Source organism: Ruegeria sp. CDSA033 (assembly GCF_059612305.1).
In genome coordinates, this window is the sequence record NZ_JBXWQI010000012.1 from 54,289 (window position 1) to 139,244 (window position 84,956).

Annotated in this window: 99 protein-coding genes and 1 tRNA gene (1 of these 100 running past the window's edge); 54 read left to right on the forward strand and 46 right to left on the reverse strand. The window is 56.6% G+C overall.

Annotated features, from left to right (window positions below; all coding sequences use genetic code 11):
- Both AC2FLA_RS15380 and AC2FLA_RS15385 read right to left on the reverse strand, forming a co-directional pair.
- Positions 1–188 carry the start of a hypothetical protein gene (locus AC2FLA_RS15380; protein ID WP_282153166.1) on the reverse strand. It extends 208 nt beyond the left edge of the window, so only the first 188 of its 396 coding nucleotides appear in the window; it begins with the start codon at positions 186–188; its stop codon lies off the left edge, out of view.
- Positions 189–233: 45 nt separating this feature from the next.
- Complete coding sequence (locus AC2FLA_RS15385; RefSeq protein WP_496723316.1) at positions 234–1,433, reverse strand: aminotransferase-like domain-containing protein; 1,200 nt, start codon at positions 1,431–1,433, stop codon at positions 234–236.
- Between the two features lie 155 nt (positions 1,434–1,588).
- On the opposite strand from AC2FLA_RS15385, the gene AC2FLA_RS15390 reads away from it, so the two are divergent.
- A complete protein-coding gene (locus AC2FLA_RS15390; protein WP_496723318.1) occupies positions 1,589–2,359 on the forward strand; it encodes an FCD domain-containing protein in 771 nt (256 codons plus the stop codon).
- Positions 2,360–2,362: 3 nt separating this feature from the next.
- On the opposite strand, the gene AC2FLA_RS15395 is transcribed toward AC2FLA_RS15390, so the two are convergent.
- The 7 genes from AC2FLA_RS15395 to AC2FLA_RS15425 form a co-directional block, all read right to left on the reverse strand.
- Complete coding sequence (locus AC2FLA_RS15395) at positions 2,363–3,145, reverse strand: class I SAM-dependent methyltransferase (protein WP_496723320.1); 783 nt, start codon at positions 3,143–3,145, stop codon at positions 2,363–2,365.
- 3 nt (positions 3,146–3,148) lie between these two features.
- A complete protein-coding gene (locus tag AC2FLA_RS15400; RefSeq protein ID WP_496723322.1) occupies positions 3,149–4,015 on the reverse strand; it encodes a hypothetical protein in 867 nt (288 codons plus the stop codon).
- 262 nt (positions 4,016–4,277) lie between these two features.
- Positions 4,278–4,838, reverse strand: coding sequence for a F0F1 ATP synthase subunit B (locus tag AC2FLA_RS15405; protein ID WP_496723324.1), 561 nt, complete (start codon positions 4,836–4,838; stop codon positions 4,278–4,280).
- Positions 4,839–4,843: 5 nt separating this feature from the next.
- Positions 4,844–5,395, reverse strand: a complete 552-nt coding sequence (locus AC2FLA_RS15410) for a F0F1 ATP synthase subunit B' (protein ID WP_058278974.1) — start codon at positions 5,393–5,395, stop codon at positions 4,844–4,846.
- Positions 5,396–5,481: 86 nt separating this feature from the next.
- Positions 5,482–5,706: a F0F1 ATP synthase subunit C gene (locus AC2FLA_RS15415; RefSeq protein ID WP_005981269.1), complete on the reverse strand. Its 225-nt coding sequence runs from the start codon at positions 5,704–5,706 to the stop codon at positions 5,482–5,484.
- Positions 5,707–5,754: 48 nt separating this feature from the next.
- The gene (locus tag AC2FLA_RS15420; protein ID WP_058278975.1) at positions 5,755–6,513 is read right to left on the reverse strand and encodes a F0F1 ATP synthase subunit A; all 759 of its coding nucleotides are present in this window, start codon (positions 6,511–6,513) and stop codon (positions 5,755–5,757) included.
- A gap of 2 nt (positions 6,514–6,515) precedes the next feature.
- Complete coding sequence (locus AC2FLA_RS15425) at positions 6,516–6,848, reverse strand: AtpZ/AtpI family protein (RefSeq protein WP_058273313.1); 333 nt, start codon at positions 6,846–6,848, stop codon at positions 6,516–6,518.
- Positions 6,849–7,079: 231 nt separating this feature from the next.
- Here AC2FLA_RS15425 and AC2FLA_RS15430 point away from each other — a divergent pair, with 231 nt between their 5' ends.
- Positions 7,080–7,415, forward strand: a complete 336-nt coding sequence (locus AC2FLA_RS15430) for an ArsR/SmtB family transcription factor (RefSeq protein ID WP_058273314.1) — start codon at positions 7,080–7,082, stop codon at positions 7,413–7,415.
- A gap of 2 nt (positions 7,416–7,417) precedes the next feature.
- On the opposite strand, the gene AC2FLA_RS15435 is transcribed toward AC2FLA_RS15430, so the two are convergent.
- From AC2FLA_RS15435 to AC2FLA_RS15450, 4 genes are all read right to left on the reverse strand, one after another.
- Positions 7,418–7,831, reverse strand: a complete 414-nt coding sequence (locus AC2FLA_RS15435) for a universal stress protein (protein ID WP_058273315.1) — start codon at positions 7,829–7,831, stop codon at positions 7,418–7,420.
- Positions 7,832–7,937: 106 nt separating this feature from the next.
- Complete coding sequence (locus AC2FLA_RS15440) at positions 7,938–8,216, reverse strand: hypothetical protein (protein WP_496723326.1); 279 nt, start codon at positions 8,214–8,216, stop codon at positions 7,938–7,940.
- Between the two features lie 62 nt (positions 8,217–8,278).
- Complete coding sequence (locus tag AC2FLA_RS15445; RefSeq protein WP_496723328.1) at positions 8,279–9,193, reverse strand: DMT family transporter; 915 nt, start codon at positions 9,191–9,193, stop codon at positions 8,279–8,281.
- The gene (locus AC2FLA_RS15450) at positions 9,190–10,068 is read right to left on the reverse strand and encodes a LysR family transcriptional regulator (RefSeq protein WP_496723330.1); all 879 of its coding nucleotides are present in this window, start codon (positions 10,066–10,068) and stop codon (positions 9,190–9,192) included. Before AC2FLA_RS15450 ends, AC2FLA_RS15445 begins: the two co-directional genes overlap by 4 nt.
- A gap of 118 nt (positions 10,069–10,186) precedes the next feature.
- On the opposite strand from AC2FLA_RS15450, the gene AC2FLA_RS15455 reads away from it, so the two are divergent.
- Together AC2FLA_RS15455 and AC2FLA_RS15460 are read left to right on the forward strand one after the other, a co-directional pair.
- A complete protein-coding gene (locus tag AC2FLA_RS15455; RefSeq protein WP_058279048.1) occupies positions 10,187–10,768 on the forward strand; it encodes an FMN-dependent NADH-azoreductase in 582 nt (193 codons plus the stop codon).
- 71 nt (positions 10,769–10,839) lie between these two features.
- Positions 10,840–11,580: an aspartate/glutamate racemase family protein gene (locus AC2FLA_RS15460; RefSeq protein WP_496723332.1), complete on the forward strand. Its 741-nt coding sequence runs from the start codon at positions 10,840–10,842 to the stop codon at positions 11,578–11,580.
- Here AC2FLA_RS15460 and AC2FLA_RS15465 read toward each other — a convergent pair whose 3' ends face one another.
- Positions 11,581–12,111, reverse strand: a complete 531-nt coding sequence (locus tag AC2FLA_RS15465) for a prolyl-tRNA synthetase associated domain-containing protein (RefSeq protein ID WP_496723334.1) — start codon at positions 12,109–12,111, stop codon at positions 11,581–11,583.
- An 88-nt stretch (positions 12,112–12,199) separates the two neighbouring features.
- Between AC2FLA_RS15465 and AC2FLA_RS15470 the strand changes: the two genes are divergently transcribed.
- The 13 genes from AC2FLA_RS15470 (at position 12,200) to AC2FLA_RS15530 (ending at position 20,260) form a co-directional block, all read left to right on the forward strand.
- Positions 12,200–12,718 carry a hypothetical protein gene (locus AC2FLA_RS15470; RefSeq protein WP_496723336.1) on the forward strand — a complete coding sequence of 173 codons (519 nt, stop codon included), beginning with the start codon at positions 12,200–12,202 and terminating at the stop codon, positions 12,716–12,718.
- Positions 12,719–12,879: 161 nt separating this feature from the next.
- Positions 12,880–14,385 (forward strand): signal recognition particle protein, encoded by a 1,506-nt coding sequence (gene ffh, locus AC2FLA_RS15475; RefSeq protein WP_058273321.1) that lies wholly within the window; start codon positions 12,880–12,882, stop codon positions 14,383–14,385.
- A gap of 41 nt (positions 14,386–14,426) precedes the next feature.
- Complete coding sequence (locus AC2FLA_RS15480; protein ID WP_496723338.1) at positions 14,427–14,939, forward strand: GNAT family N-acetyltransferase; 513 nt, start codon at positions 14,427–14,429, stop codon at positions 14,937–14,939.
- Entirely contained in the window at positions 14,936–15,481 is a 546-nt protein-coding gene (locus AC2FLA_RS15485) for a GNAT family N-acetyltransferase (protein ID WP_496723340.1), read from the forward strand. Before AC2FLA_RS15480 ends, AC2FLA_RS15485 begins: the two co-directional genes overlap by 4 nt.
- Positions 15,478–16,029, forward strand: coding sequence for a GNAT family N-acetyltransferase (locus AC2FLA_RS15490; RefSeq protein WP_496723342.1), 552 nt, complete (start codon positions 15,478–15,480; stop codon positions 16,027–16,029). Before AC2FLA_RS15485 ends, AC2FLA_RS15490 begins: the two co-directional genes overlap by 4 nt.
- Positions 16,026–16,322, forward strand: a complete 297-nt coding sequence (locus AC2FLA_RS15495; protein WP_058273325.1) for a chorismate mutase — start codon at positions 16,026–16,028, stop codon at positions 16,320–16,322. The genes AC2FLA_RS15490 and AC2FLA_RS15495 overlap by 4 nt, the downstream gene beginning before the upstream one ends.
- Positions 16,323–16,389: 67 nt before the next feature.
- On the forward strand, positions 16,390–16,779 hold the full coding sequence (rpsP, locus tag AC2FLA_RS15500) for a 30S ribosomal protein S16 (protein WP_058273326.1): 390 nt from the start codon (positions 16,390–16,392) through the stop codon (positions 16,777–16,779).
- Positions 16,780–16,791: 12 nt separating this feature from the next.
- On the forward strand, positions 16,792–17,427 hold the full coding sequence (bluB, locus tag AC2FLA_RS15505) for a 5,6-dimethylbenzimidazole synthase (protein WP_282169936.1): 636 nt from the start codon (positions 16,792–16,794) through the stop codon (positions 17,425–17,427).
- A 6-nt stretch (positions 17,428–17,433) separates the two neighbouring features.
- Positions 17,434–17,583: a hypothetical protein gene (locus tag AC2FLA_RS15510; protein WP_496723344.1), complete on the forward strand. Its 150-nt coding sequence runs from the start codon at positions 17,434–17,436 to the stop codon at positions 17,581–17,583.
- Positions 17,576–18,079 (forward strand): ribosome maturation factor RimM, encoded by a 504-nt coding sequence (gene rimM, locus AC2FLA_RS15515; protein WP_496723346.1) that lies wholly within the window; start codon positions 17,576–17,578, stop codon positions 18,077–18,079. The genes AC2FLA_RS15510 and rimM overlap by 8 nt, the downstream gene beginning before the upstream one ends.
- On the forward strand, positions 18,079–18,894 hold the full coding sequence (locus tag AC2FLA_RS15520) for a hypothetical protein (protein WP_496723348.1): 816 nt from the start codon (positions 18,079–18,081) through the stop codon (positions 18,892–18,894). The genes rimM and AC2FLA_RS15520 overlap by 1 nt, the downstream gene beginning before the upstream one ends.
- Positions 18,891–19,700: a tRNA (guanosine(37)-N1)-methyltransferase TrmD gene (gene trmD, locus AC2FLA_RS15525; protein WP_496723350.1), complete on the forward strand. Its 810-nt coding sequence runs from the start codon at positions 18,891–18,893 to the stop codon at positions 19,698–19,700. The genes AC2FLA_RS15520 and trmD overlap by 4 nt, the downstream gene beginning before the upstream one ends.
- A gap of 197 nt (positions 19,701–19,897) precedes the next feature.
- Positions 19,898–20,260, forward strand: a complete 363-nt coding sequence (locus AC2FLA_RS15530) for a hypothetical protein (protein WP_496723352.1) — start codon at positions 19,898–19,900, stop codon at positions 20,258–20,260.
- Here AC2FLA_RS15530 and AC2FLA_RS15535 read toward each other — a convergent pair.
- Entirely contained in the window at positions 20,257–21,063 is an 807-nt protein-coding gene (locus AC2FLA_RS15535; RefSeq protein WP_496723354.1) for a glycoside hydrolase family 25 protein, read from the reverse strand. The genes AC2FLA_RS15530 and AC2FLA_RS15535 overlap by 4 nt on opposite strands.
- 378 nt (positions 21,064–21,441) lie before the next feature.
- On the opposite strand from AC2FLA_RS15535, the gene rplS reads away from it, so the two are divergent.
- A complete protein-coding gene (gene rplS, locus AC2FLA_RS15540) occupies positions 21,442–21,825 on the forward strand; it encodes a 50S ribosomal protein L19 (RefSeq protein ID WP_058273331.1) in 384 nt (127 codons plus the stop codon).
- 11 nt (positions 21,826–21,836) lie between these two features.
- Positions 21,837–22,058, forward strand: a complete 222-nt coding sequence (gene rpmE / locus AC2FLA_RS15545) for a 50S ribosomal protein L31 (protein WP_010437577.1) — start codon at positions 21,837–21,839, stop codon at positions 22,056–22,058.
- Between the two features lie 79 nt (positions 22,059–22,137).
- Here rpmE and AC2FLA_RS15550 read toward each other — a convergent pair whose 3' ends face one another.
- The 3 genes from AC2FLA_RS15550 to AC2FLA_RS15560 all read right to left on the reverse strand — a co-directional run bounded on the left by AC2FLA_RS15550 (position 22,138) and on the right by AC2FLA_RS15560 (position 25,225).
- Complete coding sequence (locus tag AC2FLA_RS15550; protein ID WP_496723356.1) at positions 22,138–22,602, reverse strand: GNAT family N-acetyltransferase; 465 nt, start codon at positions 22,600–22,602, stop codon at positions 22,138–22,140.
- A 59-nt stretch (positions 22,603–22,661) separates the two neighbouring features.
- Positions 22,662–24,257: an MFS transporter gene (locus AC2FLA_RS15555; RefSeq protein ID WP_496723358.1), complete on the reverse strand. Its 1,596-nt coding sequence runs from the start codon at positions 24,255–24,257 to the stop codon at positions 22,662–22,664.
- 80 nt (positions 24,258–24,337) lie between these two features.
- On the reverse strand, positions 24,338–25,225 hold the full coding sequence (locus AC2FLA_RS15560) for an AEC family transporter (RefSeq protein ID WP_496723360.1): 888 nt from the start codon (positions 25,223–25,225) through the stop codon (positions 24,338–24,340).
- A gap of 217 nt (positions 25,226–25,442) precedes the next feature.
- Between AC2FLA_RS15560 and AC2FLA_RS15565 the strand changes: the two genes are divergently transcribed.
- Together AC2FLA_RS15565 and AC2FLA_RS15570 are read left to right on the forward strand one after the other, a co-directional pair.
- The gene (locus tag AC2FLA_RS15565) at positions 25,443–26,252 is read left to right on the forward strand and encodes a division plane positioning ATPase MipZ (protein WP_282153144.1); all 810 of its coding nucleotides are present in this window, start codon (positions 25,443–25,445) and stop codon (positions 26,250–26,252) included.
- Between the two features lie 322 nt (positions 26,253–26,574).
- Positions 26,575–28,041 (forward strand): uracil-xanthine permease family protein, encoded by a 1,467-nt coding sequence (locus tag AC2FLA_RS15570; RefSeq protein WP_496723362.1) that lies wholly within the window; start codon positions 26,575–26,577, stop codon positions 28,039–28,041.
- Between the two features lie 77 nt (positions 28,042–28,118).
- On the opposite strand, the gene AC2FLA_RS15575 is transcribed toward AC2FLA_RS15570, so the two are convergent.
- Both AC2FLA_RS15575 and AC2FLA_RS15580 read right to left on the reverse strand, forming a co-directional pair.
- The gene (locus AC2FLA_RS15575) at positions 28,119–29,363 is read right to left on the reverse strand and encodes an adenylate/guanylate cyclase domain-containing protein (protein ID WP_282120813.1); all 1,245 of its coding nucleotides are present in this window, start codon (positions 29,361–29,363) and stop codon (positions 28,119–28,121) included.
- 60 nt (positions 29,364–29,423) lie between these two features.
- Positions 29,424–29,876: a MarR family winged helix-turn-helix transcriptional regulator gene (locus AC2FLA_RS15580; protein ID WP_058273337.1), complete on the reverse strand. Its 453-nt coding sequence runs from the start codon at positions 29,874–29,876 to the stop codon at positions 29,424–29,426.
- Between the two features lie 57 nt (positions 29,877–29,933).
- Between AC2FLA_RS15580 and hmgA the strand changes: the two genes are divergently transcribed.
- The 7 genes from hmgA to AC2FLA_RS15615 all read left to right on the forward strand — a co-directional run bounded on the left by hmgA (position 29,934) and on the right by AC2FLA_RS15615 (position 36,539).
- Positions 29,934–31,289, forward strand: a complete 1,356-nt coding sequence (gene hmgA / locus AC2FLA_RS15585) for a homogentisate 1,2-dioxygenase (protein ID WP_496723364.1) — start codon at positions 29,934–29,936, stop codon at positions 31,287–31,289.
- Positions 31,290–31,311: 22 nt separating this feature from the next.
- Complete coding sequence (gene fahA / locus AC2FLA_RS15590) at positions 31,312–32,568, forward strand: fumarylacetoacetase (protein WP_496723366.1); 1,257 nt, start codon at positions 31,312–31,314, stop codon at positions 32,566–32,568.
- A 10-nt stretch (positions 32,569–32,578) separates the two neighbouring features.
- On the forward strand, positions 32,579–33,529 hold the full coding sequence (locus AC2FLA_RS15595; RefSeq protein ID WP_496723368.1) for an MBL fold metallo-hydrolase: 951 nt from the start codon (positions 32,579–32,581) through the stop codon (positions 33,527–33,529).
- A 109-nt stretch (positions 33,530–33,638) separates the two neighbouring features.
- Positions 33,639–35,249: an FAD-dependent oxidoreductase gene (locus tag AC2FLA_RS15600; protein ID WP_496723370.1), complete on the forward strand. Its 1,611-nt coding sequence runs from the start codon at positions 33,639–33,641 to the stop codon at positions 35,247–35,249.
- A 5-nt stretch (positions 35,250–35,254) separates the two neighbouring features.
- Entirely contained in the window at positions 35,255–35,452 is a 198-nt protein-coding gene (locus tag AC2FLA_RS15605; RefSeq protein WP_496723372.1) for a DUF2783 domain-containing protein, read from the forward strand.
- A 19-nt stretch (positions 35,453–35,471) separates the two neighbouring features.
- Complete coding sequence (gene maiA / locus AC2FLA_RS15610; RefSeq protein ID WP_496723374.1) at positions 35,472–36,110, forward strand: maleylacetoacetate isomerase; 639 nt, start codon at positions 35,472–35,474, stop codon at positions 36,108–36,110.
- Between the two features lie 87 nt (positions 36,111–36,197).
- A complete protein-coding gene (locus AC2FLA_RS15615) occupies positions 36,198–36,539 on the forward strand; it encodes a DOPA 4,5-dioxygenase family protein (RefSeq protein ID WP_496723376.1) in 342 nt (113 codons plus the stop codon).
- On the opposite strand, the gene AC2FLA_RS15620 is transcribed toward AC2FLA_RS15615, so the two are convergent.
- Positions 36,536–38,164 (reverse strand): acyl-CoA synthetase, encoded by a 1,629-nt coding sequence (locus AC2FLA_RS15620; RefSeq protein WP_496723378.1) that lies wholly within the window; start codon positions 38,162–38,164, stop codon positions 36,536–36,538. The genes AC2FLA_RS15615 and AC2FLA_RS15620 overlap by 4 nt on opposite strands.
- A gap of 219 nt (positions 38,165–38,383) precedes the next feature.
- Here AC2FLA_RS15620 and AC2FLA_RS15625 point away from each other — a divergent pair, with 219 nt between their 5' ends.
- The 3 genes from AC2FLA_RS15625 to AC2FLA_RS15635 all read left to right on the forward strand — a co-directional run bounded on the left by AC2FLA_RS15625 (position 38,384) and on the right by AC2FLA_RS15635 (position 41,393).
- Positions 38,384–39,775, forward strand: a complete 1,392-nt coding sequence (locus AC2FLA_RS15625) for an aminotransferase family protein (protein ID WP_496723380.1) — start codon at positions 38,384–38,386, stop codon at positions 39,773–39,775.
- Positions 39,776–39,937: 162 nt separating this feature from the next.
- A complete protein-coding gene (locus tag AC2FLA_RS15630) occupies positions 39,938–40,399 on the forward strand; it encodes a hypothetical protein (protein ID WP_496723382.1) in 462 nt (153 codons plus the stop codon).
- Positions 40,400–40,574: 175 nt separating this feature from the next.
- Positions 40,575–41,393, forward strand: coding sequence for a DUF2189 domain-containing protein (locus AC2FLA_RS15635; protein ID WP_496723384.1), 819 nt, complete (start codon positions 40,575–40,577; stop codon positions 41,391–41,393).
- A 133-nt stretch (positions 41,394–41,526) separates the two neighbouring features.
- Here the strand turns inward: AC2FLA_RS15635 and rplT are convergent, their stop codons facing one another.
- From rplT to pyk, 5 genes are all read right to left on the reverse strand, one after another.
- Positions 41,527–41,892, reverse strand: a complete 366-nt coding sequence (rplT, locus tag AC2FLA_RS15640) for a 50S ribosomal protein L20 (protein ID WP_058279005.1) — start codon at positions 41,890–41,892, stop codon at positions 41,527–41,529.
- A 14-nt stretch (positions 41,893–41,906) separates the two neighbouring features.
- Positions 41,907–42,107 carry a 50S ribosomal protein L35 gene (rpmI, locus tag AC2FLA_RS15645; protein WP_010443552.1) on the reverse strand — a complete coding sequence of 67 codons (201 nt, stop codon included), beginning with the start codon at positions 42,105–42,107 and terminating at the stop codon, positions 41,907–41,909.
- A 182-nt stretch (positions 42,108–42,289) separates the two neighbouring features.
- On the reverse strand, positions 42,290–43,840 hold the full coding sequence (locus AC2FLA_RS15650) for an alanine/glycine:cation symporter family protein (RefSeq protein ID WP_496723386.1): 1,551 nt from the start codon (positions 43,838–43,840) through the stop codon (positions 42,290–42,292).
- Between the two features lie 14 nt (positions 43,841–43,854).
- Entirely contained in the window at positions 43,855–44,292 is a 438-nt protein-coding gene (locus AC2FLA_RS15655; RefSeq protein WP_058273350.1) for a universal stress protein, read from the reverse strand.
- Positions 44,293–44,537: 245 nt separating this feature from the next.
- Positions 44,538–45,983, reverse strand: a complete 1,446-nt coding sequence (pyk, locus tag AC2FLA_RS15660) for a pyruvate kinase (protein ID WP_496723388.1) — start codon at positions 45,981–45,983, stop codon at positions 44,538–44,540.
- A 132-nt stretch (positions 45,984–46,115) separates the two neighbouring features.
- Between pyk and AC2FLA_RS15665 the strand changes: the two genes are divergently transcribed.
- The 3 genes from AC2FLA_RS15665 (at position 46,116) to AC2FLA_RS15675 (ending at position 47,552) form a co-directional block, all read left to right on the forward strand.
- Positions 46,116–46,853, forward strand: a complete 738-nt coding sequence (locus AC2FLA_RS15665) for an N-formylglutamate amidohydrolase (RefSeq protein WP_496723390.1) — start codon at positions 46,116–46,118, stop codon at positions 46,851–46,853.
- A gap of 67 nt (positions 46,854–46,920) precedes the next feature.
- On the forward strand, positions 46,921–47,160 hold the full coding sequence (locus AC2FLA_RS15670; protein ID WP_496723392.1) for a DUF6868 family protein: 240 nt from the start codon (positions 46,921–46,923) through the stop codon (positions 47,158–47,160).
- 77 nt (positions 47,161–47,237) lie between these two features.
- Positions 47,238–47,552: a DUF1244 domain-containing protein gene (locus AC2FLA_RS15675; RefSeq protein ID WP_496723394.1), complete on the forward strand. Its 315-nt coding sequence runs from the start codon at positions 47,238–47,240 to the stop codon at positions 47,550–47,552.
- Positions 47,553–47,595: 43 nt separating this feature from the next.
- Here AC2FLA_RS15675 and AC2FLA_RS15680 read toward each other — a convergent pair whose 3' ends face one another.
- The 3 genes from AC2FLA_RS15680 to dgcN form a co-directional block, all read right to left on the reverse strand.
- Positions 47,596–48,456 carry a D-amino-acid transaminase gene (locus tag AC2FLA_RS15680; protein WP_496723395.1) on the reverse strand — a complete coding sequence of 287 codons (861 nt, stop codon included), beginning with the start codon at positions 48,454–48,456 and terminating at the stop codon, positions 47,596–47,598.
- A gap of 11 nt (positions 48,457–48,467) precedes the next feature.
- A complete protein-coding gene (gene dgcA, locus AC2FLA_RS15685; RefSeq protein WP_496723397.1) occupies positions 48,468–49,433 on the reverse strand; it encodes an N-acetyl-D-Glu racemase DgcA in 966 nt (321 codons plus the stop codon).
- Positions 49,434–49,507: 74 nt separating this feature from the next.
- Complete coding sequence (gene dgcN, locus AC2FLA_RS15690; protein WP_496723399.1) at positions 49,508–50,509, reverse strand: N-acetyltransferase DgcN; 1,002 nt, start codon at positions 50,507–50,509, stop codon at positions 49,508–49,510.
- Positions 50,510–50,804: 295 nt separating this feature from the next.
- Between dgcN and AC2FLA_RS15695 the strand changes: the two genes are divergently transcribed.
- The gene (locus tag AC2FLA_RS15695; RefSeq protein ID WP_496723401.1) at positions 50,805–51,764 is read left to right on the forward strand and encodes an L-malyl-CoA/beta-methylmalyl-CoA lyase; all 960 of its coding nucleotides are present in this window, start codon (positions 50,805–50,807) and stop codon (positions 51,762–51,764) included.
- Positions 51,765–51,805: 41 nt separating this feature from the next.
- Here AC2FLA_RS15695 and AC2FLA_RS15700 read toward each other — a convergent pair whose 3' ends face one another.
- Both AC2FLA_RS15700 and AC2FLA_RS15705 read right to left on the reverse strand, forming a co-directional pair.
- The gene (locus AC2FLA_RS15700) at positions 51,806–52,381 is read right to left on the reverse strand and encodes a PA14 domain-containing protein (protein WP_496723403.1); all 576 of its coding nucleotides are present in this window, start codon (positions 52,379–52,381) and stop codon (positions 51,806–51,808) included.
- Between the two features lie 115 nt (positions 52,382–52,496).
- Entirely contained in the window at positions 52,497–52,949 is a 453-nt protein-coding gene (locus tag AC2FLA_RS15705; protein WP_058273360.1) for an Lrp/AsnC family transcriptional regulator, read from the reverse strand.
- Positions 52,950–53,022: 73 nt separating this feature from the next.
- Here AC2FLA_RS15705 and AC2FLA_RS15710 point away from each other — a divergent pair, with 73 nt between their 5' ends.
- The 3 genes from AC2FLA_RS15710 (at position 53,023) to AC2FLA_RS15720 (ending at position 55,590) form a co-directional block, all read left to right on the forward strand.
- Positions 53,023–53,619, forward strand: coding sequence for a LysE family translocator (locus AC2FLA_RS15710; RefSeq protein WP_496723405.1), 597 nt, complete (start codon positions 53,023–53,025; stop codon positions 53,617–53,619).
- 223 nt (positions 53,620–53,842) lie between these two features.
- Positions 53,843–54,526, forward strand: a complete 684-nt coding sequence (locus AC2FLA_RS15715) for a hypothetical protein (protein WP_496723407.1) — start codon at positions 53,843–53,845, stop codon at positions 54,524–54,526.
- Between the two features lie 101 nt (positions 54,527–54,627).
- The gene (locus AC2FLA_RS15720; RefSeq protein WP_108861352.1) at positions 54,628–55,590 is read left to right on the forward strand and encodes an acetyl-CoA carboxylase carboxyltransferase subunit alpha; all 963 of its coding nucleotides are present in this window, start codon (positions 54,628–54,630) and stop codon (positions 55,588–55,590) included.
- A 4-nt stretch (positions 55,591–55,594) separates the two neighbouring features.
- On the opposite strand, the gene AC2FLA_RS15725 is transcribed toward AC2FLA_RS15720, so the two are convergent.
- The 3 genes from AC2FLA_RS15725 to AC2FLA_RS15735 form a co-directional block, all read right to left on the reverse strand.
- A complete protein-coding gene (locus tag AC2FLA_RS15725) occupies positions 55,595–56,722 on the reverse strand; it encodes a lytic murein transglycosylase (protein ID WP_496723409.1) in 1,128 nt (375 codons plus the stop codon).
- 111 nt (positions 56,723–56,833) lie between these two features.
- Positions 56,834–57,481, reverse strand: coding sequence for a GntR family transcriptional regulator (locus AC2FLA_RS15730; RefSeq protein ID WP_496723411.1), 648 nt, complete (start codon positions 57,479–57,481; stop codon positions 56,834–56,836).
- 30 nt (positions 57,482–57,511) lie between these two features.
- Positions 57,512–58,207, reverse strand: coding sequence for a M48 family metallopeptidase (locus tag AC2FLA_RS15735; RefSeq protein WP_496723413.1), 696 nt, complete (start codon positions 58,205–58,207; stop codon positions 57,512–57,514).
- 100 nt (positions 58,208–58,307) lie between these two features.
- Here AC2FLA_RS15735 and AC2FLA_RS15740 point away from each other — a divergent pair, with 100 nt between their 5' ends.
- The 8 genes from AC2FLA_RS15740 to AC2FLA_RS15775 all read left to right on the forward strand — a co-directional run bounded on the left by AC2FLA_RS15740 (position 58,308) and on the right by AC2FLA_RS15775 (position 64,137).
- A complete protein-coding gene (locus AC2FLA_RS15740; protein WP_496723415.1) occupies positions 58,308–58,634 on the forward strand; it encodes a TIGR02300 family protein in 327 nt (108 codons plus the stop codon).
- A 142-nt stretch (positions 58,635–58,776) separates the two neighbouring features.
- Positions 58,777–58,852 (forward strand) — tRNA-Ala (locus AC2FLA_RS15745).
- A 155-nt stretch (positions 58,853–59,007) separates the two neighbouring features.
- Positions 59,008–59,880 (forward strand): tyrosine-type recombinase/integrase, encoded by an 873-nt coding sequence (locus tag AC2FLA_RS15750; protein ID WP_496723417.1) that lies wholly within the window; start codon positions 59,008–59,010, stop codon positions 59,878–59,880.
- 69 nt (positions 59,881–59,949) lie between these two features.
- Complete coding sequence (locus tag AC2FLA_RS15755) at positions 59,950–60,222, forward strand: hypothetical protein (RefSeq protein WP_496723419.1); 273 nt, start codon at positions 59,950–59,952, stop codon at positions 60,220–60,222.
- Positions 60,219–60,734 carry a hypothetical protein gene (locus tag AC2FLA_RS15760; RefSeq protein WP_496707281.1) on the forward strand — a complete coding sequence of 172 codons (516 nt, stop codon included), beginning with the start codon at positions 60,219–60,221 and terminating at the stop codon, positions 60,732–60,734. Before AC2FLA_RS15755 ends, AC2FLA_RS15760 begins: the two co-directional genes overlap by 4 nt.
- An 84-nt stretch (positions 60,735–60,818) precedes the next feature.
- Positions 60,819–61,184, forward strand: coding sequence for a helix-turn-helix transcriptional regulator (locus tag AC2FLA_RS15765; protein WP_282169965.1), 366 nt, complete (start codon positions 60,819–60,821; stop codon positions 61,182–61,184).
- Positions 61,181–61,450 carry a hypothetical protein gene (locus AC2FLA_RS15770; RefSeq protein ID WP_170512719.1) on the forward strand — a complete coding sequence of 90 codons (270 nt, stop codon included), beginning with the start codon at positions 61,181–61,183 and terminating at the stop codon, positions 61,448–61,450. Before AC2FLA_RS15765 ends, AC2FLA_RS15770 begins: the two co-directional genes overlap by 4 nt.
- Before the next feature lie 146 nt (positions 61,451–61,596).
- Positions 61,597–64,137 carry a phage/plasmid primase, P4 family gene (locus AC2FLA_RS15775; RefSeq protein ID WP_496723421.1) on the forward strand — a complete coding sequence of 847 codons (2,541 nt, stop codon included), beginning with the start codon at positions 61,597–61,599 and terminating at the stop codon, positions 64,135–64,137.
- A 192-nt stretch (positions 64,138–64,329) separates the two neighbouring features.
- Here AC2FLA_RS15775 and AC2FLA_RS15780 read toward each other — a convergent pair whose 3' ends face one another.
- The 8 genes from AC2FLA_RS15780 to AC2FLA_RS15815 all read right to left on the reverse strand — a co-directional run bounded on the left by AC2FLA_RS15780 (position 64,330) and on the right by AC2FLA_RS15815 (position 71,089).
- Positions 64,330–64,710 carry a hypothetical protein gene (locus AC2FLA_RS15780; protein ID WP_282169967.1) on the reverse strand — a complete coding sequence of 127 codons (381 nt, stop codon included), beginning with the start codon at positions 64,708–64,710 and terminating at the stop codon, positions 64,330–64,332.
- Between the two features lie 249 nt (positions 64,711–64,959).
- The gene (locus tag AC2FLA_RS15785; protein ID WP_282169968.1) at positions 64,960–65,241 is read right to left on the reverse strand and encodes a hypothetical protein; all 282 of its coding nucleotides are present in this window, start codon (positions 65,239–65,241) and stop codon (positions 64,960–64,962) included.
- A gap of 221 nt (positions 65,242–65,462) precedes the next feature.
- A complete protein-coding gene (locus tag AC2FLA_RS15790; protein WP_058277033.1) occupies positions 65,463–66,254 on the reverse strand; it encodes an SDR family NAD(P)-dependent oxidoreductase in 792 nt (263 codons plus the stop codon).
- A gap of 21 nt (positions 66,255–66,275) precedes the next feature.
- Positions 66,276–67,073, reverse strand: coding sequence for an SDR family NAD(P)-dependent oxidoreductase (locus AC2FLA_RS15795; protein WP_058277032.1), 798 nt, complete (start codon positions 67,071–67,073; stop codon positions 66,276–66,278).
- Positions 67,070–67,888, reverse strand: a complete 819-nt coding sequence (locus AC2FLA_RS15800) for an ABC transporter permease (protein WP_282169969.1) — start codon at positions 67,886–67,888, stop codon at positions 67,070–67,072. Before AC2FLA_RS15800 ends, AC2FLA_RS15795 begins: the two co-directional genes overlap by 4 nt.
- 9 nt (positions 67,889–67,897) lie before the next feature.
- Entirely contained in the window at positions 67,898–68,749 is an 852-nt protein-coding gene (locus tag AC2FLA_RS15805) for an ABC transporter permease (protein ID WP_282169970.1), read from the reverse strand.
- 22 nt (positions 68,750–68,771) lie between these two features.
- On the reverse strand, positions 68,772–69,929 hold the full coding sequence (locus AC2FLA_RS15810; RefSeq protein WP_058277121.1) for an ABC transporter substrate-binding protein: 1,158 nt from the start codon (positions 69,927–69,929) through the stop codon (positions 68,772–68,774).
- 38 nt (positions 69,930–69,967) lie between these two features.
- Entirely contained in the window at positions 69,968–71,089 is a 1,122-nt protein-coding gene (locus tag AC2FLA_RS15815; protein ID WP_058277029.1) for an ABC transporter ATP-binding protein, read from the reverse strand.
- Positions 71,090–71,216: 127 nt separating this feature from the next.
- Between AC2FLA_RS15815 and AC2FLA_RS15820 the strand changes: the two genes are divergently transcribed.
- Positions 71,217–72,041 (forward strand): helix-turn-helix transcriptional regulator, encoded by an 825-nt coding sequence (locus AC2FLA_RS15820; RefSeq protein ID WP_282169971.1) that lies wholly within the window; start codon positions 71,217–71,219, stop codon positions 72,039–72,041.
- A 306-nt stretch (positions 72,042–72,347) separates the two neighbouring features.
- On the forward strand, positions 72,348–73,388 hold the full coding sequence (locus tag AC2FLA_RS15825; protein WP_282169972.1) for an IS110 family RNA-guided transposase: 1,041 nt from the start codon (positions 72,348–72,350) through the stop codon (positions 73,386–73,388).
- 774 nt (positions 73,389–74,162) lie between these two features.
- Here AC2FLA_RS15825 and AC2FLA_RS15830 read toward each other — a convergent pair.
- Positions 74,163–75,134 carry an adenylate/guanylate cyclase domain-containing protein gene (locus AC2FLA_RS15830; protein ID WP_496723423.1) on the reverse strand — a complete coding sequence of 324 codons (972 nt, stop codon included), beginning with the start codon at positions 75,132–75,134 and terminating at the stop codon, positions 74,163–74,165.
- 635 nt (positions 75,135–75,769) lie between these two features.
- Here AC2FLA_RS15830 and AC2FLA_RS15835 point away from each other — a divergent pair.
- A complete protein-coding gene (locus AC2FLA_RS15835; RefSeq protein ID WP_496723425.1) occupies positions 75,770–77,164 on the forward strand; it encodes an alpha/beta fold hydrolase in 1,395 nt (464 codons plus the stop codon).
- 411 nt (positions 77,165–77,575) lie between these two features.
- On the opposite strand, the gene AC2FLA_RS15840 is transcribed toward AC2FLA_RS15835, so the two are convergent.
- Positions 77,576–78,466 (reverse strand): AraC family transcriptional regulator, encoded by an 891-nt coding sequence (locus tag AC2FLA_RS15840; protein ID WP_496723427.1) that lies wholly within the window; start codon positions 78,464–78,466, stop codon positions 77,576–77,578.
- A 160-nt stretch (positions 78,467–78,626) separates the two neighbouring features.
- Between AC2FLA_RS15840 and AC2FLA_RS15845 the strand changes: the two genes are divergently transcribed.
- Complete coding sequence (locus AC2FLA_RS15845; protein ID WP_282169977.1) at positions 78,627–79,580, forward strand: SDR family oxidoreductase; 954 nt, start codon at positions 78,627–78,629, stop codon at positions 79,578–79,580.
- Between the two features lie 197 nt (positions 79,581–79,777).
- On the opposite strand, the gene AC2FLA_RS15850 is transcribed toward AC2FLA_RS15845, so the two are convergent.
- A complete protein-coding gene (locus tag AC2FLA_RS15850; RefSeq protein ID WP_282169978.1) occupies positions 79,778–80,545 on the reverse strand; it encodes a DUF3658 domain-containing protein in 768 nt (255 codons plus the stop codon).
- Positions 80,546–80,772: 227 nt separating this feature from the next.
- On the opposite strand from AC2FLA_RS15850, the gene AC2FLA_RS15855 reads away from it, so the two are divergent.
- The 4 genes from AC2FLA_RS15855 (at position 80,773) to AC2FLA_RS15870 (ending at position 82,970) form a co-directional block, all read left to right on the forward strand.
- Positions 80,773–81,264, forward strand: a complete 492-nt coding sequence (locus AC2FLA_RS15855) for a DUF805 domain-containing protein (protein ID WP_496723428.1) — start codon at positions 80,773–80,775, stop codon at positions 81,262–81,264.
- An 80-nt stretch (positions 81,265–81,344) separates the two neighbouring features.
- On the forward strand, positions 81,345–82,115 hold the full coding sequence (locus AC2FLA_RS15860) for a hypothetical protein (RefSeq protein WP_496704868.1): 771 nt from the start codon (positions 81,345–81,347) through the stop codon (positions 82,113–82,115).
- Positions 82,115–82,636 carry a hypothetical protein gene (locus tag AC2FLA_RS15865; protein ID WP_496704870.1) on the forward strand — a complete coding sequence of 174 codons (522 nt, stop codon included), beginning with the start codon at positions 82,115–82,117 and terminating at the stop codon, positions 82,634–82,636. The genes AC2FLA_RS15860 and AC2FLA_RS15865 overlap by 1 nt, the downstream gene beginning before the upstream one ends.
- A gap of 1 nt (position 82,637) precedes the next feature.
- A complete protein-coding gene (locus tag AC2FLA_RS15870) occupies positions 82,638–82,970 on the forward strand; it encodes a hypothetical protein (protein WP_282169982.1) in 333 nt (110 codons plus the stop codon).
- Positions 82,971–83,529: 559 nt separating this feature from the next.
- On the opposite strand, the gene AC2FLA_RS15875 is transcribed toward AC2FLA_RS15870, so the two are convergent.
- On the reverse strand, positions 83,530–84,060 hold the full coding sequence (locus AC2FLA_RS15875; protein WP_496704872.1) for a hypothetical protein: 531 nt from the start codon (positions 84,058–84,060) through the stop codon (positions 83,530–83,532).
- Between the last annotated feature and the right edge of the window lie 896 nt (positions 84,061–84,956).

The window sequence follows — 84,956 nt, forward strand, 5'->3', positions numbered from 1 at the left end:
CGGTCCCGAATGGGGTCAAGACGCGGAGCATATTGAGAGTTGATGCGTACAGCCTCGGCCAGTTGATCGCGGACCCGCACGTCAAACACACTGCCATTCACCGCAACGCGGGTCGCAGGCACATCGCGAAAGTGGGGCGTGCCAGCCGAACAAGCGGCCAGCACTAGGAGGGACAGATACCGGATCATGCCCGCAGCATTGCAGCATCAAGGTTAACAAAACCTTTCCGCCGATCAGGCGCGCAAAACCTCACCCAATCGGCGAATACCTTCGCGGATCGTATCCTCATCCGAGTTCGAGAAACTCAACCGGATCGTGTTGGTCCCGCTGCCATCCGGGAAGAACGCCCCACCCGGGACAAAGGCGACTTTGACCGTGTCCAGCGCGCGGGCCAACAAATCGGCCCCGTGTGTACCGACCGGCAATGTCAGCCAGATGAACATGCCGCCTTCGGGCCTGGTCCACTGAACCCCGTCTGGCATATGGTCCTGCAACGCCTGCAGCATGGCATCGCGGCGGGCACCGTAGACACGACGCAGCATTGGAATATGCGTGTGGAAACAAGCCCGTGCGACCTGGTCAATGGCCATCTGGTTAATCGTTGCCGAATGCAGATCGGCAGCTTGTTTCATTAACACCAATTGAGAAATCACTGGCTTTGCCGCCACGACCCAACCAATCCGCAACCCCGGAGACAAGGTTTTCGAAAAGCTTCCACAATAGATCGTGCGGCAATCCTCAATCGACCCTTTGCACGCCAATTCCAGTGCCAGAACCGGGGGGATGGCATTACCGTCATAACGCAGGGCCTGATAGGCGCCATCCTCGATCACCGCACAGTTCAACTCATCCGCCAGATCCAGCAGCGCTTCCCGCCCCCGCAGATCCACGGTTTCGCCTGTCGGGTTGGCGAAATCGGGCGAGAGATAGGCAAATTTGACCGCGCCTTCGCCCGCTGACGCCGCGTATTCTGCCGCGCCCCGGTTGCCATTGATGCTGAGCCGGTCAAAACGTGGTTCATAAGCATTGAATGCAGCCAATGCGCCCAGGTAGGTCGGCCATCCGACCAGCGCAGTATCGCCCGGCGACAGATAGAGTTTACCCAGATAATCCAATGCCTGCTGCGAGCCTGACGTGATCAGGATGTTCTCAAGCCCGCATTCCACTCCGATTGAACGCATGTGGTCGACGAGCCATTCCCGCAGCGGGACGTAACCTTCGCTGACGGAATATTGTAGCGCCTGAGCCTGCTGGTCAGGCCCCAACGCAGCTTGAAAGGCGGCCGCGAACCCTTCGGCTGGAAACAACGCGGGATCGGGGATGCCGCCTGCAAAAGAGATGATCCCCGGCTGATCCAACAGCTTTAACAATTCGCGTATCTCAGACGCTTTCATCCGGGATGCCCGCGTGGCGAACAATTCGTGCGTAGACATGAGTCTCCTCCGCTCTCAGTCACGGCCAGCGTAGAGAGGAACATCATAAAGTCAACAATGCTGACCTAATATTATAGACCACGTGACCCCGCATTCTTGAACCTCGCCGCCATCCGTGGTCATATCATTTGACCAATTTCCGGAATGACGCCCGCATGCCTTTTCAAAAAGTTCAGACCGAAAAGCTTTCAATCGCGGTAGTTCGCCAGATTGAACTGCTGATACTGCGCGGCATTCTGCGCCCCGGCGAACGTCTGCCCGCCGAACGCGAATTGGCCGAGCGGCTGGGCGTATCCCGGCCGTCCCTGCGCGACGCGATCGCAGACCTGCAAAGCCAAGGGTTGCTGACAGCAAAAGCAGGATCCGGGATCTATGTGGCCGAGGTTCTGGGCTCAGCCTTCTCCCCGGCGCTGATCCGGCTGTTCGGCAGCCATGACGAGGCGGTGTTCGATTACCTCTCATTCCGGCGCGACATGGAAGGGTTGGCCGCCGAGCGCGCGGCCCGGTTGGGGTCGGACAGCGACCTGAAGGTGGTACAGACGATTTTTGCAAAGATGGAAGCCGCCCATACCAGCAATGCGACCGAAGATGAGGCGCAGCTGGACGCGCAATTCCACATGGCTATCATCGAGGCCAGCCATAATGTGGTCATGTTGCATATGATGCGGTCAATGTTCGATCTGTTGCGGCAGGGCGTGTTCTATAACCGCCAGATGATGTTCCACCAGCAAACGACGCGCGAAGCAATTCTGGACCAGCACCGCGCCATCAACACGGCGCTTCAGGCACGCGACCCGGCTGCGGCCAGACACGCGGTTCAAGAACATCTAAGCTTTGTTGAACGCTGCATGGCCGATCAGCAAAAAGCAGAAAGAAACGAAGAAATCGCTCAGCAACGCCTTCAGCACGAGGCAGGCACACTGTGATCGTCAACGTTTGAGTTGCATCGACTTTACGCGTTGCTTCATGTCTTCATAGTCCTGTTGCGTCAGGCTGGCACGGCGGAACGCTTTTAGAATTCTCCATTGCTGCCACCGGCTGGGCCACGTGAGGCTGTCCAGCGCGGTGAAGGCATAAAGGTCTCCACGGAGGTGGACTTTCCGCATCTCCAACTGCTCAGCCATATAATCCAGGCTTTGCTCAGAGAAAAAGCTGATGTGCTGGCCCGTCTCAAAAGCCCAGTACCACCAGTCGCGCGGCGGTAGATCCTTTGGATCGAAGCAAGTCGCCGAAAAAAAGAGCGTTTCGAAACCAAATTTCGTGCGCGCCTCTTTAATATGCGAAAGCGGGTCCGGCAAATGTTCAAGAACTTCAAAGGCCGTCGCAACTGCATATGTTCCATCATCCGCCTCGAACCCACGCGCCAACAGGTTTTCTGCATAGGGGTCCGACCAGTGAAAATTCAGTCCAATGTCCCTTAGGCCGCGAACAAACAGCCCATAGCCTCCGCCAATGTCGATCCCACGGGCATCTGCAAGACCATTCGCACGCATGGCTGTTGAAACACGGCGCAGGTTCGACAGGTTTCGGGCGACGATCCCTGTATCCGTCAACGCGATGGCATCGCTATACGCTTCTTCCAGCCATGTCGGGTTTTCTACCCAGATATAACCGCAGCTTTCATCCAGAAAGTACTTTGCCGGGTGTCGCCCGATCACTTCGCTTTCAAAAAGCAGCACTCCAAGTTGCCCGGTGATTGGAGAATAGGGCATTGATCACGTTGCTCCGCTCGAAAGGACTTGTAGGTTCGGTGGAAATGGTGCGCCGCTGCCTTCACCAAGATGCTCTTGCGGCGCGATAGTCATCAACGCCGGGTCGATATAGAGCCTGGCACCTCGTGTACGCATTTCCTGATGAAACAGGACATGTTCACAGACCAGCCGGTTCTCTTCATCTCGGCATTTATATCTCAGGCCCTGCAACGCCTGAGTTTTGTAAAGGCCTGCGCCTGCAAAAGCGCTGTCGACAGGTAGTAGCCGGCAATCTGCAGGAATATGAAACTGCCGGTCATAGATCATTGTCTTCAAAAGGTTTCGGCGCCATTTTCGTTTTCCGAACAGTGGTTTACGCGCGATGTGTATCTGTTGCCAGACATCCTGTTCGCACCACCCCCGGCAGCGCAAGGCATATAAGTCGTAGTAGGCAGGCCTTGAGTTTGCAAAAACCGCTTCCCACTGAATATCCGAACGCTTGGCCGCTGCTAAAACAGCTTCGGGATTCAGACAGATGTTCGGCCCGTCTAAATCCAGCATCAGAGTCAGGTGGTTGTCACGACCATTCTTTTCGAGAGTTTCAAGTATAGAATTTCGAGCAGCGGTGATACGCTCGACACGTTCAGTAATGCCCGAGATCACACCATCCAGCCGAATGATCTGAACCTCGGCATTCCGGTTCGCGTATTCAGACAGTATCTGATCGGTGTCATCTGTATTGTCATTGGTGGCAATGATGACCGAGTATTGCCCCACCCGTTTCGACAGGTCTTCGATCCGGTGGATCGTTTCTTTCAGAGCCGAACCCCCGTTGCGCACCGCGCCGACAATGTTCATGGAAACTGTGTTGTCTGTGGCGGGCACGGTCACTCTTTTCCTGTTTCCGGATTTCAGCTTTCTACTTCATCCGACCTTGTTCTGTGCAATCCCAGAGCCTCCGGAAAGGAAGGTGGACGCACTATGGCTCTGTCATAAAACGCCCAAACAACGCCTTCACATCCGTCAAATCACAATTCGGATCCGCTGCACAAGTGACTAGATTAGGATCGCGCGTCGTCCCTGTAGAAAACAAATGACCCGAAAGCATGCGGCTTCCGGGTCACTTCTGTTTCTTGTCTGCAATCTGTCGGTGTCAGTGCAGTTTGTCACCAACATCCGCAATCGCTGCGTCGATCAGTTTGTTCGCCTGTGCGGCCGTCATCTGCTTGGCCAGAACCGCGTTGGCAGCCGATACCGCAACGGTGATGGCCTGATCGCGGACTTCCTTGACAGCTGACGCCTCAGCCGAAGCGATCTGGTCCTGAGCTGCAGCCAGACGGCGGGCGATGGAATTCTCCAAATCGACCTTTGCCTGTTCTGCCGCCAAGATAGAATCTTCTTTGGCTGCGGCCACGATGGCATCCGCTTGGGTCTGCACTTCACGCTGCTTGCGCTCGTACGAGGCCAACAGGCTGCGTGCCTCTTCATGCAGGGCACGGGCTTCGTCCAGTTCGGACTTGATGCCGTCGGCACGATTGTCCAGCGCGCCACCAATCATGCCCGGAACCTTGAAATAGAACAGGACCGCGATGAAAACGATGAAGCCCAGAAGGACCACAAAGTCGGTGTTGCCAAGCGAGAAGAACGGGCCGCTTGCAGCCAGCGCGGGGCTGGCGGCGCCGACGGTCAGGATAAGGGCAAGAGTATTCCGCATGTCACTTATCCTTTCGTCTGCGCGTCAATTGCACTGTCGATGGCTTTGGCATCTGCCTCGCCGCCCAGTGCTGTGACCAGTTCAGCTGCCGTATCCTTGGCAACCACTTGAATGCTTTCCAGCGCGCCGGCACGGATATCGGCAATTGCCTTTTCCGATTCAGCCGCCTTTGCAGCGATTTCCAAGTCAGCCTTGGCAATCGCGTCATCCAGACCAGACTGGATTTCAGCGCGGGCTTCCGCTGCGATACGCTGTGCCTCAGAACGGGCATCGGCCAGCGCCTTGTTATAGGCCTCTTCAGCCTCGACCGCTTTGGCCTTCAGATCTTCGGCCGCAGCCAGGTCATTTGTAATGGTCCCCTGACGTTCCGCCAGGATTGCCGCGATGCGGGGCAAGGCCACGCGAGACAGGACCAGAAAGATGACGACCAGCGTGATGACCAGCCAGAAAATCTGGTTGGGAAACCAATCGAAGCAGAGCTGCGGCATACCGATGGCCGAGCCGTAGGCGTCGACGCAGGTGCCAGCTACTTCTTTGGCAAGGGGTTCAGTCGCCATGATGTCCTCCGTCGGAACGTTGTCTTTACAACAGGTGGGCCGCTATGGCTTGGACCCACCTGCGCGTAAGGATCAGGTTCCGCAGATTAGACGGCGAACATCAGCAGCAGCGAGACCAGGAATGCGAAGATCCCCAGGGCTTCTGCGAATGCGATACCGATGAACAGGGTTGCGGTCTGCGAAGCAGCCGCCGAAGGGTTGCGCAGGGCGCCGGCCAGGAAGTTGCCTGCTACGTTGCCCACCCCGATTGCGGCTGCGCCGGAACCGATTGCTGCCAGGCCTGCGCCGATGTGTGCGAGATCGCCTTCCATGATGTTTCTCCTTACGAATTGGAAGTTTCGATGTTTGGGTATCGGACCTTAGTGCGAAGGATGCAGCGCATCTTTCAGGTAAACACAGGTCAGAATGGTGAATACGTAGGCCTGAATGAAGGACACGAGGACCTCGAGGCCGTACATTGCGGTGATCGCCAGAACGGACACCGGTGAGATCACGGCAATCGCGGCAAAGCCTGCGAAAACCTTGATAACCGCGTGGCCTGCCATGACGTTACCGGCAAGACGAATGGAGTGGCTGACCGGACGCACGAAGTACGAGATCAGCTCGATGATCGCCAGGACAGGGCGCAGTGCCAGCGGTGCGCTGGACACCCAGAACAGACCCAGGAAGCTTGCGCCGTTCTTGACGAAACCCAGAACGGTTACGGTCAGGAACACAGCCAGCGCCAGCGGGATGGTCACGGCGAAATGCGACGTGGTGGTGAAAGACATGGGCAACATGCCCAGGAAGTTCGCGCAGACGATGAACATGAACAGGGTCATGACATAGGGGAAGTACTTCACGCCTTCCTTGCCGCAAATGTCTTCCAGCATCTTGTAGATGAAGCCATAGGCCAACTCAGCAACAGACTGCATCCGGGTCGGAACAATGGCGCGTTTCGAGGTGCTGAGAACCAGCAGGGCAAAGATCGCCGCAATAGCCAGAAACAACCACAGAGTCACGTTGGTCGGCGTGTACCACGCAATCGCACCGTCACCGAAAAGCGGTTTGACGATGAACTGATCCATCGGATGGAAAACCAGGCTGCTGCCTTCTGCTGCGGTGGTCTCAGTTGCCACGTTCAGTCCCTCTCGTCCTTATCGGCCGCCTCAGCAGCCGCTTGTTTCTCCTGAACCTCTTTCGCGCTGCGGAGCATAACCTTCACGCCCGCGACAAGGCCCAGCAATGTGAACAGCACCAGAAAGATCGGGATTGTCCCGAGCAGGCTGTCCAGCCCGTATCCGATGCCAAATCCGATCCCAAGACCGGAAACCATTTCGATGACCATCCTCCAGGCAAGCTCGCCCCCGGACACGTCAGCATCCGCACGAGGTTTTGGCGCTTTGGCCTTTTTCGCCGCTGTGATCTTGGCCTCCAGCTGCGCCATACGCTGCTTTTGGTCATCATCGGTCACGGGCAATTCCCTCGCACAGTCTTGGGTAGGGTGCTAAGGGGCGCAAGGCACAGAGTCAACGGTGTTAAATGTCCGACTTGCCGCAGGTTAAGTAATTGGTTTTATGCAATTTATTCATGCAATTGAGGCACCATTAAAATGTCCCGATCCATCGGCGCGCGTAAAAACCACTCATTTCGTATATTCAACCAAATGGTTGACCAAAACCGGGCGCTGTGATTGAGCGATGGCATGTCCAATGACCTCGATACCGTTTTCGCGGCCCTCGCCGACCCGACCCGCCGCGCCATCCTTGCGATGCTGCTTGAGGATGACATGGCCGTCACCGACGTCGCCGACCCGTTCGAGATGTCGCTGGCCGCGATCTCGAAACATCTGATCATCCTGACCAAGGCCGGGTTGATCAGCCAGGAAAAGCGCGGGCGGGTGAAGTGGTGTAAGCTGGAACCGGATGCGCTGCGCGCGGCATCCGTCTGGATGCAGGGGTTCGGTCAGTTCGAACCGGTCAATCTGGATGCGTTTGAACGATTTTTGGAAGTCGAACTGCCCGCAACAGACGATCCCTAGACCTATCTGACGACAAACACCGATACTTTGGCGTGCTTGGCCAGATATCCGGCATGGCTGGAAAAGATGTGGTCCGTAATGCGCGGTGCGTGCGTCCCAACGACGATTAGGTCGGCCCCAATCTCTTCAGCGGCGCGGGTCAAATCACCGTCGACCTCTGCAGCTACATCTACCGAGTGGATGTTGCGCGCTGAAACCTCGGAGCCACTCTGCTCGGTAAGTTGATCCACAATAGCTTGCAGCTCGGTGCTGATCTCCGCATCTGAATGCGTGACGTCGCCTGGCTGGGTTCCGGTCACGCTCACGATCGTGATCCGGGCGTTTTGCCATCGCGCCATTTGTGCCGCGACATCCAGAGCTTTGCGAATTTCCGGCGGCAGGTGAATATCAACCGGGATCATAATGTGACTAAACATGGCATCTTCCTCCTCCCGCCGATGTTAACGGGCTCAGGAAAAGAGCACATTGATCTGCCTCATGTAGATGACCGCGACCATTTCCGTCGGTTTGGCCCGTTCCCAGCTAGCCTTCCTGACTATACTCGACACCGATGATCACTCCCGTTGCATCCGCAAGACACAACCACGGTGCCTGAGCGCCAGTGACCTCAATTGTCGTGATTGTTCCAGTCGGCACGGACTCGGTCGAAACCGCGTTGACGTCAGCGGCTTGAACACCCGTCTCAGCCGATACGAGTGCCTCACAACTGCCTTGAAGGTCGGTCTCTGACGACCCCTGTCCCCCTCCTTGCGTACAGGCAGACAAGATCGCACCGACGACAAATAGAACAGCTTGCTTCATCATTCCCTCCGGGATGGTTCATCAGACCCGAGGGTCGTTAGATTACTGCCAAATGGCAAGGGTCATTCCGAGACCGGCGCAGTGTCTTTCGCAGATTGCTCTTCGCTTTTGAGCAGCAGAACCAGCGCGATCGCGGTTAAAACGACACCGACCAGCACCATGACGGTTGGCGCAGGTCGCCCAAGCGCGATCTCCCACAGGATCACCCAACTGGGGATCAGATATGTGTAGGCCATGACCTTGGCCGACGGCAGGCGCAGCGCTGCAAACTGGACCAGAACGAAACTGGAGGCCGTTGCGAAGACAGAAAGATACAGCAGGCTGACCCAGACGATCAGCGGCAGGTTCGCCCAATCGGTTGCACGGATGTCTGACCAGCCGACCACCGTCAGGATCACGCAGCCAGCAACCAGTGTTCCAAATGTAAAGACCACTGCGGGCTCGCCCCGGTTCAGTTTGCGCACCATCGGCGTGTAGATTGCATGCGCCATGCAGCCCCAGAAAAAGATGATCTCTCCGCCACCGATCTCGAAGGCACGAAAGGACTGCCAATCGGCGCGAAAGATGACCCACAAAGCCCCGGTAGCCCCCACCGTCAGGGCAAAAGCCATACGCGGAGTGGTGATCTGGCGCAGCAGAACCCATCCGGCGACCGCAGACATGACCGGCGTCAGGGTGAATACCGCGGATGTGCTGACCGGATCTGCGGTTTTCAGGCCGTAAAACATCAGAACAAAGTAAGTGGCGAACAGCCCGCCCAAAACGGCGTATCGCCACGGCGCTTGCGCAGCGCTGCGCGGCAACCCGGTGGTGGCCAGCGCCGCAATGCCAATGATGACAGCCGCAATCAGAAACCGTCCGGCTGTAATCGCCAGCGGTGCAATCTGATTGGCCACGATGGACCCCAGCGAGAAGCTGCCTGCCACCAAAACCGAGAACGTGATCATGGCCAAATGACCACGTGACTGCGGTGTCACGAAAGCCAGCCTTTGGACTGCTCCTTGAGGAAGGACAGGAACGCCTGCACCTTGGTCGTGCGGTGCAGGTCAACATGTGTCACCAGCCACAGCTTGCCGGACCATTCCGGCAGCGGTTCCATCACTTCGACCAGTTCCGGATCGCGGGTTGCTTCCCACCGGGCCATGAAGCCAATCCCGGCGCCGGCCAGAACCGCCTCGCGCATGCAGAAGTTGTTGGTACAGCGGAATGCGATTGCCTCGGCAGGAACGTTTTCGCGCAGCCATCTGGAAAACGGTGCGCGGCTGTTCTCATCATCCGTGCCGACAAACAGGTGGTTAGCGAATTCGTCCAGGGTTGCTGGTCGACCGCGGCGCGCAATGTAAGACTTGCTGGCAAACAGCCCGATTTCTTGCGGGATAAACGGCTGCACCACATTGTCAGGCTGATCCGGGGCAGCGCCCGCTCGGATAGCGACATGCGCTTCGCCGTATTCCAAACGGAACAGGCGGTCCCCGGTGAGGTAACGCACGATCAGGCCCGGATGCATTGATTGGAACTCGGACAGGGCGGGAACGACCAAGGGCGCCAGCGAGGCCAGAGATGTTACAACCAATTCGCCCGACACATCATCGCCGCGCCCCTTCATTCGGCCCACCAACTGATTGAACTGATCTTCGGTGGCCTGAGCCACGCGCAGAAGGTCCTCTCCGGCATCGGTTGGGGTATAGCCACGCGCGTGGCGCTGAAAAAGTTTGACGCCCAGCCGCGCCTCGATCGCGTCGATATGGCGGATCACGGTGGCATGGTGCACGCCCAAGATTTCGGCCGCGCCGCTGACAGTGCCCATCCGAGCGACCTGATAGGCGGTTTTGACTTCGTCCCAATTATCCATGCTCAAGCCCACTGTGCAAATTCCAACAATACCTGTTGGTATATCCGCGTTTCGTTCGCTGACGCAACACTCATATTGGAACCGGAAACAGTTACCCCGCCAAAAAGGAAACCCTGACATGACCAAGACCATCCTGCATATCGACGCCTCGGCCCGCCGTACCGGATCCGCCACCCGCGACCTTTCCGGCCAGATTATCGGGCATCTTGGCGCCGGGCGCATCATCCGCCGCGATCTTGCCAGCCCCCTGCCCCTGCTTACCGAAGACTGGATCAACGCCAACTTCACCCCCGCCGATCAGCGTGACGAGGTTCAACGCGATCTGCTGGCCCTGTCCGACGAGTTGGTAAGCGAGCTGCAAAACGCCGACACCATTGTTATCGGGCTGCCGATCTACAATTTCTCGGTGCCTGCGGCCTTCAAGGCCTGGATTGATCTTGTCGCCCGCGTGGGTCTGACCTTTGCCTATTCGGAAACCGGCCCCAAAGGCCTGCTGGAAGGTAAGCGCGCCGTGCTGGCAATCGCGTCCGGCGGCACCGAGGTAGGGTCCGAGATCGACTTTGCCACCAACTATGCCAAGCACGTTCTAGGATTCATCGGTATCCACGACGTCGACGTGATTGCGGCTGACAAGATGGCGCTGGATGCGGACGCCGCGTTGGCGAACGCCCAAAAAGCGGTAACTCAACTCGCCGCCTGACCCACCTCTGGCCTTTGTCTTGTGAAACGTCCAGTCTGCCTTAAGCGAGATTTGCAGACTGGGCGTTCATCATGAAGAAAATCGGCATTCTGGGCGGTGTGGGCTGGGCCTCGACCGTGGATTACTACCGAGCGATCGCAGAAGGGGCCAGCAGGCACTTTGCCAATCGCGGCCACGGCTCGCCCTTGCCGATCCCGCCTATGACAATCGAATCCGTTACGCAGGCCAAAACCCGCGCCCTGCGGGGAACCGCCGGGGACGAGGCCAGTTGGTCCGGGTTCGACGCGGTGTTTCGCGAGGCATTGCTGAAGCTTGAAAACGCGGGCTGCGACTTTGGCATCATCGCCTCGAACACTCCGCACGCGCGACTGCATGCGATCCGGCAAGGTATCACCATGCCCATTCTCAGCATTTTCGATGCAACCGCTGAGGCCACAGCATCTGCCAGGGCGTCCACAGCCCTGGTTCTGGGAACGACAGTGACCATGCAGGCCAGCAATTATTCAGACCGATTGGCCGCCGAAGGGATCATTGCAAATGATCGCCTGCCCGAAACGGAAATTGCCGAGATGCAGGCGATGATCGACAGTGACTTCTACGGCGGCGCATCAGCCACGGCGCGCGCTCGTTTACTAACTTTCTGCGACAAGCACGCAAAACCTGGAACTGCGATCTTGCTGGCGTGCACCGAACTGCCGCTGGCCTTTCCCGACCACCTGGATGACCCTGTTTTTGAAGCTGACGGCCACCTGTTCGTCAATCCGTCCGCCGCCCATGTCGCCGCAGCCCTCGAAGAGGCGCTGAACGACTAATCACGGCAGCCAGGTGACTGCGCATCCGACCTGATCGAAGAATGCCATCAGGTCATCGCGCGTCATGGCGACGGTCCGATCATTTACCAGAGGATGCATATAGATGATGTCCGTCGTTTGCGCGGTGGCGTCCATGAAGAACCGCACATCCTTTTGCACACCGTTGATCATGGCCAGCGGACTGACCGCGCCGGGACGGATACCGAGGCTCTGAAACAACCGCTCCGCTGATCCAAAGGACAGATTACCGATCCCCAGCTCTGTGCCCAGCGCCTTGAGGTCAATCTCGCGGCTTTGTTCGAGCGTCACCAGATAGTTCCGCTTTTTCTTGTCGCGCAGGTACAGGTTCTTGAGGCGCAGGGAGTTTTCGCCCGGTACCAGGAATTGCTCTTCAACGCCTTTGGCATCCTCAACCGTGCGCAGGGGGATATGCGTGTGCAGACGATAGCTCAGCCCCCAGTCATCCAACCGCTGCAACAGCGCGTCTGAACTGATCGGCAACGTGTCTTGAAAAGCGGATGACGCGTCCATGGGAACCTCCTGTTGGATGCGCTCATCGCGCAACACGAGGATGAATTCAAGCCACGACAGTGCCAAAATTGAGTGTTAGCGTGCCGCCATGAAAGTGACGCGCAACACCCCGAACCAACTGATCCTGACCAACACGCCATGGTTCATCGGCATTACGCTGGTACTCTTTATCCTCTGTTTTGTTGGGGCTGGTTTATTCATGGTCAGCGACGGTGGCGAGGGCATATTGTTCGGCATCTTCTTTGCGCTGTTCGGTGGCGGGTTGGGCTTTGGCGCATTCTGCGTCTTTGTGCGCCGCGTACAGGTCATATTGGACCGCAACAGCAATAGTATCTTGATCCGTCGCCAATCGATCTTTGGATATGACGCAGTAGAACATGAGTTGTCGAACCTGTCCCATGCCGAGGTGGAAACCACCACCTCGACCCGCGACAGGACCACGTCCAAGATGCATCGCCCCGTTCTGATTCTTAAAAAAGGCATGAGCGCTGGTCGTCACCCGATCGTCGAAGCCTATGTCAGCGGGCGCGGCGCACAGCGGATGGTTGATGCGGTCAACAGCTGGCTACCCGCGCGAGAGGTTGACTCGGACAGCCAATCGGCCTAAATCGCCGTCAAACATCCGGAAGCGTCTGATCTTCCGGTCCCTTGAGTCGTTCAGGGATCGCCCCCCACCAGCGTGTCACGCCCGTGGGGGCAATTGTGCATTTAACCGGCGCTTCCTATCTAGGGCACGCCACGAGATAACCGGCATAGGAGGCCGAAGGCATGTTTGAAAATCTATCCGAACGCCTCTCTGGCGTCTTTGACCGGCTGACCAAACAGGGTGCCCTGTCCGAAGAGGACGTCAAAACTGCCCTGCGCGAAGTGCGCGTGGCCTTACTTGAGGCTGACGTCTCGCTGCCGGTTGCACGTGAATTCGTCAAGAAAGTGCAGGATCAAGCCACCGGTCAGGCGGTGACCAAATCAATCACCCCCGGACAGCAGGTCGTCAAGATCGTGCATGACGCGATGGTGGACACCCTGCGCGGCGAGGAAGACCCCGGCGCTCTGAAAATCGATAACCCGCCTGCTCCGATCCTGATGGTCGGCCTGCAGGGTTCAGGTAAAACGACCACGACCGGTAAGCTGGCCAAACGCCTGAAAGAGAAAGAGGGCAAGAAGGTCCTTATGGCCTCGCTCGACGTCTATCGCCCGGCGGCGATGGATCAGCTGGCCGTTCTGGGCACGCAGGTCGGCGTCGATACCCTGCCGATCGTTCCCGGCCAAAAACCCGTCGATATCGCCAAACGTGCCAAGCAACAGGCGACGCTGGGTGGCTATGACGTCTATATGCTGGATACTGCCGGCCGTTTGCACATCGACGAAGTGCTGATGAACGAGGTCGAGCAGGTGCGCAACGCGGTCGACCCGCGCGAGACCCTGCTGGTGGTCGATGGCCTGACAGGTCAGGTCGCCGTTGAGGTCGCCGAGGAGTTCGACGCCAAGGTTGGCATCTCGGGCGTGGTCCTGACCCGAATGGATGGTGACGGGCGCGGTGGTGCGGCGCTGTCTATGCGTGCGGTCACCGGAAAGCCGATCCGTTTTGTCGGTTTGGGCGAGAAAATGGACGCGCTCGAAACCTTTGAGCCGGACCGGATCGCCGGTCGTATTCTGGGCATGGGCGACATCGTTGCCCTGGTCGAAAAAGCCCAGGAAACGATGGAGATGGAACAGACCGAGCGCATGATGAAGCGCATGGTCAAAGGTCAGTTCAACATGAACGACCTGAAGATGCAGCTGGAGCAGATGATCCAGATGGGCGGCATGCAGGGCATGATGGGCATGATGCCCGGCATGGGCAAGATGGCCAAGCAGGTCGAAGAGGCAGGCATGGACGACAAGGTGCTCAAGCGCCAGATCGCCCTGATCCAGTCCATGACCAAACGCGAACGTGCCAACCCGCAATTGCTGCAGGCCAGCCGCAAGAAACGCATTGCGGCAGGTTCCGGGATGGAGGTCAGCGACCTCAACAAGCTGCTCAAGATGCACCGGCAGATGTCGGACATGATGAAGAAGATGGGCAAAATGGGCAAAGGCAAGATGCTGAAACAGGCCATGAAAGGCATGTTCGGTAAAGGCGGCCCCTCGCCCGAAGACATGGCCGCAGGCATGGACCCCAAAGCGCTGGAACAGGCGGCCAAAGCGATGGGCGGCAAGATGCCCGGTATGCCTGGAATGGGTGGCGGCATGGCCCTGCCCCCGGGTCTGAGCGGTTTCGGTAAGAAAAAGTGACACCAGCACGCTGCACCCAGCCCCCGTCCGGAAAGGCGGCGATGGCAGCAGCGCAATATCGCGCGGCCCTGCCGGTCATTCAGACCCGGCGGCTGGTTCTGCGTGCACCCACTCTGGATGACTTGCCTGTTTGGACCACAGTTTGCGGCGAGACCTTTGGCAGTTCCGAACAGGAGGCTTGGACCGAGTTTTCCTACTATACCTCCGGGTGGCTTCTGCATGGGCATGGCCTGTTCACGGTAACCCTAAAGAACGACGATCAGATCGCTGGTTTCGTTTTTCTGGGGCTGGAATGGGATGATCGCGAACCCGAGCTTGGCTATATGTTCAGCGCCGAGCACCGCAAGCAAGGCTACGCGACTGAGGCCTGCGCGGCCGTACGTGACTTCGGTTTCGACCTGCTCGGATCGGGCCAGTTCGTCAGTTATGTCTCGCGGTCGAACACGCGTTCGAATGCGTTGGCGCAACGCCTTGGCGCATCCAGGGACGCAGCGGCCGAGAGCGCCTTTGACGCAGATCAGCGTGTCTGGCGCTATGGCGAGGTGCAGGCATGACACCGCCGATCCCCAGATTGGAAACCGAACGCTTGATCATGCGGGCCCCTAGCGAAGCGGACTTGGAAGCCGAGGCCGAGTTCTTTGCCAGCGATGCATCGAAATTCGTCGGCGGCCCCCTGCGTCCTGATGAAACATGGCGCGCCATTGCCATGCTGCTGGGTCATTGGGCCATGCGCGGCTACGGGTTTTGGGGCGTCGAGGAAAAGGACACGGGCTCCTATGTCGGCCACGTCGGCCTGTGGTGCCCGCACAGCTGGCCCGAACCTGAAATCGGCTGGACGTTGATGAATAACGCCACTGGCAAAGGTTACGCGACCGAGGCCGCGCTGGCCGCGCGCTCGCATGCCTATGATGTGCTGGGCTGGGAAACGGCAATTTCGCTGATCGACCCGGAGAATCTGGGCAGCAAGGCCGTGGCCGAACGTCTGGGTGCCCAGTTCGATTACACTTTCGAAAATCCGACTTTTGGTACGATGCAAGTCTGGCGGCACCCTGCCCCGGCCGATCTGGTGAACGGCGGAATGGAGGCCTACGCATGACCTCGTACACCATTCCCACCGTAGAAACTAAAAACCTGATCCTGCGCGCTCCGCAAGAGGGTGACCTGCCCGCGATAACAACCTTCTTCGCGTCGGACCGCAGCCGCATGGTCGGTGGCCCAAAAACGCCGCTGGAAGCATGGCGGTCCCTTTTGGGCCGGTTCGGGCATTGGGCCATCATGGGTTACGGTGGTTGGCACATCGTCGAAAATGCCAGCGGCGCATTTGCAGGCTGGACCGGCATCATCAACGCGCCGGGCTGGGATGAGCCCGAATTGGGCTGGGTCATTTTTGATGGTTTCGAAGGCAAAGGAATTGCGTTCGAGGCCGCGATGGCTGCCCGCGCCTATGCCGCCCAACACCAGGGGGTGAATGGCCCGATTTCGTACATCGCCCATGAAAACAACCGCTCGCGCGCGTTGGCAGAACGTCTTGGCGCCACCTATGAACGCGAAGGCGAGGTTGTGGGTCAACGCTGCCAGGTTTGGCGGCACCCGAAACTCGAATTCCCTGACACCGCTTTGACCACCGAAAGGACCGGCCAATGAACAACCCTGTGACTCGGGCTGCGACGTTGCTGAAAGAGCATCGCGAAAGCATCGACCGGCTGGACGCGATCCTCGTCTACACTCTGGGCGAGCGGTTCAAGCACACTCAGGCCGTTGGCAAGCTCAAGGCCGAACACGACCTTCCCCCGTCCGATCCCTCGCGTGAGTCCGCGCAGATCGCACGGTTAGAAGACCTGGCGGACAAGGCCCATCTGGACCCAGATTTCGCCAAGGCTTTCCTGAATTTCATCATTCAGGAAGTCATCCGACACCATAAGAAACACCAGAACTAAACCGGGAAAATCCCGGCTTTAACAAAGACACGCCTCTGGCGTGATGCCATCCAAAGGAGATACCACCATGGCAATGAAAATTCGTCTCGCCCGCGGCGGCTCGAAAAAGCGTCCCTTCTATCGCATTGTGGCTGCTGACAGCCGCATGCCGCGCGACGGCCGTTTCATCGAGAAACTGGGCACCTACAACCCGCTGCTGCCGAAAGACAGCGAAGAGCGCGTGAAAATGAACATGGAGCGCATTCAGTACTGGTTGGATCAGGGCGCACAACCCACCGACCGTATTGCACGCATGCTGGAAGCTGCCGGCACCCTTAACAAGGCCGAGCGCAACAACCCCAACAAGGGTACCCCGGGCAAGAAAGCTCAGGAACGCGCAGAAGAGAAAGCTGCAAAGGTTGCTGAAGCCGCCGAGGCAGCTGCTGCTCCGGCTGAAGAAGCAGCGGCAGAAGAGTAAGCAGGTCAGCGCGTGCAGGATCAGGATTTCACCGACGATTTTCGCACGCAGTTTGAACTGTTGATGCGGCTCCGGCGCGATGTGCGCCGGTTTCGCACCGATCCCGTGGACGAGGCGGTGCTGACGCGCTGCCTCGACACATTTCGTCTGGCCCCTTCCGTGGGCCTGAGCGAACCCTGGCGCGTCATTCGCGTCGAAAGCGTAGCGGCGCGTGCCGCAGCGCTAGAGAATTTCCAAAACGCCAATGAAAAGGCCCTTGCAGGCTATTCGGGCGACAAGGCGTTGAAATACAGCCGCCTGAAGCTGTCCGGCATGCAGGAAGCGCCTGTTCAGCTGGCTGTATTCTCGGACGAGACGACCAACAAAGGTCTGGGGCTGGGCGCGGGCACAATGCCCGAGATGCGCCGCTATTCTGTCGTCGCCGCGATCACCTTGTTCTGGCTCGCCTTGCGGGCCGAGGGATTGGGTCTGGGCTGGGTCTCAATCCTTGATCCAGAACAGATGAAACGCGATCTGGCTGTGCCTGACGATTGGTCTCTGGTCGGCTACTATTGTGTGGGCTGGCCGGAAGAAATGTCTGAAAGACCCGAACTTGAGCGTGCCGGCTGGGAACAGCGTAGCGCCCGATTGCATATCGAAACGCGGTAAAGCCAGATGTTCGGACTGATACGGCTTCCCATCCTGTTGCTGATCGCTTTTATTGTGGGCGTGTTCTTTGAGCGCAATAACCAACGCGAGGCATGTGCCCCGGTTGGCGACTGGCAGGACGGATTATGTGTAACGACGGAAAAGCGAAATGACTGATCTGATCTGCGTGGGCAGCGTTGCGGGGTCGTACGGCGTGCGCGGCGAAGTGCGGCTAAAAAGTTTTTGCGCCATCCCTGAGGATATCGAGACCTATTCGCCCTTAACTGACGAAGACGGCAAGGAACGCTATCCCCTGGTGCTGACCCGCCCAATCAAAAACGGCTTTGCGGCGCGTTTGGGTGGGATCGAGACCAAAGAACAGGCAGACGCCATCAACGGCCTCCGCCTATTCGCGCGGCGTGATCAGCTGCCATCATTGTCTGATGACGAATTCTATCACACCGACCTGATCGAGCTTGAGGTCTACGACACCGGCGGAACGCTGCTGGGTCGTGTGAAGTCGGTACAAAACCACGGCGCTGCAGATCTGCTGGAACTTCACGGGCCGGGGCTGAAAGGCACCGTTTTGCTGCCCTTCACGCTTGAGGTTGTTCCGACCGTGGATCTGGACAAAGGTCGCATCATCGCAGACCCGCCCGAGGGCCTGATCTGATGCGACGCGTTCTGCTGCATCTGGGGCTACACAAGACCGGAACCACCGCAGCACAGTCGTTTTTGTATGAAAACCGCGAGTTGATCTGGCCACATTTCGCGCTGTTGCTGCCTTACAAGACGCGCAAATTTGGGCTGTCAGGTGCCGCGACCCGACATTCCATCTATGGAACCGTAGGAACGCTGTCCGAATTCAGCTCGCAGACCCGAGAGTATCTGGCCACGCGAAACTTCGGCACGAAACGCGGCCTGATCGTCAGTGAAGAGAATTTCAGCGGCCTGCGACCCAGCCGCAATATCGAACAGGGATATGCTGCCGCACCGGATCTGGCCGCTTGTCTGGTGGACGCCGTCCGCGATCGGTTCGAGGATCAGGAGGTCGATATCACGATCTACCTGTCCCTGCGCCAGCGAGGGGCGTGGTTGCGCAGCCTTTGGGCGCACGATCTTCAGAGAACCCGCGAGGTCCAGGATTTCGAAACCTTTCGCGCGAAAATGGATCACCTGCCCGCGCTTGAGGAAACGGTCTCGGACATTCGCAAGAAACTGCCGTCGGTCACTGTGACCGAAGAGTGGCTGGAAGAGATGCAGCTGCGACGCTTTGGTCCCGGTACGCCATTTGCCGAATTCCTGAACTTGCCACGGGAAAAGGCACGACTTTTGGTGCCGCCCACAAAATCCAACAGCAGGCTGCCGGAAAGCGTGTTGGCGGAATTACTGACGCTGAACCGATCCCATCTGGACGAAGCGGAGTTGACCCGGCAAAAAGCGCTGGTAGTAGAGCGGGCAAAGAACGCGATGGTCGGCACAATATGACAGACAAGCCAAGCAAATCTCATGGACGCAAGGCAATCCGACCCACGCTGAAGCCGCGTGAATTGATGACTCCGACACCTGATCTGCACGGGGTCTGGAAGGCGAAAATCATCACCCTGTTCCCGTCGGCCTTTCCCGGCGTTCTGGGCGAAAGCCTGACGGGCAAAGCCTTGCAAGAAGGGTTATGGCAGTTAGAGACCGTGGATCTGCGCCAGTTCGGTGTTGGCAAACATCGCAATGTCGACGACACGCCCGCCGGCGGCGGCGCGGGTATGGTGTTGCGCGCAGACGTTCTGGGCGAGGCAATCGAACACACAATGGCTGGCGTGCAGGGCAACTGGCCACTGATCTACCTCAGCCCGCGCGGTCGCCGCATGGATCAGCGAATGATGCAGAACCTTGCACGCTGCGACGGCATGACCTTGCTTTGCGGTCGGTTCGAAGGCGTCGATGAACGCGTGTTGGAGCATTACGGCGTTCAGGAAGTCAGCCTTGGTGATTTCGTGATGACCGGCGGCGAGATCGCAGCCCAGGCGCTGATTGACTCAACTGTGCGGTTGATTCCCGGCGTATTGGGCAACCAGGCCTCAGCCGAAGACGAAAGCTTTTCTTCGGGTCTTTTAGAGCACCCGCAATACACCCGACCCGCAGATTGGAAAGGCCACCCGATCCCCGACATTCTGATGTCTGGTCATCACGGGCGCATTGCCGAATGGCGTCACCAGATGTCCGAAGAGATCACCCGCAAGCGACGCCCTGATCTGTGGGAACGCTTTGAGGAATCCGGGGACGGTACACAGGATTGATACCCCGAGTGTGACTTGTATGCAGCACGTTCCTGTATTTGGCGAACACCACTTGAAGCTGATGTTCTGAAAAAATACTCATCTTTCAGATGTTGTAAAATGCGATTTCAATTCAACGCATAACAGGCTGCTAAATGAAAAAAATCATATGCTTAGCTGTGCTTGCCCTTTCAGCTTGCACAACCAAGCCTCTTGAGATGGCAGTGCCCACTCAGGCGGGCCATAACCTGCACTCCGCAAAGGTCGCCGTGCAATCATGCGCCGCCGAGGAAGATATTGGAGGCAACAGCGCGGTGATTGGTGGATACGCCACGAATATCCTGCTGTGGGGCGTGATCCTGGGCCCAATCGTCACGGCGCCCTTCGACGATAAGCTTCGCTCACAGGGTGAAATTGACCAGGTGCACCGCTGCATGATCGAACTTGGCTTCGAACGACGCGAACTGACTGATGGAGAGCGGTTCTGGCTGCATCACACATCTGGCGAAGAACGGGTACGCCGTCTGGATCACCTTGTGGCCGGAGGAACCATTGAAACTTATGGGGCACCTAGCGGCTAAGCGCGCCCCCCCGCCTTCCATCTGGCCCATATCTCAGGCGGGCCGTTGAATGTGTTGATGTCCACTTTCCCCTGTACGCCAGGAACCAAACCCGTACCGGTATACTGCCAAATTCGCCATGCGGCCTTGGGGTAAACGTTGCGCGGATGCCCGGCGACGGACCGTAGCCAGAATTCCGTCTTGGGCAGGCGCGCTATGTCGGTATCACCATAGAAATCCACGGTCGTATAGACGATCGGGCGGCGGCCATAGTGGCTTTCCAGGATATCAAGGAACCGCTTCGCCTCGGACCGGACGGTCGCACCATCGGGCCTGATGGTGCAGGTCTTGGAATGTGGCGTCCATTCCATATCCAGCACATGCGGCAGGTCGGCACCTCTGGGCACGTTCTCGATGAACCATTTCGCCTGCTCATGCGCCGGTCGGCAGAAATAATAGTAGTGATAAGCCCCCCAGGGAACGCCTGCGGCTTGCGCCCCGCGCCGGTGGTCGTCGAACAAAGGATCGGCCACGTCGCCACCCTCGGTCGCCTTGATGAATACGAAACTGACACCGGAGGACTTGGCCCTGCGCCAGTCAATCGGACCCTGCCATCGCGAAACATCGAGCCCGTGAACCGGATAGTGCCCCGGATGCCGGCCTTCCCACTCATGCGGCTTGGCATCCCCAAAGCTTGGAAAAATGACCGAGGGCGACGTGGTGCTCAGAAATGCCTTAGCTTCGACCTGTTGGGGCGGAGGGCTGCTGCGGCCGCAGGACAGGGTCGCGAAGGCCAAAACAGCCAGCATCAATGCTGTGCGCATGGTATGTTCCTGTTCTAAATTTCTGCTCTTACAATTCCCTCTAGAATGCCTGATCTGCCTGACAAGGCAACGATGTTGTTGGCCGGTGGCGAAATCTTACCATCTGGCCCTGACCATTCTTGCGATTCAGGCTTGATCCCTGCCCACAAAGCCCGTAAAGCAGCGCAATCCGGTGCCGCGACATGCGACTCCGGTGTTTTGGTTTGCATCATGGCGTGACGCCCGGCTTTCTTCGGCCACGGCGCGGCAGGGCGGACCGGACCAAAGGAATATTCGATCTGACCTCTGGCGGGCTGTACGCAGGACCCGGTGAAGACCAAGAGCTCTCAGGCCGTGCTCAACTTCGTGGACCAACCACGAGCAGATAGGAGAAATGCGATGGACCTGATCGCACAGCTTGAGGCGGAACAGATTGCCGCCCTGGGGAAAGACATCCCCGATTTCAAAGCCGGAGACACCATCCGTGTCGGCTTTAAAGTGACCGAAGGGTCGCGTACCCGTGTACAGAACTACGAAGGCGTCTGCATCGCCCGCAAAGGCGGCAACACCATCGCCGGTGCGTTCACCGTTCGCAAAATTTCGTTTGGCGAAGGTGTGGAGCGTGTATTCCCGCTGTATTCGACCAACATCGACAGCATCACCGTTGTCCGCCGTGGCCGCGTCCGTCGCGCCAAACTGTACTATCTGCGCTCGCGCCGTGGTAAATCCGCGCGTATCGCAGAAGTCACCAACTACAAGCCCAAGGCTGGCGCCGAAGCGTAAGGAACGGAAAGATGAAAAAAGACATCCATCCCGATTATCACGTCATCGACGTCAAAATGACCGATGGCACCGTAGTTCAGATGAAATCCACCTGGGGCGCCGAAGGCGATCAGCTGGCTCTGGAAATCGACCCCTCTGTGCACCCTGCATGGACCGGTGGTTCGTCGCGCCTGTTGGACGCCGGCGGCCGTGTGTCGAAGTTCAAGAAAAAATACGAAGGTCTGGGCTTCTAAGCCAGACCCGTTTGAGATGCGAAAGGCCGCCCACCGGGGCGGCCTTTTTTGTCGGTAGAACGTTGCCAGAAATAAGTGGCTAAGCCAGCCGCATGATCAACTCGACTTCGCCATCGACAAGCCGGCCAGTCGGCGCAAACCCGAACGATTGGTAAAGCGGCAGCGCACTGCCGGGTTCGTCGACGACGCTGATCACCAGGTTGGAGCGACCCTTTTTTAAAGCCACGGATTTTGCAAAATCCAATGCGGCCATTCCATAGCCCCGGCCCTGACGAGATTTATCGACCATCAGCCGCCAGATATAGACGCCATCCGGGTCATCCTCGTCATCCAATTCTGCATCGGGATGTGCCATGTCGATAATGGCAAGCAATCCCACCGCATCGCCGCCATCCCAAATGCCATAGACTTCTGACCCCGGTTCGAAAATCGACTGCGCCATCGTCATTAGATTTGTCGCGACAAACCCTGCCTGATTGTCGCGCACAGACAATGCCGCCAAAGGGCGCAGGGTTTTTTGAGAGAGTAGCGCAAACTCAACCATGGAGACCTACTATCACAGCCGGATTTCCAGTAGAAGAATTGTCAACAGTTGAAGCGAACTCAACTCTTCGCACGCGTCAGTTCGGCTGCGCTGTGTACGGGCGGCACCGGCCCCCGAAGCAACATCAGCGCCAAAGCCATCCCGACTAGAGCCGCCACCGCGGCAACAAGCATCGCGCTGTCGAAGGCGTTGTCCTGCAAGTCCCTAAGGGCCTTGGCTAAAGCGCTGCTAGTTTCAGGATCCATTTTAGCGATCAGTTGTTGGATTTGACTCGGCGTCCCATGGGTTAGGGCATGGGCCAGATCTTCTCGCTGGTCGGAACCGGCAGGCAAAGCACTCATGACCTCGGAAATACCTCTGCGGGTCGTTATCGCTTCGGCCAACCCTCCGACCACGGCGCCCAGTGTCGCGCCAAAATACAGGCAGGCGTTAATCACCCCGGACCCCTGCCCCACATGCTCTTCTGGCAAAACGCGAAGACCGAGCCGGGGTAAAAGTGAAAAACAGATACCTAATCCAATGCCGACGATCATCAGCTTCCACCAGATCTCGGCATATTGAGTGGAGTTCGAAGTTGTCATCAACAGCAAGAACCCACAGGCCATCGCCCCCAAGCCGATCACGATAGGCCATTGAAAGCTGTAGGGCGCCAGAAACCGGGGTGCAGTGACCGAGATCACGAACATGCTGAGGCTAAGCGGCATGATCGCTAAACCTGCGCCGATGGGCGAATAACCGAAGGCATCCGGGGATTGAACGAACGTGTTGAAATACACAAAGAAACAGAACAGCGTGAAGCCGGTGAAGAACATGCCAACGGCGGCCATGAAATAACGCGGATGCTTGAAGTATCGCAGTTCGATCAACGGATCGTCGCTGCGGCGAGACACGATAACAAGGATGATTGTCGCAACCGCCGCAACACCCAGCGGCATCAATGTCATCGGCGTTGCCCACCCGCTGCTTTCCCCATTGCTGAGCGCAAAGGACAGCGGGCCAAGGAACAACAGCAACGCAAAAGCGCCCGGATAATCAAACTTGGCCCCGGTTTGACGCGTGTCCGGCACATACCCGCGTCGGCTGACATGCAGTCCAATCAGGAAGGCGAACACCAGCAACACCAGATCGGTCGCAAACACCGCGCGCCAGCTGATATAGTGGGCAAAGGCACCGCCGACGATCGGCCCGACGCCAATGGCAAGACCGACAATTGCGCCCCATGCGCCGGTAACACCTGCGCGCTGCTCTTCGGGTGTGGCGGCGGTCAACAGTGACAGAGACGTGCCAAACAGGGCCGCAGCCCCCGCGCCCTGCGCGCCGCGCCCAAACAGCAGCATGGCTCCGTCTTGCGCAAACAGGACCGAGGCGGACCCAATGCCAAAGACAATCATCCCAGCGAAGAACACGCCCATCTTGCCGGTGATATCGCCCAACCGGCTGACGATTGTGACCAGCGTGGCGCTGGCCACGGTGTAGGTTGCCATCACCCATTGCAGACCGGACGGCGTCAAATCGAACTCGGCCTTGAGGTTCGGTAGAATGGTCGCGACGGCCGTTGTGTTAAACCCAACAACCATCATGCAGATGGCCGTCATCGCCAGCACAACGCGGGCACCCCTCTCGTGCGTTGGGTCAGAAGGCGTCTTGTCGGTCATAAATCCACCCAAAACTCATTGTTCTTAAATGCAATTAATCAGCAGTTTAGCGATTTTTGTCGCTAGGCATAGGGTCGGCTTTAGATCCAGTAGGACAGCGCGATCGGCAGGACGATGATCGTGGCCAGCGTCGACACAAGAATGAAACCAGCAACATCCGGCCCGTATTCCGGCACGTGTTGGTCAATGAACAGGTAAGTCGCAACCGAGGACGGCATCAGGCAACACAGGATCACCGCGCCACGCTCAGCCCCGGTGAAACCAAAAACCCATACCAAAGCGCTGGCGATTGCAATCGCCATGACCAGATGCAGAACGGTCAACAGCACCGCCCGGCCCAGGCTTTTGATCCGCAACGTCGCCAGCGTATGGCCCAATGTCAGCAGCATCAGTGGGATCGACAGCCCCCCAAGAATGTCAAAGGATTTTGCCAGCGGTTGAGGCAAGCTTGATCCGCTCGCCATAAGGACCAGAGACAGGATCACTGCATAAATGATCGGGGACGTGACGAGCTTTCTGGGCGAAAACTCACCCGCCGGGATCCACATGCCGATGGTGAAAATGCTAATCAACACAACCACGACAAATCCCATCGTATAGGCCATTCCCGCATCACCCAACGCAAGCAAGGCGATAGGCAGCCCGATATTGCCCACGTTCCCATGCATCAGCGGCGTCAAAAAGGCCCGAACCGGCAGACGCATGGTTCTCAGTGCCAGAAGCCCCAACACTCCGAACCCAGCAATGGCCAGCGCTGCGGCCGTCATGACGTCCAGAAAGGTGCCTACCGCGATCTTGGTTGTGGACAGGTGCGAGATGATCAGCGTCGGGTACCCAACGCGCGAAACGATCCCACCGATAACTTTGTTGTCGAACGGTGCCTTGATCGCGGCAAGGGCATAGCCGATTCCGGCGCAGATCAGCACCGGCAGAACCACGTTCAAAACGTTCAAAAACAGATGGTCCAACCGGTTCCCCTGTTGCAAAACCCTGATTTGAACTGTGAAACAGCCGGTCCGTTTTGACAAGCACGCGTCCTAACCGACACAGCCGGTTGAGTTTTCCAAATTAGAGCCTGTTATTGCCCTGCTAGGGGGCTTGGGGTTCTTCCCTTCCCGGCTTCCACAACATATAGTGGTTGGTAACAACGTGTGGGTAAGCACGGCGGGACGTGGGAATACAAGCATGGCACATATTATCGTAGTGGGGAACGAGAAGGGCGGCGCAGGCAAATCGACCGTGTCGATGCATGTCGCTACAGCGCTGGCCCGCTTGGGTCACAAGGTCAGCACACTGGACCTTGATCTTCGGCAGCGCAGCCTTGGCCGGTACTTCGAAAACCGCGGCAACTTTCTGAATAACTCGGACCTGACCCTCCCCAGCCCCCGCCATCATGACCTGCCCGAGATTGATGCATCCAAGCTGAAGCCCGGCGAGAATATCTATGACCACCGCTTGTCCGCCGCAGTGTCCAAGCTGGAAAGCGATAGTGATTTCATCCTGATCGATTGCCCCGGATCGCACACACGCCTTAGCCAGGTGGCACATTCGCTGGCCGATACGCTGATCACGCCGCTGAATGACAGCTTTATCGACTTTGACCTGCTTGCACGGATCGACTCGAAAGGTGAGAAGATCCTGGGCCCTTCTGTCTATTCGGAAATGGTCTGGAATGCGCGCCAATTGCGCGCTCAGGCGGGACTAAAGCCCATCGACTGGGTGGTGGTCCGCAACCGCGTCGGCACTCAGCGCATGGTCAACAAGGAAAAGATGCAGCGCGCGATTGAGATGCTGTCCCAGCGCATCGGCTTCCGCGTCGCTTCTGGTTTCTCCGAGCGGGTTATCTTCCGCGAGCTGTTCCCGCGCGGCCTGACCTTGCTGGACCTCAAGGATATCGGGGTCAAACAGCTGAACATTTCGAACATCGCTGCACGGCAAGAGCTGCGCGACATGATGAAGGAACTGAACCTGCCGGGCGTTGAGATCGACTTCTAACGCCACGTTCGGGCGTTCCAGCCCCAGCGCTACCATACCTCGCTAAAATCGTAGATCGGGTGTGCGCCCCTGCCCTTTTGGGCAATGAGTTTTGACAATACCGGCGGCCTGAAGCTTCAGCGCCGCGTTAAGGCTGACTCTGGACCGTCATTGGTATCTTTACCAAAAATACAACTATCCAAAGCACCTTTTTGGTATTTTTGATAATCACCACTATCCACCTGATCTAATAATAGACAACTTTGAATGGATCAGGATGTGAATTCCACACCGGGTTATCAAGGGACAGGACGCCAAATCGCGCGTTGACGGGAGGACAGCCATGACCGATTCATCCATTGGGACGCCGGAGCAACTTCGGGATCCAAACTATTTTCCAGCCATATACCGGGCCGTACCGCTGGGGATACAGCACGTGCTTGCAATGTTCGTGTCCAACGTTACCCCGGCGATTATCGTTGCCGGCGCGGCGGGTTTTGGCTTTGGCTCAAACAGCCCGGACTTTCCCGAGTTGCTGTACCTGATCCAAATGTCGATGCTTTTTGCTGGCGTCGCCACGCTGATGCAAACGGTAACACTTGGCCCAGTTGGCGCGGCGCTTCCGATCGTACAGGGTACATCCTTTGCCTTTATTCCGATCATGATCCCTCTGGTTGCCGGAAAAGGCGTGGACGGTCTTGCCGCCCTGTTTGGGGGCGTGATTGTCGGTGGCTTGTTTCATGCCCTATTGGGCACGGTAATCGGCAGGATACGCTTTGCACTACCGCCCTTGGTCACAGGATTGGTTGTGACGATGATCGGTCTTGCGCTGGTAAAGGTCGGCATCGAATACGCGGCCGGTGGTGTACCAGCCAAAGCTTCTGGTGCTGAAAGCTACGGCTCATTGTCCAGCTGGACGCCTGCGCTGATCGTTGTGTTTGTTACGCTGGGGCTGAAGTTCTTCGCGCGTGGCATGCTTTCCGTATCGGCTGTCCTGGTCGGTATTTTAGTGGGCTATGTTTATTGCTTGCTGGTCGGGAAACTGCCTGTCGAAGTGATCTCTGGCTCGTGGGAACGCTCTGCGGCTTTCGCTCTGCCGCAGCCGTTCAAATACGGCTTTGAGTTCTCGTTTGCTGCTGTAATCGGTTTCTGTCTTATGGCCTTTGTGTCCGCCGTCGAGACGGTCGGAGATGTCTCGGGGATCACCAAGGGTGGCGCAGGTCGTGAGGCCACCGACAAGGAGATACAGGGTGCCACATATGCTGACGGTTTCGGCTCTGCCATTGCTGGTGTCTTTGGCGGCTTCCCGAACACCTCGTTCAGCCAGAATGTCGGTCTGATCGCTATGACCGGCGTCATGAGCCGCCACGTGGTCACCATTGGTGCCATTTTCCTGATTGTGTGCGGTCTGGTGCCCAAAGTCGGCGGGTTGATCCGAACAGTTCCGATCGAAGTGCTGGGCGGCGGCGTCATAGTCATGTTCGGCATGGTTGTCGCCGCAGGCGTATCCATGTTGTCGGATGTTGTGTGGAACCGTCGCAACATGGTGATCTTTGCGGTTTCGCTTTCGATTGGTCTGGGGCTTCAACTCGAAGTCATGAACGTGGCACCCGGATCGGCAAATGCGCTGCAGCACCTGCCCGACACCCTACGGGTTCTGGGCGCGTCAGGCATCCTTCCAGCAGCGTTTATCGCTATTGTGCTTAACCTGATCCTGCCAGAGACACTCGCGGATGAGGCGACAGAAGAAGTCTCTGGGGGTATGGCCGGCCACGGGCGCGGCGCGTTGGTTAAGGACGATCACGTCTGAGCCAGAAACCATTGCTTGGGCCTGTTCACAAATGGATAGGCCCAAGCCGCAATTAATTTCGGCCACGAAACGCAAACTCAATCCCGTGCGTCATTCGCCTTGTAAACCGTAAACAGTTCTTTCGGTTCCGGCACTCCACGCAGCATATAGCGACCGACAGAGACCAGCTCTGACGCGGCAGGTCGTGCAGCCTTTGCCACATCGTCCGAGATCAGGATCCGTTGCCCCAGTGACCGGTGCATTCCGGCAATCCGCGCGGTCTGGTTGACGGTCGGGCCGATGACGGTGAAGTCCAGGCGGTTCTCAGAGCCGATATTGCCGTACAGAATCTCACCTGCATGCAGCGCCAGCGTATAGTTCGACACAGGCAGGCCATCGGCAGAACGTTGTGCGTTCAGTTTCGCCATTGATACCTCCAATTCGCCGACGGCAGCCAGTGCCGCACGCGCGTCCGCATCGATCTCGCCCACATCGAACATGGCCATTAGCCCGTCGCCCATGAACTTGAGGATGCTTCCATCGCATTTGTGGACCACGTCTATCGCAGCGGCCAGATACTCGTTTAGCATCTCAATAAGGGCATCACCCGGCAGCTCTTCGGACAGGCTGGTGAACCCCTCAAGGTCAAAGTTCCAGATCACTGCGTCGATTTGCTGAAGCGACCCGCGCCTGATCTCGCCGGACAAAACGCGCCGACCGGCATCGCGTCCCAAATAGACGCGCATCAGGTCCTTTGATATCCGCTGGTTGTTTGCAGATTTCAAAGCCAATCCGAGATGCGGTAGGGCTGTATTGATCAACGCCAGATCGCTATCCTTGAACCCCTCGGGCGCGTTTGAGGTCCAGGACAACAATACACCGTTCACCGCCTTTTTGGCGTCCTTCGGCTGATTGTGAGTCGGAATGTCAAAGGACACACCCGTCGCGTAATATTCAGTGGCGCCATGTTCGCGCAGTTCATTCAGCAAGGGAAATCGGCTTGGTTCGTTCTGATCCACCAACCGTTCGTGCACAACGCTTTCGCCTTCGTTCAGAACAGCAAACAGAGGGCTAGCACGCCATTGATCGCTGGGTTGTTCAGAGTATTCGAACTTTTGATATTCCCCGCCCTGGCCGTAATACCAGCTATAGCCGGTTCCGCCATAAATCGGGTGCAGGGTCGATTGGGCCGCGTGAAATCGCATCAGCGGAACGCCCAGTTCCACCAGGCGATTGCAGTACTCTTCCAGCAGTTCTTCTTTTTCGACACCCTCAAGCCCGCGCGCCACCAGCCAGTTGATCAGATCGCTTGATTTTGCCGTATCGGCATCCAAGGTCGTCATGTTTTGTCCCATTTTTGTTCTGGGCTTCATCTGGGAATTGCGGCGGCGAATTACCAGTGGTCAATCCATATGCGCCAGACGCCGAAGCATTTTGCGCAACAGTTCCGCTTCGTCCCGCGAAAACAGGCCGGCAAGCTTTGAATCATAGGCCTCGGCCACCAGGCGCAAATCCCTGTAAACCGTCTGACCTGCGGATGTCAGCGTCAATTGTTCAACCCGGCGGTCGGATGTGTCGCGATTACGGGCTAAGTATCGGCGCTGTTCCAATTTCGAAACTGCGCGGCTGACCTTGGTTTTGTGAATTTTGGCGCGCTCACCTATTTCTTTCGCAGTCATCTCGCCGTAATTTCCCAGATGAAACAAGACGCGCCATTCGGTGCGAAGCATTCCGTAACGGTCCTTATAGACCTGCTGAAACTCCAGCGAACTTTCTTCGGCTGCACGGTTCAGCAGGTACGGCAGGAATTCCTGCAGATCAAAGTCATCTTTTTTGGCAGATTTGTCCTGAGTCATGCTTGTTAGTTACAAAATCAACTATTACTCGACAAGCAGCAATTGGAGGAACACGGGATGAACCATCCGACGGATCCGCACAAAATGACGCAAGCCAGCACACCCGTTGGCACGCATGCGGGTTATATGCCCGGCTTTGGAAACGACTTTGAAACCGAGGCCCTTCCCGGCGCGCTGCCGCAGGGCATGAACAGCCCGCAGCGTTGCAATTACGGCCTTTATGGTGAACAGCTTAGCGGCACGGCCTTTACAGCCAATCCGCCCGAGCGCACGTGGTGCTATCGCATTCGCCCGTCGGTCAAGCATTCGCACCGTTATGAAAAAATCGAACTGCCACATTGGAAATCCGCGCCCTGCGTTGACCCGGACGTGATCAGCCTTGGCCAATACCGCTGGGACGCAGTGCCTCATTCCGATGAGGGGCTGACATGGCTCACCGGTATGCGCACCATGACAACGGCGGGGGATGTGAACACGCAGGTGGGCATGGCCAGCCACATCTATCTGGTCACCGACTCTATGGAGGATGACTATTTCTTCTCGGCCGATTCCGAGATGTTGGTGGTGCCACAGGAAGGTCGCCTGCGGTTCGCGACCGAACTCGGAATCATTGATCTGGAACCCAAGGAAATCGCCATTCTCCCCCGTGGCCTCGTGTACCGTGTCGAGGTGCTGGAAGGCCCGGCGCGCGGGTTTGTCTGCGAGAACTACGGGCAAAAGTTTGAATTGCCGGGACGCGGCCCGATCGGGGCGAACTGCATGGCCAATCCACGCGATTTCAAGGCTCCGGTAGCTGCGTTTGAAGATCGTGAGGCGCCATCGACTGTTACTGTCAAATGGTGCGGGCAGTTCCATACCACGAAGATCGGTCAAAGCCCGCTGGACGTGGTGGCGTGGCACGGCAATTACGCGCCCTACAAATATGATCTGCGCACCTATTGCCCAGTCGGCGCGATCTTGTTCGACCACCCCGATCCATCTATTTTTACCGTGCTCACCGCTCCTTCAGGCCAGCCGGGGACAGCCAATATCGACTTTGTCCTGTTCCGCGAACGCTGGATGGTGGCCGAGGATACTTTCCGCCCGCCCTGGTATCACAAGAACATCATGTCCGAGTTGATGGGCAACATTTACGGCCAGTACGACGCCAAACCGCAGGGCTTTGTTCCCGGCGGGATGAGCCTTCACAACATGATGCTGCCGCACGGGCCGGATCGGGAAGCGTTTGAAAAAGCATCAAACGCGAACCTCGGACCAGACAAGCTGGACAACACGATGTCCTTCATGTTCGAAACCCGTTTCCCGCAACATCTGACACCATTTGCAGCCAACGAAGCCCCGTTGCAGGATGACTACATCGACTGCTGGACGTCGCTTGAGAAAAAGTTCGACGGCACACCAGGCAAAAAGTGACACCCAAAAGAGGTTTGAATACATGCCATTAATGAAATCCTGGGTGGCCTCGGCCAATGAGGCCGATCACCCGTTTCCTCTGAACAACCTGCCATACGGCGTTTTCTCGACCGAAGGAGGTGATCCGCGGTGCGGCGTGGCGATTGGCGACGTGATTCTGGACGTCACCGCAGCCGAGGCCGGGGGCCTGATCGAACTGGCCGACGAGCCGCTCTTTGACCTGCCTTTCTGGAACCCGCTGATGGAGGAAGGTCCTGCCGTCTGGGCTGCATTGCGCAACCGCCTGACCGCATTGTTGGCCGAAGGCGCCGAGGAACAGGCGCAGGTTGAACCGTTGCTTATTGCTCAGATCGACGCCGAAATGCACATGCCTTTTGCGGTCAGCGAATACACCGATTTCTATGCCGGACGTCACCACGCGCAAAACGTTGGCACCATGTTCCGCGGACCGGAAAATGCCCTTCCGCCGAACTGGTTGCATATCCCCATCGGGTATAACGGCCGGGCTTCTTCCGTTGTCGTGTCGGGCACCGATATCCGTCGGCCTTGGGGTCAGCTCAAGTCGCCCGATCATGACATGCCCGCTTTTCTGCCCAGCCGTCGTTTTGACATCGAGCTTGAGATGGGCGCGATTGTCGGTACACCCTCGGACGGACCCATCTCAGTTCAGGAGGCCGACGACAACATCTTTGGCTATGTTCTGCTGAACGATTGGTCCGCACGCGATATTCAGGCCTGGGAATATCAACCCTTGGGGCCGTTTCAAGCCAAAGCCACAGCCACTTCGATCAGCCCGTGGATTGTGACAAAGGCGGCGCTGGAACCCTTCCGCTGCGACACGCCTGCACGTGAATTCGAGTTATTGGATCACATCAAAGACTGCGGTCCGATGCTGTATGACATTGATCTTGAGGTCACGATGGAGCCCGACGGCAAGGACGCCACAGTCATTGCCCGGACGAACTACAACGAAATGTACTATTCGGCCGCCCAACAACTGGCACACCATTCGACCTCGGGCTGCCCGATGAACACGGGCGACCTGCTTGGGTCTGGCACGATTTCCGGTCCAACAAAGCCAGAGCGGGGCTCGCTGCTGGAACTCAGCTGGGGTGGAAAGGAACCGCTGACGCTGGATACCGGCGAAACCCGCACTTTTATCGAGGACGGTGACACACTGACCCTGACAGGTGCTGCCAAAGGCAAAGACTACACCATCGGGTTTGGCGACTGTGTCGGGACCCTGCTGCCCGCCCTTGAAAACCCATACACCCGATAAGGAACTCATCATGGCCAAGGCATTCGCGTCCCAAGGGGACATGTCGGAAAAGAAGATCTCTTTCACCGAGGTCGGCGAGGGCCTTTATGCCTTCACCGCCGAAGGCGATCCGAATTCCGGCGTCATCATCGGCGATGACAGCGTCATGATTGTCGAGGCGCAGGCGACCCCGCGTCTGGCCAACAAGGTGATCGAATGTGTGCAATCCGTGACCGACAAACCGATCACGCATGTTGCGCTGACCCATTACCACGCAGTCCGCGTATTGGGGGCCAGCGCCTTTGGTGCGCAACAGATCCTCATGTCCGACATGGCGCGCGCCATGGTCGTTGAACGCGGGCAAGAGGACTGGGACAGCGAGTTTCAGCGTTTCCCCCGCCTGTTTGAAGGTCATGAAAGCATCCCCGGCCTGACCTGGCCCACCACCACATTCAGCGACACGATGACGGTCTATCTGGGCAATCGCCGGGTCGATCTTATGCATTTGGGCCGCGCCCATACCGCAGGTGATATCGTCATTCATGTACCCGACCAGAATGTCATGTTCACCGGTGACATCGTCGAATACCACTCGGCCTGCTATTGCGGCGACGGGCATTTCAGCGATTGGGGTGATACGCTGGATGAAATCAAGTGGTTCGACGTCGATGCCATCGCACCGGGTCGCGGGAACGCCCTGGTCGGCAAGGACATGGTCAATGCAGCGATCGAAAACACCCGTGACTTTGTCGAGAGCACCCGTCGCCCTGCTGCGAAAGTGGCAGCACGCGGTGGATCTCTGAAAGAGGCATGGGATGCAGTGCGCGCAGAGTGCGATCCGAAATTCGCGGATTATGCGATCTACGAACATTGCCTGCCCTTCAATGTCGCACGCGCCTATGACGAAGCGCGCGGCATCGACACGCCACGCATCTGGACCGCGCAGCGCGATGTTGAGATGTGGGAGGCCCTGCAAGGCTGAAGAAGTCGGGCAAACTTGATCCAGATCGTTTTGCGCAGAGGAAATAGGTGGAATCATGGGCCGAGGCCTTCCGGCGCGCCCGTGGCGCCTGAGTATCGGGGGAGAACCCATGAACAAGATCTTCGAAGTCCCGCTCTATGCCTATCAACGCAGCCCAGATCAGGACGCGGCAAGCTCAGTAAGACACAAGGTTATCGTAATCGGAGCCGGTCCAGTTGGATTGGCCGCTGCCATTGATTTGGCGCAGCAGGGCGTTCAGGTCGTCGTGCTGGACGACAATGACAAAGTCAGTTTTGGCAGCCGCGCAATCTGTTTCTCACAGCGGTCACTGGAAATCGCCGACCGTCTGGGCGCTGGGGGTAAGTTGGTCGATAAAGGCGTGCTGTGGGATGCCGGCAAAGTCTTTTTTGACAACCGTCAGGTCTATGAGTTTCACCTGCAACCCGACGCGGGCTATGCGCACCCCGCCTTCATTAATCTGCAACAATACTATTTTGAAAAAGCGCTTGTTGAGCGGGTGCGGGAATTGCAGGCCGAGGGCGCGCCGATTGAAATTCGCGGCCAGAACAAGGTCGAAGCCATCGGCACCCATGACGATCACGTCAAGCTTGAGGTCGAAACGCCCGAAGGCCCCTATAACGTTGAGGCGGATTGGTTGATTGCCTGTGATGGGGCAAACTCGCCCACCCGCCGCATGCTGGGCCTGGATTTCGACGGGCGCGTATTCGAAGACAACTTTCTGATCGCTGACGTGGTGATGCAGGCGGACTTCCCGACCGAACGCTGGTTCTGGTTCGACCCGCCGTTCAATCGCGGACAGTCTGCGCTACTGCACAAACAACCCGACAACGTGTGGCGGATCGACCTGCAACTGGGCAGGGACATCGACCCCGTACAGGAAAAACAACCGGAAAACGTTATCCCCCGGCTCAAGGCGATGCTGGGCGAAGAGATCAATTTCGAACTTGAATGGGTCTCGATCTACACGTTCCAATGCCGTCGGATGGAGCGGTTCCGTCATGGTCGCGTTTTGTTTGCTGGCGACAGCGCTCATCAGGTCAGCCCCTTTGGCGCGCGCGGGGCCAACTCTGGTCTGCAGGACACAGACAACCTGTGCTGGAAGCTAAAGATGGTTATAGACGGCGAAGCCCCCGAGCTTTTGCTGGAAAGCTATAACCGCGAGCGGGTCGAAGCAGCGGATGAGAACATTCGCATGTCCACCCTATCGACGGAATTTATCACGCCCAAATCCGATATGTCGCGTCTTTTGCGGGATGCGGTTTTGGACCTCAGCGAGCACTACGCGTTTGCGCGCCCGTTGGTCAATTCCGGTCGTTTGAGCACACCATGCGCATATTCCGGATCATCGCTGAGTTCTGCGGATGCTCTGACCGGGCCAGAGATCACGCGCCCCGGTTCCGCCTGCCCGGACGCGCCTTTGGGCGAGGAATTTCTGCTGCCCAAGTTGGCCGGGATATTCACTTTGTTGACTATAGATGCGGACGCTCCTGACTGTCTAGAAGAAGGCGGCGTTACGGCCACGCGGCTGGCTCTCTCGGTCAAGGATGACCTGACTTTGGAGTTGAAGCGCAGGTATCTGGGCGATGCCCCGGGTGCGGTTTATCTTATCCGACCTGACCAGCACGTCGCCGCGCGCCGCGACACGTTCGAAGAAAACGCATTCCGGCAGGCGATCCGCCGGGCAACCGGCAAGGAATAAGCGACATGACCAATTTGATCCTCACCCCAAATCTGGACAATGCAGACGGTTTTTATGCCGATCTGGTGGCGGCGCATGATGGGCTGGTCAAAGCCGACAGTGACGCGCTGAATGCACGTCTGGTTCTGGTCCTGGCCAATCACATTGGGAACGCAAATGTATTGTCTAGCGCCCTGAAAGCCGCCACGCTGAAGGACACCTGACGAACTGAGGAGATCGATGATGAGCGGCGTGGTGCTGTATGACTTTTGGCGGTCTTCGGCCAGTTACAGGGCGCGCATCGCGCTGAACCTGGCTGGGATCAGCTATCGCGGCGTGTCAATTGATCTGGCTGCGGGCGAACAAAGGTCCGACAACCACTTGGCGCGTAATCCACAGGGGCTGGTCCCCGTACTCGAGATTGACGGACTGCGGTTGACGCAATCTCTGGCCATTATCGACTATCTTGACCAAACTCGCGGCCTTGGACTGTTGCCTCCAGAGCCGGCGGCCCGGGCACATGCGCTGGCTTTGGCGCAATCCATCGCGGTCGATGTGCATCCGGTCTGCAATTTGTCCGTCGCGCAGTATGCGGCCGCGTTGAGTGATGGTGCTGATGGGATGCCCGGCATCTGGATGCGCCATTTCATTCGCCCTGGCCTACTGGCTTTTGAGGCGCTTCTCGAGGGTTTCGAACAAGCGCCCTATTGCACCGGGACCAAGCCCGGACTGGCCGATGTTTGTCTGGTCCCGCAAATGTACAATGCGCGCCGTTGGGACGTGGAGCTATCGGACTTGCCGCGGAGTCTAGGCGCCGAGGCCGCATGTGCCGAACATCCCGCCTTTGCCGCAGCCCACCCAGATATCCACGCAACCACTTGATCTGGCGCACAGAGCCTGTGTGACGGCGCAAGTGGCAATACCAATTGCAGCGCCGTACCTTGTTCGAAACGTATGCAAGAGGCCCCAATGTCAGAGATCACCGGCTATCACGCCCATGTCTATTACGACGCAAATACGCAAGCCATTGCCCAGCAGGTCTGTGAAGAGGTCGCCGATCTGTTTCCAGTGCAGATGGGGCGCATGCATGCCAAAAATGTAGGCCCCCACCCGCGATGGAGCTGCCAGTTGGGCTTTGACCCGGACGCGTTCGATCAAGTCATGCCTTGGCTAATGCTGAACCGACAGGGCCTGACCATCTTCACCCACCCCGAAACCGGCGACCATCTGGCGGATCATCGGGACCGGGCCATCTGGATGGGTGAAATGCTGGATCTTGATCTGTCGATCTTTAACAAGGTGGGCACTTAAGTCAGCGCCTTTGCCTGATCCCGCAATTTGAACTTTTGGATCTTGCCAGTCGAGGTCTTGGGTAAAGGTCCAAACACCACCGTTTTGGGGGCCTTAAAATGGGCCATGTTTTCCCGACAGAAGCCGATGATATCAGCCTCACTCGCCTGCGCGTTTGGCTTAAGTTCGATGAATGCACAAGGCGTTTCGCCCCATTTGTCATCCGGGCGCGCAACCACGGCGGCCTCCATCACCGCCGGGTGCTTGTAAAGGATATCCTCAACCTCGACGGATGAGATATTCTCACCCCCCGAAATGATGATGTCTTTCGACCGGTCCTTAAGCGCGATGTAACCGTCCGGATGCATCACCCCCAGATCGCCAGAGGCAAACCATCCACCCCGGAACGCCTTATCTGTGGCTTCGGCGTTCTTGAGGTAGCCTTTCATAACGACGTTTCCTTGCATGAAAATCTCACCCATCGTCTCACCATCAGCAGGCACAGGTTCCAACGTGTCCGGGTCCGCAACCATCAGCCCCGACAGAGCCGTATAGCGCACACCCTGACGGACCTTCAGCGCGGCGCGGTCTTCGGCCCCCTTGTCGTTCCATTCATCCTTCCAGGCACAGACCACTGACGGGCCATAAGTCTCGGTCAATCCATAGACATGGGTAACCTCGACGCCCATGTTTTCCATGCTTTCGATCACCGCGGCGGGCGGCGGTGCGCCGGCGGTCATCACCTTGATCTCATGATCGAAATCCTTGAGGTGATCAGGCGCATTGGCAAGCATGTTCAGAACGATCGGCGCGCCGCAGAAATGCGTAACTTTCTCATCCCGGAACGCCGCATAAATCGGTTCGTCCCGCACGGCCCGCAGGCAGACGGAAACCCCCGCATTGGCGGCCATCGCCCAGGGGAAACACCAGCCGTTGCAGTGGAACATCGGCAGGGTCCACAAATAGACCGAATGCTTTGGCATGTTCCAATCCAGTAGATCCGACTGGGCGTTCAGCGCAGCCCCTCGGTGGTGATACACGACACCTTTCGGATTGCCGGTTGTACCAGAAGTATAGTTCAGCGTGATCGCGTCCCACTCGTCGTTGGGTAAGGACCAGTTGAAATCCGGGTCACCTTCGGCCAGCAAGGCGTCATAAGTCAGGCGGCCCAGCTTCTCTCCACCATCAAAGCTTGGGTCTTCGATATCGACGACCAATACGTCGTGATCGACCTGCTTCAGCGCCTCTTTCACGACGCCCGAGAATTCCGGATCGACCAGCAAAATCCTGGATTCCGCGTGGTTCAGAATGAAAGCAATGATCGGCGCATCCAATCGGGTGTTGATGGCATTCAGAACAGCGCCCGCCATAGGCACCCCAAAATGTGCCTCATACATTTCCGGAATGTTGGCGGCGATGATAGAAACCGTGTCGCCCGGGCTGATTCCACGGGCCGACAATGCGCCTGCCAAACGACGACAGCGGGCATAGGTTTCAGCCCATGTATAGCGGCGCGCGCCGAATACTACCGAAGGGTAGTCCGGATAAATCTGCGCCGTCCGCTCGATAAAACTCAGCGGTGACAGCGGAGTATAGTTTGCCCGGCACTTGTCCAAATGACGCTCGTAGATGCTGGCTTGTGTCATTTACTAACCCTCCCTCGTCCATTTCGGCGAATTGAGCACAAAGTTGATCCTCTGACAAACCCGTAAAAATACGGCGCGGCCATGGACTGGAATTACGGGATGGTGCAATCTGGCCCTATCTCCGACAGAGCTTTCGCGGTGATCTGAGCCATCGAAACACAAAGCCGGGAAAGCCCATTTTTGGCAACCCGCGCCCCAGTCATTCTGAAAGGACATGTCATGGACGGCACGTTCAACGAAAACGATCTCTCCCACGTGGTCGAGGCCGACCGCGCCCATATCTGGCACCACCTGCTGCAGCATAAGCCATTGGAAACCAATGATCCAAAGATCATTGTCGAAGGCAAAGGCATGCGCGTCTGGGACCAGAATGGCAAAGAACACCTTGATGCTGTGTCCGGCGGCGTCTGGACCGTAAACGTCGGCTATGGCCGCGAATCGATTTGTAAGGCGGTTCATGACCAGCTGATGAAGCTGTGCTATTTCGCCAATACCGCAGGTTCGATCCCCGGTTCGATCTTTGCTAAAATGCTGATTGAAAAAATGCCGGGCATGAGCCGGGTCTACTACACCAACTCCGGCTCTGAGGCGAACGAGAAGGTGTTCAAGATGGTTCGCCAGATCGCGCACAAGCGCTACGGCGGCAAGAAAACTAAGATTCTGTACCGTGACCGCGACTATCACGGCTCGACCCTGGCAACCATGTCTGCAGGCGGTCAGGACGAGCGTACGGCGCAGTACGGCCCCTTCGCGCCCGATTTCGTTCGCGTTCCCCACTGCATGGAATACCGCAAGCACGAGCTGGACGGCGCGCCTGAAGAAAACTTTGGCGTCTGGGCCGCGGATCAGATCGAAGAAGTGATCCTGCGCGAAGGTCCCGAAACCGTTGGCGCCCTGTGTCTTGAGCCTGTGACCGCAGGTGGTGGCGTCATCGAAGCGCCCGAAGGGTATTGGGAACGCGTGCAGGAAATCTGCAAAAAGTACGACATCTTGCTGCATATCGACGAAGTTGTCTGCGGCGTGGGCCGTACCGGCACCTGGTTCGGTTATCAGCAGTACGGCATCAAGCCGGACTTCGTGACCATGGCCAAAGGCGTTGCCTCAGGTTATGCGGCGATTGCCGTGATGGTCACCACCGAGGAAGTCTTTGACATGTTCAAAGACGACATGTCGGACCCGATGAGCTATTTCCGCGACATCTCGACCTTTGGTGGCTGCACCGCCGGTCCAGCTGCGGCAATCGAAAACATGCGCATCATCGAAGACGAGAACCTGCTGCAGAACTGCATTGATATGGGCGACCGGATGTTGGGCAACCTGCAGGCGCTGATGGAGAAGCACGAAGTTATCGGCGACGTGCGCGGCAAGGGTCTGTTCCTGGGTGCTGAACTGGTCGCAGATCGTGCCACCAAAGAGCCCATGGACGAGAAAAAGGTTCAGGCGGTCGTTGCCGACTGTATGGCGCAGGGCGTCATCATCGGTGCCACCAATCGTTCGATCCCCAGCCGCAACAACACGCTGTGCTTCTCGCCCGCACTGATTGCAACCGCAGACGACATCGACCAGATCACCGATGCGGTCGACGGCGCATTGGGTCGTGTATTCGGCTGAACGTAACTGAAAACATCTGCCACCACTCACGCAATCACGGCAGATGAACTTAAACCGGCGCGCCCACCGCGCCGGTTTTTTTGTGTTTACGCACGCGGGTTTGTCAAAAGCGCCAACTCAAGTACCCTGTGGCTATCACACCCCATGCAGGAGACGTGTCCAATGGTACTCAAGCTCATCCGAAGCCTCGCCGCCGTGGCCATCCTTACGGTCGCCACCCCTTCCGGCGCTGATGAAGGCAGCGGCTTTCCCCAGATCGTCGGCACCTGGCACGGCACCTATCTGGTGGCTTTCGCCAAATCGAACCCAAACCACGGGAAAGGCCTGCTGAAAACCGAGATGGAGCTGGAAGTCACCAAGCTGGACGGCAACCTAATCACCGCCACCAATCGCTGGCGGCGCATCGGTGACACCGAGTGGATCGTCGAAGAAGCAATGGGCACCTTCAGCCTGGACGATCCCACTCGCTTTGTTCTGGCCGAGGCCGGGATTTCGGGCGAAGACGTCTCGGCGGGGATTTTCAACGGAGTCTACCTGGATGACGTGATCATGGTCACCTATGCCGGTCCGGGAACCGGCGTGGCGTTTGCGGCGCAGTTGGTAAAGAAAGACCCAAGCAAATAGGCTTATGGCTCCGCTAATAATTAGCGAAACACACCAGCCAAAGTTTGGCCGCCATCCTATCTCTTGCCGTTATGCCTCCACTGATGCAGACTTGAATCAGGAAGGATGTCTGCCTCACCACTTAGCAAGTTGGCAGACCACCCAGCGCGACACCATTCTTTGAGAGGAGTGTGTCATGGCATCCAAAACTACAGGGTCCACACCACCGGACAACCTGACGCCGCAACAAGCGGCTATGCCCCAAATCAATAGGGTAACGACAAGTGATATCACCGTATCGCTGAAGGCAGGGTTTTCCGACTTTCTGGCGCGCCCTTTTATGAGCGGATTCTTCGGCCTGTTCTATGCGGTTTTCGGAATCCTGATGGTTTGGAGTCTGGTCTGGCTCGGCAAGATCTGGATGATCATTCCCGCCATTGCTGGTTTTCCTCTGGTCGCACCTTTCGCTGCCGCTGGGCTTTATGAAATGTCCCGTCGGTTGCAGAACGGAGAAAGGTTCGGCTGGTCAGAAATCCTGACCGTGATGGCCAATCAACGCAAACGCGAAATGGGCTGGATGGCCTTTGTCACCCTGTTCATTTTCTGGGTTTGGATTTACCAGATCCGGCTTTGGTTGGCGATCACCCTTCAAAACGCATCCTTTTCGGATTTTAAAGGGTTCTTGAATATCGTACTCTTCACACCTCAGGGCTGGACCTTCCTTGCCATTGGCACCTGCGTCGGCGCATTTTTGTCGGCCGTACTATTCTCGGTGACCGTCGTTGCCATGCCCATGCTGCTCGACCGGGAAACCAATTTTGTTTCGGCCATGTTGACTTCTTTGCGCGTCGTCGCGGAAAGCCCCGGTGTCATGCTCACTTGGGCCGCGATCATCTCAGTTACTATGCTGTTGTCGCTGGTTCCGGCGTTTCTGGGCCTGATCTTTACCTTGCCGATCCTTGGCCACACCACATGGCATCTTTATCAGCGGGCGGTACCGCCAGTGCAGGAGTGATCCGTCGGAGTATCACCATGGCCATTGTGCGCTTTTAATGGCCGAAATTTTGCTGAGTTCACTTTCGGCTATCAATGAAAAAGGCCGCCCCAAATGGGACGGCCTTTCATTCACTGTCTCTGCTAAGAGAGGATCAGGCAGCCAGAGCAGCCTGAGCTTGGGCGACGATCGTGCCGAACGCTTCCGGTTCGTGCACGGCCAGGTCGGCCAGAACTTTACGATCCACTTCGATACCGGCCAAGGTCAGGCCGTTGATGAAGCGGGAATATGTCAGTGCTTCGTCATGCGAACGGACAGCAGCGTTGATACGCTGGATCCACAGCGCGCGGAAGTTGCGCTTGCGGTTTTTACGGTCGCGGGTTGCATACTGGTTCGCCTTGTCGACGGCCTGACGGGCAACCTTGAAGGTGCTCTTGCGGCGGCCATAGTAACCTTTGGCGGCCTTGATAACCTTCTTGTGACGGGCGTGAGTTACGGTTCCACCTTTAACGCGGGACATCTCTTAATCTCCTCTTAGCGGTCGTAGGGCATGTAGCCCTTGACGATCTTGGCGTCGGGGGCGGACAGGGTGGTGTTGCCACGGGCGTCGCGGATGAACTTTTTGGTCCGCTTGATCATGCCGTGACGTTTGCCGGCCTGGCCAGCAAGGACCTTACCGGTCGCAGTCACCTTAAAGCGCTTTTTGGCGCTCGACTTTGTCTTCATCTTAGGCATTTCCGTCTCCTTTCGGGGTTCGGTACTAAACGCGACTCGGCATGCCACATTGGCCGGTCACGCGATCAGAAGCGCCGTTTACGCAAGTTCGACCATACTGGCAAGGGGGTTTGGACCAGAATCTGCGCTTTTTACAGGCTGATCAGGCACCAGGGCGGCCAAGGCCGCCCCGGTGGTTTGAGTTAATGCTCGAATTTGCGGATTTCGCCGGTCTTCAGTCGGCTCGCATAGCTGGCCAGTTCTTCACGCACCACCTTCATCAGGAAGTACAACGCAAAGACGTTCACGACCGCCATCGCAAAGATCGCCGCATCCGAGAAGTCGATGACAGGGCCAAGATTGGCCGCCGCGCCGATGACAACGAAGATGCAGAAGATGACCTTGAACACCAGCTCCTTGGCGTGGCCTTCCCCGAACAGGTAGGTCCAGGCCTTGAGGCCATAGTAGGACCAGCTGATCATGGTTGAGAAGGCAAACAGCACAACCGCTATCGCCAGAACGTATGGGAACCAGCTGAACGCGCTGCCAAAGGCGGCAGAGGTCAGGCTGACGCCCGAGTTGCCATCAACGGTCGCAATGGCATTACCCGCTTCGTTCAGCATGTAGTTGCCGGTTTCCGGATCGACGATCAGCTGCTGGGTGATTATGATCACCAGCGCCGTCATCGTACAGATCACAACCGTGTCGATGAACGGCTCAAGCAACGAGACGAACCCTTCGGTGATCGGCTCTTTGGTCCGCACCGCCGAGTGTGCAATCGCTGCAGAACCCACGCCCGCTTCGTTCGAGAACGCCGCACGACGGAAGCCTTGGATCAGCGCCCCGACCATACCACCAGCGACGCCGAGGCCGGTGAAGGCACCTGCGAAAATCTGGCCGAACGCCCAGCCGATTTGATCAGCATTCATGATGATGATCACCAGCGCCGCAGCCACATACAGGACACCCATGAAAGGCACGACCTTTTCGGTCACCCGTGCGATGGATTTCAGTCCGCCCACAATGACAAGGAACACGATGATTGCAAAGACAACCCCTGTGATCCATCCGGGATAGTCGCCCGTGATGCCCGCGATCTGTTGGTGCGCCTGATTGGCCTGGAACATATTGCCCCCGCCCAGCGCGCCCAGAATACAGAAGATCGAGAACAGGACGGCCAGAATCTTGCCTCCAGGCAAGCCAAGCTCGTCAAATCCCTTGGACATATAGTACATCGGGCCACCGGAAACGGTGCCATCCTCGTATTCGTTGCGGTATTTCACGCCCAACGTACATTCGGTGAATTTCGACGCCATGCCCAGAAGGCCCGCGACAATCATCCAGAAGGTGGCACCCGGTCCGCCGATACCGACGGCAACCGCCACACCGGCGATGTTGCCTAGGCCAACCGTACCCGACAGCGCCGTGGCCAGAGCCTGAAAGTGGCTGACCTCACCCGCATCGTTGGGGTCGGAGTAGTCGCCTTTGACAAGGCTGATCGCATGGCCAAAGAACCTGAGCTGCACAAAGGCAAAGTACAGCGTGAAAACAGTCGCCGCGACGACCAACCAGCCGACGATCCACGGGAAACTGGTTCCCGGAAACGGTGCAAAGATAAAGCTGACAAATGGCCCGGTGAAATCGGCAAATGCCTGATTGATCTTGTCGTCCAGTCCAGGCGCGTCTTGCGCCATTGCCGGTGCGGCGATCAAGGCGGCGATTACAGCCAGCCAGAGATGTTTCAACATAGTCATTCTCATCCCTCCCGTCAGTTCACAACAGTGACTGGCACATCGGCGTGCATGACCAGATTTTGGGTCGAGCTGCCAAACAAGCGTTTTTTGAAACCATCGGCCGAGGCGCGCCCGACGATGATCTGCGAGCCGCCATTCTCAACGGTGATTGCGTTCAGAGTTTCGGCCACGTCGCCATGACGCACGATGCCCTGCACTGTGTAACCATCTGCGGTCAGAGCCTCGACAGCCGGGGTAACAATCCGGTTCGTCGCAAGTTCGATTTCTTCTTCACGCCGCTTGTGCCGCAACGCGTTTTCCTCAGGGGTCTGAAAAGTAAATGGGGACCATTCGATGACATAAACAACCAGCAATTCGCACGTGCCAATTCGGCCAGCCAGATCTTTGGCAAAGGCGATGGCGCGTTCTCCGGTTTCTGTCCCGTCCAGTCCAATGACAATTTTCGTTGTCATAACGTTCCTCCAATAATTTTGGTTATGCCGGGACCTGTGCCCCCGGCAGGGCAGCCGGAACCTGGAACTTATTAAGTGGACCGCCCATGCGCCCGAGTATCCCGGAAAAACCCCAAAAAACAGAGAGTTATCTTATGGGAGCAACCAATAATTCGCTATACAATTGAAATTGTTGTTATTTTTTCGCCTAAAATTTAGGCGTATCGGTTTGATACTATATTTCACCGGGCCCGGCATTGCTGTAATCAGCCGGGATCGGTGTTATAGATCAGCCGTTCATCACAGGGTGCGATGCGCAAAATATTGGTCGTTCCCGGGACGTTGAAAGGCACACCGGCAGTCACTACGATCTGATCGGCTTCGGATGCGAACCCACCGGCACGGGCCGCACGGGCCGCATTGACGACGGCACCTTTGAACCGCTCAAGCTCGGGCGTCATCACGCAATGACAACCCCAGCTCAGACACAGACGCCGCGCGGTTCCGGTGGCAGGCGTCATTGCGATGATCGGAACGCCGGGACGTTCGCGGGCGGTCAGCAGCGCGGTGGTGCCGCTTTGGGTAAAACAGCAAATCGCTTTGATATCTGTTTTTTCGGCAATCTCGCGCGCGGCGGCAACGATACCATCGGCAATAGTGGTCCCCTTTGCCGTCCGGGACGCTGCGATAATCTGCGTGTAGGTCGGGTCCGCTTCGACCTCGATCGCAACCTTGTTCATGGTTTGCACGGCCTCGATTGGGTACGTACCCGCAGCGGATTCCGCGCTGAGCATGATCGCATCCGTGCCTTCGTAGATTGCCGTCGCCACATCCGAGACCTCGGCCCGAGTTGGCATCGGGCTTTCAATCATGCTTTCCAGCATCTGGGTGGCCACGATCACAGGCTTAGCCGCCCCACGGCACTTGCGAACAAGGCGCTTTTGAATAGGCGGCACAGCCGAAACCGGAAGCTCGACACCCAGATCGCCGCGCGCGACCATGATCCCGTCAGATGCATCCAGAATGTCGTCGAATGCCTCGACCGCTGCAGGTTTTTCGATCTTCGACAGGATGGACGCACGCCCATCTGCCAGCGCCCGGGCCTCAAACACGTCCTTGGCACGCTGCACAAAGCTTAGCGCCAGCCAGTCCACGCCCAGTTGGCAGACAAATTCCAGATCGTCCCGGTCTTTGGCCGACAGGGCGGCCAAAGGCAGCACCACATCAGGAACGTTCACACCTTTGCGGTTCGAGATCGTGCCGCCGACCTCAACTGTGCAATTGGCAAAATCCTGGCCACAGTCCTGCACGGTCAGACGGATTTTGCCATCATTGACCAGAAGCCGCGCACCCGACTCCAACGCAGCAAAGATCTCGGGATGCGGCAGGCAAACACGGTTGATGTCCCCGGGCGCAGGGTCCAGGTCCAGACGGAAGGCGGCACCTTCTTCAAGTTCCTCTGCGTCGTTGGCGAACACCCCGACACGCAGCTTGGGTCCTTGAAGGTCAGCCAGAATTGCGATTGGCCTGTCCAGATCTTTTTCAATCTGTCGGATGATCCGGTGGCGTTCGCGGATCTCATCATGGCTGCCGTGGCTCATGTTCAGGCGGAAGACGTCTGCGCCTGCCTCGTGCAGCGCGCGGATCATGTCATAGTCATTTGACGCCGGTCCCAGCGTCGCCACGATTTTCACATTTCTCAGGCGTCGCATTGGTCTGGCTCTCCTAACGTCTTCTCTTGATTCCGCGCAAATGTTACCGCAAACATTGCTCAGCCTGCTTATTGCGCAATTCCCTTTTCAAAGCAACTGCCCTACACCTGCGACAAACTAGATGACAGGCTTATGACGTATTCCCCGTTTTTTATCCACGGCGCGGATCGGCCCTCGCGTTGGCTGATCACATGCGACCACGCATCCAACTTGGTTCCGCCCGACATCCAAGGTGGCGACCTTGGCCTGCCTCGTGAAGATATGGAACGCCACATCGCTTATGATGTAGGTGCCTACGAGGTGTCAAAGCATCTGGGCGAGATCCTGAACGCGCCCGTGATCGCAGCCAATTTTTCCCGCCTCGTGATTGATCCGAACCGCGGCGAAGATGATCCGACCTTGTTGATGAAGCTCTATGACGGGTCGATCATTCCCGGCAACCGGCACGCCGATGCGGCAGAACGAGAGCGGCGTTTGAACATGTGCTATCGCCCATATCATGACGCACTGGCGCAGATGGCCGCGTTGCCGCACGCGGTAATCGTGTCGATGCACTCGTTCACGCGGCAACTAAGGGGTCGTGATCCCCGCCCTTGGCACATTGGGGTTCTGCATACTCCGGACGAACGATTCTCGGGCCCTTTGATCAATCATCTTGAGGCCGAGGGTGACCTTTGCGTCGGCGTTAATGAACCCTACACCGGCGTGCTGCCCGGCGATGCCATTGACAAACACTGTACCAGTTTTGGTCGCCCCAACGCACTGATCGAGCTGCGCAATGATCTGATTGCCGAACACGCAGGACAGCGGGAATGGGCCGAGCGTTTGGCCCCAATCCTTCAAGACGCACTGGGTGAAAGCGGCTTGTGACAAAAGCCCTCACTTCATTGTGAGAGCCAACCCCAGACCCCATATTATAGGGGTAAAGGAGGCCACTATGACTCAGGAATATCTGACGTCCGTCTTTGGCTGGATGGCCGTGCTCAACATCGCGGTTTTGCTGTTCACAACCATGATGATCTTGCTGTTGCAGGACTGGATCGCTGGCATTCACGGCAAAATGTTCCAGATGGAGCGCCCCGCAGTGAAACGGGCTTACTTCCGGTACCTGGCAAATTATAAGATCCTGACGCTGATCTTCTGCATCACCCCATGGCTGGCTTTGAAACTGGCCTGATACGCTGATTGTTGAATCATCGCCCCCGGGCCGCTAGGTCACATACAGCACGCATTCCTGTCATCCGGAGCCAGACCATGGACAAACAAACCGAAATCGAACTTCAGGCCGCCGCATTCCGTCGCTTGCAACAGCATCTGATGGAGGACCGCACTGATGTGCAAAACATCGACATGATGAATCTGGCCGGGTTCTGCCGCAACTGTCTGTCGCGGTGGTATCAGGAAGCAGCCAACGAAAAAGGCATTGAGATGGGCAAGGACGAAGCCCGTCAAATTTTCTACGGCATGACCATGGATGAGTGGAAAGCCAAATACCAGACCGACGCCAGCGCGGAAAAACAGGCCGCCTTCAAAGTCGCGTTCGAAGAGAATGTAACGAACAAGGGCTGACGCCCAAAACGAAAGAGGCCCGCCAATCTGGCGGGCCTTTTCTTTAGATTGCGACCTTGCGGCTTTCGTCCAAATAGATTTCCCGCAAACGCTTGGCGATTGGTCCCGGTGTACCGTCGCCCAGCGCAACCCCGTCAATCTCAACCACGGGCATGACAAACGCGCTGGCCGAAGTGGTGAAAGCCTCATCCGCTTCCTTCGCCTCATCAATGGTGAACAGGCGTTCTTCGACTTCCATCTGTGCCTCTGCCGCCATGCGCAGCACGGCCTTGCGGGTGATGCCGTGCAGAATGTCGGTCGACAGTGGGCGGGTGACGATCTTGCCGTCCTTGACGTAGTAGGCGTTGTTGCTGGTGCCTTCGGTCACATAACCGTCCTCGATCAACCACGCATCGTCACAGCCAGCCTTCTTGGCCATCATCTTACCCATGGACGGGTACAACAGCTGCACGGTCTTGATGTCGCGGCGGCCCCAGCGGATGTCTTCGATCGAGATGATCTTGGCACCCTTCTTGGCGGCTGGGCTATCGGCCAGACCAGGCTTGTTCTGGGTGAAAAGCACGAGGCTGGGCTTGGTATCTTCGGACGGGAAAACAAAGTCCCGATCGCCATCCGATCCACGGCTGACCTGCAGGTAGACAAGCCCTTCTTCGATGCCGTTCAGCTCTACCAGCTTGCGATGAATTTCAAGCAGCTCATCCTTGGTGCAGGGCTCAGCCATCTCCAGCTCATCCAGAGACCGCTTCAGACGCACGGCGTGACCTTCGAAATCGATCAGCTTGCCATCCAGAACGCTGGTAACCTCGTAGACAGCGTCTGCGAACAGAAAACCACGGTCAAAGATGGACACTTTGGCCTCGGTCTCAGGCAGGTATTCGCCATTTACAAAAACGGTGCGGGTCATGTCTTGTCTCCTCAGCCCCAGAGGTCCGCTTTGGGCGGGTGCACTCCGGCATCATCAAAAATCAGCGGGTTGTCGCGGTCTTCGGCCAGCAGAAGCGGGCCGTCAAGGTCTGTCACCATCACACCCTGTGCCAACAGTGTCGCAGGTGCCATAGCCAGAGAGCTGCCAACCATGCAGCCGACCATCACGCGATAGCCTTCAGCCAGCGCTTGCTGGCGCAGGGCCAGCGCCTCGGTCAGGCCGCCCGTTTTATCCAGTTTGATGTTGACCACATCGTACTTGCCCTTGAGGCCCGGAAGGCTTGTGCGATCATGACAGGACTCATCAGCGCACACCGGCACGGGGCGCTCCATTCCAATCAGGGCGTCATCTTCCCCGGCGGGCAAAGGCTGCTCGACCAGGGCTACACCCAAACGCACCAGATGCGGGGCAAGGTCGGCGTAAACCGCAGCTGACCAACCTTCGTTGGCATCCACGATGATCGTGGCATCTGGTGCACCTGCGCGCACAGCCTCCAGCCGGGGCATGTCATCCGGTGTGCCCAATTTGATCTTCAGCAAGGGCCGATGCGCATTGGCTGCGGCCTGTGCCTGCATCTTTTCCGGGGTGTCCAGCGACAGCGTATACGCTGTGATTTCTGGCCCCGGAACCGGCAGCCCGGCCAGATCCCAGGCCCGCTTTCCTGCGCGCTTGGCCTCAAGGTCCCAAAGGGCGCAATCAACCGCATTCCGCGCCGCGCCTGCAGGCAAAAGGTCCATCAGGCTGTCGCGGGTAAACTCGGCAGGCAAAGCTGCGATCTCGGCCTCGACCGAATCCAGCGTTTCATCATACCTGGCATAGGGCACGCATTCGCCCCACCCCTGATGGGTACCGTCAGAAATCCGAACCGTCAGCACCTTGGCCTCGGTCCGAGACCCGCGCGAGATCGTAAAGACCTGCGCCAGCCGAAACACGTCACGAGAGACTTCTACCTGCACGCGCCAGCTCCTTCATCTTTTTCAAAATACTCTCGCCGAAGGCGGACAAGCCCGCCTCCGACGCGCCGCTTAGATCACAGTGCGGCCAGCGCATCCACCAGCTTGCCCGAACCAAAGCGGAACGGGTCAGTCGCGGGCAGGTCCATATCGGCCTCAACCTTGGCCAGATATGCGGTGGCGTCCTCTTCGGACATATGCTGGGTGTTGACCGAAACACCGACGACCTGACAATCCAGATTAGCGACCTTGGCCAGACCCAGCGCCGTGTCGCGCAGCGCTTCCAATGTCGGCAACTGATAGGTCGGCAACCCACGCATATGGTCGCGGGTCGGCTCATGGCTCAGGATCAGCGCATCGGGTTGGCCACCGTGAATCAGCGCCATGGTCACACCGGAATAAGACACGTGGAACAGCGACCCCTGCCCTTCGATCAGATCCCAGTGATCGTCATCGTTGTCAGGCGTCAGCCATTCGACCGAACCGGCCATGAAATCGGCAATGACCGCATCCAGCGGCACACCGTCCCCGGTGATCAGAATGCCTGTCTGACCGGTTGCGCGGAAGGTCGACTTCATGCCGCGCTCGCGCATCTCGGCATCCATTGCCATGGCCGTATACATCTTACCAACCGAGCAATCGGTCCCAACCGCCAGGCAGCGCTTGCCCTTGCGCTTGATGCCGTTTGCAATTGGGTATTCCACCGAAGGCACACGAACATCGTGCAGCTTGCGACCGGTGGCCTCGGCGACGGCAACCAGATCGGGCTCGTCGCTCAGCAGGTTGTGCAGGCCAGAGGCGAGGTCAAAGCCTTCCTCCAGCGCCATGACCAGAACCTTCTTCCATTCCTGGCTGATCACGCCACCACGGTTGGCAACGCCGATGACCAGCGTCTTTGCGCCGGCTTCTTTCGCCTCGGTCAGGGACATGTCGGTCAGGCCCAGATCAGCCTTGCAACCTTCCATACGGTACTGGCCAACGGCATTCTCAGGACGCCAGTCCTTGATACCGATTGCAACTTTGGCCGCCAATTGGTCGGGCGCATCGCCCAAAAACAGCAGGTACGGTGTCTCGATCATTGCGGTTCGCTCCTTTGATTCTGACGCAATCTAGGGGACGATTTCCACGAGTGTTTCGCGTTTTCGTCTGACAACGCCCCGTCACGTGGGAAATTTTTGCGCCTTTCCCCTAAATGGCGCACTGATCTTTCAAGTTTTCAAAGCGATTAAACTTTAATCACTGTTTTGACCTTGTATTGCGGCAATTGCTGCGATTGCATTGCCGCACTTGCACAAAGATGCTTGCTATGGCTTGCGCAATTTAATACCCCATGAAGCAAGAAAATCGCAATTTCCTTTCTTGCACGAGGTCCAGATGAGCTTTCGCATCCAACCCGCCGCCCCCGCGCGCCCCAACCGTTGTCAGTTGTTCGGACCGGGATCAAACACCAAGCTGTTCCCGAAAATGGCCGCGTCGGCCGCAGACGTAATCAACCTTGATCTCGAGGACTCGGTCGCGCCGTCGGACAAGGACGCCGCGCGCGCAAATGTGATCGAAGCATTGAACACTGTCGATTGGGGCAACAAGTACATGTCCGTGCGCATCAACGGGCTGGACACACCCTATTGGTACCGCGATGTGGTCGACCTGCTGGAACAGGCCAGCGACCGGCTGGATCAGATCATGATCCCCAAGGTCGGCTGCGCGGCGGATGTCTACGCCGTAGACGCGCTGGTCACTGCCATCGAGCGCGCAAAGGGCCGTACAAAGCCCGTCAGCTTTGAGGTCATCATCGAATCCGCAGCTGGCGTTGCCCATGTCGAAGAAATCGCAGCCTCGTCTCCGCGCATGCAAGCGATGAGCCTGGGTGCAGCAGATTTTGCAGCCTCGATGGGGATGCAGACCACTGGTATCGGTGGAACGCAGGAAAACTACTACATGCTGCGCGAAGGCGAAAAACACTGGTCCGACCCGTGGCATTGGGCGCAGGCTGCCATTGTTGCTGCATGCCGGACACATGGCGTTCTGCCCGTGGACGGACCCTTTGGCGACTTCTCAGACGACGAAGGCTACATCGCGCAAGCGAAACGTTCGGCCACCCTGGGCATGGTCGGAAAATGGGCGATCCACCCCAAGCAGATCGCGTTGGCCAATCAGGTCTTCACCCCATCGGACGAAGCCGTATCCGAGGCACGCGAAATTTTGGCTGCGATGGAACAGGCCAAAGCCAATGGCGAAGGCGCAACCGTTTACAAAGGTCGTCTGGTCGACATCGCCTCGATCAAACAGGCCGAGGTGATTGTGGCGCAGGCCGAATTGATCGCCGCGAGCTGATCTAATTGAAAAAGGCGCCCTTAAGGGCGCCTTTTTGGGAACTATCGGCCAAAGACGTTATTGGGCGTCCACGTAAAACGTTCACCTTTTTTTCCCGACTTCATCATCAGGCAAGATGTACCGAGCTTCTGGAAATAGATTATCTTCAGCGGATACCAACCCGCCTTCGGCACCTCTACTTCGGTTCGTTGATTGGCCTCACACCCCTGAATACTATTGACTTTGCCGATCTGCTGCCCGCCAACCCAGGCATCGATCCCATCGTTTGACCATGTCTCCAACTCGTAAACGCCCGGTGAGTCAAAGCGCATGTAACCGGTGATTTCTGCAGCGACATTATAGTGGTGGTCGAATGTCAAAACATCCTCGCCCTCGTTTGTATCCCTATAATCCAAACCGATCAGCGGCTGCCCCGGCTGGGCCTTAGGCAATAACTGCTTGGCATGAGTGAGATTGCGGATTTTGCGCTGAGTACCAGTTCCCACATATTTTACATTCAATCCCGCTTTTGGACTGGGTTGCGGACTGGCGGGCTGCAATTTGAGCGGCGCGGCCACTGCTGAACTGGCGATAAACGCCGCAGCTGCTATCAGCGCTCCAATGCGAACAAATTTCATTATCTTCTCCCTGTGTGTGGCCTGTTGGGGTTGTTCCCCTTCGATCAGGTCCTTGAGAAGACACTAGGCTGTGAAAATTCACCCGGCAAGCCGGTTGAAGATCACAATTCCAACGTCAGGCGCGCATATCTTTGGGTGAATCCATCACCACATAAGACGTGATCGACGTCACATGCGGCAGTGTTCCCAGAACTTCGGTGTGGAATGTCTTGTACGAAGGTAAGTCCGCGCATTCCACGCGCAACAGGTATTCGATGGTCCCCGTGATATTGTGGCATTCGACCACTTCCGGCACACGTTGTAGGGCACGTTCGAACCCTTCCTGTGCAGCCTTGGTATGTTCACCCAGCCCAACGCCGATATAGGCAACGAATCCGACACCAATCTCGGATGGGTTCAGGACTGCGCGGTAGCCCGAGATTACACCCGAACGCTCCAGCTCCTGCACGCGGCGCAGGCAGGCAGAAGGAGATAGCCCCACTCGGTCTGCCAGATCCAGATTGCTGATGCGGCCGTCTTGCGAAAGCTCTCGCAATATTTGCTGATTTATGTGGTCAATTTTCGCCATTGATTGCGATATTAACGAGATCACGCATTAAAACGCAATTTCATTTGTTCAGTTTGCAGCAATTATCCAACTCATGACCTACGATATCCTTCTGGCCCTGATCGCCTTTGCTTTTGTCTCGTCCATTACGCCTGGACCCAACAACCTGATGCTGATGGCGTCTGGGGCCAATTTCGGATTTCGCAAAAGCATCCCGCACATGTTGGGGATCGGGCTTGGGTTTACCTTCATGGTGCTATTGGTCGGTACAGGGCTGGTGCAGCTATTCGACAGATATCCGGTCAGCTACACGGTGCTGAAATTCGCCTCTGTTGCGTATCTTCTGTTCCTTGCTTGGAAAATCGCCCACGCCGCCCCGGCGAAGGGACAAAGCTCGACAGGCACGCCGATGACGTTTCTGCAGGCGGCGGCGTTTCAATGGGTCAACCCCAAGGCCTGGGCCATGGCCCTGACAGCCACAACCGCCTACACACCGGACCAGACCCTTCAGGCTATCATTGTGGTGGCCCTTGTTTTCGGAGCAGTCAACCTGCCCTCGGTCAGCACATGGACCGTTCTGGGCCAGCAAATGGCGCGCATCCTGACGAACCCGCGCCGGTTGATGGTGTTCAACTGGACAATGGCGGCTTTGCTCGTCGGCTCGCTCTACCCGGTTCTATACCCGAACTGAGCAATTTCAGCGGCAGGTCTTCAGCCTGATTACCATGACTGTGGGCCAAAACACTCAGAACGCGGTCTTCATCGGCATCCTTTCTACTTGCCCACCTGCGGATTCATATTTCGCAGCTACAAATCTCACTGAATTCACATCGGATTACACACGTAGGGATGTTACAATGGGCGGATAACTCACGAGACCAATAGATTTTTCAACATGGTAAATGAGGACCGATATGAACAATCCATCTCGCCCGCTCCGCCAAATTCTGTTTGCCGCCATCCTTGCCGCAATACCGGCTATTGCGCAGGCCGATGACGTCCAGACACAAACCATGATTTCTGAACGTGTCAGCCAGCATAACCCGGCGCCCGAAGCCTATATCAAGGATCGCCCAATCCTGGGTTGGCAGCTGACCAGCGATGACTTCGACGCCATCCCCGAGGCGATCCGCGACAACCTCGGTTCGGTTGATGGCACCAGTTACGATCAGGCTTACCTGACCGAGAATACCGGCTCGATCATTGCGCTGCAGTTCCGCAAGGATGGCCCAGACTTCTACATCATCGGAAAGAGCACGTTTGACGAGGCCTACGAGCTGGTTTCGCTGGACGATGTTGCCGCCAAGAATACGCGCCTGATCGAACGGCTGGACATGGCCCCTGATATCAAGGCGATGTTCGAAGATCAGGCGCCCGGCATTGTCGGCGCGCTCAAGACAACACCGGTTGATATGCTGCGCCTGTCTGATCTGGGATATGCAAAAAGCGATGCTCTGACCATTCAGGCCCCATGGGGCGAACAGACCAAACCCGAAGGCGCGGACGCATTTCTGGTCTGGGACAGCGGCGAGAACCAGTACTACATGGTGAACGCTGACGACGACGGCCTACCGTCCAGCTACGTACCTGTGAAGTAACCCATACCGGCGCGGCCCCTGATCGGGGCCCGCTTTACCTTGTGTTGCATTCCTCTGACAGCAAGTTCATATAGCAATGAACTTCCGCGTTGAGAGGCGTCATGACCCAGTATCTGGATTTCGAAAAACCCCTGGCCGAGATTGAAGGCAAGGCCGAGGAATTGCGCGCGCTTGCCCGTGCCAACGAAGAGATGGACGTGGCCGAAGAAGCCGCCGCGCTGGATGCCAAGGCCGCCAAGTTGCTGGATGAGCTTTATGGCGATCTGACCCCATGGCGGAAATGTCAGGTTGCGCGTCACCCCGAACGCCCCCATTGCCAGGATTACGTGGCAGAGCTGTTTACTGAATTCACGCCGCTGGCAGGTGATCGCAACTTTGCCGACGATCTGGCTGTGATTGGGGGTCTGGCCCGTTTCGACGACCAGCCCGTCATGGTGATCGGGCACGAAAAGGGCTCGGACACCAAATCGCGGATCGAACGGAATTTCGGCATGGCCCGTCCTGAAGGGTATCGCAAAGCCGTACGCCTGATGGAAATGGCCGGGCGTTTCGGCCTGCCTGTCATCACCTTGATCGACACGGCCGGTGCATATCCGGGCAAAGGTGCCGAGGAACGCGGCCAGTCCGAGGCCATCGCGCGGTCAACCGAGATGTGCCTGAAGATCGGCGTGCCTTTGGTGTCTGTGATCATCGGCGAAGGTGGTTCAGGCGGCGCAGTAGCGTTTGCCACAGCAAACCGCGTCGCGATGCTGGAGCATTCGGTTTATTCGGTGATCTCGCCCGAAGGCTGCGCGTCGATCCTGTGGAAAGACTCGGAGAAAATGCGAGAGGCCGCTGAAGCCCTGCGCCTGACCGCACAAGACCTGCAAAAGCTGGGCGTCTGTGATCACATCATCACCGAACCCAAGGGCGGCGCGCATCGCGACCGCGCCGCAACGGTCGACTCTGTGCGAGGCGCCATTGCTGCTATGCTGAAAGAGCTGGATGGCAAGGATGCGGCAGCCCTGATCAAGGACCGCCGCCAAAAGTTCCTGGATATCGGCTCGAAAGGGTTGGCGGCCTAAACCGTCAGCCGCCGAGCTGTCGCAACAAAGCCGCTGAAGGCTCCCCGGTTACGGCCAAACCACTGGCGCGTTGATATGCGCTGATGGCAGATTTAGTGTTGTTGCCGATAACCCCATCCGCGCCCTGCGTGTCATATCCTGCAGATGTCAGACGGCGCTGCAGCTCTTTGCGATCCTCAAGCGTCAACCCGGTCGCATCGGGCCCGAACGAGGCCTGAAACGGCGCGCCACCGGCAATCCGGTCGGACAGGTGCCCAACGCCGATCGCATAACTGTCCGAATTGTTATAGCGCTTGATCACCTGGAAATTGCGGAACACCGCAATGCGCGGCCCCGGGTTTTGCGGCTGTAGCACCGCGACAGGTGTTCCCGAAACAGTGCCTGCTTCGCCGCCCCATGGCTGTCCGCGAACCCAGCCAGCCCGCGCCAGATATGCGGCTGTCGAGGCCAAAGAGTCCGTGGGATCCTCGGACCAGATGTCCCGACGGCCATCACCGGTGAAATCCACCGCATAAGCCAAGTAAGACGTCGGGATGAACTGTGTATGCCCCATCGCCCCGGCCCAGCTGCCGGTCATGTTCGCGGGCGTTGTATCGCCCTCTTGAATGATCTTCAGGGCAGCGATTAGCTGTTTTTCAAAAAACGCGCCGCGGCGCCCGTCATAGGCCAAAGTCGACACCGCCGACACCACCGGCACGTCCCCCCGGCGAGATCCATACCGGCTTTCCAGACCCCAGACGGCAACGATAACCTCTTTGTCGACGCCGTATTTTGCCTCGATCTCTGAAAGGGTTCCGGCATGGCGCACCAGCATCTGCTTGCCGGTTGCGATCCGTTCATCGGAAGCTGCAATCGCCAGATAATCCTCAAGCGAGCGTTTGAATTCGACCTGATTGCGATCTCGCTCGATCACGCCCGGCAGGTACCCCGCCCCCTGAAAGGCCCGGTTGATGGTGGTCTGAGAAATACCTTGCGAGGCCGCGCGGGACTTAAAGCCGGCAACCCAGGCGTCATAGCCTGCGTTGGGGACGGCCCGCATCCGCGTTGCCGGGGCGCTGGTTGGCGTGCCACCGGAACAGGCGGCCAAAAACGTTGACCCAAGTCCAACTGAAAATAGGCGTCGATTGATCATGTCTGAAATCTGCTCTTGTTGTGATTTGGGTCAGAGTATCGCAGACCAAGTGCGCAAGCTAGTTCTGCGGTGCTTGGAAACGGCAACCCGATCACTTCGGCGACAAGCCGCTTAACTGACCAGCATCCGCAGCCCTTGCGTCACATCCGAACGTACAGCCAGCCTCAATCCGGGCTCATCCCCCGCCTTCAACGCAGCGATGATCAGCTTGTGAAAATGCGGCGGTTCTGTCCGCCGCAACCGCCCGTAAAGCGCGCGCATCGTCGGCCCCAGCTGAAGCCACACCGTTTCCACAATGGCCAGCATCGCCGGAGCCTGAGCGCGCAAATACAGCGTGCGATGGAATTCCAGGTTCGACCGGATGTAACCGACAGCATCCCGTTTCGTGACCATTTCCGCGACGGTCATGTTGATGCTCTGCAAGCGGTCGATCAGGGCCATATGTGCACGGGGCAATGCACGACTGGCCAGCTCGACCTCGAGCAGTGCACGCAGAGCCGCCAACTCTTCGATACGATCATTGGTCAGCTCGGGCGTGGACACCCGACCCGAAGAAGACAGAAACAGCGCCCCTTCGGCCACCAGTCGCCGCACCGCTTCGCGCGCAGGCGTCATTGAGACATCAAATTCCTTGCCGATCCCGCGCAGGGTCAACGCCTGCCCCGGCGCTATGTCGCCGTGCATGATACGCGAGCGCAGGGCTCGATAGACCACATCATGAGCTGCAGGCTGGGTGTCGGTTGGGCGAGCGCTTAACATAACCCCATGTGATCACAAATCGCCGCGTGGTCAACTCGTAGTGCTATCAAATCTATACTGGTGAAGCTGCGCCCCGTTGTCGCGCAGCCAGCGCCTTTGGGCTTTGCAGTCACCAAACAGGCGCTCGACCTGCGACCAGAACGCGGGCGAATGGTTCATTTCAGCCAGATGCGCGACCTCATGTGCGGCGACGTAATGCAGAATGTCCGATGGCGCGAGGATCAGGCGCCAGGAAAACATCAGACCACCAGCCGAACTGCACGATCCCCAACGGGACCGCGTATCGCGCAGGGTAAGGCTGGTGTAAGGTCGGTCCAGCATTGTCGAATAATCGTCGCAGGCCTCGGTCAGGCGATCCCGCGCCAGTTCCTTTAAGAACCTTGCCAATCGCCGGGCTTCGGCCCCTTTCGGGACTGCTACCTCTGCGTCCCGCAGCAGGACACGTCGACCCTCTGCGGGTACGATTCGCCTGTCTTTGCCTTCTATAGGGATAGATTGCCCGAATCCTACGGCTGATGGGTCGGGTCGGTCCTCAAGATGCTGACGGATCCAGTCTTCCTTGACCTTGGCGAAATTCAGCGCCTCGGCTTCAGCCACACCTTTAGGGTAGGTCAGTGTAACCCGCCCATCCAATTGAGAAATCCGCAAGCTGATACGCCGCGCCCTGGCCGATTTGCGCAGCGTTAGCGGCACCGGCGGTTTTCCGGGCAATGCGTGATCCCCCATGTGCCTGTTTCTCCTGCTCAAAGGCTTTGACAGTGCCCGCTGCATGTGGCACGTGACCTGAATCATTACTACGACTCACCTGATATCAAGGGGATCTGAAATGCCCAAGGAAGAATGGGGTGTAAAGCGCGTTTGCCCGACCACCGGTAAGCGGTTTTACGACCTGAACAAGAACCCGATCATCAGCCCCTACACCGGCGAGATCGTGGAGCTTGAAACCGGCAAGAGCCGGATGATCGCAGCAGATGCGGAAGATGCCGCATCGGCAAAAGCACGCGAAAATGCGTCGGAAGAAGAACTGGTTCTGGACGATGACGACAGTGTCGACGTCGAACTGGACGATGATCTGCTGGACGATGATGACGACAGCAGCGAAGAAGTCTCGCTGGAAGAGATCACCGATATGCCAGCGGAAGACGACAGCTAAAACCGGTCCGGGGCGGCCCTTGCGCCGCCTCTGACTTCCCCCGGATGTGAGGCAGAAACTTTTCCGCATAATCCATTTTTGGACTTGCACTCATTGCCGTCGTCTCATAAACGTCCGTCCACCGCTACGGTGGTACCTGGAAGGGGCCTTAGCTCAGTTGGGAGAGCGCTTGCATGGCATGCAAGAGGTCAGGGGTTCGACTCCCCTAGGCTCCACCATTTTTCTCCTCAGTTCGAATTCACTCGCAGTCACACGGCTTTGTAAATAAGGCTTTTGACGTGCCAGTCTTTCTCACCCCCAAGGAAACTTGGGCTCTGCCAGAATACCCATTGTGGGGGTCTGTGTGGGGTTCGCCAGTGAGAAAGTATGCAAGATGACCAAACTTACAGACAAACAAATCAAGGCTGCGAAACCCGGCTACAAGAAGATCAAGCTGGCAGATGGCGGTGGCCTGACGCTGATCGTTCACCCGAAAGGCGGCAGGACATGGGTCTGGCGCTATAGGGTCGATGGTAAGCAGCGTGAGATGAGCTTGGGCTCCTATCCCTCTGTCGGCCTCAAGGACGCGCGCCAGCGCGTCGAGGCGCAGAGGAACTTGCTTGACACCAATATCAACCCCGACGTGGCGGAGATGCGCGCAGGGGTACAGGCTCGGTCAGGTCTGACGGACACCACCTTCGCCGGTGTCGCACGCGCATGGCTGGCAGAGGAGCGTCCACACTGGGCAGAGAAGACTTATGTCCGCGCCCGCAACCGGATCGAAAAGGATGCCATCCCTCTGTTGGGGGCTGTAGTGGTCGCGGATATCACGGCAGTCGATATCAAGGCCGTTGCGCTCAAGATCGCGGATCGTGGATCGCATGAGACTGCACGCCGGGTCATTCGCATCCTGCGGCAAGTTCTAGGCTATGCGGAGGCCGAAGGCTTGATCTCTGTCGTGCCGGGAGCAAACGTGATCGACAGGTTCAAGCCCCAGCCGAAGAAGCACCACCCAGCCATCGTTGAGCCAGAACGTCTGGCGCTGTTTCTGCAGGCGCTGGACGCTTGGCCGCATCACACTTTGGGCAAACCTCTGGTGCAGATTATCGCACATACAGGTCAGAGGGCCGGTGAGGTGCGCAAAATGCGATGGGCGGACATCAACATGGGCGAGCGGGTCTGGAACAACCCTGTCACCAAGACAGGTATCACGCTCGCCATACCCCTGACGGACGCGGTGATCAAAATCCTCAACGAGATGTACTAGCTCAATGGCCACCGCGAGTACGTATTCGCCAGCGAGAACGGACCTGTTTCTGAACCGGCCACAATGAACATGATCCGCAGGATCGGGTTTGATGGAGAGACCGACGCACATGGCCTGCGGGCAACGCTGCGCACATTGGTGACCGAGCATCTCGGGTTCGACGAGAAACTGGCAGAGGCACAGTTATCCCACGCATCGAAGGAACAGCATGGCCGCGCATATGACCGCACATCGTTCCTCGCCCAGCGCCGCGTTATGATGGAAGCTTATTCGCAGTTTCTGGTTCAGCTTCAGGAGGGCGGTGCTATCGTGGTGCCGTTGATTGCGGGGGCAAAGTTGTGAGTGACACGGTATTAAAAGATTTCGACTGGTTGCGTGGACGTTTAAACGAGCGCGTGAAATCTGGCGAATGGTCCTACGTTCTCGACTTGCATGACATTCTGGATGTTTTGCGCGAGCAGGAAGAAATAGTGTCACCAGCGCTGGACAAGCACCTGAGAGATCGCACAACTGCAATGCACAAAGCGAATGCTGGCAATGCTGCGAAAGACCCGATGGAAATCGGTTTTCAAGGCGGCGTTGCGGGTGGCGTCATGTACCTGATCGATCAGCAAGGCTATAACGTGGAAAAAGCGCGAACTCTGATTGCAAATGTAATGCAGATTGATCGTGACGATGTAGTCAAGTGGCATAAAGCCACGCTGAAAGCTCCAGATATCAGTGATCAGAACTACCGCCTCAATCTGAACTTTGCCGCGCAGGAAATGATCCGGAAACTCACTGAAAGAGTGTCTCGAATACACAACCAAATGACGGTTGAAGACGTCATTCTTGGGGTGTTCTCACCCACCTGATCAGGGGGGTAAATTAGAACGTTTGTTCTTACCCCCCTGCTTTCATTATCTGAATTGCCAGTATCTTTTTGTAGGAGGCTAGCAATGTCAGATCACATCGAAGTGCCCGTTCCACACCGTCTTTATGATCAGCGGTATCTGGCGGCGCTGCTCGGTCTCAGCGACGACGAGTTCTATCTGTTGGACCACTGGCGCGAGTACCATCTCGGCCCGAAATTCATGAACCTTCCCACGGGACAAATCCGGTATCTCGGCAGCGACATCACCAATTGGATAGAAGCTGGTGGCGATCACGATCCCCGTGACATCATTCGTAGCTACGAAGGCCTTGAGGCCAAGAAGGCAGAGAAGCTGGGCCAGGAAATGATGGAGAAAGGTTTTTTCAAGCGGTCACGGGCTGCAATTGAAAAAGCCAATGGCGAAGAACCTCAGACGCAGGCGTCCGCATGAGTGTCGCCCGTATGCCTATCCACCCCGACAGCTTCCCGAAAACAGGGAACGTCACACTGAAACAGCTTTCCACCCACAGCGGTGCGTTGGGCATGTTCCCCGGATCGCCAAGCACGTGGTTGCGTATGGTGGACAGCGGCGATGCGCCGGAACCCATCCAGATTGGTCGCCAGCATTTTTGGCGCGCTGAACATGTCCGCGCAATTGCGGCGGGTATCGACTGGCGGCTTGTGAAGATCGACACGCCCGATCTGGCAGCGGAATAGGAATGGAGAAACCCCGCCGCACGGAGAGCGCAACGGGGCCAGTGATGATTGTTGCTCTCCCTAGACCAAGGAAAGGAACAAAGTATGCAGGCAAAATCTGCAGCATACCGGACCGAAACACAGCGGTGGCGGTCATGAGGGGACCAATGAAAAATTTGACCGAGCGTCTCCGCATCGTCGAGGAATCACACGCGGACAAAATCCTCGCCGCCATTGGTGCCAAACCACAAACTGGAAAAAAGCATCAGCGCTGCCCGTTTCCTGACCATGAAGATAAGAACCCTTCATTTCGCTACGATGCAGACGCTAATCGTATTTTTTGCACGTGCCTGCCCGAAAAAGGGGTTTCGCTGACCGATGCGCTAATGAAGGTACGAGGCCTTGCCGACTTCAACGCTGCTGTACGCGAGATTGAAGCCGTAACTGGCGAAAAGGTTTTTGAAGGACGGCGGAAGCAGAAGCAATCGGAACCGGGAGAACAGGCGGCCTCGGAGAACCGTGAAGAAACTGATGAACAAGCCGTGCAGCGAGAAGCGGAGGAAAGAGCACGCTCCGGCGCGGCATCTGATGAAAAGGCTGCTAAGATCGCATGGGTGCAGGAGCAGGTTGCGAAGACACGTCCTTTAGCCGGCTCACCCGGCGAAGAATACTTGCGCAACATCCGTGGATTGGTTGGGATCGATCTTGAACACGACGCTTTGCGATATGCTCCAGATTTCCAATGCAAACCGGGTGGTAAGAAAAACCCGGCTCTAGTGGCGGTGGCTACGGATGACGATGGAAATATTGTTGGCATGCAGGGCACAATCCTGAACCGCAATGGGCAACCGATACGCGACGAGAACGGCAAGAAGACCAAACTGAGCGCAGGCTACATCGGGGATGGTTCAGTTCGGATCAAAAACAAACTGGGTACAGGCACAATTGCGATCGCCGAAGGTATCGAAACCGGATTAACCCGATTGTTTGCTGGGCCAGCAGAGATCAGGGTGTGCCTCGGGTCCATCCGCCCCGAAACGATAGGAGCAAACGCCGGTCGGATTGAGATCATTGCCGACAGCGACAAAGCGCAGGACTGCCACCAGATCGCGCGTGAATTGGCGGCAGAAAACCCAAATGCACGGGTCCATGTCGTCACAGTACCGTCAAACCTTGGTGAAAAGGCCGATTTGAACGATCTGCTCCAGGATATGGGACGTCGGGCTGTTGCCGCCGCCGTGGATGATGCCGACCGCATCCACGCGCGGCAGCGAAGGTCCAACGTTGAGCAGCTGCTCCGCGGTAGCGACGAAGAGATTGCCGATCGTGTGCTGGAAAACCTAGAAGATCTCTTTGGTCGCATTGTCATCACTGAGGGCACAGTTTGGATTTACGATGGCAAGCTTTGGACTGCTCTCAACGACAATCGGCTTACGCGTGCCATCGCGCGCTTTGACGGTGCCACTTACCCTACGCCGTCCAACGGCATTGGCGAGGTCAAGATCACGTCCAGTAAGGCGCAGAGTGTCAAGTCGCTTCTCATGTCCAAACGCGATGACAATGGGTTTTTTGAAGGTGCGCCTGTTGGCATCACCTGTGAAAGCGGGTTCGTTTTGTTCGAACAAGACGTTGCAACAGGTGAATATGTCCCACGGCTCGAACCACATGCTCGCAAGCACCGGGCTCGGCATGCTGTACGTGGTGTATGGCCAGTGCAGGATGCTGAGAAGCGACTTTTGGGAAGCGACGTGATGAAGCTGCTCACGGGTTTGTTCTCAGCTAAAACGACTTTGAGGCGGCTGCAGCACGAGGCTCCAAACCTTGAGTTCGACTTGGACAGGGCTGAACAAGACAAAAGCGCGCGGATTGAGCTGATCCTGCAGACAGCCGCCGCAGCGGCACTTGGTATCGGCACGCAAATGAAACACCCGCAGGCCCTTATTTGGATTGGGCCGGGCGGCGCAGGAAAAAGTACCACGCGCAAGGTCATCTCATCATTGATCGCAGCGGATGCACTTCAGTCGGTGCCGCCAGCCAAGATGGGACAAGACTACTTCGTCTCAGTTTTGCGCGGGTGCGCGCTGAACGTTGCGGAGGAGACGTCGGATCGTGATCTTTCAGGCGACGCGCTAAAAAAGGTCATCACCGGGGACATCTGTCATGCCCGGCTGCCATACGGCATACCGTTCTATTTCAGTCCCAAGGCGCAGCATGTGTTCATCTGCAATGAGCTGCCCGCATTTAGCGGGGGGATCGACAGCGGCGTTGAGCGCCGCTTCAAGGTTCTGGTCTTCGACAAAGCGTATTCTGAAGAGCAGGCCGACGAGGGATTGGCAGATCGCATAATCGAATACGAGGCGGATCTTCTACTACATCTTGTCGTGGTTGCGGCTGCGGAACTTTTGACCACGCGGCGCATGGCGGATCCCATGACATCACGCATCGCCAAGGAGGCGTGGATGAGGGATGCGGACCGAGTTCGTGCGTGGGCGGCAGAAAGACTATCCATCAGGGCAAACAAGGTCGTCACCGTTGCAGACCTATATCTGGATTTTCGCCAATGGTGCGCTGCCGAAGGTGTTCCAGAAGGCCGCATCCCCGCACGTAACAGTTTCGCGCGACGCTTGCGTCAAGTAGAGCCCCGTCTCGTTCCAGGACCCAATAGCAAAGGCGCTCGGTTCGAAAATGCTATCCTCAAGACGGTCTGATTTAAGTGGGACAGCTTGTAAAGAGGCCAAACGAGCTAGGCCGGCCAGTTCTTTATGGGCGGACAAGTAATCAAACCTCCCAACTTCCCCGTCGGGCGTTTGGTTGGGAGGTTGGGAGGTTTTATGTCTCGTCCGTCGGTATATGTTCTGTTGCGCACATCAAGCATAATGCTGCTTTTCAACGTCCGACGTTCATTGCAGCGCCGCGGTGCGACCCCGCGAGAACCTCCGAGTTTCGTCCAGTGCCTGACGCATTGCTGCCAAACCAGCCCGTTCGACATACTGGTCCATCGGGTCGAGTTCATCCCAAGTGCGAGATGCGGCAGCAGGCCAGAACTGCGGATGACTGTGCCGCATTTGGCTGAGCCGCCATTCATGGTGGCAGAGTTGCGGTGTCATAGCTTCAGGATCGCTCAGGAAACGCGCAGCGACACCACAGCAGGCCTGCCACTGCCGGTCATGCACAATCGGGCTTTCCTCGCCGCTCGTTGCTGTTTGGGCTTCACAGTAGGCCATAGCGATCAAGACGATGTGCCTTGCTGCGGCAGCTTCAAGTTGGATATCTTGCTCCATGTGATTTCTCCTATTCATCATGTTGATGCGCATCCCGTTGGCTGTTGCCACCGGCGACCACCCCAAGGCGGGGTTGGTGATCACAATTTTCGTGACGCTCTGGATGCTGTTGGTTTCGCCCTGCCTTAGGCTCATCAGTGGATCGGCGCTAGACCCAGACCATTCGCACCGGTCGCAAGCATGTCTCGGGCGGTCCATACCCCGGCGGTCTTCCGCGACTTACGGGCAAGGCTCGGCAGACGAGCGTTATCATGTTTGGGGGAATTGCGGGCTGTCCGCCCGCGATTGGTATGTAATCGCTAAGTCTGTCAGCTTCAAGGAGCGGGCGGCGTAGCGCGGACAAAACAAAAAAGCGGCTACGTCGTTTAAAAAGAACAACGCCTGCTTCGCGCTCAAAATCAGCCGCTCATGCCAAGTGCAGCGAACGACCGCTTCGAGCCCAAAGCGGAAGTGCTCCATCTCTGAACCAAGCAGGCGCAACAAACTATTCGCCGAAGTCACCAGCTGCGTCGCAGAAAGAAAAGCGGCCATTCATTCAAAGCGCAGCGAACTTTGGTACGTCGATGTCTGAGTTGCGGACTTTCCCGACCTTCTGCTGAAATGCTCCAGAAGCCGCATCCGGCCCATTGCAGTCATTCGTCGTGAAAGTTCTCGCCGCATTGCGGCTCCACCGATCCAGCCATTCGCTGCGCCGCCAAAGTGATCGTGCAACTCAAAGTCCGATGGTCATGATTGTCCTATTCGCTTGGCATTTAACCTTTTGCGTACCAGCCGTTGTCAACATAGGTTGCATTGCCGTTCACAAAGCTGGCCTCATCAGATGCAAGAAAAACCACCGCCGCGGCCACTTCCTCTGGATAGCAAATGCGTCCCTGCGTTGCCGCCATCCCAGAGTCTTCCCATTCCTGTCCGGCGGCGTCCAACTCTGCTATTTCCTTGAGGCCATGCGCCGTTTCAACAAACCCAGGGCAGACCGCGTTACACCGGATGCCCGCATCGCGATATTCGGTTGAGATCGTGCGCGCCAGTTGAAGAACCGCGCCTTTTGACATGCAGTAGACTGACTCCAACGCATAGCCCAGTTCAGCCGCAATAGACGAAGTAATCACGATTGAGCCGCCGCCATTTGCGCTCATGTCCTGAACCGCACGACGGCAGGTCAGAAAGGCCGATTTCACGTTTACATCCATCAACCAGTCATATTCTTCTTCGCTGGTTTCATGCATCGCTTTGACGATGATGGTTCCTGCGTGATTGAACAGGACATTATAGGGTCCAAAGGCTTCAAGGGCAGCGTCAAAGGCAGCATTGATCTCGGCGTCCTTGGTGACATCAGCATGAAAAAATGCCGCCTCACCACCTGTGTCGCGGATCATGTCGACTGTTTTCCGACCCTCTTCATTCTTGATATCAAAGATGCTGACCTTGGCACCTTCTTCGGCAAACATCAGCGCGGTGGCCCGCCCCATTCCAGTGGCTCCCCCTGTAATCACGGCAACTTTTCCCGCGAGGCGGCCATTGGGTGTCTTGAGGCTATTGGTCATATTGGTGCTCCGTACAGAAGTTCAGATGCATTCTCCGCCATCGATGACCAGCGCATGGCCCGTCATAAAGGTGGACATGTCGGAGGCCAGAAACAGGATTGAATCGGCCATTTCTTCGGTCGTGCCCCAGCGTCCCATCGGAATGGTTTCAGACACGTAGTTTTCTAGCTTTTCGCGCCCGCCCATTTGCACTTCGAAACCGGCGTTAAACGGCGTGTCGATAAAACCCGGACACAGGGCGTTAAAACGAACATTGTGTTTGGCATAATCTGCGGCCATCTGACGGGTCATGGCGACCACTGCATGCTTGGTAGTGGCATAGGCAATCATTTCGCGGTCGTATTGCACACCCGAGTTTGACGAAGTGATGATTACACTGCCACCTCCCTGCTCGCGCATGGGACCCACCGCAGCGCGAGCCGCGATAAAATGCGACCGCACGTTCAATCGCCAGGACATGTCCAAACCTTCAACGGGCACCTGCTCAAGGTTGCCTTCAACCTGATAGCCAGCGTGAGAGTGCAGGACATCAAGGCGCCCGTAAGCTTTGACGACTCTGTCGACCTCGGCTTTGACTGCCTGATCGTCGGTGACATCTAGCCCTCTCGAGGCCGCCACCAGCCCCTCGCCATGTAAGTCTTCGACCACATGCGCAGCCTTGTCGGCGTCCAGATCTGTCACAATAACTTTGGCGCCATGACGGGCCATGGCCATTGCCCCTGCCCGGCCAATTCCTGATCCGGCGCCTGTCACCAGAACAACCTTGCCGCCGAGTATCGGAAAAGGTCGGGCCTTAAGAGATTTTTCTGCAAGGGTCATCGGGACTTTTTACCTCCGCGTTGCAGCAACAACTGGGCGGTAATCAGCAGTAACAGAGACACGCCCATCACCATCGTTCCAATCGCGTTGATTTCAGGTGTCACACCGCGTCGGATGGATGAGAACACATAGATCGGCAGCGTCGTTTCTGAGCCCGCCACAAAGAACGCGATGATGAAGTCGTCGAAGCTAAAGGTGAAGCTCAGCAAAAAACCCGCCAGGATGGCCGGAAAGATCATCGGCAATGTCACCTGTCGGAACGTTCCCATCGGCGTGGCGTAGAGATCCGAAGAGGCCTCGGTCAGCGCGCGATCCATCCCCGCGAGCCGTGCCCGTACGATAATTACCACAAGCGCCATCAGGAACATCGTGTGGGCGGCGATCAGCGAGCCGATGCCCATGCGCAGCTTTGGCGGCTTGAACCCGTCCGGCCAAATCGCCGCAATCAGCGGGTTCAGTTGGTCAAATACGGTGACCAGCCCGATCAAAGTGGCGATCCCAATTACAATGCCGGGGATCATCACCGCAACATAGATCAGCAGATCAAAGGTAGCTCGCACGGGACCACGAATGCCCTGCAGGGCGACGGCGGCCATGGTGCCAAAGACGCTGGCAAACAGCGCCGAACAAAATGCCACGATCAGGCTGGTTTCCAGCGCGTCCATCACGAACGGATTGGACAGCGCCTTGCCATACCATTTGGTTGAGAACCCCTGAAGCTGGCTCGCGTGTCGACCGGCGTTAAAGCTGAACAGGGCGATGACACCGATAGGAATGTAGAGAAAAAGGTAAACGCAGATTGCATACAGTCTCATCGCATAGCCTCACATAATCGATACGTCTTCACGGCTTGCGCCGAGGCGGCTAATCAGCCGCATGTAGATCGTGACGGTAATCAGCATGACGACCACAAGGGTGACAGCAACCGCCGACCCATAGGCCCAGTTGCGTGACTGCAGGAACAGGTCGACCAGTGCATTGCCAACAAAGAACACTTTGCCACCGCCCAGCAGAGCCGGGATCAGGTATTCGCCCATCAACAGGATAAAGACGAGCATGCAACCAGTCGCAATGCCGGGCACCGAAAGCGGGAGCGTGATCTGAAGAAAGGTCTTCCACGGCTTTGCGCCCAGATCAGACGACGCCTCGAGCAGGCGTTTGTCGAGTTTGTCGAGGCTGACATAGATTGGGAACACCATCAGCGGTAGATACCCATAGATAATCCCAACCAGCACCGCAAACGGCGTGTTGATTAGGCGTAGTCCCTCAATTCCGACCCATTCGAACAAGGCAGGTATCCCGCGTCCACCCAGCAGGAAAATCCAAGCGTAACTGCGGATCAGGATCGACGTCCAGAATGGCACGATCACCAGAACCAACAGGATGGTTTTCCACCTCGGAGTCGTTTTGACAGCGAGAAAGTAAGCCAGGGGATAGGCGATAAGCAGCGCCGCCATGGTTCCTAACGGCGCCAACGTCATCGTATTTTTGAACGCTGCCCAGCGTGCAGGAAGGTTGGTGTATTGTTCCAAAGTGAGAGCGAGCTCAACGCCACCTGACGAGGCTCGCTCTCCAAAGCTAAAGATGAAGACAACTGTTAACGGAATGATCAGCATCACGAGGAACCAAGTTCCCGCAGGTGCCAACAACAACCAGTTGCGTGTTCTATTCGTCATGTTGTCTTCACCTTAGTTCAGATCAGGCCGACTTGAACCGAGCCATCAGCTCGGCGCGGTTCGGATCGGTCAGAGTGACTGCGGCCCCGAATTCCAGTGGGCTCAAAAGCTCCTGAGCCGGGAAGATGATCGGATCATTCTTCAACTCTTCGGGCAGTTGATCATATGTTCGGGAATCTGCCGTCGGATAGCCGTGCGCCAGCACTTCTTTGACGTTAACATTCGGATCCAGCATGAAGTTGATCAACGCATAGGCCGCTGCCTTGCGCTCGGAGCTTTTGGGGATCGCCCAGTAATCGCTCCAGATTTCGCCGCCCTCTTTGCCAAGCACATAGGCGATCTCGGGTATGTCGGTGTTCAGCTGCTTGCCGTCGCCGGACCAGCAGATGGTCAACCAGGCATCCCCATTACGCATACCCGGCTGATAGTCCGACGTAATGGCAAACAGATGTGGCTTCACGTCAATCAGCAGTTTCTCGGCATCGGCCAGCTCTTTCTCGTCAACCGAATTGAACGAATAGCCAAAGGCGTTCAGGGCGCTGCCAATCGTGGTCAGCTGATAGTCGTGCACGATGGTACGACCCGAGAACTTGCCCATGGTGATATCAAAGAACTCTCGCCATGATGAAATCGCATTTCCACCATTGTGCTTAGTGTTGACGGCCATGCCGGTCGATCCCCAGTTCTTGGGAACACCATAGAGCTTACCGTTGACTGAACCTGCCTCGGCGTAGCGCGCATCAAAGGCCGACGCATCATAGTTCGGCAACATCGACGTATCCAACGGTTCGATCAGATCCTCTTTGACGTAATCTTCAAACGTGTAGTTGGTGGGCACATAGACATCCCAACCGGTGGCACCGGCCTGCAACTTGGCTAGCATTTCTTCGTTCGAGCCAAAGACGTTGACCTGCACATGTGCGCCGGTCGCCTCAGTAAAGGCGTCAAAGTTGGCCAGATCATGATAGTTCGGCCATGTAGCCAGAACCACGCGATCACCAATATCGCCAGCATATGCAGGTTGTGGGCGCAAACCGGGCACCGAGGCCCCCATCACAGCCGCTGCCGCACCAAGGCCGGTTACATTCAGGAAATGGCGCCGCGTGATTGAGCCTTTCCGGTAGCTTTCCAGCTTCTCCATGAACTCCTTCTTGGAGATATGGTCGATGGTCTTTGTCATTTTCTTTACTCCCTTTTGCATGGTTGTTGTGGACGTCGTTAATTTCGGTCGAGAATGAGCGCCGCCGATGTCTCCCACGAGACCAGGGCTTTGTCGCGGACGGCAAAAGCACCTTCGCTAAGGTCCGCCTGACGCGGAGCGAGTACGAGGAAGTCACCAAGGGTTTCGTGCGTCACCAGGTATTCAGTGTGTTCGCCAAGAAAAATTCGGTTGTGGACTTCGACCTCAAGACCTTTGCCCTGACGGCGCAGTTTCATTTGTTCAGGGCGCACGCTAACGCACACCTCCTGCCCGTCGACAAGACCATCACCGGGCATGCCCTGTATCCGCATTCCATTGTCCAGAAGCACCTCAGACAAGCCGTCCGTCGAACGCTGAAGTTTGCCATTAAAGAAGTTGGACGTGCCTACAAAATCAGCGACATAGCGAGAATTTGGGCGATCATACAACTCTTGCGGGCTACCGATCTGCACAATTCTGCCGTCCCGCATGATGCAAATGCGATCGCTCATCGATAGTGCCTCTTCCTGGTCGTGTGTCACCAGTACAAAGGTGATACCCAACTGGCGTTGCAGATCCTGCAGTTCGATCTGCATCTCCTTACGCAACTTGCGATCAAGCGCGGCCATGGGTTCGTCCAGCAACAGGAGTTTGGGCTCATTGATGATAGCGCGGGCCAGGGCCACGCGCTGTTGCTGGCCGCCTGACATCTCCCAGATCTTGCGATCCTCAAAGCCTGCCAGTTGCACCACATCAAGGGCTTTGCTCACCCGTTCCGAAATCTCTGCCTTTGGTATGCGCGGGCGGATCTGGCGTAACCCGTACCCGATATTTTGCGCCACGGTCATATGTGGGAACAATGCATATTGCTGAAACACCATGTTCACCGGACGGTGGTGCGCTTCGAGCGTGTTCACCACCTTTCCATCCAGCAACACATCCCCTTCGGTGGGGGTTTCGAAACCTGCCAGCATCCTCAAAGCTGTTGTCTTGCCGCATCCGGACGGGCCTAGAAAGGAAAGGAACTCGCCCTCGGCAATCGAAAGGTTCAAATCACTGGCGGCCAACACTTCGCCAAAGCGCTTTGTCACTCCACGCAGTTCTGCGATCGGTTTTTTGCCAGCTGGCTCAACCTCGCCAACATATCCCCCGTTTTCCATTTATTTCTATCTTTTTCCGATTTGTTGACTACTATCTATATTGGAAAAACTGTAAGAAAAACTTGTTTCAGTGTATATACCATGTTTTTAGTATATCAATCTGAATAGCAGGGCGCGGAGGAGGATCATGAAAGCTTTGTACGAAGCAACCGGCACGCTCATTGACGCTATCGGCTCAGAGAGCTTTGCACAAACCTTGTCTGATACGCTGAGGCAGATCACCCCGTTCGATTACACTGTTGTATTTGGATATTTTGGCCAAGCCCGCCCTTTGGATTTGTATGACGATTTCCCAAAAAATAAGCGCAAGGTCTTTGTTGAGGACTATCAGGAAGGCCCATACTTGCTTGACCCATTTTATCTTGTTTGCGAAACCGATTTCGTTCCCGGACTGCATCGAATTCGCGATCTGGCACCGGACAGGTTTTTTCAGGGCGAATACTATCGCAGCTATTATGCCCGAACCGGGCTTGCGGAAGAAATGGGCTTTGTGATCCGGCTTCCTGAATCCGCCAGTGTGGTTGTTTCCGTGATGCGTGAGCAAAAGGCTTTTTCAGCCAAGGATTTCCGACAACTCAATGAGTTTTGGCCCATTGTGCAGGCGACATGCAAAAGACACTGGGACGATCTTGCCAACCGGTTTGGATCTGTTGAAGGCGAGGTAGCAGATGATGATCTTTATCAAAGCGTGGCCCTTGCTTTTACCAATTTCGGACAGGGTGCCCTGACACCAAGAGAACGCCAGGTCGTCGAATACACGCTCAAAGGTCATTCCGCAGACGCTGTGGGGCGCATCCTCGAAATTTCCCCCGGCACTGTGCGTATCCACCGAAGGAATGTTTATTCAAAACTGCAGATCCGATCTCAAGGTGAGTTGTTTTCGAAGTTCATAGATGAATTGGTTTCGGGCGGACACTCATCGTTGTCGTCCAAATCACTGAACGCTAACTGAAGCCGATCGCCTTGGAGCGTACTTGCTCCAACTTCTTTTCACGAACGGTGAAGGCGAGGCAGAGCCCCTGCAAAACATAAAAACGTCTGAGTGTTCTGTGGGGTGTGAAGAAAGCATGCTCCATATTCGAACGGGACGCCTCCTGAGGCCTCATTCATCCATCTCGAGTGACCGCTTTTCTATTTTGGCTTGCATTTCATGCGCCTGCAGCGAATGACATGGTGTGATCGCGGTGGTCGCTCTCCTTGGGCAAACGAGGCCTGATATTATCAGCCTCACCAATCAAAAGCCGTGAGGAGAACGACCATGAGCCATTATGTTGGTCTCGACGTTTCATTGAAAGAGGTCTCGGTTTGCGTTGTGGATGCGGAAGGCACGGTCTTGCATCGCGCGTCTATTCCGACCGAACCAGATACCATTGCGGAATACATTTCGCGGAGAGCCCCCGATGTGGAGCGCGTCGTGCATGAAAGCGGGATAATGGCCACTTGGCTGACGCGTGAACTTGCGCGCCGAGCTGTGCCGATCACCTGTATCGACGCGCGCATGGCGCATAAGGCTCTGTCGGCGCGCCTCAACAAGTCAGACAAGGCAGACGCGGAAGGGTTGGCACAGTTGGCGCGGACCGGCTGGTTCACCGAGGTCCACATTCGCAGTGAAGCGTCGGACCGCGTGCGAGCACTGGTTGCAGCGCGGGAGAGATTGATCCGCATGCGCAAGGATCTTGAAGCTCATATCCGGGGCGTCCTGAAGACTTTCGGCATCCGCATGGGGCCTGTCCTGCGCGCGCACTATCGACAAGGGTTCCGCGACCAGCTGGCCGAGGCTGGTTCTTGTGATCCAATGTTGGAGCTGCTGGCGCAAACGATGATCCCGATCCACAAAAAGCTTTGCGCCTCGGCGGAAATGCTGGGTGATGAATTGATACATGTCGCCAAACAGAACCCACTGGCGCGGCGCCTCATGACCGTGCCGGGTGTGGGGCCGCTGGTTGCGTTGAATTTCATTGCGACAATAGATGATGCAAGCCGGTTCCGCCGGTCGCGCGATGTCGGCGCGTTCCTAGGGCTGACACCAAGACGATATCAATCCGGTGAGATCGACAGAACAGGCCGCATCTCCAAGTGCGGGGATGCCGAGATGCGTCGATTGCTTGTTTCCGCCGCCACGTCCTTGATGACACAGGTCAGGCGGTTCTCAGCCCTCAAATCCTGGGCAATCCGGCTCAGTACGCGAAAAGGCTTCAAGAAGGCCGCTGTGGCCACCGCGCGCAAAATCGCGGTGATCCTCCACGCGATCTGGCGCGACGGGACAGATTTCAATTGGACAAAGGAGCCTGCAAGCTGACAACCAGAAAGCCCGCCCGAGGATAGGGTGGGTTTGGCGTCCTCCGGGACGGAGGCAGATCGATCTCGCGTAAAGCGGTCGAGGTGGCGCAACCAGCATCAACCTCGTGAATGACATTCCAGACGATCAGCCCCGGACGCCATCATGAAGCAGCATCACCTGACTTCGGAGAGAACCAAGACCCCGGCGGACAACAAATCCAACGCCCTTGACAATACCGCGATCAGAGAACCGCTTCCCGCCCTTCGTGACGGATGCCGCACCTTTCATGAATGAGCAGATTGGGCTCGAAGCAGACATGCGGCAGTGCAGCGGTCGAAGGTTGAGCCTGTTCCCGTAAGCAGACTTTAGGAAAAACGAGATGACCCGGCGATTTCATCGGCTTGGCCAATCGTGCTGACATTCGTCTTCCACAAGCCACCCTTCGCACAAACCGGGCTGATCGACGGCTCAGAGCCCGAAGCAGACGTGGAAAAAAACGGCGGTTTGTGATAACCTATAGGGAATAATTCAATGCTGAGTGCCACATGGTTTGCAATCCCGTCCCTAAGAGAGTCACCCATATTCCGGATTTCTTTGCTCTTGCGACCTGTCCATTTTGCCGCGATCAGCAGATTGTTTCCCACCGAGATTTAGAGAGCAAGGGCAGGCCAATTGATGGAACGGCGGAGTGGGTGTGTTCACTCTGCAAGGGCATTCCTAGAAAAGGGCAACTTAATTGAGTAATCATCCTTGGGGGCAGGGCTGATCTTCGAGGTCACACCCAGCGAGCAGCTATCGCCTCCATTGCAAACGGTAGACTGTGTGGTCATCTGGCAGTCCTTTGAGGACCAAAGATTGTGCGGCCGCAAATTCGAACTCGTGAGTCCCCCCGACGATGGCTCTCGTCACATCCGACACAAGAATTTCACCTGCATTGGCCGACGAAGTTATGCGAGCTGCTTTGTTGACTACGGTCCCGAAGAAGTCGCCACGTGCCAAAACAACTTCACCAGTATGAACGCCAACCCGCAGGCCCAAGCGCGGTTCCACATCGTCCAAAGCCACGGCTTCCTGTATTTTGATCGCCGCGAGAAGCGCCTCATTCACTGATTGAAAACTGGACAATGTTCCGTCTCCCAACGACTTGACGAATTGCCCCTGATGTGCGGCGACAATATTCTCAACAGTCTGAAAATGTTGATCTATCAACGCGGACCAATCCTGATCACCCATGGCCTCCGCAAGCATGGTACTGCCTTCGACATCGGTAAACAGCACCGAGGCCAAGCCTTCTGCTTGAAGCAATTCCGGACCTTCTTCGAGCGCAGCTTTCACAAGAGTTTGAATGGCCAACTGCTCGCTGCCTACAAAATCCATATTTGGGTAGGGAAGCGAAGCGTGCCGATTGATGATCTTCCACGATGCACCCTCTAAGATGAAAACCAGCACGGTGCGGACGATGTAATCATCTCTAAGCCCTGGAAACCCAACCCGGTGGAGAAAAGCAGACCATCCCGTCTCCCCGTTCTCGAAGGCTTCGGCTTCGAGAACTTCCCACACATCTGGCTCGGGCATTTCGCCGATGAATTCGCCGACTCCATCGCGGACAAATTGGCCTTTCCAAAACTCATTCTCGCCAGTTCCAATGAAACGCAGATCGACCGAGTCCGAAAGGTAGTCCTTCAAAACGTGCGTATTAAGGGTTCTGATCGCCTCAAACCAGCGTTCTGTAACAGCAAGTATCTCAGGAGAAGCCTTGACCACAAATGATACTCCCAACACAGGCGAAACAAGCGCAAAGTAAATTCTTCGATCTGGAATTCACCCTACTGAACTCTACTCCGTTTATGCTGCCCACGCGCAAGCATGTAATCAAGGAAGAAAATAGAAGAAGCACCAGGCTTACCGTAGACCATGCATACCTGAGGCAGAGTTGTTGAAGCTTCGTCTAGTCCCCGCTCTTAGGGAATGTCTCCGATGTCCGCTTCGTCCGCAACTCAGACGCTCGATGCTCGCGCAGCGAACGACCGATTTTGAGTTGCCCCGATTTGGTAGACTTGAACGTCCGCTTTCGGGAAATCGCGCTGCAGTGCCGCGAACTCTCCGGTGATTTTGTTGGTGAGGAGGCGCGATGTTTGCGGCGACAGCATCCGGCAGCTTCGTCCGCACAGTGGACATTCAAGCAAGTTGCAGCAAACGACCGGTATGCGGACAAACCCGCCGTTCCCTGAGAAAACGGATAGGCATACCTTTTTAATGATCGCTTCCACGGTCTTTGGTCAATTCGAGATCTTAGTTACCGATCATTCCACTGCACGTTTACAGTTATTAGGCATGTTGCCGGTTCTAACAGTCTATGAACGTGGTAGTGTTTTCGAGCCAACTTGCGGGAAGTAACCATGAGTCAACGTCGTCTTGCTGCAATTGTGTCTCTCGATGTCGTCGGCTTCAGTCGGATGATGCAGGGCGGCTCCAAGCTACTTCTCAAAACACTGAACACCATGTACCGCGATTTGGTAACGCCGATCGTTGAGCAAAAATCTGGCCGGGTGGTCAAACTGTTGGGCGACGGAGCATTGATTGAATTTCCGTCAGCAGGAAACGCCCTAGAAGCGGCAATTGCGATCCAAACCGAGCTAAGAGAGCCAGACCATCCCTATTTGGTTCCGGAACGTATCCAGCTTAGAGCGGGTTTGCATGTCGGCGACGTCACCGTCGATGGCGACGATATCTTCGGAGACGGCGTCAACATCGCTGCGCGGCTCCAATCGGCAGCTGAACCCGGGGGCATTCTGGTCTCAAAGGTACTTTGTGATCTTGCCGGAGCGGACTATGCCAAACGTTTGCGCCGAGAAGGGCTTCACACGTTCAAAGGCATTGAACAGCCGATCGAAGTTTTGTCGATCAACTTCACCGATGAACATGTGTCCAAATCGCGCGCTAACTTCGCCAAAACACAGGAAATTCGTTATTGCAAAACTAACGACAACATTAGTCTGGCCTGGAGCTCAGTTGGGGACGGTCCTCCGGTCGTAAAGGCGCCAAGTTGGATTGGACACTTGGAACTTGACTGGCGCAATCCGGGGAAAGCTCCAATTTACACTTCCATCGCTCAACGACATCGTTTGGTCCGTTTTGATGCCAGGCTCAACGGTCTATCCGACTGGGATGCAGAAACTTGCACGTTCGAACGGTTCGTTGATGACTTGGAAACCGTTTTCGACGCAGCGGGTATCAAACGCGCGCCGATCCTTGCGATATCGCAGGGGTCCGCAGTGGCAGCTGCCTTCGCAGCGCGCCGACCTGACCGTGTGTCTGCGATCGTAATGATAGGTGGGTTCCCTATTGGTCGGGCAAAAAGAACGTCGCAAAAAGATGTGGAACGCGCCAACGCAATTAAGCAAATGATGACTGCCGGGTGGGATGATGATTATCCGTCTCTGCGTGATTTAATGGCGCAAATCATCGTGCCGGGCGCGAGCCAAGAAGAACGGCGGCAATATGCCGAAGATATGCGCAAGATGATTTCACCCGAAAACATGGGGCGGTATCGCGGCGTGATTGATAACATCGATATCACACCGATATTGTCCGAGGTCGAAGTGCCGTGCCTTGTTTGTCATGGGACGAGTGACAGGATGCAGCCGGTCGAACAAGGACGGTTGTTTGCAAAAGGATTACCCAACGCGAAGTTCATCGCCTACGAAAGCTCGAACCATACCATCCCTGACAACGACCCGGAATGGCCGCGTTTTGAGAGGGACGCCTTGGCTTTCTTGGCTGAACACAGCTGAATTATTGCTCCAAGTGCCTTCGGGTCTGGCGCTATTTCTCTCAAAACAAATGCAACAAGAGTACTTCGCCAGATTAATGGAACACAGAGTTGCGATAAATGCAGTCAGGCTCTCCTACGCCCAAGACGTCGAGGGAGAGTCGGTGGTCTTTGTTCATGGATAGAATGCGGATCATCGGGTTTGGGATGCGCACCGTGATTTAATCGCCCCACATCCGATGCAGCTTCCCGCGAAAGTAGACGTTCAAGCAAGTTGTCGCGAATGTCTGCAACGCGGACTTTTCTGCCGTTCGCACTGTTCAGCCCAACTGGCGCTTTCGGCCCAAACCGGTCGCTCAACTATGGACTAGATTGCTGTAGTCGCAGCCCGCTTTCCGGACATTCGCTGCAAGCCTGCAGTGACAGGCGCCCCTCAGTTCAATCGTTGAGGCACCTGCGTCGCGTTGCTCCATTGCCGGGGCGACTGGCCGTACATCCGCTTAAATTCGCGGCTGAATTGAGAGGAGCTTTGATACCCCACATCCCATGCCGCCTCCGACACGGTCTTTCCTTCCGCAATCTTCATCGCAGCGTTGTTCAGCCGCATCGATTTGACAAACTGGATCGGAGACATTGTCGTGGCTTCCTTGAAGCGCCGATGGAAGACCGCGCGGCTCATACCAACGTGGTCGGCCATGTCGTCAATGGTGACCTGTTCGTTCAAGTGGGTTGAAAGGTAGTCGATTGTTCGCGCGATTTCGTTGCCGACGCCATAGGCCCGTCTTGCCGCCGCCCCAGCTTCGCCCATGAGAACCGCGTAATACAACTCGCGCAGTCGCCCATGTCCGAGCACCTCCAGGTCAACCGGATTGTCGAGCAACTCGAGAAGCCGCCACAGTGCCTGCGTGAAACCGACATCCCAGGACGCTAGTTCCAAAGCCGAAGGCGCATTCCCTTGCGGCTGTCTACGTCCTCCAGTGGCGGCCTCGATCTCCATCGTAAGCTCTCGCATCATGCGTCGATCTAATGTGATCATGACTCCCAGTAGCGGGTCCCTTTCAGAAGCTCGTGGTGCGCCTGCTTCGACCGGCAAAGTCATGGGGCAAAGCAGGTATTTGTCGCTTCCGTACACGTAATGCTGTCCGTCCAGTACGGCTTCCTTGGCGCCACTGAGAATGGCCACGACCGTGGGCTCATAGACGGCAGGAACACAAGGCACCGCCTCGGTCACCCGGAAAAGCTGGACGCCCCTTAGTGCGGTATCAACAAGGCCTGCATCTGGCAGACGGCGCTCGACAAGGTTTTTGATCTGGTCTTTGCTCATGCACTAAAGCTGGCAGGGAACTTTCTTCTTTGCAACGGGGTTGAGACGATTGGGCAAATAATCGAGAGGATATCGCCTGTATCTGTACCCAGTCAGATTCTATCTGTGCGTTCAAGCAATAACACCACAACCGCCGGCCAAGGCTGGAAGGAGATAGAATATGGCAGATACGACATTCGGACCTAAAGGTTGGACACCCGAGCGCCTCGGCGACCAGTCGGGCAGAACCTACATCATCACCGGTGCAAACGCTGGCGCAGGCTTTCAGGCCGCGCGCATCCTTCTCAAGAAAAACGCCAAGGTGGTCATGCTGAACCGCTCTACCGAGAAATCAGAGGCGGCAATCGCGGACCTGAAACAGGAATTCGGCGCGAAAGCAGATGTGAGCTTCATCCGCATGGACCTGTCCGTTTTGGATAACGTGCGCGAGGCTTCCGAAGAAGTTCTGAAGACGGTGCCTCGGATCGACGCGCTGATCAACAATGCGGCCATCGCTCAGGTGCCGACGCGCAAGCTGACCGTCGACGGGTTCGAAAGCCAGCTTGGCACCAACCACTACGGACATTTTCTGCTCAATGGTCTGCTCTTTGACCGCATCGCGGAATGCAAGGGCCGGATCGTGGTCGTTGCGAGCCTCGGCTACAACATGGGTCTCAAAACAATCAAGTTCGATGACATGAACTGGGGTGAGGGCTACGGCGCAAACGCCGCATATTCGCAGAGCAAGCTGGCGCAGATGATGTTCGCCTACGAACTGCAGGACCGTCTGGCCGCGGCGCGGCGCACCTATGTTGAGGTCTACGTTTGCCATCCCGGCTCATCGGCGACGTCTCTGATCACAACAAGCGGCAGCCGCACAATGCGTTTCATCTGGTGGCTGATGACCAAGACGCCGATGGTCCAGACCGCAGAACAAGGCTCATACCCTGAGGTCATGTGTGCCACCGAAGAGGCTCTGAGCGCGCAGCGCGCCCTTTATGGACCGACGGGCCGTCTGGAAGCGGTCGGCCCGGTCGGCAAAGGCACACTGAACGCGCATGCCCATGACAAGGCTGTTATGTCGCGTCTCTGGGAGGTGTCCGAAAAAGCAGTTGGGTTCGAGTGGAACCTCTGATCCCATTGCCACCGGAACCGGCAAAGCAAATGCAGATCGGTTCAGCCTAAAGGACGCGGAAATATGATCGCAGCGCGCAGTAAGGGTCGCTTTTTGAAAGACGGCCCTAGGCTCCAAAGAATGCTCAATTCCCCCTAACTCCAGTCAATTAGCCTCCGCCTCTTTGAACGTAAGTATTGCTGTAACGTTCGGCAACGTTATCTACGTCGCACGTCAAAGTCTCGCAGGCTTGTTTGAGGGCCAGATGCCTCAATCATACCTTGCATGATCAGATGCTGAAGCCTCCCAGATAAGAACACATCACCCAACAAGTTGTGTTCGTCGCATCGCCCCATGGCCGTACCGACAACGCGCGCAGCAGGTGTCCAGTTTGTTGCACAGCATGATAAAAGTAGACTGTCATAGAGATTGTCGGAAACATCGACGATCTTGCCTGCTTCCCATATACGCAGTGTAGCACCACTGTCTCGCAGGCGCAGAAAATCAGAAGAAAGCGTTGCTCTTGTGACCGGGTCTACCGCTTCGCGTTGATCAAAAAGGCTCGCCAGTAAAGCCGGAGTTTGCGGACCTATATACGGCAGTGACTTTAAGCCAGTCGTTCCAACTCGGGTCACCGAACCTTTGAAAAGGCGCAGGCCATGACATGCCATCTCCAAAAACGTCCGCTCTGATGCATTCTCACCCGCCCATATGCAAACTTCCGGCGTGAGATCCTGCGTCAAATGGGCCGAGATCCGGTCGAAATCGACTAGTGACGGAAAGGGATCGTCAGGCAACTGGCCATAGTTTTGGAAAAGCTCTCTGAAATATGCCGCCCGCGATTGTTTGTCGTTCAAAGGCCCGTGGCTCAGATCATCATCGAACACATCCACGTGCCCTGTCAGGCCGTAAGTTGCAACTGCCGCGCGTAGACAACCTCCGGCACTTCCTCCCAAAACCAGATGTAGATATGCGGGCTGTGACATTGGTTACCTTTGGCTTAAGAGCGCGATTTGGGTTGTCAGGGGACACGTCCCGGCTTGGGGGCACGCAGCTTGAAGTAAATCATTTTCCGCGCAGTTTCCCAGTCTGAATTTTTCCACTTGCACATGAAACTTGCACTGCCGCTGTTTTTCGTAAGCCTTTCAAGATGTAAATATAGGACTGCCAGAGCAAAACGAGGGGTTTTACAATGGGTTTCACGCAATCGGTCATGACCTGCCTGTCCAAATATGTCGTGTTTTCGGGCCGCGCGCAGAGATCAGAATATTGGTGGTTTGTTCTGTTCGTCGTCCTGGTCAGCGTTGGGTTGGCGGTACTCAGTTCGGTCCTTTTTGGCACTGATCCGGAAACAGAAGAGGGATCGAACTTGTTGAACTCCGTTTTCCAACTGGCGATGTTGCTTCCGATGCTCGCCGCGGGGTGGCGTCGATTACATGATACAGGTCGTCCTGGATGGTATCTTCTCCTTCCAATGGCCTTCAGTATCGCAACGATGTTCATGCTGCTGACCGGGGTTGCAGTTTTTTCAGCGCTCGAAACTGGCGTTGAAGACCCTGAGACTTTGAGAGAACCAGCAGCCTTTCTCGGTGCAACCGGTTTGATGGTCATGTACGCGATTCAACTTGTCCTTTCTCTCTTGATGATCTGGTGGCTTTCGCGACCCTCACAGGAAGGAACGAATGAATATGGCGCACCGTCATAGCATTACATGACCACTCACTGGCACCTCAATGCTGGAGAACCATTATTGCCTCCTCGTACGAGGAACTTTGGGAGTTAAAAATGAAAAACACTTTCTGGTCTGCGTGTCTGATGTGTTGTCTGTCGGCGGCCCCTGCACTGGCCGAATGGGGCTTCAGCGGCAGCCCGTTGCCAAATGCATTTATTCAGACAAACAACATGACGCTGGAGTTGCAGTGCGACAGGATCAGGTTCGCCCCGGCCGGGTATGAGGATTCGCAGGATATCGTACGAAAGAACGGCCTTTCTTTTCGTTTTCTGATAAACGGATCGCAAGAAGTTGCTGCTTTTCAGATGGGACGCGAAAACTCGTTCGTCCAGATCGTCGACAACTATCCTGTCGAGATCCAGTTCAGCGACGAGGCGGATTATGCGTTCGTCCTCGACCAGATTGCCGCAAACGCCACCCTGAACCTGTCGATGGTAGATCAAGACGTCAGCTACGGCATTTTTGATCTTAAGGGATCAGGTACAGCCATCCAGTCACTCCGGGCCGAATGTCGGGCATTGGACCAAACCTCCGCGCCTATGGAGGCACCAGAAGGCGTGGTCTATTGCGGCGGCGGTGGGGTCAAACGGCAAATCGAGTTCGTGATCCTCGATGATGCCAATGATGAGTGGGACGCGCGCGTCACCGTGAACGGCGAAACCCAGCGGGCAATGACCTCATACAGCTATTTCGGCAACTCCGAATTGGTCAAGGACTTCGTTGTTGCCCTACTGGCGGAGGATCGGGCCGAATTTCTGATCTTCCGGAACCAGAGGAAAAACTGGCTGGAGTTCGGCGATTATCGGTACGACCAATGCAACTGATGCCGAGATCGAGCGCCGAATCCAGCCTTGTTTCGATTGTCAGGATGCATTTCTGCGCGTTGCTTGCGACGGCTTTAACATTGCCGCAGCCTGCCAGTGCTTCAGAGATATCTGAGCTCCCGGCGCAGCTTCAAGAAAAGATCAATCAGGCGCAACAAGCCTGCTCTGACTTTGAGAACGGTGAATTTGCATTGGAATGGGGCGCTATTGTGCGCGTGGATCTGGACGGAGATCTGAAAACTGACTGGGTGTTGAACGAGGTGTTCTTTGCCTGCTCGTCGGCCGCGTCCCTGTATTGCGGAACTGGCGGATGCATGTCGCACTTCCTTGTGGGTGATGTCATTAGCTCTATCCTCAACCAAGGTTGGGATGTCGTAGATCTTGGTCCCAACCGTGTTCTTCTCACCGATGTTCACGGGTCGCAATGCGGCGGGATCAATCCAACCCCATGTGTCACTGCAAGCGCCTGGGACGCAGAAGATGGCATTTGGCGTAGCACAGCCGCGGAATGGGAGAAGTAGAATGGCAACAACTATTCACTTGAAGCAGCTATTGGCATCCTTCTTTATCTTGCCAGCGACGCTTTTACTCACTGGATGTATTGAGGCGCCGGTTGAGGTTGCGGTCAGCGAACCGGACCCCGATCTCGTCTTTGTTCGCGGCTACCGCAGCCCGTCGGATGAATGCCAACTTGTCGGCGAAAGCGCATTCACCGTAGACTTTCTTGATGATGCCGCCGATCTTGTAGCGTGTCCGACGGGCAGCTCAGCAATGCAAACGCTTATGGCTGAGACGGGATCACGCATAGTCACCCAGACGAACAGCTTCTCGTTCTTCAGCTTGCCCTACCGCTGAACCTGTAAATTCAGGACGGACTCCCAATTCTGGAAAGTGGGCCTGTCACACGTCAGGTAGAGTGAAGACCTGTCTTTGCCACGATGCTGGCGTCAGCCAAGTGATCCAGCCTACGGCATCCGCAGAGCGGACCTTGGTGCAAACCGCAGCGAATGGCCGCAATCCGCCGTTACTGCCAAAATGTGTATGCCGCAGCATCTGTCACAAAGGCCTCAGTGCAGTCATTCGCTGCAACTTGCTTGAACGACTGCTTTGCGGAAAATTTTTACTGAAGCGGGAAATGCGTCTTCTTGCTTCAGCCCGTACAAGTGTTGCTAAGAACGCTTTTCTACTAGGTGCGCGATACCCGAAGCCAGTAGTCGTCTCGCCTCGTAGAGTTCACGCTGGCCAGACATCAGGTTTGGAGGCAGAGCACCTATCTTTTCAGAATGCTTGATCGATATCTCTAACCTATCAGCCGCTTCGATTGCTTCTTTTAGTGCAGCCTTGATGGCGGTCCTATCAGAAATGGGCAGGCGAGTTCCAGCCATTCCTCCGCTGTCTGTCCATGACCCTCTCTTCATTTTTGTTCCTCGCTCAGGCGGCCCCATTTTGGTAGCAGTGACTTATCAATTGCGGCGGTCGTTCTATCCGTACGTCGCATTTCCTCGACCTCTGCACGGAGTGCGGACAGTTCTTCAAGCCCTTTGAGCTGGGCATGACGACCCAAGACATCCTGAAGAAGCCTTGCCTGTTGCAAGCTGATTTCGCCCCGCGATGCTGCATTTGTGGTCCGCTCTGAAGCGACAAGGATATCTTCAATTGAGCTCAATTTGTTCCTGTCAGCCAATTGAACGAAGTCAGAGCGTGCAGGAGGCCGAACCCGATCAACGAGCCATTGGGCTACGGTTGGATTGCCGTTATCAAGCTCGTCGGAAATTACGTCAGTGGCGCGCCCGAGCATCTCTTCAAGCCGTTCTCCCGCAAGCCGTGCTGCGCGTGCTTTAATGCCATTTGCACCCCGCGGTCGGCCGGTTGACTTTGGCGGTTTGTGCCCGGGCAGGAACTTGCCATCCGGGCCGCGTTTAGCTTGTTGCTCGTCATGGGGCATAGAACCGTCAATCTCGTCATTTATACGTCAATATTACTGACATAATAGCTTAACTTTGCGTTCTTGTCACTGTCTTGGGATTGACCCGTGGGTTACGGAGTTCGAGAGCGAGGTGATCCGCTCCTTCGAGTGAAAAACCAAATCGGCTGTTGCATTCCCACAAAGAAATCAAGACGTGAGGATGCCTCCAAGGCCATCTGGCATCACATGCTCAACGCTCAATTCCTTAGTTACAAGACATGCAACACACCTAGGATGCTCCCACTCAATTCTCAATTTCCATTCCTCAGTGTTGAACGCACGTTGGCCAAGTTGTCTGGATGAAGGAGATAGCACCGCGCGACAGCAAGGTTTTGGACTGCCAAATTGGTTTCATTAGCCCAATTGACAGCAGTTGAAGTCAGGAGAATTCAGTAATATGTGGGGTTCTATGTGGGGGTGAGATGTCCCAACTGGTGGAAAACGCAGCGTTTTCAATGAGGGTATGGTGGCCCTAGGCTCCACCAAAACCTAACAGAACAACTAGATAGCAGGCATTAGAGCGGTGTGACACACGGGTGTGACACAAAATGAAGCTGCATGCGTATCTCTGACTTTCCCGACATGGCATATATCACTTCCGTTGGCCCCTACCCGACACACGACCAAAACCCCACACCAGACCAAGAACCTCACGCAGGACCCTTCGTGTGTCGTTGGGTACAAGATGCCCCAAAGAGGCTGGTACTTTATTGCCAATTACTTACGTAGTTGTCGGGCGAAACATAGTTTTGCAATTCGCTTACCGCTAAGCCATTGATTTTGAGTCGGCATAATTCTCTAGGGTCAGGACTCATAGCCAATAGATAACGAGTGCTGCGAGGGCGATTGCTGACAGGAAGACCTTCGGGCACCTG

Coding starts and splice junctions, on each gene's coding strand:
- AC2FLA_RS15870 (WP_282169982.1), top strand. CDS start 82,638: ATGGCAACAACTATTCACTTGAAGCAGCTATTGGCATCCTTCTTTATC.
- AC2FLA_RS15650 (WP_496723386.1), bottom strand. CDS start 43,840: ATGACTATGTTGAAACATCTCTGGCTGGCTGTAATCGCCGCCTTGATC.
- AC2FLA_RS15785 (WP_282169968.1), bottom strand. CDS start 65,241: ATGGCCGCTTTTCTTTCTGCGACGCAGCTGGTGACTTCGGCGAATAGT.
- AC2FLA_RS15840 (WP_496723427.1), bottom strand. CDS start 78,466: ATGAGCAAAGACCAGATCAAAAACCTTGTCGAGCGCCGTCTGCCAGAT.
- AC2FLA_RS15750 (WP_496723417.1), top strand. CDS start 59,008: ATGACCAAACTTACAGACAAACAAATCAAGGCTGCGAAACCCGGCTAC.
- AC2FLA_RS15605 (WP_496723372.1), top strand. CDS start 35,255: ATGACCAATTTGATCCTCACCCCAAATCTGGACAATGCAGACGGTTTT.
- AC2FLA_RS15675 (WP_496723394.1), top strand. CDS start 47,238: ATGGACAAACAAACCGAAATCGAACTTCAGGCCGCCGCATTCCGTCGC.
- AC2FLA_RS15705 (WP_058273360.1), bottom strand. CDS start 52,949: ATGGCGAAAATTGACCACATAAATCAGCAAATATTGCGAGAGCTTTCG.
- AC2FLA_RS15550 (WP_496723356.1), bottom strand. CDS start 22,602: ATGGTTGAGTTTGCGCTACTCTCTCAAAAAACCCTGCGCCCTTTGGCG.
- AC2FLA_RS15625 (WP_496723380.1), top strand. CDS start 38,384: ATGGACGGCACGTTCAACGAAAACGATCTCTCCCACGTGGTCGAGGCC.
- AC2FLA_RS15865 (WP_496704870.1), top strand. CDS start 82,115: ATGCCGAGATCGAGCGCCGAATCCAGCCTTGTTTCGATTGTCAGGATG.
- AC2FLA_RS15665 (WP_496723390.1), top strand. CDS start 46,116: ATGACGTATTCCCCGTTTTTTATCCACGGCGCGGATCGGCCCTCGCGT.
- AC2FLA_RS15580 (WP_058273337.1), bottom strand. CDS start 29,876: ATGACTCAGGACAAATCTGCCAAAAAAGATGACTTTGATCTGCAGGAA.
- AC2FLA_RS15735 (WP_496723413.1), bottom strand. CDS start 58,207: ATGGGGGATCACGCATTGCCCGGAAAACCGCCGGTGCCGCTAACGCTG.
- AC2FLA_RS15780 (WP_282169967.1), bottom strand. CDS start 64,710: ATGGAGCAAGATATCCAACTTGAAGCTGCCGCAGCAAGGCACATCGTC.
- AC2FLA_RS15695 (WP_496723401.1), top strand. CDS start 50,805: ATGAGCTTTCGCATCCAACCCGCCGCCCCCGCGCGCCCCAACCGTTGT.
- fahA (WP_496723366.1), top strand. CDS start 31,312: ATGCCATTAATGAAATCCTGGGTGGCCTCGGCCAATGAGGCCGATCAC.
- AC2FLA_RS15415 (WP_005981269.1), bottom strand. CDS start 5,706: ATGGAAGGCGATCTCGCACACATCGGCGCAGGCCTGGCAGCAATCGGT.
- AC2FLA_RS15435 (WP_058273315.1), bottom strand. CDS start 7,831: ATGTTTAGTCACATTATGATCCCGGTTGATATTCACCTGCCGCCGGAA.
- AC2FLA_RS15595 (WP_496723368.1), top strand. CDS start 32,579: ATGGCCAAGGCATTCGCGTCCCAAGGGGACATGTCGGAAAAGAAGATC.
- AC2FLA_RS15530 (WP_496723352.1), top strand. CDS start 19,898: ATGGCAGTGCCCACTCAGGCGGGCCATAACCTGCACTCCGCAAAGGTC.
- AC2FLA_RS15465 (WP_496723334.1), bottom strand. CDS start 12,111: ATGGACGCGTCATCCGCTTTTCAAGACACGTTGCCGATCAGTTCAGAC.
- AC2FLA_RS15630 (WP_496723382.1), top strand. CDS start 39,938: ATGGTACTCAAGCTCATCCGAAGCCTCGCCGCCGTGGCCATCCTTACG.
- AC2FLA_RS15770 (WP_170512719.1), top strand. CDS start 61,181: ATGAGTGTCGCCCGTATGCCTATCCACCCCGACAGCTTCCCGAAAACA.
- AC2FLA_RS15430 (WP_058273314.1), top strand. CDS start 7,080: ATGTCCAATGACCTCGATACCGTTTTCGCGGCCCTCGCCGACCCGACC.
- rimM (WP_496723346.1), top strand. CDS start 17,576: ATGACTGATCTGATCTGCGTGGGCAGCGTTGCGGGGTCGTACGGCGTG.
- AC2FLA_RS15460 (WP_496723332.1), top strand. CDS start 10,840: ATGAAGAAAATCGGCATTCTGGGCGGTGTGGGCTGGGCCTCGACCGTG.
- AC2FLA_RS15820 (WP_282169971.1), top strand. CDS start 71,217: ATGAAAGCTTTGTACGAAGCAACCGGCACGCTCATTGACGCTATCGGC.
- AC2FLA_RS15755 (WP_496723419.1), top strand. CDS start 59,950: ATGATCCGCAGGATCGGGTTTGATGGAGAGACCGACGCACATGGCCTG.
- AC2FLA_RS15520 (WP_496723348.1), top strand. CDS start 18,079: ATGCGACGCGTTCTGCTGCATCTGGGGCTACACAAGACCGGAACCACC.
- AC2FLA_RS15510 (WP_496723344.1), top strand. CDS start 17,434: ATGTTCGGACTGATACGGCTTCCCATCCTGTTGCTGATCGCTTTTATT.
- AC2FLA_RS15440 (WP_496723326.1), bottom strand. CDS start 8,216: ATGAAGCAAGCTGTTCTATTTGTCGTCGGTGCGATCTTGTCTGCCTGT.
- AC2FLA_RS15470 (WP_496723336.1), top strand. CDS start 12,200: ATGAAAGTGACGCGCAACACCCCGAACCAACTGATCCTGACCAACACG.
- AC2FLA_RS15855 (WP_496723428.1), top strand. CDS start 80,773: ATGACCTGCCTGTCCAAATATGTCGTGTTTTCGGGCCGCGCGCAGAGA.
- AC2FLA_RS15845 (WP_282169977.1), top strand. CDS start 78,627: ATGGCAGATACGACATTCGGACCTAAAGGTTGGACACCCGAGCGCCTC.
- AC2FLA_RS15395 (WP_496723320.1), bottom strand. CDS start 3,145: ATGCCCTATTCTCCAATCACCGGGCAACTTGGAGTGCTGCTTTTTGAA.
- hmgA (WP_496723364.1), top strand. CDS start 29,934: ATGAACCATCCGACGGATCCGCACAAAATGACGCAAGCCAGCACACCC.
- AC2FLA_RS15795 (WP_058277032.1), bottom strand. CDS start 67,073: ATGACCCTTGCAGAAAAATCTCTTAAGGCCCGACCTTTTCCGATACTC.
- AC2FLA_RS15700 (WP_496723403.1), bottom strand. CDS start 52,381: ATGAAATTTGTTCGCATTGGAGCGCTGATAGCAGCTGCGGCGTTTATC.
- AC2FLA_RS15875 (WP_496704872.1), bottom strand. CDS start 84,060: ATGCCCCATGACGAGCAACAAGCTAAACGCGGCCCGGATGGCAAGTTC.
- rpmI (WP_010443552.1), bottom strand. CDS start 42,107: ATGCCTAAGATGAAGACAAAGTCGAGCGCCAAAAAGCGCTTTAAGGTG.
- AC2FLA_RS15835 (WP_496723425.1), top strand. CDS start 75,770: ATGAGTCAACGTCGTCTTGCTGCAATTGTGTCTCTCGATGTCGTCGGC.
- dgcN (WP_496723399.1), bottom strand. CDS start 50,509: ATGATCGAGACACCGTACCTGCTGTTTTTGGGCGATGCGCCCGACCAA.
- AC2FLA_RS15480 (WP_496723338.1), top strand. CDS start 14,427: ATGGCAGCAGCGCAATATCGCGCGGCCCTGCCGGTCATTCAGACCCGG.
- AC2FLA_RS15635 (WP_496723384.1), top strand. CDS start 40,575: ATGGCATCCAAAACTACAGGGTCCACACCACCGGACAACCTGACGCCG.
- trmD (WP_496723350.1), top strand. CDS start 18,891: ATGACAGACAAGCCAAGCAAATCTCATGGACGCAAGGCAATCCGACCC.
- AC2FLA_RS15535 (WP_496723354.1), bottom strand. CDS start 21,063: ATGCGCACAGCATTGATGCTGGCTGTTTTGGCCTTCGCGACCCTGTCC.
- AC2FLA_RS15800 (WP_282169969.1), bottom strand. CDS start 67,888: ATGAGACTGTATGCAATCTGCGTTTACCTTTTTCTCTACATTCCTATC.
- AC2FLA_RS15680 (WP_496723395.1), bottom strand. CDS start 48,456: ATGACCCGCACCGTTTTTGTAAATGGCGAATACCTGCCTGAGACCGAG.
- AC2FLA_RS15790 (WP_058277033.1), bottom strand. CDS start 66,254: ATGACCAATAGCCTCAAGACACCCAATGGCCGCCTCGCGGGAAAAGTT.
- AC2FLA_RS15810 (WP_058277121.1), bottom strand. CDS start 69,929: ATGACAAAGACCATCGACCATATCTCCAAGAAGGAGTTCATGGAGAAG.
- AC2FLA_RS15575 (WP_282120813.1), bottom strand. CDS start 29,363: ATGACGACCTTGGATGCCGATACGGCAAAATCAAGCGATCTGATCAAC.
- pyk (WP_496723388.1), bottom strand. CDS start 45,983: ATGCGACGCCTGAGAAATGTGAAAATCGTGGCGACGCTGGGACCGGCG.
- AC2FLA_RS15565 (WP_282153144.1), top strand. CDS start 25,443: ATGGCACATATTATCGTAGTGGGGAACGAGAAGGGCGGCGCAGGCAAA.
- AC2FLA_RS15410 (WP_058278974.1), bottom strand. CDS start 5,395: ATGGCGACTGAACCCCTTGCCAAAGAAGTAGCTGGCACCTGCGTCGAC.
- rplT (WP_058279005.1), bottom strand. CDS start 41,892: ATGTCCCGCGTTAAAGGTGGAACCGTAACTCACGCCCGTCACAAGAAG.
- AC2FLA_RS15405 (WP_496723324.1), bottom strand. CDS start 4,838: ATGCGGAATACTCTTGCCCTTATCCTGACCGTCGGCGCCGCCAGCCCC.
- AC2FLA_RS15850 (WP_282169978.1), bottom strand. CDS start 80,545: ATGTCACAGCCCGCATATCTACATCTGGTTTTGGGAGGAAGTGCCGGA.
- AC2FLA_RS15725 (WP_496723409.1), bottom strand. CDS start 56,722: ATGATCAATCGACGCCTATTTTCAGTTGGACTTGGGTCAACGTTTTTG.
- AC2FLA_RS15490 (WP_496723342.1), top strand. CDS start 15,478: ATGACCTCGTACACCATTCCCACCGTAGAAACTAAAAACCTGATCCTG.
- rpmE (WP_010437577.1), top strand. CDS start 21,837: ATGAAAAAAGACATCCATCCCGATTATCACGTCATCGACGTCAAAATG.
- AC2FLA_RS15450 (WP_496723330.1), bottom strand. CDS start 10,068: ATGGATAATTGGGACGAAGTCAAAACCGCCTATCAGGTCGCTCGGATG.
- rpsP (WP_058273326.1), top strand. CDS start 16,390: ATGGCAATGAAAATTCGTCTCGCCCGCGGCGGCTCGAAAAAGCGTCCC.
- AC2FLA_RS15815 (WP_058277029.1), bottom strand. CDS start 71,089: ATGGAAAACGGGGGATATGTTGGCGAGGTTGAGCCAGCTGGCAAAAAA.
- AC2FLA_RS15620 (WP_496723378.1), bottom strand. CDS start 38,164: ATGACACAAGCCAGCATCTACGAGCGTCATTTGGACAAGTGCCGGGCA.
- rplS (WP_058273331.1), top strand. CDS start 21,442: ATGGACCTGATCGCACAGCTTGAGGCGGAACAGATTGCCGCCCTGGGG.
- AC2FLA_RS15805 (WP_282169970.1), bottom strand. CDS start 68,749: ATGACGAATAGAACACGCAACTGGTTGTTGTTGGCACCTGCGGGAACT.
- AC2FLA_RS15615 (WP_496723376.1), top strand. CDS start 36,198: ATGTCAGAGATCACCGGCTATCACGCCCATGTCTATTACGACGCAAAT.
- ffh (WP_058273321.1), top strand. CDS start 12,880: ATGTTTGAAAATCTATCCGAACGCCTCTCTGGCGTCTTTGACCGGCTG.
- AC2FLA_RS15765 (WP_282169965.1), top strand. CDS start 60,819: ATGTCAGATCACATCGAAGTGCCCGTTCCACACCGTCTTTATGATCAG.
- AC2FLA_RS15600 (WP_496723370.1), top strand. CDS start 33,639: ATGAACAAGATCTTCGAAGTCCCGCTCTATGCCTATCAACGCAGCCCA.
- AC2FLA_RS15740 (WP_496723415.1), top strand. CDS start 58,308: ATGCCCAAGGAAGAATGGGGTGTAAAGCGCGTTTGCCCGACCACCGGT.
- AC2FLA_RS15730 (WP_496723411.1), bottom strand. CDS start 57,481: ATGTTAAGCGCTCGCCCAACCGACACCCAGCCTGCAGCTCATGATGTG.
- AC2FLA_RS15775 (WP_496723421.1), top strand. CDS start 61,597: ATGAAAAATTTGACCGAGCGTCTCCGCATCGTCGAGGAATCACACGCG.
- AC2FLA_RS15860 (WP_496704868.1), top strand. CDS start 81,345: ATGAAAAACACTTTCTGGTCTGCGTGTCTGATGTGTTGTCTGTCGGCG.
- AC2FLA_RS15485 (WP_496723340.1), top strand. CDS start 14,936: ATGACACCGCCGATCCCCAGATTGGAAACCGAACGCTTGATCATGCGG.
- AC2FLA_RS15715 (WP_496723407.1), top strand. CDS start 53,843: ATGAACAATCCATCTCGCCCGCTCCGCCAAATTCTGTTTGCCGCCATC.
- AC2FLA_RS15825 (WP_282169972.1), top strand. CDS start 72,348: ATGAGCCATTATGTTGGTCTCGACGTTTCATTGAAAGAGGTCTCGGTT.
- AC2FLA_RS15390 (WP_496723318.1), top strand. CDS start 1,589: ATGCCTTTTCAAAAAGTTCAGACCGAAAAGCTTTCAATCGCGGTAGTT.
- AC2FLA_RS15555 (WP_496723358.1), bottom strand. CDS start 24,257: ATGACCGACAAGACGCCTTCTGACCCAACGCACGAGAGGGGTGCCCGC.
- AC2FLA_RS15385 (WP_496723316.1), bottom strand. CDS start 1,433: ATGTCTACGCACGAATTGTTCGCCACGCGGGCATCCCGGATGAAAGCG.
- AC2FLA_RS15495 (WP_058273325.1), top strand. CDS start 16,026: ATGAACAACCCTGTGACTCGGGCTGCGACGTTGCTGAAAGAGCATCGC.
- AC2FLA_RS15670 (WP_496723392.1), top strand. CDS start 46,921: ATGACTCAGGAATATCTGACGTCCGTCTTTGGCTGGATGGCCGTGCTC.
- AC2FLA_RS15570 (WP_496723362.1), top strand. CDS start 26,575: ATGACCGATTCATCCATTGGGACGCCGGAGCAACTTCGGGATCCAAAC.
- AC2FLA_RS15710 (WP_496723405.1), top strand. CDS start 53,023: ATGACCTACGATATCCTTCTGGCCCTGATCGCCTTTGCTTTTGTCTCG.
- AC2FLA_RS15720 (WP_108861352.1), top strand. CDS start 54,628: ATGACCCAGTATCTGGATTTCGAAAAACCCCTGGCCGAGATTGAAGGC.
- maiA (WP_496723374.1), top strand. CDS start 35,472: ATGAGCGGCGTGGTGCTGTATGACTTTTGGCGGTCTTCGGCCAGTTAC.
- AC2FLA_RS15655 (WP_058273350.1), bottom strand. CDS start 44,292: ATGACAACGAAAATTGTCATTGGACTGGACGGGACAGAAACCGGAGAA.
- AC2FLA_RS15455 (WP_058279048.1), top strand. CDS start 10,187: ATGACCAAGACCATCCTGCATATCGACGCCTCGGCCCGCCGTACCGGA.